This window comes from Segatella copri, assembly GCF_015074785.1.
GTDB lineage: Bacteria > Bacteroidota > Bacteroidia > Bacteroidales > Bacteroidaceae > Prevotella.
In genome coordinates, this window is record NZ_CP042464.1 from 1 (window position 1) to 115,343 (window position 115,343).

Genomic DNA, 115,343 nt, shown 5'->3' on the forward strand with positions numbered 1-115,343 from the left:
ATGTTAGCAAGTCCAAAAGCCCTCTGGGACAACAGTCTTTTGCTCATAAAGGACAGTGTAACAGAGCAGCAATATAACACATGGTTCAAGCCAATCGTCTTTGAATCGTACAAGCCGTCGACAAAGACTTTGTTGGTGCAGGTTCCGAGTCCGTTCGTATACGAGTACTTGGAACAGAACTTCGTTGACTTGTTAAGTAAGGTGCTGCATCGTAATTTTGGTGAAGGAATCCGTCTCACTTATCGTGTTGTAACCGATAAGGAGCATAAGCTTTCTCAAGATATAGAGGCAGATCCAGACGATGCTGATATGGCAAAGCAAACTCGTGAGCGTGCCCAGCAGACGGCTGCCCAGCCTGCCGCTCCCCAGCAGCAGGAAGACATTGATACACAGTTAGACCCGAAGCTTACTTTCAACAATTATATGGAGGGTGACAGCAATAAGCTGCCTCGTTCCGTAGGATTGTCTATTGCCGAGCATCCCAATACCACCCAGTTTAACCCAATGTTCATTTACGGACCTTCGGGTAGCGGTAAGACGCATCTGGTGAATGCCATCGGCCTGAAAGCGAAGCAGATGTATCCTCAGAAGCGTGTGCTCTATGTGAGTGCCCGTCTTTTCCAGACCCAGTATACTGATGCCGTGCTCCATAATGCGAGCAATGATTTCATCAACTTCTATCAGTCTATTGATATGCTGATTGTGGATGATATCCAGGAGTGGGCTGGTAAGGCAAAGACGCTGAATACCTTCTTCCATATCTTCAACCACCTTTTCCGCAACGGAAAGCGTATTATCCTGGCGTGCGACCGCCCTCCGGTAGAGTTGAAGGATATGCCAGACCGTCTGCTCACCCGTTTCTCTTGCGGTCTGGTCTGCGAGTTGGAGAAGCCGAATATCCAGTTGTGTGTGGATATCCTGAGCAATAAGATCCGTCGTGACGGTTTGAAGATTCCGGTAGATGTCATCTCTTTCATCGCCCAGACCTGTAACGGAAGTGTGCGCGATTTGCAGGGAGCCATCAATGGTCTTCTGGCTTACAGCATTGTTTATAACAGCAGCATTGATATCCGACTTGCCGAGCGCGTCATCAAGCGTGCGGTGAAGGTGGATGATAAGCCGCTCACCATCGATGACATCGTTGAAACGGTTTGCCATCATTATAATGTAACGGTTACTGCCGTGAACAGCAAGAGCCGTAAGCGTGATTATGTCGTAGCTAGACAGGTAACAATGTATCTGGCACAGAAATATACCAAAATGCCTGCTTCGAGAATCGGAAAACTCGTTGGTAATCGTGATCATAGCACAGTTATCCACAGTTGTTCAAAAGTGGAAGAAAGACTGAAGATTGATGCTGGATTCAGCGATGAACTGGTTAGTATCGAAAACGGATTAAAGGTGAAAAGGGCATAAAGGATGTGCTTTTCGCTGATAGGATAAGTTTAAGCGCGGAACCTTGGTATAGTGGTTCTTGTTTATATAAATGAAATAAAGGAAGCCTGGCAAGTTTGTTTTTGCCTTGGCTTCCTTTTTCCGTCTATAAACTATTAACTGTCAACCATCAACTCTTTTTCATCATCATCTTCTTCCATTTAAAGTATCCGGCTACGGCGATGATGACATAGAGACCGTAAAGTCCTGCCTTGAATGGGATGCCTTTGATGATATAGAGATAGAAGCAAACGGCATCTACGATAATCCAGAAAAACCACTGCTCGATATATTTGCGTGCCAGCGCCCAGAGACCCACAAAGCTCAGGGCATTGGTGAAACTGTCTTGCAGAGGAACTGTAGAGTTGGTGAAAGTTATCAGTATATAATAGGTGATGCCCCAGGCTGCCAGGAAGAACAGAAGAGTAGGGAGATAGAGCGACTTCTTCATATAGGTAATCGGAAGTTCTTCTTTCTCCTTCTGGTTGTGCTTCTTGCCATATTTCCATACGGCATAACCATATACACCGGCTATCGTATAGTAGACCGCCATACCCGCATCCCCGTAAAGACCATGACTCCAATAGAGCCATACGTCCAGGGCGGGCATGATGATGCCTACCAGCCAGAGCCAGATACTGGCACGGTACTCCAACAGGATATAAACCAGTCCGAGTACCGTGGTAAAGATGTCTAAACCATGTGATGCAATATAATCCATCATGATGATTTCTGATTAGAACTTCAATGTAAGATGCGTCATCCAGGTGGTATCTGCCATCGGGATGTAGGCTATCTGCTTGAATCGTTTGTCCAATGTATATCCGTAACCGGTAGCATTGCTCCAGGTGAATGCGCTGGCTGCATAGTGGCGGTTGAAGATATTGTTGATGTCCACACCGAAGCTTACCTCCTTGATGCCGAGTGCCTTGGTTACCTTAGCACTGTAGTTCAGGCTCAGGTCGCTCTGTGAATAGCATGGCAGCGAGAAGTCGCGGTCTTCTGTGTTGGTAATATACTGGCGACTTACAAAGTTGGTATGCCAGGTAGCAGAGAAACCGGCATAGTGGATATCGATGAATCCGTTCAGGATAGCTGATGGAGAATAAGACAGGGTTGAGTTGTCGTAATGTACTACGCCTGGCTTGGTTTCATCATCCCAGTTGCTTACATACTCATCAAAGTCCTTGATCTTGTTCTTGCTCAAAGCGGCATTTCCTTCTACAGACAACCATGACAATGGTGCCCAGCCGGCTGCCAGCTCTACGCCCATACGATAAGAATCCTTGATGTTGGTGGTCAGCGCCTCGCCGATGTCACTCAACTGTCCGGTCTGAGCCAGCTGGTTGTCATAATCCATATAGTAGAAGTTGGCGCCTGCATGCCAGTTGTCGCCCTGATACTGATAGCCGAACTCTACATCGAGCAGCTTCTCCTCTTTAGGGAATGGATAGTTGAAGTTGTCGGTAAAGTTGTTGCGCTCTGGCTCGCGGTTACTGTAGGCTACAGATGCGTATGCCTTGTGGCCATCCTTGTTGAAGCTGATACCTGCCTTAGGGTTGAAGAAGTTGTACTTCTCGTTGATGTTCAGCTCCTGGTTCTTGTAGCTGCCGTCTTTCAGGGCGATAAATTTATCGTTGATACCGTCGGTCTTGTATTCTACACGGCGATACTGCAGGTCAGCGAAGGCATTCCAGTAGTCTGCAAAGCGATAGCTTGCCTTGACGAAGGCGCTGTAGTCATACTTGTGGGCATCAGAGTCATAGTACTTATACTGACCATTGTTGCCGAAGAATTTCTTCTCGGCATCCTGGTTGGCGATATAAGTAAGGTATCCCCAGTGGTTGCCACGGAACTGCTGCAGGTTCAATCCGCCGATAACATCCCAGTGCTCATCCTTGTAGTTGGTATTGTATACCATGCCGTAGGTATGCTGGGTGAGTCCCTTCTTGCGGATGAAGTCAGATTTCTTGATGAAATTACCTTCTGCATCATTGTAAACGAGTCCGAACTTGGCAAACTTGGCGTTGTTCTTAAACTCCTTGTAGTAGCCGTAGCCATAGGTGTAATGCAGTGAGAGGCTGTGGCTCCAGTGGCTGCTTGGTGTCCAGGTAGCCGAAAGGATGTTGTGGTTCTGATAGAAGTTATCAGTAGTCTTGTCCCATTTGCTTCCGTCGCGCAGGGTATAAGGAGTGATGGTATAATCGCCCTTGTCGTTGCGAACCATATCGCCTGTCAGCACGTTAAACTTATCCAGACCAGCCTTATACATATCTTTATAAGTGCGGATGCCATCCTCAAGGAGGGTGAAGTTAGAGTTGTAATCTCCGCCCAGCACACCGTTCCAAGCCTGACCGGTCTTCTCGAAGTTGCCGATGTTCTTGTAGCTTATCTTGAAGTTATCGCCCAGCCAGGTCAGTCCGCCATAGTAAGAACCTGAGCGGCCTGCTGTGCCGTCTACATAACCGTCGGTAGCAGTCTCGTGATAAGCACCGTCAAAAATCAGATGCTTGCCGAGCAGACCTGTAGAGAAGCTGGCGCCTGTATGATAGGTATTGTAAGAACCGAAAGAACCGGTAACTTCTGCAGTAGGGGTGAGCGAAGGAGCAGCTGTAGCCATAGAGATGCTTCCACCGAAGGCACCGTCGCCATTGGTAGAAGAGCCTACGCCGCGCTGTACCTGGATGCTGCCCAGGAGCGAAGAATAACTGTTCATGTTAGCCCAGAAAACGGTCTGGTCTTCCGGTGAATTGAGAGCCACTCCGTCGAGTGTTACATTGATGCGGCTTCCGGCAGCGCCACGAATGCGCATATAGGTAGTACCGGTGCCGATACCGTTCTCACTCCAGGCGAGGATGCCCGGTGTACGAGAAAGGAGAAATGGCAATTCCTGACCTGAGCAAGAGAATTGTTTAAGTTCTGATTTCCTGATGTTAGCCACGGCGTATGGAGCTTCCTTTGCGGCACGTACGCCTTTTACAATCACTTCATTCAAATTCTGCACCTTCAAGGTGTCGATTTTTGTCTGTGCCAGTGCAGCCTGGCTTGCCAAAGAGCAAAACGCTACACTGAGTGCGATCCCGTTGAATCTTTTCATTTATTTAAATTAAAAACATCATATAAGGGGGGAATGTGCCTTATTTTCCTACGCCAGCATTACCTGGTTCAGGTCGATGGGTATATTCTCAGCATCCGCTTTTTTCTCTTTTCTGGCGGTAGCACCCCTTAGTTAGCTCTCTGCTAACCGGGTGCAAAGGTACAAATAAATTTGATAACCGCAAAATTTGCGTAGATTTTTACTATATTTGTGTCCTTTTATCATTCTTTTTTCTTATATTTGCAGTCGGATTGCTGTTATTCGCAGTCCTTACAGTTTGAAACCTAAACTTCATGTGATATGGTTATGAGACGGTATATTTCACATTTGTTCACGTGGGTCATCTCTTTCCTGACCCTGTTGGCATTCTCATCGTGCTTGAATGAGCATCCTAAGGATCAGCTCGATGGGGGTGGCAGCAATGGTTCTGCGTCTGAAATATTCGATACGACCATAGCTCCTTTATATGATTTTATGGGTGGAACGATAGATGGGGAAGGCATCCGCGATATTCAGCGTCTGGACAGTCTGCTTTCTCTTTCTCCTGATGATGAGCAGCTTTATTCTTCCTGGCAATATCTTTATCGGGCTATCGGCATGTGCAACAAGTCGCTGGATATGATAGATTTACAGTCTGTACGGCTTACCGATAACCAGAAGGCGCAGTTCAAGGCCGAGGTGCGTGCCATCAGAGCCATGATGTATTATGAAGCGATGGATTTGTATGGCAGGATTCCGGTACTCCTGTCTTCGGCAGAATCTCTCATCTATGAACCGGCATCGGGCTCTTCGGTTACCGATGAAAAGCTGTCGGCTCAGAGCGAACGGAGCGAAATCTTCCATTTCATCTTCAGCGAATTGCAGCAGGTGTTGCCTTATCTTCCTCAGACGTCAAGTTTGGAGGAAGGCTCTCATTATGGGCGCATCACGCAGCCTGTGATCAACTTCCTGCTGGCTAAGCTGGCGCTGAATGCTGAAATCTATATGTACAACGATTGGGCGCAGGGTTACAGGAAGCGTCCGAAGGGTAGGGACCTGGAATTTATGGTGCGTACTGCCGATGGCGCCTCGCTCATTACGGGCGGCAAGGCGAGTGAGAACCGCAGCAAGATATTGAATGCTTGGGAAACCTGCATCTTCTATTGCAACAGACTGGCTGATGAAGGCTGCAGTTTAGAGGAGGATGAAATCTTCAACAGTTCGGTGCGTTATCTGATGCCGAAGGATGCGCTGGTGATGGATGAGGCTGATTCTGTTCTGCATTCCCGACCAGCCAAACCTCTTTTCCGTTTCCGTTATGCTGATGTGTTGCTGATGAAGGCTGAGGCGATGGAGCGCAACGATGGGGATGGCAGGGCAGAGTATAATATGGTTCGTGCGCATGCCGGTTTGCCTGCGCGCAAGTCATCGCTTGCCAATATTCTGGAAGACCGTCAGGTTGTGTTGGCGGGCGAAACCTGTCACCGTCAGGACCTTATCCGTTTCGGCAAGTTCCTCAAGTCCTCGCATCTTCGCCGTTCTGTTCAGTCCGCTCTTACGTCCTGTTCCATCGTCTTCCCGATACCTCAGCGGAGTCTTGCCTTCAATGGCAAGTTGGTTCAGAACAAAGGATATGAGGCAATGGAATAGATAAAAACTCTTCACTCTTCACCCGATAGCTCGAATCCCCTTTATATAAAGGTGTTGCGGAGGGTGAAGAGTTTTTTGTAACTCTTCACCTATCTTCACCCACTCTTCACCTCTCGAATCCCCTTTATATAAAGGCATTTCCAGCGATTGGGTGAAGAGTGAAGAGTAAAATCAATTTTTCGTCTTCTTTTCTGATATCAGCCGGAACCGGTGTGATATTTCGGTTATTGAAAAACCTGGCAAACCGGTTTTCGTTCGCTGTTTGGCTCAGACAGCCCACTGTTCTGCCTATCGCTAGTCTGCTGTTCTAGTTTCGCCAGTCTGCTGTTCCCGATAAATAAAACCATTTTTTTTCGTCCTTTTATTTACTTTTCCCCCATTTCTCCTCTCCATTTAAAAATAAAATTTGTATTTTTGCATACGTTTTAACGTGTTAACGATAATCTTGGCAGATGCCAAATACAAAAATAAGAACGAAATGGATACATTATATTTATTGCAGTTCGCCTGTTTCCTATTTATGCTCGTCAATATCCTCATCCTGGGTATTACCCGACTGCACATGAAGTGGATGAACCGGCGATATGAAGTGTCACGATGGCTGATTATCGGAGCCATGGTAGGATTGGCCATACAATTTCTCATGCAGATGCTTCTGGGCTTCCGGGCTCAAGACGCTGCTGTGGGAGCCGTTTTCAACATGCTCGCCTATCCCCCTTGCTTCTCGCTCATCTCTATTGGCATTTACAATATCGAGGCAACTCATGCCAACCGCCGGAAGATGAACATCGTTTGCGCCAGCATTTATGCCGCCATATTGGCTGCCTTCTGCATCGGCTTTATCCAGAGGGGAAACTTCCATATCGGCAGCTGGATTTATGTGATGATAGTCCTGTTCGCCATCAACGTAGCCTATTGCATCTATATGATAATAGTGGAAATCAGAAAGCGCAGGAGGATGCTGGAGGTGATGGCTGGTTATGATATCCTGCCTTACGTGAGATATGCGCGAGCCAGTGTATTCATGGTCTTTTTCCCAGCAGTAGCCCTGCCTTTTGCAGTCCTTTCCACCAAATCTCTATATGTTATCGGACCTCTGGGACTGCTTGCTGTCTTTTTCTTCACGCTCAGTTTCATGGCTTTGGGCTATAATTACATGCCTACCGAAGAACTCTTGGATAAGGAGGAAGAAGAGGAGGCTGCTATGGAATGTGTGGGAGACGTTGTCGATTCTGAACTGCAGGATGAAGAACTGGATGATAAGAAAGAAACTTTACAATCACTGCGTTCAGAAAGACGGCAGAAGATCGTCCGTGAGAAGTTGGATGAATGGTGTGCCGCCAAGGGTTATAGGGATACGTCGCTGAATATGATTACCCTGTCACGTTCGTTGAATATCAGCAGATACGAGTTGTCGCGCTACCTCTCATCCTGTCTCAATACCACCTTCCGCCCCTGGCTTGCCGAGGTGCGTTTTGAGGCTGCCAAGAAGATGATGTTGGATAACCCCGACTTCGGTAATGACATCATTTCTGCCGAGTGCGGCTTCTCTTCCCGTACCCATCTCTACCGTATGTTCAAAGAGAAAGAAGGCTGCTCTCCTACGGCTTGGAGAGAGAAAAACTGTTAAAAAGTATGTATTAGGTGTCGCATTCCTCACGAATGAGACACCTTTTTTGTAGGAATGCGACACCTATGTGGGGGAATGCGACACCTTGTTTCAAAGAAAAACACTATCTTTGCACCATGAAAAGTATAATAGAATTATTAGCCAAAGAAGAACAGGCTATCCTGATAGTAGCTTTGTTTCTCCTCATTTATGTTGGCATCATGATTAATGTCATGGTGAGGGAATATAGAACCTATCTTGATGATTACCCGATGTATCATTTCAGCCTGGGTGATTTCATCAGGAGAGGGCGTTTCTATATCTGCCTCATTCTCGGCGTAGTGTTTATCACGTTCGTGGGTCTGGTAGTCAGTCTGATGGCAATCAGTATTCAGTAATTTCTTGATAAAATATAATGACAAATATAATATTAAATTATGAAACATTTTTCAAATCAATCCAATGGGTCGCACGTCGGCCGTATGAACAGTGGGGGGGGCAAAGTTCTGTAGATTTGCCCTGTTCCCATTGATGTTGCTCATGTTGTTGCTTCTGCCTGGACGTATGGTGGCGCAGACAGATTACGTAACGACAGTAACGCTTAAAAAGTTAGCAGGTACCCCTGTGGGCTACAAGGGTGAGACTTACGCTAATCTCTTTGATGGCAAAAAGGAAGACGGCAATTCCTCTAAGTGGTGCTGCGAGTTTAGAGGCAGCGCCTATGTCATCTTCGAAGCCAGCAAGGCAGGAATTCCTGTGGGCTACACCATCACTACGGGTAATGACAATGCAAATTTTGGATGTGGAGGTCGCAATCCGTTTTCATGGAAACTCTATGGCAACAACGAAGGCAAAAATGGCGCTTGGACGCTTATCGATGAGGTAAACAAAGACAAGGTGCTCCAGGATAAGAACAATACTTCGTACAACTTTCCCTGCGAAGGTTCTACCTCTTATAAATATTTTAAATGGGAAATCTCGGCTATTCATAGTGGAAGCATATTGCAGGTAGGCGAGTTTGAACTCAAACTCAATACCTGTACGCACCTGAAAGCCGATGGCTCGTCTGCTCTTGGCGCAGCAATCAAAACCGTAGAACCTACTTGCACAGAGCCTGGCTATACCACAAAAGAATGCTCTCTCTGTCATTTAATTGTGAAGGAATATTTGAATCTTCTTAAGCCACACACTCTCACTCATCATGCACTGAAAGCTGCTACATGTACAGAAACTGGTTTAAAAGAATACTGGCAATGCAACGTATGCAACAAACTCTTCAGCAATGAAGCCGCAACTACCGAGATTACTGATGCTGCCAACCTCGTGATTCCAGCAAATGGTCATACATTAGACAGTGAAGGCAATTGTACTGTCTGTGGCGCAAATCGCTATGCTTTGTTCAATAATTTGGATGGTATAACCGATGTTACCATTACTGACAATGGCGATTATCCTTGGCAGATATTGGACTCGAAAGCCGAAGGTATGCAGGATCTTGGCTTCACTATTCCTAATGGTAGCAATGTACTGATGTCAAGTAATTATCATTTGGATCGCAGTTCTTCTGAGACAGTAATCAGGTTCAATGTATCTAAACCTATATTACTGACATCTCAGGTTCTCGTTTCGTCAGAAGAAAACAGAGCTCAATTTTATATTTATGTAGATAACATAGAAGATTTGTGTATTAGCGGAAAAAAGCAAACAGAATACAAAGTTTTATTATCTGCAGGCGAACATTCTTTGAGGTTACTTTATGAAAAAGGCTGGCGTTCAGATGCAAATGCTGATCGTGCATTCTTATATAATCTGAAAACATCATTCACAATTGATGACTATGTCGCAGATTATGAATCGTCTAACAACACATTAACTTTCAAGAAAATCACTTCGAACAATATAGAAAGCCTTGATTTAAACCATGCAGTTATAGTGAATAAACCGACGGTGGGCGAAATGAGCTATCTTTTAGGAATAAATTCCCTAGATATCAAGAGTGTCGTTTTCGATAAGAGTTTCAAAACGTACGCTCCAACATCATTGAAGAGTTTCTTTGCGTGGTTAACAAACTTGGAAACAATTAAAGACTTGAAGTACTTGAACACAGAGCAGGTGACAGATATGAGTAACATGTTCTATGGCTGCTCAGCTCTCACCTCGCTAGATGTTACCCATTTCAATACAGCGAAGGTGACGAATATGAACTACATGTTCTATCGCTGTTCAAAACTCACCTCTCTCGACGTCACTAAGTTCAATACTGCGAATGTGACAAATATGAGTTACATGTTCTGTCGCTGCCCAGTTCTCTCTTCGCTCGACGTCACTAAGTTCAATACTGCGAATGTGACAAATATGAGTTACATGTTCGAGAGCTGCTCAGCTCTCTCTTCGCTCGACCTCTCGAATTTCAATACAGCGATTGTGACAGATATGAGTTACATGTTCTATGGCTGCTCAGCTCTCTCTTCGCTCGACCTCTCTAATTTCTATACAAAGGAGGTGGGGAATATGGTCTGTATGTTCTCTGGCTGCTCAGCTCTTAAAACCATCTACGCCAGCGATAAGTTTGTTACGAGCAAGGTACAATCGGGTGAAGGTATGTTCGCATTTTGCAGGAATCTCAAAGGCACAATATTAGAGTATAATAACAGCAAGACAGACCACACCTACGCCAACTGCGGCACGAATGGTTATTTTACTCCTATATTTGAGTATGCCGAGTTTAACGAAGGTACAGGAACGCTTACATTCAGACGCGGCCTTTCCAAGCCCGAAAGAGCTTATGCGCTTAATCTGGAAGCATCCGAACCGGGGTGGCTTACGCATAAAGATGAAATCAAGAAAGTGGTCTTCGATGCTTCGTTTGCTAACGCAAGACCAACGAGCTGTTGTAGCTGGTTCTGGTATTGCACTAATCTGGCCACAATAGAGGGCATCGAGAATCTTAACACCGAGAATGTGACGAATATGGGTGTCATGTTCTGTCGCTGTCAAAATCTCTCTTCGCTCGACCTCACTAATTTCAATACAGGGAATGTGACAAATATGTACGGCATGTTCTCTAACTGTCAAAATCTCTCTTCGCTCGACCTCACTAGCTTCAACACTGCGAATGTGACGAATATGGATTATATGTTCGATGGCTGCTCTACTCTCACAACCATCTACGCCAGCGAAAAGTTTGTAACGGACCAGGTCAATGGTGGTGATATGTTCAATGAATGCAGAAGCCTCAAAGACTATAGCTTTAGCAAGAGAGACTCCAAATATGCCAACTATAAAACCGGCTATTTCAGCAAGCTGGTAGGCAAGAATGGCGATGATAAGATAGGAGCAGCGGGAGAAACTCTTGCTACGGATAATCTCGTTCTTGACGATGGCAAGGACTTCGTGGCTTACGAGCCGTTCGCAGCCAAGGCTGCATCTTACAACCGCACAATGAATGCTGGCACCGCATGGGGAACGCTCTGCTTGCCTTTCGCCATTGTCCAGAGCCAGGAAACAGAATGTAAGTTCTATTGTCTTACAGGTATTGACAATGATAATGATTGCATCACTCTTGAGAGTTATGAAGAAGGAGCAAAGATTCCTGCCGGTACTCCGGTGCTCTTCAAGATGAATGAGGGTAAGACATCACTTAGTCTTTCTGCAAGCAATGCAGAAATTGCAACTGCCCCAACAGTAGCTGGAACAAACACAGATGTCAACCTCGTAGGTTCATTCACCAAGATTGGCGGCAAAGACAATCAGGGTCTTGCAGACACCGACTACATCATCGGCAAGGATAAGTTCTGGCGTGTCTCTGACTTGAATGATGGCAAGGGCGTGGGTATCAAACCGATGCGTGCATACATCCATCCAGCCACAGCTTCTCAGGCAAGAGCAGCCATGCTGAGCATCGGAAAGGGTGATGGCACTACTGCCATTGACAACCTCAACGCTATCAGCAACGATGCCAATGCAGAATACTATGACGCGAATGGTCGTCGTACCAATGGTCTGCAGAAGGGTCTGAACATCGTGAAGCGTGGCAGCAAGACTTATAAAATCATGGTTAAGTAAAGAATTTTAAAATCAAAAGGATATGAAAAAGAAAGAATATACAAAGCCAGAGATGCAGGTGGTAAACATCACCTCTTGCACCCTCCTTGCAGCATCTACTATGCAGCAAGGAAAAGGTGACAGTGGTAGACCAGAAATGGAAGACGACTGGTATTATGGTGATTAACAGTCATTATAACGCCTAACGGCATAATACAGGAAGCCCCCGGTGCTATACGCATCGGGGGCTTTTACCATTTTCTTCCTTCCTGAGCCTTCTTATTTTAAACTAATATCGATTCTAAAAAATCAGCAGGAGTCTGCACATTTTCTGCAAAATCCCTAAAGTCCTTTACATTTCTTGTTACTATCACATCTACTTGATGGAGCAAAGCAGATTCATATTGCACGCTATCCTCAAAATCTTTACGTTCAAATGATAGACACTTCTTTATAATCTCCTTATCCACATCCGTTATTTCACAAAGAGACGCAAGACCTAACATAGATTGATACAACTCTTCCCGAGAATAAGATTTGCGCAAGATAAAAAATGCATTGACAAATGTTATAGCAGAAACATAAAGTTGAATTTTTCTCTTATGGGCTAGGTCAAAAATAACGGCAGCGGGATAATAAAAATCACCTCGCTGATCATAGAAATCTATGACTATATTGGTATCTAAGAATACTTTCATTTGTATTTTTCTTCTAAAGATTCATATAATGAGTCATCTATCGCATCTGAAACTTGCTTACGATTCTTAAGCGTCATCTTAAGTATTTCGGGCGAAAGCTGATAGTTAGCCCACGCATTCTCTTGCTTCTTTACAGTTGTAACAGACTTAGCATTAGCTGACTCCAACAGACGTTCGGCCAACCAACGCTCATTACTTGCTGTCAAAGGAAGGGACTGCAAGAAACTCCACAATTTATAAATAGCTAATGTTGTCATATCATACATATTTATATTATTCCAAATGCAAAACTACAACTTTTATTTAAAACAGCCAAGAATTTTGCTGATTATTTTAATTGAATGCGAAATTTAATTGGCTAATTTCAATTAGAAAGGGGGTATCTTTGGAGAGCTCCGATAGGCAGAATGCAGAGTATACAGACAGTAAAGAAAACTTACAGCCAATTTCTCAGGAGCGTCAGGCAGCCATCAAGGAGAAGCTTGACAAGTGGTGCGAAGAAAAGACACCACAGTAAACATGTTCACCCTGTTACGCTCGCTGAACATCTCCAAGAACGAGTTGTCGCGATACCTCTCATCCTGTCTCAATACCACCTTCCGCCTCTGGCTTGCCGAGGTGCGTTTTGAGGCTGCCAAGAAGATGATGTTGGATAGCCCCGACTTCGGTAATGACATCATTTCTGCCGAGTGTGGCTTCTCTTCCCGTACCCATCTCTACCGTATGTTCAAAGAGAAAGAAGGCTGCTCTCCTACGGCTTGGAGAGAAAAAAAACTGTTAAAAAGTATGTATTAGGTGTCGCATTCCTCACGAATGAGACACCTTTTTTGTAGGAATGCGACACCTATGTGGGGGAATGCGACACCTAGTTTCAAAGAAAAACACTATCTTTGCACCATGAAAAGTATAATAGATTCATTTGCCAAAGAAGAACAGGCTATCCTGATAGTAGCTTTGTTTCTCCTCATTTATGTTGGCATCATGATTAATGTCATGGTGAGGGAATATAGGACCTATCTTGATGATTACCCGATGTATCATTTCAGTTTGGGTGATTTCATCAGGAGAGGGCGTTTTTATATCTGCCTCATTCTCGGCGTAGTGTTTATCACGTTCGTGGGTCTGGTAGTCAGTCTGATGGCAATCAGTATTATGGCGATGAGAAGATAGGAGCAACGGGAGAAACTCTTGCTACGGATAATCTCGTACTTGACGACGATAAGGATTTCGTGGCTTACGAGCCATTCGCAGCCAAGGCTGCATCTTACAACCGCACAATGAAGGAAGGCACAACCTGGGCAACGCTCTGCTTGCCATTCGAGGTATCTCTCGCCGACAAGAACTTCCGTGCCTTCAAGCTTCTCTCGGCTGATGAGGGTACTGAGACCGTAGAACTCGAAGAGATTGAGGGAAGCATCGCAGCTGGTACTCCTGTTATCATCAAGATGAAGGATGGAGCAACAAAGCTCGACTTCACAGAAGCCGACAAGGAGATTGCAAATGAAGTAAAGACTGCAGAAACAGCTAATGGCAACTATCAGCTCCAGGGTCTCTATACACAGAAGATGTTCAGCAAGGATACTGATAACAACTGCTACATCGTGAAGGGCGACAAGCTGATGAACCCAGCCAAGCTGTTGGGTGAAACAAAAACGGAGTCTGTGGGCAGCAAGCCTTTCCGTGCTTACATGGTAGATAACTCATCTGCTCCTGCAGCTGGTGCCAGAATGTTCAGCATCAGCGTAGGCGGCAGCACCACAGCCATTGAGCAGTTGGAGACTACAGCAGATAGCAAGGCTGAATACTACGACCTCCAGGGCCGTCGCCTACAGAATTTGCAGAAGGGTGTGAACATCGTAAAGCGTGGTGGCAAGACCATGAAGGTTATCATCAAGTAATAAAAAATAGTAATAAAAACAGATATGAAAAAGAAAAGATATATCAAGCCAGTGGTTAGCGTCATGGAAATGGAAACCACAGCCATCCTCGCCGGTTCTGTTATCCAGAAGGCGGGAGAAGCGGATTACAGCGAAGAAAATGTGAAGGATTTCTGGGATAATGAAACTAATAAGGGAATTTGGGCCGACTAGCCCCTGATTCTCTATCGTATTCCCCGACAGGCAGCACATCTGATGCCTGGGGCTTTTCCATAACCGTATAGAATAAAAATCTGCGTGACCGATTCCTTATCACGATGACTATAACAATTTAAAAATAAAAAAAAACAAAAAAGTTGCCTAAAAACTTGGAAGTTAAAGATATAAATCTTATCTTTGCAAAAATATCCAAAAAAAGAAAAGTTATGGCAACAGCAATAAGAATCATTCCAACTCTTCAAGGTGAAGAAGCTGAAAAATTTTTAGAAAATGCAGAATGGACAGAAGCCCATCCTGGAAGTATTAAAGTTGACAAGAAAAAAGTTGAACTCACAAGAAAATTCTTGCGCGAAATGAACTTGCTATGACATATGAAGAATTATTAGAGATGTGCGTTCTTACTGTCGTAACACCTCAAAAGCTTGCTTCATGTGAGCCTTTTTGTTGTGACAATCAAGACTTAGACGAATTCTTTGCCAATGATTCCGTTATTTATTCCAAGCGTTTACTTGGAAAAACATATTTATTGTGTCTTCGTGACAATCCTAATATTGTTGTGGCTGCATTTACCCTATCCAATGATAGCATTAGGATCACCAATAAACTAAATGATGAATCAAAAAAATCATTTCTTGACTTTACAGATCTTCAAGGGAAAAGACTTCGCAGGTTCCCAGCTGTTCTGATAGGCAGACTTGCTACCAACAAAAAGTTTGCAGGCAAAGGAATCGGAACTGCTGTTATGGACTTGATAAAAAACTGGTTCAGATATAATAACAAAACCGGATGCCGTTTCATTATTGTTGATGCCTATAATAGTGATTCTACCATTCACTATTATCAAAAGAACGGTTTTAAATATCTTGTTGAAGATGAACGTTTCGAAGCTAAATACATGGAAATAGGTGTTGGCAGATTGCCACTAAATACACGTCTTATGTATTTCGATCTCCTAGGTATGGAAGACATTGATGATACCGTCTATATATCATAAAGTTCTCAGACTTCAATAGGAAATTTCGCCGAATCGCCTGTTTTCTTTTCTTCCCATATTGCGTATAGTGTATTACAAATTCTATATGGGTGAAGATGGGTGAAGAGATAAAGAAAATTCTTCACCTCCCGAAACCCCGATAAACAGAGGGGTTACGGGCGAGAAGGTGAAGAGTGAAGAGATAAATCGGGATTGCTTACAACTGATAGAACTTGGTGAAAGCCTTCACGCAATATTCGTGGTCAATAACACTACCGTTTTCTATGTGTCACTGTGATAGGTGGGTTCAAGAACTACCACCATATTTTTTCGAAACTTTTCTCCTGTTTTCTTTGCATTTTCAAAATAAAAGCTTATCTTTGCAGACAAATAGAAGTAGAACTTTTAAATGGATAAATATGGCTTTAAAAATTAAAACTCGTGAAGAAGCAATTGCTGTATTACGAGACATGGTTAAACGTAAAAGAGAAATGGAGGCAAAGGCTCAAATAGACTTTGCTAAAGCACGTAAGGAGGCTGCAAACTGCTATGCAGGCCTTTAACTTAACGCGCCTCAATTTTCATTCTCCTTATAAGGTCTGGATAGATAATGGCTCATATAAGTTCTTGACAGATTATGGTGTTCAGTATCGAATAGAATTTGTTGAAAATAATAATATCTGGGAGGATGAAAAAGCGTATGAATTCGGTATTCTCAATGAAAACAAGAAGAATTCTCCTAACGATTCTAAAGTAAAAGAGACTGTACAAAGTATTATTGAAGAGTTCTTTCTCACGAATCCGGACATTCTTTTATATCAATGTGAAACGGGTGATAGCAGACAGGCTATGCGAGCTCGTCTTTTTACCAGATGGTTTAACGAATTCGATAAACGAGATCGGTTTTGTGTCAAGGTTTCTATTCTTAGAGATGAAGAAGTTGACAATTACATAGCTATTATAGTTCAAAAGAGTAATCCTAAGTTGACTGACATTCTTCGAGATTTTGATGAGTTTATCGGTTTCTTTGATACAAAGCCCGAATAAAAGCGGTAAGTGAGATATAGACAAACGGAATCTCTATCGTACCCCCACCAGGCAGCACCTTTGCTGCTTGGTGCATAAAAAAAGCTCCCGATGCGTATGGCACCGGGGGCTTTTTCCTCTTTTTTTTCTTCCCATATTGCGTATAGTGTATTTCTATATGGGTGAAGAGGGGTGAAGAGTGGGTGAAGAGATAAAGAAAACTCTTCACTTCCCGAAACCCCGATAAACAGAGGGGTTACGGGCGAGAAGGTGAAGAGTGAAGAGATAAATCGGGATTGCTTATATTACAACTCATTTGTTGAATTGTCTGCATAAATCTTCTGGCTGAATCATCCGAAAAACAGTTTTTTTCTTCTATAATTGTGTCTTTTACCATTATAAATCTACCACTTATATTTAGAACTGTGAAAAATGTAAAGTCCTGATAATCAAATGCAGTTGTAAAAACAGGTGGTCATTTTCACCACTTAATTATTTAATCAACCAACAAATATCAGACATTTTATATACTTTTGCAACCGGAAACCAATCATGGATGGGTTCCCGACTATCAGACAGCAATTTTAAACATAAATGAGAATAACTAAAGTATAAATTATGAGAAAATCAAAAAGTAATGCGATGTTGCGAGGATTAGCAGCCTCAGCACTCGTCCTAATGGTCTCGGCGACAGCTTGGGGACAGAAGGTGAAGATTACGGGTACTGTAATCGACAATACCAATGAACCCGTTATCGGAGCTTCGGTTCTGGAGAATGGTACCAAAAATGGTGTTGCTACAGACCTGGATGGTCACTTCACCATCGAAGTACAGCCAGGTGCCAGACTCAAAATTTCTTATACCTTAATTCCGCAACACTATAGTTTAACATTATTTATAAGTGCCTGAGCAACAAAAAGTTGCCCAGGATTTTGCCATGTCAGAATTTTCACTTACCTTAGTGTTGCGAAAAGAAGACAAGCAAAACTCTAATATGACATGGCAAAGATACAAATAAAATCTGAGAAACTCACTCCTTTTGGAGGAATTTTTTCTATTATGGAGCAATTTGATGCTCTTTTAGCTCAAACCATAGATTCCACCTTGGGATTGAGATGCACTATGTTTGGTTATCAATATAGCGAAATTCTACGCTCTCTGATGTGCGTATATCTTTGTGGCGGCTCATGTATTGAGGATGTTACAACTCACTTGATGAAACATTTGTCTCTTCATCCAACTCTTCGCACTTGCAGCGCAGACACCATATTGCGTGCTATCGAAGAACTGACTTGTAAGAACATCACCTATAAATCTGCTTCTGGCAACTCCTATGATTTCAATACTGCAGACAAGATGAACTGCTTATTGATCAAAGCCCTGCTTGCTACTGGTCAATTGAAATCCGGTCAAGAGTATGATTTTGACTTTGACCATCAGTTCATTGAAACAGAGAAGCATGATGCAAAACCAACCTACAAGAAGTTCCTGGGCTATAGTCCAGGTGTGGCAGTCATTAACGACATGATTGTCGGTATTGAAAATAGAGACGGCAACACAAACGTGCGCTTCAACCAAAGAGAGACTTTGGAAAGAATCTTCAAGCGACTGGAGGCATCAGAAGTATATATATCCCGTGCCCGCATGGATTGCGGCTCATGCTCGGAGGAAATCGTAGATATGGTAGAGGCTCATTGCAGGCATTTTTATATTCGTGCCAACAGATGCTCTTCCTTCTACGATTCCATGTTTGCCTTGACTGGATGGAAAACTGTTGAAATCAACGGTATTGAATTTGAGCTGAATTCCATCCTTGTTGAGAAATGGAAAGGAAAACCGTATCGTCTTGTCATACAGAGACAAAGGCGAATAGATGGAGACCTTGACATTTGGGAAGGCGAATATACCTACAGATGTATACTGACTAACGATTACAAGTCGAGTGCAAGAGACATCGTGGAATTCTACAATCTTCGTGGTGGCAAGGAACGCATCTTCGATGACATGAACAATGGCTTTGGCTGGAATCGATTGCCAAAATCGTTCATGGCACAGAATACTGTATTCCTGCTTATGACAGCTCTCATCAGAAACTTCTACAAAGCTATTATGCAGAGATTGAAAACCCATGAATTTGGATTGCGTGCCACCAGCAGAATCAAGACCTTTGTTTTCAAGTTCATCTCTGTTCCTGCGAAATGGATTAAGACATCACGTAGGCATGTATTGAATATTTACTCAGACAACAATGCTTATGCCAACCTGTTCAAGACAGACTTTGGTTAAAGACCATGCTTTTCTGGTTAAACCAGCGTATTACCTCAAGTCGCTTTATGGGGTAAGGGGATTTTGTGTCTGCGACATTTCTGTTGTGCAAGAAATATGTACAATAAAATGAATTTTGTCGCTTTGCAAGCAAAATCCCACTAAACCCTATAGGTTGCGGATTTGAGGTTATATAGGTTATAAGAATAAGGAAGTGAAAGCTTCTAACGGCGTACAGATTATGCTCGAAGAGGAGTCTAATATGCTCAACGAAGTGGTGGCTATCGGTTATGGCTCTGTCAAGCGTAAGGATGTAACTACTGCCGTATCCAGTGTGTCAGCCAAAGACCTTGATACCCGTCCTATCGTATCTGCCGCAGCAGGTATGCAGGGAAAGGCAGCCGGTTTGCAGATTTCGCAAGCCAACGGTCAGCCAGGTGCTTCACCAACCATACGTGTGCGTGGTACCACCTCTTTGAATGGTAGCAATGATCCGCTCTATGTGGTAGATGGTGTGCCAATGACCAATATCGACTTCCTGGCAGCTGATGATATTGATAATATCCAGGTGTTGAAGGATGCCTCTTCAGCTGCAATCTATGGATCACGTGCAGCCAATGGTGTCATCATTATCGGTACAAAGCAGGGTAAGGCTGGTGTTGCTAAGGTATCTCTGAATGCACATTATGCATTTAATACTGTACGCGATAACCAGGAATCTCTCAATGCAGCTCAGTATAAGGAACTGATGGATGAGATTGGACTGGTGAAACTGCCAGAAGGTTTGAAAGACCAAACCGACTGGAAAGACGAGGTGTTCCGTACGGGTAATGTACAGGATTATCAGCTCTCTATCACCAATGGTACCGATAAACTGAGATACTTTATCTCGGGTGGCTATACAGGCGAAAATGGTGTTATCAAGAAGTCAAGCTATCAGCGTTACAACTTCCGAGCATCTGTAGAGAACGATATACGTAAGTGGTTGCGACTCAATGCCAGTGTAACTTATTCTGATTATACCAACAAGGGTACAGGTATCATTTCGGGTGCCGGTTCTAACCGAGGTGGCGTAGTAACAGCTATCGTCAATACGCCAACCTATGCACCGGTATGGAATCCGGAGAATCCTAGCCAGTTCTACAACAACTTCTATGGCGTGAACATTACCTCGCCAGCAGAGAATATCGCCCGTACTCAGAATAATAAGTCGGCTTACAACCGATTGCTGGCAACAGGAAAAGCAACTGTCACCTTTATGCCAGAACTGACTTATAACACATCTCTCTCGTTCGACCGTACACAAGGAACAACCACCAACTTCCTTGACCCGATATCTACCACCATCGGCCGTCAGGAATTCGGTACAGGCTATGATGGTAGAAACATCAGCAGCGTTATCGTATGGGACAATGTATTAAACTATAAGAAGGCATTCGGAAAGCACCGTCTGGATGCAATGGCTGGTAGTTCCTGGACACAGAGCAAGTGGAGCCAGAACTATATCAACGGTAGCAACTATGCCAACGATCTGTTCCCAACCTTGAATGCAGCCAACAAGATTTCCTGGACAGGAACCGGTTCATCAGCTTCTGATTGGGCAATTCTCTCAACATTCGCCCGTTTGCAGTACAACTGGAATGATACCTATATGGTAACCGCTAATATGCGTGCTGATGGTTCTTCCAAGTTGGCACCACATCACCGTTGGGGCTACTTCCCATCATTCTCTGGTGCCTGGCGCGTAAGCAATGAGAAATTCATGAAAGATATCAAGTGGATTGACGACTTGAAGATTCGTGGAGGCTGGGGACAGACCGGTAACCAGAGCGGATTGGGCGATTACAGCTATCTGGCAAGATACAATATCAATCGTGTGCAGTGGTTTGGCGAGGGAAATGATGCCAATTCTACTCCTACTTTCTCACAGGGCAACCTGAGTAACCCTGAGCTGACTTGGGAAACAACAACCCAGACCAACATCGGTCTCGACTTGACCGTACTGGGCAACCGCCTCACCTTTTATGCCGATTACTATTATAAGAAGACCAAGGATATGTTGATGAACATCACCTTGCCGGCAGGTAGTGCTGCAGCAAGAAACCTGACCTATAATGGCGGTTCGATGATCAACAAAGGCTGGGAGTTTGCCATCTCTTCACAGAATCTGACAGGCGCCTTGAAGTGGAATACAGATTTCAACATCTCATTCAACAAGAATAAGTTGGAGAGCCTGTCTCTGACTCAGGTATATTATGAAGCCACGACTACCGATTTCGTCAACGAACAGGTGGTTCGCAATACGCCAGGTATGCCATTAGGCAGTTTCTGGGGATATGTAGCAGAAGGTGTGGATCCCGAGACAGGTGATATGAAGTATAAGGACGTGACCGGTGATGGGCTGGTATCAGCCAGTGACCGTACTTATATCGGTGATCCGAATCCAGACTTTACATTCGGTTTGACCAATACCTTCTCTTATAAGGGCTTAAATCTCAGTATTCTTATCCAGGGAAGCTATGGCAACGATATCTACAACGTTTCACGTATGGAAACCGAAGGAATGTATGATGGCAAGAACCAAAGCACCAAGGTGCTGGCTCGCTGGAGAGTTCCTGGTCAGATTACCGATGTGCCAAAGGCTAAGTGGGATATCCGCAACTCAACCTACTTCGTAGAAGATGGCAGTTATCTCCGTGTAAAGGATATTTCTCTCTCTTACGATGTGCCTCGCAAACTGATTTCACGTTTCGGCCTGACCCGTCTGCAGCCATACGTATCAGCAACCAACCTGCTTACCCTGACCGACTATTCCGGTATGGATCCGGAGGTTAACCAGTATGGCAACAGTGGTAGTGTGCAGGGCATCGACTGGGGTACCTATCCACTCAATAAGAGTGTAGTATTAGGTGTAAAAGTAGAATTCTAAACATCGACAACAATGAAAACATATCATACAATCAAGACATTGGCGCTCGGTGGCATCGCAATGTTCTCTTTGGCAAGTTGCTCTCTCGACTACGAGCCATTATCAGAGCCATCAGAAATAACACAGGGCGGTCAGACAGAGACCTCAACTGCCGTATTGAAGGACAAGGCTGCTGCAGATGCACAGCTCAAATCGCTCTATGAGTTGTTCCGCAACCGCCAGGAGCATACCCATCTCGACTATCTTCTGATAGGCGATTCACATAGCGACAATGCTTATGCCGGAACTACCGGTGCAGAGGTGGTACCTTATGAAACCAACTCTATCGATGCCAGCAACTCGGTATTGAGCCGTGACTGGAACCGCTATCTGGAGGATATCGCCCAGGCAAATGTGCTGATCAATGGTGTTGAGCAATTGAAGGAGAACGGTCAGATATCAGAAGCTGAATATCATTCCTATAAGGCACAGGGCGAAATCTTCCGTGCCCTGATGATGTTCAGAATGGCTCGTCTGTGGGGTTCTTTCCCTGTCATTACGACCATCGCAAAGACCATCACATCCGAGAATATCAATGAGGTATATCCTACCTATTATCCTCCTCGCAAGACTCCGAAGGAATGTTATGAGCAGATTATTGCCGACTTGACGGATGCTGAGCAGTATGCACCGGATAATGACAATTCCGACCGCACCAAGATGACCAAGACCGTAGCTCAGGCTATGCTTGCCAAGGTTTATGCCGAAAAGGAAGTGCAGGATTATGACAAGGTAATCGCTTATGCCGACAAGGTGATGAATACAACCGGTGTAGAGCTGGAAGACAGTTATGAAACTCTTTGGGGCTATGATGAGACTGCGAAAGACTGCATGAAACGCAATACCAAAGAAGGTATTCTGGAGGTGCATTGGACAACCGGTAGCGGAAACTGGGAAACCTGGATGTACGGCCGTCCGTTAGACGACTGGGACTACTACTTTACCTGGGCAAAGTGGATTACTCCTTCACGAGACATCATCAATGACTTTGACAAGGAGGGTGATGAGGTTCGTAAGAATCAGGCTATCGTATATTATGCCTGTACCTGGAGCAACTATTATCCAGCTTCCAACTATCCGTTCATGTATAAGTTACGCTCTTCATACAATAATATTTACTGGGTTCGTCTAGCTGATATTATCCTGATGAAGGCTGAGGCAGAAGCCTATAAGGGCAATCTTGCCGAGAGTGCGAAACTCGTGAACCAGATTCGCAAGCGTGCCAAACTGAAGGAACTGACATCCGACAAGACTGGCAGCAAGGAATCTATGATAGAGGCTGTTCTCCATGAGCGCCGTCTGGAACTTGCCTTTGAGGGAGAACGCTGGTTCGACCTTTGCCGCAACAACAAGGTCGAGAAGTATCTCAACGGAATAGATAACCGTGATAGCGGACGCATCAGACAGGTGAAACAGTTTGACAGCAACTCATACCTGTTGCCAATTCCACAGACCGCTCTTGACCAGAATACCAATCTAGAGCAGAATCCAGGTTACTAAGCTAACCTGGATAGCTTTCAACTCAAACCGTTATTAACAAATAATAGAAGAAACGAATATGAAATACTATAGCAGTAAACTGATGATGCTGGTCTGCGCAACAGCTTTCTCTGTGACAGCTTGCAGCAGCAGTAACTCATTCTCAGATCCTGTAGACTTTGATACTCCTAGTGAGGCACCAAATCCGGTACCGGCACAAGGAACAGCCAAAACTTTCATTACCACAGCCGATGGAGTCTATTCATTGGCACAGGGTGAGGTGAAGTTGTATAATGGAGTATCTATGGCACCAACCACCATCGAACTCGATTTAAATAAGAAGTATCAGACGATTGATGGATTCGGTTATGCCATCACTTATTCATCCTGCTATAATCTGATGCAGATGAACCCAGAAGCACGTCAGGCTCTCTTGAAGCGTATTTACTCTACTACGGAGGGTTATGGCGTAAGTTATGCCCGTATCTCTTTGGGATGCAACGACTTTTCAAGTACTGAGTATACCTATTGCGACAAGAAGGGCAGCGAGGCTGATCCTATCAGCAACTTCGCGCTCTATAGCGATGAGAACGATTATGTGATTCCGGTGTTGAAGGAGATTCTTGCCATCAACCCAAATCTGAAGATTATCGCAGCTCCTTGGACTTGTCCAAAATGGATGAAGGTGACAGATATAAACACCAAGAATCCTAAGGATTCATGGACAGATGGTCATCTCAATCCTGATTATCGCGAGGTTTATGCCAAGTACTTTGTGAAGTTTATTAATGTGATGAAGGAGAAAGGCATCAATATCTATGCTGTTAGTCCTCAGAATGAGCCATTGAACAAAGCAAACTGTGCTTCACTCTATATGCCTTGGCAGGAAGAGGCTCCTTTCGTAAAGGAGTTGGCAGCACAGTTTAAGAAGAATAATCTGCAGACCAAGATTTATGTCTTCGATCACAACTACAACTATGACAATATTGCCGATCAGGAAGATTATCCTGTGAAACTCTACAATGCTATCGGTGATAACTTTGAGGGCTCAGAGCTGGTTGTAGGTGCTGCTTATCATGATTATGGCGGCAACAACAGCGAGTTGACTGATATCCACAACCAGCGTCCTGACAAGGAACTGATATTCTCGGAAACCAGTATCGGAACCTGGAATAACGGACGTGACTTGAGTAAACGACTGATGGCGGATATGAAGAATGTGGCGCTCGCTACGGTAAACCAGAATTGCAAGGCTGTGCTTGTATGGAATCTGATGCTTGACAATAAGATGGGACCTAACCTGGATGGTGGATGCCAGACCTGCTATGGTGCTATTGATATCAATCAGAATGGCTACAACCAGTTGAGCTACAATTCTCATTATTACATCATCAACCACATGTCTAGTGTCGTTGCTCCTGGTGCGGTTCGCATTGGTAATACGTCCCGCACCGTTAATGACAGCAAGATTACACATGCTGAGTTTGTTAATCCTGATGGTAGTTATGCTGCTGTCATTATCAACGAGGGAGATGAGGCTAAGTCAATCAACCTCAGTGATGGAACTCATAATTTTACCTGCAATGTTCCTGCTAATGGTGTGATTTCTTGCAAGTGGAATAAGTAATCCATAAACTCTATAGTAAATGATTCATTAAAGATACGATCATTATGAAACATATCAGATATTATATCATGGCGTTGCTCACCCTGCCACTGATGGCATCTTGCGGCGATGATGATTACAGTGCGCCTACTCCTGCCGGTAATCCTGTGATGAGCTGTACAGCTCCTGCTACAGCTGTATGGATGGGCGATGAAGTGGAGGTGAAAGTAAACTGCAAGGATGAGGGAGGCGTGGCTCTCTCTACCTTGAAAGCAAACCTCCTGTTTAGTGGGCAGAGTGTAGATGAAACTACCATCCGTACCAAGGAGGCTGGTGAATATACAGTCAAACTGAAAGTGCCTTATGCACAGAATGTTCCTGATGGAAAGGTGGATATTCAACTTACTCTGCAGAATGTATCAACTAAATCGAATACAGAGACCTTGTCGTTTGACATCAAGCGCCCTCACTTCAACAATCTGCAGTTTGTGAGTGCTGATGGTGTTAAATATGACATGACAGAGAAAAGCGACTTTGTTTATCAGGCTGTTCTTCCTAGCAGCAAGAAGACCTTCAAGGGATATTTTGCAACGAAGGATGGAAAGTTTGTCTTCGGTTCCAGCACAGGTAAGGATATCAGTTTGGGAGAAACAGGCAACTTCAACTTCACTTCTGAGAATATGAGCGATGTAGTTGTCACTTTCGATGCCAAGAACTATACGGCTGGTCCTACCGATGTATTGCCGGTTACCATCCTTGATTTTGCCGATTCTGATGCAGGCAAGACTTGGGTGGGTGATATCAAGCAAGGTGCTACCTGTAACCTTACTATCAACGGCAATAATCTGCCAGATGACTGGTATTATGACAGCGACTGGTTCCAGAAAGAAGAGGATGGAAGCTATACTTTCAAGGCTATTACCGGCAGATATACTATTTTGGCAGACTTCACCCATAAGTCATTCCGCATCTGGACTATGAATGGAAGTGAGCCTATGTCACTGAATGGCGATGGTACTGGTGCACTCTGGATTATCGGTAATGAAGGTGTCAACAAGCCAACTTGGGACGCTGTAAATCATGGCTGGTGGACAGGTGTAGATTCTGATGTCTGTCTCACTCCAATCAAGGATAAGGTATATCAGGTTACACTCACCGTTGGTAAGCAGCTCAGAGCTACTGATGTAAACTTCAAGTTCTTCGGTCAGGCAGACTGGGGTATTGAGTTCAAGGGTAAGGATCACAGCCATCTCATCTCAACTGAGAGCGAGGTATTCGGCATCGGTGACGGTAACGGCCACGACAACGGCAATGTTTATCTGAAAGATGGAGTAGAACTGAAGGATGGCGAGACATACGTTCTTACAGTTGACTTGACTGCCGGTGTAGACAAGGCTGTTCTCAAAGTAGAAAAGAAATAATATGTAGGTTTATAATCATCCATAAGCATTTTAGGTTTTAGTTTGATAATTTAGGTATAAAGCTTTGTTTAAGGCTGCTCCAAACCTTTTGGGGCAGCCTTTTTTTTGAGAGGTGCAAGGATGTAAGAACAATAAAAGTAAAAAAGAATATCAAAAAAATGCTATAAAATTTGGAAATATACTCAAAAAACTATACCTTTGTCTCTTGAATGTCCTATACAGCAGTAAGGGCTAGATCTAATGATACCTATATAACAAAATATTATCAACTAATGATGGAAAGATTATTATCTATATTGTATATCTGGTGTTTCGCTACACTTACATCATGCTTTGCTCAGAAGGAAAGCATCAGTGAACTGTATACCCAACTTGATCGGGCTATAGAGCAATCCCAGCACTATACCAAACTGAAAGAAAGTAGCATCGCTCAGTTGAAGGAATTGATTCATCAGGAGAACAATCCGAAGTTGCTCATCAATACTTATCGCAAGATCTATTCAGAATATAAGTCCTATCAGAGCGATTCAGCTGTGGCTTATATTCAGAAAGCCATTGTATTGGCTCAGAAGGAAGGACTGCCGGCTGAAGTTGCTGGGTTGAAAAGTCAGTTGGCTTTGCTGTATTCTACTGCAGGAGCTTTTGCTGAGGCTTTGGAGGTGCTCAATCATATAGATAAAAAGACATTGGATGAATCGAACCGGAAAGATTATTTCATCGCCTATTACCATGTCTATGGTGAGTTGGGCTTTTCTAATATTCATGTAGATACAGATTTAAGTCAGAATTTCTTTAGTCGTCAGAATGCATATCGGGATACTTTGTTTGCTATCCTTCCACATCATAGCGAAGATTATCTCATGCGTAAAGAGGTGATGCTTACCAGTCAGAATAAATGGGATGAAGCACTGAAGGTGAATGATGAACGGTTGAAAATGTGTAAGGAGGGGAGTCATGAATATGGCATCGTAGCCTACTATCGCTATCTGATTTACCGTTCTCTGAAAAACGAAGAAATGAAGAAATATTGGTTACTTAAATCTGCCATATGTGATGTGAAGTGTGCTATCAATGATCAGGCTTCGCTCTGGATGCTCGCCGATATTCTGAGTCAGGAGGGAGATGTTGAGCGTTCCTATAAATACATCAACTTCTCTTGGAATGCCAATAAGAGTTTTAGTACGCGTATTCGCAGTTGGCAGATTTCGCCTGTGCTTGGTACCATCGATCATAATTATCAGGCACAGCTCAAGAAGGCAAACCAGCGTCTTGTCTTTGCCATCATCTGTGTCAGTCTTCTGGTTCTTTCATTAGGTGTTTTGGCTTTCTATGTCAATAAGCAGAAGAAATATGTTACCATAGCGAGAAATGAACTGAAGAAAACGAATGAACAATTGGAGGAACTGAATAAGAAACTTTCTGCTACCAACGAAATGTTGAAGACTTCGAATGATAAACTGAATGAGTCAAATGGTGTGAAGGAAGAATATATAGGCCAGTTCCTGGGAGCATGTTCTCATTATATAGACAAACTGGATAAGTTGCGTCTCCATGTCAATAAGATGGTAAAGAACCGTGAATATCAGGAACTTTATTCAATGACCAGAAGCAGTGAACTGAAGGAACACGAGTTGGGAGAACTCTATACAAATTTCGATAAGGTCTTCCTGCATCTGTTCCCGAATTTCGTGGAAGACCTCAATAGTCTTCTGAAGCCAGAGGCACAAATTCATCTTACCGATGCAACAAAGTTACCGGCAATGGTGAGGGTATTCGCCTTGATAAGACTGGGTATTGATGACAGTACGAAGATAGCAGAATTCCTTCATTATGCAGTTAATACGATATATAATTATCGGGCAAAACTGCGTAATGGAGCTATTGGTGAAAGAAATGAATTTGAGAAGAATGTGAAAGAATTAGGAACGATAAAAGGAAAAGAATAATATATAAAATCAAAGAGGGTGTGTCATAAAAACAGACATACCCTCTTTGTTTTTTATTACAACTGATAGAACTTGGTGAAAGCCTTCACGCAATATTCGTGGTCGATAACGCTACCGGTTTCGCGGCAACTGTGCATAGCGAGGATGGCATTGCCCATATCCACACCCTTCAATGGGATGGAAGAGGCGAGGATATTGCCCAAGGTGCTGCCACCTGCTACATCGCTGTGGTTTACGAAACGCTGGCATGGTACACCGGCAGCATCGCAGATGTTGGCGAAGATGGCTGCTGATACAGCATCGCTCGCATACTTTTGGGCTGCATTGAACTTGATGACAGGACCACCGCCCAACTTAGGATGATTCGTAGGGTCGAATTTTTCGCTATAGTTAGGATGCCAGGCATGCGCATTATCGGCTGAAATCATGAAGGCACGCTCTACTGCCTGATAATAAGCCTCTTCTGTATGGCTCTGTGCCAGGGCGATGCGCTGGAGCATATATGAAAGGAATGGACTTCCGGCTCCCTGTTTGGTCTGAGACCCCGTCTCTTCATTATCGAAGATGGCGAGAACCTGGGTGGTATCATTGGCATCAGATGCAATCATCGCCTCTACACCAGCCCAGCACATAGACAGGTCGTCGAGTCTGCCTGAAGAGATAAACTCATCGTGTACACCGAAGGTGCAGGCTGGAGTGGCATCAGCCAGATAGAGATCGAAATCAAGAACATTCTCTTTCTGGATATTCAGTTCTCTGGTTATCACATTCATCAGGAGGTTACCCTTCTCCAGTTCATCATTGATGATGCCGAGGATAGGGAGCACATCCTTCTGCTTGCTCAACTTCACACCATCGTTTACCTGACGGTTGAAGTGGATAGCGAGATTGCTGATCTGCAGCAATGGGCGCTTCACATGAAGAAGGAGCGTCTGGGGATTCATCGCATTCTCGCCCTTCACGATAACTCTACCTGCCAGAGTGAGCGGACGGTCGAACCAGGTTGACATGATAGGACCACCATAAACTTCGGTATTCAGTTTCACGATGCCACCCTCGCAAAGCATCTCAGCATTTGGCTTGATGCGGAAGGTAGGCGAATCGCAGTGGGCGCAGATCATGTGGAAACCAGCATCTGCCAAAGGCTTCTTTCCGATTTGGAAGGCGTAGATGGAAGAGTCGTTCTTGGTAACGAAGAACTTTTCACCCGCTTCAATCTTGCCCAAAGGCTCCTGTGGGTTCATACGGCGGAACCCGTTCTTCTCCAATTCCTCGGAGATATTCTTTACTGCCAGGAAATTCACTGGCGATGCGTCTAGAAAGGATAATAATCTTTTGATCATAGTCTATATCTTTATATTAATATCTTGCAAAGATAATAGATTTTTTTCATTTTATCTCATTATTCTATTTGTTTTTCATTTTTTTGTATTATCTTTGTCTCCAAATAAGATCAATGAATGAATTATGAAACGATATAAATCCTGCACTCTGATTATATTGCTGCTGTTGGCATCGGCTCTTCAGGCATATGCGCATATTTCCAGAAATATGTTCATGCTTTCCAATCTCAATACTGACAATGGTCTTTCCTGCCCTCGAGTTTATTCTATTGTCGAGGCAGAGGATGGTGCCATGTGGATAAGTACTAAGCGTGGAGTTGACCGATATAATGGGCAACAGGTAACCAATTATACTTTATACACAGAGATGCCGTATAGTGATGCTAGTGGTAGAAGTATTAAACTGACTAAGGATGCGCAACATCTGATTTACGCCTACGACAACAAGGGAAAGGTGTATATATATGATAAGAGGAAAGATACATTTGTCTTGAAATGTAATCTTCAGCATATTTTAGGTGGAAGTATCGTGTTGAACGAACTGTTGGTAGACGGAAAGGGCAATTTCTGGTTAGCTATGGATAGAGGCATTTATTGCTTATCAGCAGCTACTGATGGAAAGGAGATAGTTCGGGAGACAGCTAAGGGTAGGTTTGTATTGAAAAATACCTATATTAATCATATCCAATTTATAGGTCAGAAACTCTTGATAGGAACATTTAAAGATGTTTATTGCTATTCGATGTCTGCCCGGAAGTTAGAAAAGAAGATTAGTGGCAGTTCTGTAGTATCTTCTTATCATGATATTGTGGGACATCGTATCTGGCTGGGTACTTTTCACGAAGGAGTTAAAGTAGTGGATGATCGTACTTGGAAGCTGATAAAATCTGCTGATTTCCAATCTTTGCAAAACATTCCTAAAATTCCAGTACGTTCAATCATTTTATATGATAAGCAGACTCTTCTGATGGCTGTAGATGGAGCTGGAATATATGCTTATGACAGTTCGAATAAACAAACCAAGCTCTTGCTTGATACAGATGGACGTTCGGGTAACGTGCTGAATGGTAATGGATTATATACCTTGTGCTGCGATCGTTTCGGCGATTTATGGACAGGCTCTTACTCGGGAGGAGTAGATTTGGCAATACCGATGAAACATACATTGGAATATATCACACATGAATATCTCAACAATCAATCACTGATAGATAATTGTGTGAACGATGTTTTCCAAAGCCGTGATGGGAAAATATGGTATGCCACAGATAAAGGAGTAAGTGTTTATGATGCGCAGACTCGTCTTTGGCATCATGGATTATATAATAAAGTGGCGCTTACGATTTGTCAGACTGTAGACGGCAGAATTCTGGTTGGTACCTATGGTAATGGCGTATATCAGGTTCATGCTGATGGCACTAGTATGCCTGCTTATTCTGTGGAAACAGGAATGTTGAAGAGTGATTACGTATTCAGTCTTTTTACTGATAGCGATGGTAATATTTGGGTGGGATGTTTGGATGGAGATATGGCTTGTTTCCCTTCAGATAAATATAATTTGAATGGAACGGGAAAGTCGGTATTCTATCTGCCTGTCAACGAAGTGCAATGCATCACGGAATCACTGGATAAGCGTTTTATTGCTGTAGGAACTTCGCATGGAGGCTATTTGATTGATAAGCGTGAACCTTTGCATCCTCGTCGTTTCTTTTATCCTGAACAGTATCCCGAAAAAGACATTAATTTGTTTGTCAACAGTATGGCTTTTCAGGATTCCCGTCATATCTGGATCGGAACGGATGGAGGAGGACTCTATGATTATGATTTCCTGACAAAGAAGTTTAAGCGTTATACTAATCAGGACGCTTTGCCTTCTAATACTGTTTATGGACTTATAAAAGGTATTAATGGCAATTTGTGGATCAGTACGGATAAAGGATTGGCGTTCATGAAACAGGGGAAGATAGTAAACCTCAATATCTTTAAGGGAATGGAACGTGAGTATAACCGGATGTCTGTTGCGTGTACTTCAGATGGCAGGGTGCTTTTTGGCAGCAACGATGGAGTTGTCGCTTTGACTCCTATGTTTGCCAAAGGTTTGAATTATGCCGCTCCACTTCGTATTCATAGTGTTGAGGTTGAAGGTGTCGAACGTTCCGATCACTGGGATGAATGTCTCTTTGAAATGTTGAAGGAAGGCAAATTGAAACTTAGCCATAATGAGAATACGCTGGTTGTTTCTTTCGAGAGTATTAATTATCAATACCAGTATGATATCCAATATCAATATTATTTGGAAGGATACGACCGTAATTGGAGTAAACCATCTTCTAATCAGTTGGCACGATTTGTAAATTTGCCTTCGGGCAGCTATGTGCTTCATGTAAAGGCTATTTGCAGAAGTAATGGTAGAGAATTGGGAGAAACAACTTTGGAAATTCATATAGCCCAACCTTGGTGGAATACCTGGTGGGCATGGATTATCTATCTCTGTATTTTTGCTGCCATCTTATATTTTGTCTGGCAGTATTACAAAGAGCGCTTACAGCGAAAGTATTATGATGAGAAAATCAATTTCTTCGTTAATACTGCCCATAACATACGTACTCCTTTGAGTCTCGTGTTGGCTCCTCTTGATAATCTGGCTAATGATTCCAACTTGAGTGAGAAAAGCCGTGGATTCTTGGATATGGCGCATCGCAACGGCAACAAACTGTTGAAGATGGTTACAGAATTGCTTGACTTCCAAAAGGTAGAGCAGTCTGCCGAACAGGTTCGCCTGCAAGATATAGAATTGCCGATGCTTTTACGTGTGCAGTTGGAAAAGTTTGTATTGGCAGCTCAGGAGAAGCATATTCAATTGTGTATTGAAACGTGTCCGCAGCAACAGATTCATTCTGATGTCAAAATGATGGATCTGATATTGGAAAATCTTCTCTCGAATGCTATCAAATATACACCTCAAGGTGGAAAGGTTACGTTGTCGGCTTCTGTTGAAGGTAAGATGGCTATGATTCATGTATGTGATACAGGTATAGGTATTCCAAAGGCCGAAATTAAGAGTATCTTCAAGACCTTCTTCAGGGCTTCTAATGCGATAAATTCTCAGGAAATGGGAAGTGGATTAGGACTGATGCTTACACGGAAGCTTGTAGAGAAATTAGGAGGAAAGCTTAGTTTCGTAAGTGAGGAAGGAAAGGGTACTACTTTCTGTGTGAAGGTGCCATTAGGTAATGTAACAGATTCTTCTGTTCGGCTTGTAGGAGAAAAGAAAAATGTTGCAACTGAATCTTCTTTAGCTGAAGATAAGCATGATGAAACTTGCCAGACTGTGTCTTCTGCGGTTCTGCAGGATGCTGATGTTTCAACAGATACACTTCTTTTTGTCGATGACAATGAAGATCTTCGCAAATATATCAGAATGACTTTTGGTGATTCTTATCAGGTAGTTGATGTGGAGAGTGCAGAGGCTGCCTTGAAATATTTGAAAGAGGGCGGGGTATGTGATATCGTTGTATCTGATGTCATGATGCCGGGAATGCACGGAGATGAGTTCTGTCGCAGCATCAAGGAAAATAAGGAAACATCATGGCTACCTGTTATCCTGCTGACTGCTAAGGCTGGTCGTGACTTTATGATAGAGGGACTCGGACTTGGTGCTGATGACTATATAGCCAAGCCATTCGATACTGCTATTCTTGCGAGTAAGGTTGCCAGTATTTTGAAGAATCGTCGCCGGTTGAGTCAGTATTATATGGACAGAAGCCTTGCTCTTGTTAGAGGAGAGGTTGCTTCTGAGTCTGCTTCTTCCGAGCAGATTGTGGGTTCTGCTTCTTCCAATGAACACTTGGAACCTACTGGAGTTTCTGAAGAGAAAAAGGATGATACTGTCTTGAATAAGCAAGGTCAGACATTCGAAAATGTGGCAGAAGCTGTTCTGGATCCACAAGACCAGGCTTTTGTAGATAAAGCTACCCGTTTGGTGTTGACTCATCTGAGCGACACAGACTTTAATATCGACCGACTCTGTAGAGAGATGGCGATGAGCAGAACGCTTTTCTATGGTAGACTGAAGACTCTTACGGGCCAAAGTCCGCAGGATTTTATGCGTTTGATACGTCTGGAGCAGGCTGCAATCTTCCTGAAACAGGGGGATAGTGTGCTGGATGTATCTGTGAAAGCCGGTTTTGTAAATGTGAAGTACTTTAGTACTGTATTTAAAAAGCACTTTGGAGTTTCTCCAAGTAAGTATCTGTAAATTAGAGTTTTAAATTCAAAGAAAAGGTTTCTGTTTAAACGATATGTCTGAATTGAAACCTTTTTTGTTTGTTATCTAACCCTCTGAAAGTTCCTTTTCTTTATCTTTGCAACCAGATTCTGTTAAGTAAGTCAAACAGTTATTTAAAAAACGAAACAATAACAATATAAACCTTAATTCCGCAACACTATAGTTTAATATTATTTATAAGTGCCTGAGCAACAAAAAAGTTACCCAGGATTTTGCCATGTCAGAATTTTCACTTACCTTAGTGTTGCGAAAAGAAGACAAGCAAAACTCTAATATGACATGGCAAAGATACAAATAAAATCTGAGAAACTCACTCCTTTTGGGGGAATTTTTTCGATTATGGAGCAATTTGATGCTCTTTTAGCTCAAACCATAGATTCCACCTTGGGATTGAGATGCACTATGTTTGGTTATCAATATAGCGAGATTCTACGCTCTCTGATGTGCGTATATCTTTGTGGTGGCTCATGCATTGAGGATGTTACAACTCACCTGATGAAACATTTGTCTCTTCATCCAACTCTTCGCACTTGCAGCGCAGACACCATATTACGTGCTATCGAAGAACTGACTTTTAAGAGCATCACCTATAAGTCTGCTTCTGGCAAATCCTATGATTTCAATACTGCAGACAAGATGAACTGCTTACTGGTCAATGCCCTGCTTGCTACTGGTCAATTGAAATCCGGTCAAGAGTATGATTTTGACTTTGACCATCAGTTCATTGAAACAGAGAAGTATGATGCAAAACCAACCTACAAGAAGTTCTTGGGCTATAGTCCAGGCGTAGCTGTCATTAACGACATGATTGTTGGTATTGAAAATAGAGACGGCAACACAAACGTACGCTTCAACCAAAAAGAAACTTTGGAAAGAATCTTCAAGCGATTGGAGGCTTCGGAAATATATATTTCTCGTGCCCGCATGGATTGCGGCTCATGTTCGGAGGAAATCGTAGATATGGTAGAGGCTCATTGCAGGCATTTTTATATTCGTGCCAACAGATGCTCTTCTTTCTACGATTCCATGTTTGCCTTAACTGGATGGAAAACTGTTGAAATCAACGGTATTGAGTTTGAGTTGAATTCTATCCTTGTTGAGAAATGGAAAGGAAAACCGTATCGTCTTGTCATACAGAGACAAAGGCGAATAGATGGAGACCTTGACATTTGGGAAGGCGAATATACCTACAGATGTATACTGACTAACGATTACAAGTCGAGTGCAAGAGACATCGTGGAATTCTACAATCTTCGTGGTGGCAAGGAACGCATCTTCGATGACATGAACAATGGCTTTGGCTGGAATCGATTGCCAAAATCGTTCATGGCACAGAATACTGTATTCCTGCTTATGACAGCTCTCATCAGAAACTTCTACAAAGCTATTATGCAGAGATTGAAAACCCATGAATTTGGATTGCGTGCCACCAGCAGAATCAAGACCTTTGTTTTCAAGTTCATCTCTGTTCCTGCGAAATGGATTAAGACATCACGTAGGCATGTATTGAACATTTACTCAGACAACAATGCTTATGCCAACCTGTTCAAGACAGACTTTGGTTAAAGACCATGCTTTTCTGGTTAAACCAGCGTATTACCTCAAGTCGCTTTATGGGGTAAGGGGATTTTGTGTCTGCGACATTTCTGTTGTGCAAGAAATATGTACAATAAAATGAATTTTGTCGCTTTGCAAGCAAAATCCCACTAAACCCTATAGGTTGCGGATTTGAGGATAAACCCTAAAATCCGCAACTATCATCCAATACACGATTAAGGGTAGATTTATGAGTCGTTAGTAGCAGCTTTCAGTAAAAAGCAACAGCACAACATCAATATGTAGCCACCATCCCCTTACCCCACGATGCGACTTGAGGTAATACGCAGATTCAAACCGGAAAGAAAGGATTCTTATCCGAATTCTGTTTTGAAGGGTTTTGCATAAGCTCGGTTCTCTGTGTAGATATTCAGCACGTATTGCCTTGCAGTCATGATCCACTTGGCAGGTACGGAGATGAATCTGAAGACAAAAGCCTTTATGCGACTCGTTTTCTTGAGCCCAAAAGCCTTGGTGTCAAGCCTGCTCATGATGGTCTTGTAGAAATTGTGTATCAATGCAGTAAGCAGAAGAAAGACAGTATTCTCCGCCATGAATGACTTGGGGAGCCTGCTCCAACCGAATCCGTTGTTCATGTCGTCAAAGATACGTTCCTTGCCGCCACGCAGATTGTAGAATTCAACAATGTCCCTTGTCGATGACTTGTAATCGTTGGTCAGAATACAACGGTAAGTGTATTCGCCTTCCCACAGGTCAAGGTCGCCACTGTTGCGTCTTTGTCTCTGGATGACAAGACGATAGCACTTGCCTTCCCATTTCTCAACGAGAATGGAATTGAGTTCGAACTGGATGCCGTTAATCTCCTCCGTCTTCCATCCTCTCAGAGCAAAGATGTCATTGTAGAGCGAACTGCATCGGTTGGCACGGATGTAGAAATGTTTGCAATGCTTCTCTATCTCACTGACGATTTCCTTCGAGCAGGAACCGCAGTCTGCCCTGAAGCGATTTACACGGATGTTCTGGGATTCCAGAAGAGCGAAGAATCTCTTATGGGTGTCTGCCTGATGAAAACGCACATTCGTGTTACCATCGCTGTTCTCGATATAGACTATCTTGTCACCGATAACATATACGCCAGGCCTGTAGCCGAGGAACTTTTTGTAGGTCGGTTTTGCATCATACTTCTCCGTTTCAAGGAACTGATGGTCAAAGTCAACATCGTATTCCTCAATTTCCTTCAACTCGCCTGTAGAAACCAAAGCGTTTATAAGCAATGTGTTGAGTTTGTCTGCAGTATTGAAATCATAGGTCTTGCCTTGGTCGGAAGTATAGGAGATGTTTTCCTGTGTCAGTTCCTTGATGGCTCTGAGGATGGTATCAGAGCTGCATGTACGAAGGGTAGGATGATACGAGAGATGGCGCATCAGTTGTGACGTTACATCTTCCACGCATGAGCCGCCACAGAAATAAACGCTCATCAGCGAACGGACTATCTCGCTGAACTGATATCCGAAGATACTGCTGCATCTCTGACCCAGTGTTGAGTCGATAACGGGTGAAAGCATGGAGTCAAATTTCTCCATGATTGAAAAAATTCCTCCAAAAGGTGTGAGTTTCTCAGATTTAATTTGTATTTTTGCCATGTCATATTAGAGTTTTGTTTGTTTTCTTTTTGCAACACTAAGATAAGTGAAAATTCTGACATGGCAAAATCCTGGGCAACTTTTTGTTGCTCAGGAACTTATAAATAAAGTTAAATTATAGTGTTGCGGAATTAAGGATACCTATACTCATGGCAGTTATTCAGATGTGACAGAGTATTACGATATAGCGTTGAATAAAAATGGTTATATCGTCAACATGAAAACCCGCAGTACAGATCAGTCTGATAATGAAGAAAATAAAGGCGAGGCGTGGTTCTCTTACGATTCCAAGGGACACCTGACTAAGATTGCCAGTTCTGGCACAGATGTATATTACGAGGATGGCGAGAAGGTAACAGAGAAGTATTCCTTGGAGTATAATTTGTCTTGGTCTAATGGTAAACTCACCCAAATCGTATGCAATGGAAGCGAAGATGGAGAGAAATTTACCGATACAGCTACATTTGAGTATGGTGACAACACCTATCCTAATATCACCAAGCAATGGACAGACAACTATATGGCAGATATGATAGAAGATATGGAGTTCTTGTTCTATGTTGGGTATTTTGGTGTAGCTGGCGATTATCATCCTGTGTCTGCTTCCCAGCATGATAGTGATGGCGAGACTTCTACTTTCAAGTATAGCTACGAATTTAATGACGATGGTTCCGTAAAGGCTTCCAAGTGTAAATACAATAACAGTAGATATTGGACAACGGATAATTATACTTATATGAGTAAATAAAAGAACGGGAGAGTGTGTTTCTATTGAAAAATGCACTCTCTTTGTGCTTTTCTGGAAGATTTTTTGGCAAAAAACTTGTGGATGTGTAGTAAAACCTCAAATCCGCAACCTATAGGGTTTAGTGGGATTTTGCTTGCAAAGCGACAAAATTCATTTTATTGTACATATTTCTTGCACAACAGAAATGTCGCAGACACAAAATCCCCTTACCCCATAAAGCGACTTGAGGTAATACGCTGGTTTAACCAGAAAAGCATGGTCTTTAACCAAAGTCTGTCTTGAACAGGTTGGCATAAGCATTGTTGTCTGAGTAAATGTTCAATACATGCCTACGTGATGTCTTAATCCATTTCGCAGGAACAGAGATGAACTTGAAAACAAAGGTCTTGATTCTGCTGGTGGCACGCAATCCAAATTCATGGGTTTTCAATCTCTGCATAATAGCTTTGTAGAAGTTTCTGATGAGAGCTGTCATAAGCAGGAATACAGTATTCTGTGCCATGAACGATTTTGGCAATCGATTCCAGCCAAAGCCATTGTTCATGTCATCGAAGATGCGTTCCTTGCCACCACGAAGATTGTAGAATTCCACGATGTCTCTTGCACTCGACTTGTAATCGTTAGTCAGTATACATCTGTAGGTATATTCGCCTTCCCAAATGTCAAGGTCTCCATCTATTCGCCTTTGTCTCTGTATGACAAGACGATACGGTTTTCCTTTCCATTTCTCAACAAGGATAGAATTCAACTCAAACTCAATACCGTTGATTTCAACAGTTTTCCATCCAGTTAAGGCAAACATGGAATCGTAGAAAGAAGAGCATCTGTTGGCACGAATATAAAAATGCCTGCAATGAGCCTCTACCATATCTACGATTTCCTCCGAACATGAGCCGCAATCCATGCGGGCACGAGAAATATATATTTCCGAAGCCTCCAATCGCTTGAAGATTCTTTCCAAAGTTTCTTTTTGGTTGAAGCGTACGTTTGTGTTGCCGTCTCTATTTTCAATACCAACAATCATGTCGTTAATGACAGCTACGCCTGGACTATAGCCCAAGAACTTCTTGTAGGTTGGTTTTGCATCATACTTCTCTGTTTCAATGAACTGATGGTCAAAGTCAAAATCATACTCTTGACCGGATTTCAATTGACCAGTAGCAAGCAGGGCATTGACCAGTAAGCAGTTCATCTTGTCTGCAGTATTGAAATCATAGGATTTGCCAGAAGCAGACTTATAGGTGATGCTCTTAAAAGTCAGTTCTTCGATAGCACGTAATATGGTGTCTGCGCTGCAAGTGCGAAGAGTTGGATGAAGAGACAAATGTTTCATCAGGTGAGTTGTAACATCCTCAATGCATGAGCCACCACAAAGATATACGCACATCAGAGAGCGTAGAATCTCGCTATATTGATAACCAAACATAGTGCATCTCAATCCCAAGGTGGAATCTATGGTTTGAGCTAAAAGAGCATCAAATTGCTCCATAATCGAAAAAATTCCCCCAAAAGGAGTGAGTTTCTCAGATTTTATTTGTATCTTTGCCATGTCATATTAGAGTTTTGCTTGTCTTCTTTTCGCAACACTAAGGTAAGTGAAAATTCTGACATGGCAAAATCCTGGGTAACTTTTTTGTTGCTCAGGCACTTATAAATAATATTAAACTATAGTGTTGCGGAATTAAGGTAAACATAAAAATGAAAAGGAACTTTTTGAAATTTAGCCTCTTTTTAATAGGCGTCTTCACATGTCTCTCATGCGAAGCAAGTACGTTGCACTCATCCAACGGTTCTGATGGCGTAGGCGAATCCATACCTACTGCCCAGCAATGGAATAAAGACGTTGTGGGGTGGAATCTTGGCAACGAATTCGAGTGTTCAGCTCCTGGACAGGATGGTGAGTCGATGCAGATTGGCAACCCTGATGGTTCTATCCATGCAGAGACAGCCTGGGGCAATCCCGTTGTTACCAAGAAGATGATACAAGCTGTGAAGAAGGCAGGTTTCAATGCCATCCGTATTCCAATCCGTTGGCAGTGCCACATTACCAACGCTCAGGCGATGAGCATCGACAAGGCTTGGATTGCCCGTATCAAGGAGGTGGTGGGCTGGTGCCTTGACAATGGTTTGAAGGTTATCATCAATGTGCATCATGAAAAATGGCTCGAAGGTCGTCCTACTTATCAATATAAGGAAGAAAACTGCCAGAAGCTTGCGCTCCTCTGGATGAATATCGCCTCTGAGTTTGCCAATTATGACAGTCGCTTGGCTTTCGCCGGTACCAATGAGGTTCACATCAGGGACAACTGGGGCAAGCCTAGTGCCGAGAACCTCGAAGTGCAGAATGCTTACAATCAGATATTCGTGGATATGGTTCGTGCCACAGGCGGCAACAATGCCAAGCGCCACCTCATCTTACAGACTTACGTTTGTAACCCATGGTTTGGCATAGAGAATGGAGATTTCATCATTCCGAAGGATGCCGAAGGCAATGGCAACAACTATATGAGTGTGGAATTTCACTACTATCAGCCATGGAGCTACGCCGGCGATTGCACCTACGATTACTGGGGTGATGCCTACAAGGATGCTGGCAAGATACCTGCAGAAAACGAGAAGACGATGACGGATTTCTTCGACAAGGCGGTGAATACCTGGAGCAACAAAGGACTGGGTATCGTAATAGGAGAGTGGGGAGTAACCGATCACTATAAGTCAAACTCAGAGAAAGTGCATGAAAACATGACCTACTACTGTAAGTTCTTGACTACGGAGGCTCGCAAACGAGGCTTCTCTACTTTCGTTTGGGACAACAACTACTTCGGCAACGGCTCTGAGAAGTATGGCATCTTCGACCGTTTCAAGAGTATGAAGGTGAATGCTCCTTGGATTCTCGAAGGAATCTTTGGGAAAGAATAATGTTAAACTAAAAACAAAAATATCAATTATGAGAAAGAAAACTATGTTTCTCGGCCTGCTCGGTGCAGGTTTGATGTGGATGCCTGCTTCTGCCATTCTCGCTGCCCAGATGAACAATGCTGCGATGAGCGTTCAGCAGAACCAAGGCATCAAGGGTACAGTGGTGGATGCCACTGGCGAAACCTTGATTGGCGCTAGCGTGAAGGTGGCTGGTACAACCAACGGTGCCGTTACCGATATTGATGGTAACTTTACGTTGAACTGCAAGCCTGGAGCAACGCTCGAAGTGAGCTATATCGGTTACAAGACGATGACCGTGAAAGCTGCTAATGGCATGAAAATCACGATGCAAGAGGATGGTAAGGCCTTGAATGAGGTCGTTGTTACCGCCCTTGGTATCAAGCGCGACCGCAAGGCTTTGGGCTATGGCTTGGAGGAGGTTAAAGGTGAGGAACTCACCAAGGCGAAGGAAACCAACGTCATCAACTCTCTTTCAGGTAAGGTGGCTGGTCTCGTTGTGCAGAACACCGCTGGCGGTGCTTCTGGTTCTACCCGCGTGCTTCTTCGTGGTAATACAGAAATGGCAGGCAATAACCAGCCTCTTTACGTGGTGGATGGTGTGCCTTTGGATAATACCAACTTTGGCAGTGCTGGTGAAGCTGGTGGTTATGACCTCGGTGATGGTATCTCTGCCATCAATCCTGATGACATTGAGACGATGACCGTATTGAAAGGTCCTGCTGCCTCTGCCCTCTATGGTAGCCGTGCTTCCCATGGTGTTATCTTGATTACGACCAAGAAGGCGGAGAAGGATAGAATTTCCGTGGAGTACAATGGTTCTTATACTATCGATACTCAGTTGGCTAAATGGGATGACATCCAGGAGATATATGGTGCTGGCTACAATGGTGAGCTTCCTAATTCGAGCACTTCTGGTACCAATGCCAGTTGGGGACCTAAGGCCGATGACTTCATGTTCAAGTATTTCGATGGCGAGGAACGTCCATTCATGATGCATCCTAACAATGCTTCTGGTTTCTTCCGTACAGGTTTCACCACCCAGAACTCTGCCATTCTCTCAGTTAATTCCGGTAAGACGGGTATGCGTTTCTCTGTTACCGATATGCGCAACAAGGATATCTTGCCAAATACCAATATGAGTCGTGACAACTTCAACCTCCGTGTGAATACCTCAGCAGGTCCTGTTGACTTCGACTTCACCGCCAACTATACTCGTGAGAAGGTAAAGAACCGTCCTGCCCTTGGTGACTCTCAGAGCAACGTGGGTAAGAACCTCATGACCCTGGCGGGTACCTACGACCAGGCTTGGCTGAAGCACTATGAGGATGCCGACGGCAACTACTCCAACTGGAATGGTAACGATCAGTATAACAAGAACCCATACTGGGATCTCTATAAGAACAGCAATACATCCGACAAGGACGTGTTCCGTTTTACGGGTAAGGCAATCTGGAACATCAACAAGCACTTCAAGTTGCAGGGTACCATCGGTACCGACATCAACAGCATGAACTTCGAGGACTTCATCGCCAAGACAACTCCAGGAACTCCTGCCGGAAAGCTTACCGACCAAATCTTCAACAACCGCACACTTAACGCCGAGATACTCGCCCTCTACAACAACTCATGGGGCGACTTCGATGTCAACGCTACCGCTGGTGGTAACATCTTCAAGGTGAACAACAAGACCACTACTAACATCGGTCTCAACCAGCAGATGAATGGCATCAAGAACATCATGAACTATCAGGAACAGAACACTCGTGAGAGCATGTACAAGAAACAGATCAGCTCTCTCTATGCCAGCGCAAGCCTTGGCTACAAGCATACTTACTATTTGGAGGGAACCCTCCGTGGCGATAAGTCGTCTACGCTCCCTACAAATAATAATACATACGTATATCCATCTGTATCGGGTAGTTTGGTTTTCTCTGAGTTTATCAAGAACAAGAAGTTCATCAATTATGGTAAGATTCGCGCATCTTGGGCAAAGGTAGGTAGCGATACCGATCCATACCTGTTGGCACTCAACTATACCACGGGCAAGTACAGCTACTCGGGTTATACCATCGGTATGATAGCCAACTCAACACAGCCGAACAAGGATTTGAAGCCTACAATGACAGGTTCTTACGAGGTAGGTTTGGAGATGAAGTTCCTTAACGGACGTTTGGGCTTGGATGCCACCTATTACAACCAGAACTCCAAGAACCAGATTTTGAGTTTGGCTTCAACCATCACCTCTGGCTATGCTTACCGCCTCATCAATGCCGGTGAGATTCAGAACCAGGGTGTCGAGATTGCCCTCAATGCCCGTGCCTTGCAGATCAAGGACTTCGCTTGGGACCTGGGTGTCAACTTCTCGAAGAATACCAACAAGGTGAAGTCGCTCGTAGATGGCATGGACTATTTTGAACTTGCCAAGGCCACATGGTGTGGTGTATCAGTAGGTGCTCAGGTTGGCGAGAACTATGGAGCTATCCGTGGACACGACTTCCTCTACAACGACAAGGGACAGGTGGTTGTCGATGCAGCTACTGGTCTTCCAAAGATTGACCAGAAGGTCAAGACCATCGGCAATTCTACTTGGGACTGGACAGGTGGTTTCTACTCAACCTTCAGCTACAAGAACTTCCGCCTCTCTGCATCCTTCGATGTGAAGGTAGGTGCCGACATCTACTCTATGTCCATGCGTTCTGCATACCAGACAGGTAAGGCAAAGGGAACATTGGCAGGCCGTGAGGAGTGGTACACTTCCGAGGAGGCTCGCAAGGCTTCGGGGATGGATCTTGCCGCATGGCGTGAGACTGGTAACTGCAAAGGACTTGTCGTAGAGGGTGTTATCGACAATGGCGACGGTACTTATCGCAAGAACGACATCGCCGTGAACCCTGAAGATTACTGGAAGCATGTGGCAAATGGCGTGCAGAGTGCCTTCGTTTACGACAACTCTTACGTGAAGTGTCGTGAGATTACTTTCGGCTATACCTTCCCAGAGAGCATCCTGGGCAAGTATGTCAAGGGCTTGACCGTATCCTTCGTGGCTCGTAACCCATTCATTGTTTGGAAGAACATTCCTAACATCGACCCAGACTCCAGCTACAACACCTCAGGTCTAGGTCTGGAATATGGTTCCCTGCCATCTCGCAAGAGTTATGGTTTGAACGTGAACGTGAAGTTCTAGTCTCGAAAAAATGAATCAATTTCTTTAGAAGAGTTCTAATATATAATAAGGTAAGAAAATGAACAATATAATCAAGAAATATATAGGTAAGAGCAGCCTGATGATGGCTTTCGCCCTGATGGCAACCGGCACTGCGATGACTTCTTGCTCTGATGATACCTTGAGCAACATCAATACCGACAAGACCAAGGTGAACGAGCTCGACCCTAACGCACAGTTGACAACAGCTTTGTTGCAGACTTACGGTGACTTCAGTCTGATGGATACCTACCGTAACTATATATCTGGTTTTCCACAGTATTTCGCTGGTGGTTGGAATGTAACCAATTACGCTGGTTCTAATTTCAGAGAAGATGATATGTCCCGTCGAGTTTGGGACCGCTATTATGAAATCAGTATCAAGAACCTTGTGGATGCCATCCACAATTCTGCTGACAAGGCAAACTTGAATGCGGCACTTCGTATCCACCGTGTCTATCTCACGGCAGTTTTGGCAGATACCTACGGTGACGTGCCTTGTTCGGAGGCAGGTCTGGGTTATATCTCAGGTATCTCCACCCCTAAGTATGATACCGTAGAGGAACTCTACAGCTGGTTCTTCGATGAACTTGACGCTTGCGAGAAGCAGCTTGGCACAGGTACCGACCACATTTCTGGTGATGTCACCAGCATGGGAGGTGATGTAGCTCAGTGGAAGAAGTATGCCAATGCACTCCGTATGCGCTATGCCATGCGCATTTCCGATGTTAATCCACAGAAGGCAAAGGAGGAGTTTGAGAAGGCTGTGGCTGCCGGTGCTATCGCCAGTGCAGCAGATGATGCTTATATCAAGTATGCTGATGCTCCATTTACCTATTATGATGGAGCCAACGATTACGATTTCCGTGCCAATGCCTTGGGAGAGATACTCTATGGTCAGGATGCCACATCGCCTACCATGGTATGCTCTACCTTGTTCTATCAGTTGCAGAATACCAACGACCCTCGTCTCTATCGCATCTGTCGCCACTATTACAACATCAAGCGTAGTCAGGTGAAGCCAGACAAGGAGCAGAACATCGACTTGACCGATGATTTCCTGGCTTACTTCCAGAGCAAGAACCTCGGTGAGGAGCCTTGCAACCCTGGTGCAGCCTGGTACACAGACTGGATGAATCCACCTACGTTGGATGACCTTCCTACTTTGAAGAAGTATGCAGAGATAGACGAGAACACTTATGCCAACTCTGATTATATAGCCCGAGCTAGTCGTCCTTGCCTGAACATCGACTTCGAGATGCCTTCTTGTCCTGGCGACTTGATGAGCTATGCTGAGGTAGAGTTCCTCAAGGCTGAGGCTGCCACCAAGGGTTGGAATGTAGGTGGTGGTGATGCTGAGAGTCACTACGAGGCTGGTGTTCGTGCCAGCATGGAGTTGCTCAACAACTACTATCTCACGTCCAACAAGATTTCTGAGGATGAGATCAATGAGTTCATTGCCAACAACAAGTTGGGTGACAATCCTAAGGAGACCATCAACACCCAGGCTTGGATTCTCCACATGATGAACCCTTCTGAGGGTTGGGCTAACATGCGCCGCTCTGACTATCCTGCCATCTTGAATCGTGACCGCTTGACCAAGAATGGTTTCACTTATACGGATTCCGATTGGTCAATGCCTGTCCGCTTGCAGTATCCTGAGTTGGAAGCTCAGTACAACAATGCCAACTACAAGGCTGCCATCGACCGCATGGGGGGTACCGACAACTGGCACAAGCGCCTCTGGTGGGACAAGGCTGATGTAAACCTTCAGCCAGACTTCAATCCTCCATTCGGAAAGGGATACAGTGAGTAGTGTTTAATGCTTAATGTTAAATGTTGAGTTTTATAGGACAATAAATAGAATAATTAATGATGAATAAGACAATGAAACAATATAAGGGAAAAGTCTTGAAGGCTATGATGATGCTCTTAGCCGTGGGTTTCGCACTGGCTGGTACATCTACCTTGTCTTCTTGCTCTTCTGACGATGATCCATATTTCACCGTCAGCGAAGATGACAATCCACGTATCTTGAACACCGACTTGGCTGATTCCAAGATAGACCGCAAGACTAATTATAAGTTGGAAATCAAGGTGACTCCTGTTCACTACACCACTGTGACATGGTTGCTCGATGGCACTCAGATTGCCGAAGGTAATACTATCGACCAGACTTTGCCTGTAGGTATTCATGAACTGAAGATTGTGGCAACCACCACCAAGGGTAAGAGCACATCCCGCACCTTGAAAGTTACCGTAACTCCTGCTGCCGATGACCCAGCCTTGGGTACCAATGCCGTCGAGCTTTGGGTAGCTCCAGGTGCTGAGACCACTATCCATAAGTGCAAGAATCTCGGTACAGTTACTAAAGTAATGGTAGGTGGTAAGGAAGTAGCCTTCGAGGTTCTCGAAGAGGGCACAGCCTTGAAGCTCACAGCTCCTACAGGTTTGGAGAATGGTGACTATGATATCACTTTGGTAGATGGTGAGGGCAACCAGTTCCCTAGCGGTACCATCAAGGTAACTACAGAGCCACGTCCATCTATGGAGAACACCCTCTGGGAAGGTGAGTTTGCCGTGACATGGAGTACACCATTCGATGCCTTGAAGGATACCTTCCTCTCAAAGGTGAAGGCTGGCACCATCCTCCGTGTCTATGTAGATGGAAATGGTCAGGGTACTGCTGCTACCTCTTGGTGGAATAACATCCTTACAGGTAAGGGCGACCCAGAGCGTGGCGACATCATGGTGAATGGACCTGCTAAATGGGAGTTTGAACTGACCGACTTGTCTATCCAACTCTTGACAGAGCAGAATGGTCTCTTCCTCGTGGGTGACGGTTACACCGTAAAAAAAGTAACTATTGAATAATATATTGGAAAGATTTCCGTTTTTATCATAAAACGTCAAACCTTTGAATTTATGAAGAAAATATTATTATCTATTTCAATGTTGGCATTGGCTTATACAGCCAGTGCCAATGTTCCAGTTATCAAGAGCGACCCTAAGATAGAGGCTCAGGTAGAACAAACCCTGAAGAAACTCACCTTGGAGGAAAAGATAGGTCAGATGATGGAATTGGTGACCGACCTCTTTGGTGCCAACGACAAGAACGGTGTGTTCTATATCGACGAGCACAAGACCGATTCTATCCTTTCCCGCTATAAGATTGGCTCTATCCTCAACGCTCCAAATACCTGCGCTCCTACAGCCAAGCAGTGGGAGAAGTACATCGCGCAAATCCAGAAGATTTCGATGAAGCGCATCGGCATCCCTTGTGTCTTCGGTCTCGACCAGAACCATGGTTCTACTTATACACAGGGCGGAACCCTCTTCCCGCAGAACATCAATGTGGCTGCCTCCTTTAATCGTGAGATAGCTCGCCGTTCGGCTGAGGCTACCGCTTATGAGACTCGTGCGGTGAGCGTGCCTTGGACTTACAGTCCTACCGTTGATCTCGGTCGTGATGCCCGTTGGCCTCGCATCTGGGAGAACTTTGGTGAAGATTGCTACCTCAGTTCAGAGATGGGCAAGGCGATGGTCTATGGTTTCCAGGGTGAGGACCCAAACAACATCGACCAGTATCACATTGCCACTTCCATGAAGCACTTCATGGGCTATGGTGTGCCTTGGACTGGTAAAGACCGTACGCCAGCCTATATCTCTCCTGCCGATTTGCGAGAGAAGCACTTCGCTCCTTTCCTGGCGGGTCTGCAGGCTGGAGCCTTGACCGTGATGGTGAATTCCGCTTCCGTCAATGGTATGCCGATGCATGCCAACAAGGACATCCTGACAGGATGGCTGAAGGAAGAGACTGGATGGGATGGTGTGCTCATCACCGACTGGGCAGACATCAACAATCTCTATACTCGTGAGATGGTGGCAAAGGACAAGAAGGATGCGCTCCGCATTGCCATCAATGCCGGTATCGACATGATTATGGAACCTTATTCTTGCGATGCTTGTGGCTATCTTGTAGAACTGGTGAAGGAAGGTAAGATTCCGATGAGTCGTATCGATGATGCCTGCCGTCGTGTGCTTCGCATGAAATACCGTCTTGACCTCTTCAAGAACCCAACCCAGAAACTCAAGAATTATCCTAAGTTTGGTGGTGAGGAGTTTGCCAAGCTCGCCTTGGAGGGAGCTACCGAGAGTATGGTGCTCCTGAAGAATGAAGGCAATATCCTGCCTTTGCAGCATGGCAAGAAGATTCTCCTTACGGGTCCTAATGCCAATCAGATGCGCTGCCTGGATGGTGGATGGAGCTATACCTGGCAGGGACATCGTGCCGATGAGTTTGCCGGCAAGTACAATACCATCTATGAGGCATTCTGTAATGAGTATGGCAAGGAGAATGTCATCCTGAACCAGGGTGTTACCTATAATGAGAAAGGCAAGTACTGGGAGGAGAACGAACCTCAGATTCAAGGCGCAGTTGATGCAGCAAAGGATGTTGACATCATCGTGGCTTGCATTGGCGAGAACTCCTATACAGAGACTCCAGGCAACCTGACCGACCTTTGGCTCTCAGAGAACCAGCGTAATCTCGTGAAGGAACTCGCCAAGACCGGTAAGCCTGTCGTTCTGGTATTGAATGAAGGTCGTCCTCGTCTCATCGCTGACATCGAACCATTGGCACAGGGCATCATCGACATCCTTATCCCTGGCAACATGGGCGGCGATGCCTTGGTAGGCTTGGTATCGGGCAAGTCAAACTTCAGTGGCAAGATGCCTTACACCTATCCTAAGGAAATCAATTCGCTCGCCAACTATGACTTCAAGAAGAGTGAGGAGGTGGGTACGATGGAAGGTGCTTACGACTACAATGCGAAGATTACCCAGCAGTGGGGCTTCGGATATGGTTTGAGTTATACCACTTACAAATATAGCAACCTGAAGGTTTCTCAGTCTGATTTCCGCCACGGCGACATCATCAAGGTGAGCGTGGATGTGAAGAATACGGGCAAGGTGGCAGGCAAGGAGAGTGTCCTCCTGTTCAGTAGCGATCTCATCGCCAGTATGGTGCCTGATGGCCGTCGTCTCCGTGCCTTCGACAAGGTGGAACTTCAGCCTGGTGAGACCAAGACCATGACATTTGAATTAAAGGCAGACGATTTGGCCTTCGTAGGTTGGAATGGCAAATGGAGATTGGAGGAAGGCGACTTCAAATTGATGATTGCCGACCAGAGTGCTGATATCCATTGCACTGATACTTATCAGTGGTCTACTGCCAACCGATAATGTATATTTAAAAGAAGAGTTAAAGAAAAGAGCGTGCCAATAGTGGTGCTCTCTTTTTGTTTGCATAGTTAAATGCTGAAGAGTTAAATATCTACAAGAATCCCCCATGATGTTTGGTGTTATGTCTTGAAATGATTACTTTTGCAAATCATAATTTTTGCAGATTTACAGAATCATTCAAAACAAGGATAAATGGAAATAGTAATTGGAATCATCATAGGGCTTGCCATCGGATTCTTCGTGGGGAAACTGCTGGAAGCAAAAAGTGCTGGAGAGGAGAAAACCCAGCTCGTAGCGAAGGCTCAGGTGCTGGCGGCTAACATCGAACAGATAAAACTGCATCATGCTTCTGAGGTTCAATCAATGAAATCTCAAATGGAGAGCGAGCGGCTGTATGCGGCGAAGCTCAGAGCGGAAAGCGACCAGCAGTGGGCACAGAAACTCGAGAGCCTGAAGCAGGAAATGCAGCGAATGACGATAGAACAGCAGAAGGTGGCGGCTGAGCAGCTGGCTGCCAAGCAGTCGGCTCTGCAGGAAAACAACCGTCTGCAGATGGATGAACTCCTGAAACCTATCAAGGAACAGTTTGCTGATTTCAAGAAATCGGTAGAGGAGAGCAAAACCCAGAACGAGGTGAACAAGAAGGAACTGCAGAATACCTTCGAGGCAACGATGAAACTCTTCCAGCAGGAACAGCAGCAGGCTGTACTGAACCTGAAGGAGCAGACCGAGAAGATTGGCTCCGATGCTGCCAACCTGACCAAGGCATTGAAGGGCGACAGCAAGATGCAGGGCGACTGGGGCGAGATGGTGCTGGAAACTATCCTGGAGAACAGCGGACTTCGTAAAGATGAGGAATTCTTCATTCAGGAGAATACGAAAGATGAAGAGGGAAAGAACTACCGTCCGGATGTCATCGTCAGATTCCCGGAAGGCAGAAGTGTGGTCATCGATTCCAAGGTTTCGCTTACCGCTTATTCCGATGCTCTGGCAGCTGAAGATGAGGCTGAACAGGAACGCCTGATGAAGGCACATGCGCTGAGCGTACGAAAGCACATCGATGAACTGGCAGCCAAAGACTATTCCAAGCTGGTGGATGATGCCATCGGCTTCGTACTGATGTTCATCCCTAACGAGACCAGCTATATCGCAGCGATGAAGCAGCAGCCGGATCTCAGCCGCTATGCTTATCAGAAGAAGATTATCATCATCTCACCAAGCAATCTGCTCATGGCACTCCAGCTTGCCTATAATCTCTGGCAGTATGACCGGCAGAACAAGAATGTGGAGAAAATCGTGAAGACGGCTGCTGACCTGTATGATAAGGTGGCTGGCTTCGAAGATACTTTCCTGGGCATCGGCGATTTGATAACCCGCCTTTCGGGAACCTTCGATAAGGCAAAGAAGCAACTCTATGACGGCACCGGCAATGTGATGAGAAGGGTAGAGAGCCTGAAGGGACTTGGCGTTACGCCGAAGAAGCAAATCAAATCGCTGGAAGAATAGAAAAGCTGATTAAATCGCTGGAAGAATAGGAAAATGAAAGCTAAAGATAAAAAGAAGAGGATGTGGGGGCGAGAACTTACGTCCTCTTTTCTGTTTTTCTGATGTAACCCTTTTTTTATTTGATGTAACATAATCGTTAAAAACGGGTTCATCTGATCCGTGACGTTTGCCGTTTCGCTCAAATGTATTTGCAAATCGTTCATTTTATGAAATTATAGCCTTTGAAATGAGCGGGTTTCGATTTTTCTTTGTATTTTTGCCACGCCTATTCGGAAAGATAGGCGAGTACATGGAACAATCAAAAAATACCGTATAATCATGAAACTGAACGAAATTCTTTCAGACAGCTTTAATGCTGCAGAATGGGAAGCTAAGGGTTATGAGCTTCCTAAGTATGACATCGCAGCCGTAGCTAAGAAGACTCACGACGAGCCTACTTGGGTTCACTTCGGCGCAGGTAACATCTTCCGTGCTTTCCCGGCAGCCATCCTCAACGATGCGCTCAATACAGGCAAGTATGATCGTGGTGTAATCGTGGCAGAAAGCTTCGACTACGAAATCATCGATAAGGCTTATCGCCCTTATCATAACCTCTCGCTTCTCGTAAGCCTCCAGAGCAACGGAACCATCGAGAAGAAGGTCATCGCTTCTATCACAGAAAGCCTCAAGGCGGATAAGCAGTTTGCTGACGACTGGGCGCGTCTGGTTCAGATTTTCCAGGCTCCAACTTTGCAGATGGTAACTTTCACCATCACAGAGAAGGGATATTCTTATAATGATGCCGATTTGGCACGTGGTCTTGATGCAGTATTTGCTATGGGTAAGCTTACTGCTCTTCTCTATGAGCGTTATAAGGCTGGCAAGTTGCCACTTACTCTTCAGTCTACCGACAACTGTTCTCACAACGGCGACCATGTTAAGGCTGGCGTAAAGGCTTATGCTGAGCGCTGGGCACAGGATGGTATCGTAGAGGCTGGTTTCGTAGATTATATCAATGACAGCAGCAAGATTACCTATCCTTGGTCTATGATTGATAAGATTACTCCTCGTCCTCACGAGAAGGTACAGGCGATGCTTGACGAGGATGGTTTCGAGGACAACGATACCATCATCACCGAGAAGCATACATTTACGGCTCCTTTCGTGAATGCAGAGGAAGTGCAGTATCTCGTTTGCGAGGATACTTATACCAACGGTCGTCCGCCATTGGAGTTGGGCGGTGCGCTCTATACCACCCGCAAGACTGTAGATGAGGTTGAGACCATGAAGGTAACCACCTGTCTGAACCCTCTCCATACAGCGATGTCAATCTATGGTTGCATGCTCGACTACACCCTGATTTCTGCCGAGATGGCTGATGAGGACCTTCGTGCCTTCATCCAGAAGATTGGTTATATCGAGGCGATGCCAGTAGTAACAGATCCAGGTGTATTGAACCCATACGAGTTTATCGGCACCGTTATCAACAAGCGTCTGCCTAACCCATTCATGCCAGATGCTCCTCAGCGTATCGCTACCGATACCAGCCAGAAACTCTCTATCCGTTTCGGTGAGACTATCAAGAAGTACATCGACCGCGGTCTCGACAAGAGCAATCTCGTGTTGATTCCTCTGGTATTGGCAGGTTATGCCCGTTATCTCAAGGCATTGGATGATAACCTGAAGCCATTCGAGCCATCTTCTGACCCATTGTTGGCAGAACTGCAGGCCATCGTAGCTCCTCTGGAGGTAGGCAAGGCTGATCAGGACTACTCTTGTCTTAAGAACCTCTATTCTCGCAAGGATGTATTTGGTCTCGATCTCTATGAGGCTGGCTTCGGCGAGCAGATTGAGGGCATGGTGAAGGAACTCTTCGCTGGCGAGGGTGCTGTAAGAAAGACATTGCACAAGTATGTTTCTGCAAGATAATTGATTAACGACTTATACATTATATAATATATGGAAAGAACATGGCGCTGGTTTGGCAAGAAAGATAAAATCACTCTTGCACAGTTGAAGCAGATTGGTGTTGAGGGCATCGTTACCGCATTGCACGATGTTCCTCTGGGTGAGGTTTGGACACGCGAGAAGATTCATGAACTCAAGGAGTACATCGAGTCTTATGGTATGAAATGGAGCGTGGTAGAGTCCTTACCAGTGGTTGAAACCCTGAAATATGGCGGTCCTGACCGTGATCATCAGATTGAGGTCTATAAGCAGAGTCTCCGCAACCTGGGCGAGGAAGGTATCAAGTGCATCTGCTACAACTTTATGCCTGTATTAGACTGGGCACGTACCGATTTGTCGCACGAGAATCCTAACGGAGCCAACAACCTCTATATGAATTGGGGCGAGTTTGCCTACTTTGATATCTATATCCTGCAGCGTGAAGGCGCTCGTGAGGATTGGGCAGAGTTCTCCAAGGAGCACAAGTGGGGCAGAGACCTGGTGGCTGAGGCTGATGAAATCAAGAAGACTTCTACACCTGAGCAGGATCATGCCTTGGTAGAGAATATCATCATCAAGACCCAGGGCTTCGTATCGGGTAACTTCAGCGAGGGCGATTCTGCTCCTGTCCAGAAGTTCCGCGACCTGTTGAAACTTTATGATGGCATCGACAAGAAGAAGTTGCAGGAGAACATGAAGTACTGGCTGGAGGCTATCATGCCTATCTGCGATGAGTACGATATCAATATGTGTGTTCACCCGGATGATCCTCCTTATCCTGTATTCGGTTTGCCAAGAATCATCGGTCGTGCCGAGGATATCCAGTGGATGCTCGATGCTGTGCCAAACAAGCACAATGGTTTGACTTTCTGTGCAGGTTCATTCTCTGCCGGCGAGCACAACGACTGTGTGGCAATGGCTAAGCAGTTTGCCGACCGCACTCACTTTGTTCATCTGCGCTCTTGCTACATCTTCCCTAACGGCAACTTTACAGAGGCTTCTCACTTGGGTGGTCGTGGCCATCTCATTGAACTTTGCCGCATCTTCGAGAAGGCTGAGCAGGAAGGCAAGTGCAATTCCGGCCGTCGATTGCCAATGCGAGTAGATCATGGTATGACCTTCACTGATGAGCCAGGTGGCGTATTCGATGAGAGCAATCATGGTCACAATGCCGGTTACACTCTTCTCGGCCGTATGTTTGCCATGGGTCAGATTCAGGGTGTCATCGCGACAGTAGATGATGAACTGGGCATTGAGTATAAGCAGCCGGGATTCTATGATTAGTTGATAGCTTATAGTTTATAATTTATAGTTATAGGCTATTAAGCGATTTGAAATTCAGGTTAGATAAAATACGAAAAAGGCTAGCGTTTCTGATAAGCGCTAGCTTTTTTTGTGCTGATTTTATGGTTACTGGCTAAATATACTGCTCATTTTAGCCAATAATGCTTAAAAATAGGTGTTATTGGCTGAAAATTATATAAGAAATAGCCAATAATTACTTTTTTCTTGCTATTTTTGCAAATGGTTAGAAATTAAAGCAGGAGAATAAGAAATGAAGAATAATATTATCGGCAGAAAGAGTGAACAGGATACCTTGGCACGTATATACGAGTCAAGGCAGTCGGAATTTGTGGCAGTATGCGGACGCCGCAGAGTGGGGAAAACGTTTCTTGTGCGCGAATATTTTGAGCAGGAAATGGTGTTTCAGACATCAGGATTGGCGGGCGGAAACACACAGGAGCAGTTGAAAAACTTCTTTTATACGCTTCGACGTTATGATAGGAATGTAACCTCTGTTCCCCACGACTGGCTTGATGCTTTCGAGATGCTTATCTCTTATCTCGACTCTTTGAACGGGATAGAACGTAAGGTGATTTTTCTTGATGAACTGCCTTGGATGGATACTGCAGGCTCTAATTTTATCTCTGCCCTGGAGCATTTCTGGAATGGATGGGCCTCTGCACGTCGCGACATCGTTCTCATTGTCTGCGGCTCTGCCACTTCCTGGATGATGGATAAACTTATCAATAACCATGGCGGACTTTATGGTCGTCTTACTCATCGTCTTTTCCTGCAGCCTTTTTCTCTTGGGGAGTCGGAAGCATTTCTGAATACTAAGGGGATGATGTTGTCCAGATATGAACTGGCTGAACTTTATATGATATTGGGAGGAATCCCATATTACCTGAATCTTTTGGACGAGCGGTTAAGTTTGGCTCAGAATATAGACCGTCTGCTGTTCAATCCCAATGGGCAGTTGTACAATGAGTTTACGATTCTCTATCGCTCTCTGTTTAAGGATTCTGAGGCATACGTCAAAGTGGTAGAATGCCTGAACGAGCGTGGTTATGGTATGATGCGCTCGGAAATAGCCGATGCCACAGGAATGAAGTCGGGCAAATCGTTGACCACGATTCTCGACAATCTGGAATCTTGCGGCTTCATCAGAAAGTATGTCAACTATGGCTGTTCTACCCGAAAGTCTCTCTATCAGTTGGTCGATTTCTTCACCTTGTTCTATTTCCGTTTTCTGCGCGATAGCTCTTTTCGTAATCTTCTGTATTGGAGCAAATTGCAGCGCACGCCCCGTTTTTATGCCTGGGCTGGAGTCTCTTTCGAGATATTGGCGATGAATCATATCGACCAGGTGAAGCAGCGGTTGGGAATTTCTGGTGTGGCTACCCAGTTGTATTCCTGGCGAAGCAAGAGTGATGCCGGAGCGGCGGAGCGGGCAGCCCAGATAGACATGGTGATAGAGCGTGGTGACAATACCATCAATCTTTGTGAAATGAAGTTTTCGGAGAGTGAGTTTGCCATCAATAAGGATTACGAGAAGATTCTGAGAAACAAAATCGTCCGCTTTATGGAGGAAACAAAGACCCGAAAGTCGATACAACTGACGTTTATCAGCAGTTATGGTCTTCAGCGGAATATGTATTCGGGCATAGCCCAGAATGAAGTGGTGCTCAATGATTTGTTTTGAGCTCCACTTCCTCCACATATTTCACCAGTGAATCCTTGCCATTGAGGAGATAGAAGTCTACACGAACCACGTGGTTGATATCGGCATTGCCCTTTACCTTGATGTGTCGGGTCTTGCTGTACATCATCGTGTCGCGGCGTGAAGGATAGGATACGAGCTCGATGAGGTCTTTGGTAGAATTGCTGCCCACATAATAGATGCCTACACTGTCTTTTCCGTTCTTGATGGCAGCAATCTTCGCCATCTTCTTGGCATGAGCCGCAGAGGTATCTATCGGGTAAAACTCGCTGGCAGCTACCGTGTCGCCGTCATGCTGGTCGGGTGCAAACTTGCAGCTGGTACCCGTCGTAGTGATAAAGGATGCAGCAGCCAGGACTGCCACAAAGTATAATATTTTCTTCATTGTTATTTCCTTTCTTTTCTTTTAAAGAATCCTGTTTTGTTCGCAAAATGCGTTATCGGCTGCAAAAGTACAAAAAATAACTCGAAAAGCCATACCTTTTTTATCTTTTTCCTTTTAATACTTCGGATGGAGAGACGTGTGCGGAAGCTGGGCGGAAGGAGTTGTGGGGATAGTATGGAAGAAGTTATGGGGATGGCATGGAAGGAGCGGTATGGAAGGTGTTAGAAGGTATGGTAGATATGGATGGAATGGAAGGAATGGATGGAATTCCGTGCAAAGATACAACTTTTCTCTGATACTGCCAAATTTGGGGGTGTGATAAGGAAATGTTTGAAATGTGCTTTCAGATTGAAAGTAGTTAAACTTCCTTACTCATAGTTTTGCGGGTGACAACTCATAGTTTTATGGGTCGCAACTCATAGCTTTGCTCTCTTAAAGTATATAGTTAAGCAGTAAATCAGGTGTTTACGAGGGTTATGATGTTTTTACTGCAATGACTCAGTTCCTCAATAACTCAGTTCCTCAGTTTTTCTCTGACCCTTCACTTTTGTCTTTATTTAGAAGTTTATTATATATATATAATTATATATATATAATAATATATAATATATAACAATTTAAAACAACTTTGAACTATAAGGGCTATATACCCCCTAGAAAAAAAACTGAGGAACTGAGTTATTGAGGAACTGAGTCAATGATAGAGACTTAGAATCTTACTCTTGATACTGTTGAATATGTGCTTATGTTAAAAGTTAAGTATCAGATTATCAGATAAATAAAACACTTGACCCCCTGAAATAAGGGGTCAAGTGTTGATTGTGATACCCATACGTTGTGAAACACGACGTATGGGTATGAAAAGGAGTTTCGTTACATTGAACTTTCAAATCGTAACTTGATGAGATTTGGCTGATTTTACATCTCAACCACTACTTCATGCTTGCCTTCAGCGCAAGGAATGATGGTGCCTGAGATAGGAGTGCCATCCACTGTAATCTGCTTCACGCCCTTCTGGTTTCCGCTAGGATTCTTTACTGTGATATGGTATTCGCCACCACGGAACTTGCGGGTTACCTCATACTCCTTAGCGGTGCTTGGGAGACAAGGATCGATGAGCAAACCTTCATAATCTGGCTTGATGCCGAGGATGAATTCTGATACTGTATACCACATCCATGCCGCTGTACCGGTGAGCCAGGAGTTCTTTCCTTCGCCCGGTTTGGCTGCATCCTTACCGGCTACCATCTGGCAGTTTACGTAAGGTTCTACCTTGTGAAGTGTCTGATATTTTTCCTCTACATAGCTAGGCAGAATCTTGGTATAATGGCTCCAGGCATCGTTGCCTCGACCGGCTACCGTCTCTCCGATGATGACCCAAGGATTGTTGTGGCAGAAGATACCGGCGTTCTCCTTGTAGCCTTCAGGATAAGAAGAAATCTCACCCATTTCTACATGATAGGTGGTGTAAGCAGGGTTGTTCAGTACCAGTCCGTGCTCGCATTCCAGTCGTTTCTTGCTGCTATCCAGTGCTTTATCGCAGAGTCCTTCTTCCAGACCGATACCAGCCATCGTACACCAGCCCTGGCTCTCGATGAAGATTTTGCCTTCCTCGTTCTCATCACTACCAATCTTGTTGCCGAAGAAATCGTAAGCGCGGAGGAACCATTCTCCGTCCCATCCATGCTGCTTCACAGCCTCGCTCATCTCATCTACAGCCTGCTGCATGCGCTCGGCTTCTGTCAAATAATCTTCCTCTGCAAGACCGGCTATTTCGCCTTCCTTGCTTTCCAAAGCTTCCTTGGCAAGCTGCTTGCAAAGAGCCACATAATCCTTGCCGGTAACCACGAACAGACCGGCTATCATCAGACTCTCTGCCTTGCTTCCTTCGCCCTTGTTTTCGGTGGTCTGGAAACTCTCGTTAGGGTCCCAGGAGAAGCAGTTCAGGTTCAGACAGTCGTTCCAGTCGGCTCTTCCGATGAGCGGCAACTTGTGTGGACCCAGGTTGTTGATAACATGGTTCATCGAAATCTTGAGGTGCTCGAAGAGGCTTACTTCTGTGCCCGGTTGGTTATCGAAAGGCACCTGCTCAGCGAGGATAGAGAAGTCGCCCGTCTCCTTAATATAGGCTACGGTACCGAAGATGAGCCAGCATGGGTCGTCGTTGAAACCGCCGCCGATATCGTTGTTGCCGCGCTTGGTGAGTGGCTGGTACTGGTGATAGCAGCCGCCGTCAGGGAACTGGGTGCTGGCGATATCGATGATGCGCTGGCGGGCACGGGTAGGTATCTGATGAACAAAGCCTACGAGGTCCTGGTTGGAATCGCGGAAGCCCATGCCTCGACCGATGCCGCTCTCGAAGAAACTTGCCGAACGCGACATACAGAAGGTGATCATGCACTGATACTGGTTCCAGATGTTCACCATGCGGTCTAACTTGTCGTTGCCGCTCTTCACGGTGAAGATGTTCAGCAGGTTATCCCAGTACTGGTTGAGTTCTGCGAAGGCAGCATCCACCTTTTCGGTGGTATCAAACTTGGCGATAAGCTGATGCGCCTTCTCCTTGTTGATAACCTTCTTGGCGCTGAACTTCTTGTCCTGCTCGTTCTCCACATAGCCCAGCAGGAAGATGAGGTCGCGGCTCTCGCCTGGCTGCAGGGTAACCTCGATATAATGAGATGCGATAGGGCTCCAGCCGTGGGCAAAGCTGTTGCGTGGCTTGCCTTCCATCACAGCCTCAGGCTCGGCAAACTCGTTGTAGAGTCCGATGAAGCTCTCGCGGTCGGTATCATATCCCTGAATCTCTGTATTCACGGTGTAGAAAGCATAGTGGTTGCGGCGCTCACGATATTCGGTCTTGTGATAGATGGTAGAGCCTTCTACCTCTACTTCGCCCGTAGAGAAGTTGCGCTGGAAGTTCTCCATGTCGGTAGCAGCATTCCAGAGGCACCACTCTGCAAAGGAGAACACCTTGAGGGTCTTCACCTCCTCAGTCTGGTTCTTCAGCGTCATCTTCTGCACCTCAGCCCATGTATGGAGGGGTACGAAGAAGAGCACACTCGCCTCCACGCCGTTCTTGCTGCCCGTGATGCGGGTATAGTTCATGCCGTGGCGGCACTCGTAGCTGTCGAGCGGTGTCTTGCAAGGTTTCCATCCCGGGTTCCATACGGTATCGCCATCTTTGATATAGAAATAGCGACCGCCGTTATCCATCGGCACTCCGTTGTAACGGTAACGTGTGATGCGGCGGAACTTGGCATCCTTGTAGAACGAATAACCACCTGCTGTGTTGGATATGAGCGAGAAGAAATCCTCGTTACCCAAATAATTGATCCAAGGCCATGGGGTCTTTGGGTCAGTAATCACGTATTCGCGATTGGCGTCATCAAAATGACCATATTTTTTTTCTGCCATTGTTTTTTTAATGTTTATTTCTAGGTAAAATATATTATTTTGGTGCAAAGATAGTAAAAAGTTTCAGTTTCGGGGTTAGAAAACAGTTTTTTTTTGTATTTTTGCAATGAAAAGTTTGATGATTGTCATCATTCCATTAACATTTTATACTGTTGGCTTATGAAAAGAAACATTTTATCACTTCTGGTAGCCCTCTTTGCAACCTTGCAGGTAGCGGCTCAGACATACGACAACTTGTGGAAGCAAGCTGAAATCAATGCTCAGAAGGACCAGCCTAAGAGCGAAATCGCGGTGATGAAGAAAATCATCGCCAAGGCTTCGGCTGCCAAGGATTATGGCCAGTTGCTGGCGGCTGAGATGCGGCAGGCGATACTCTGGAGAGAGATTTCGCCCGACTCGCTGACGCCCCATGTGAAGCGGATGGAAGCCGAGGTGCTGAAGGTGAAGGACCCGGCGTTGAAGGCCGTGAGATATGCTGTGCTGGGCAAGGTGTATCGTGATAGTCCTTACGGGATAGAGGTGGATGAGGTTGCCTTGGACCCAAGTGATGATGTTTCTTTGGATCAAAGTGCTTCTTCTTCTCTGAGCCAGCGGGATGTGAACGAAAAGAAAAGCCAGGAGTTCTTCAAGAAAGCCCTGGAGCAGCCTGAACTCCTTGCCAAGCATACTTCCACTGAGTATGTTCCATTGACGCTGAAGGGCGTGGATGGCAGTTCCTTTAACAACGATCTGCTGCATCTCATCGGATTCGAGGCAGACAGCAAGGAGGCGTATCATCTGCTGTACACCTATTATAATAAGGTGGGAAATAGGGGTGCGGCTTGTCTCTGTGCCTATAAGCTCATCGAGAAATACCGCCAGGACGACGTGAGAGAGGTGAAGAAATCGAAGTATCTGCAGACCATCGACTCGCTCATCCAGGTTTATCAGGATATTCCGGAGGCAGGCGAACTTGCCGTGGAGCATTTTCGCTTCATGGAAGGGGCTACCGATGCCAAACCGCAGGATAAGCTCAACTATATCAACTATGCGCTGAGCCGTTGGGGGGGATGGTCGAGAATGAACGAATTGAGAAATGCGCAGAAGCGACTCACCGAACCGATGTTCCGGGTGAAGGATATGCCATTGGTGCTTCGTCCTTCAGAAAGGAAGTGGGTGCATCTGAACGTGCGCAATCTCCAGAACCTGAAGGTTAGCATTTCCCGCCTCAACATCACGGCAGATAATGAGTATGATGTTCAGAATGAGGCTACCTATAAGATGCTTCTGAAAAAGACTACGAAGCTGCATCAGAAGGATTTCAGCAGGAACTACTATGGTCGTCCGAATTACGAAGAGGTGAAGGATTCCATCGAAATCGGTGGCAATCTGCCGCTGGGTGCCTATCTGATGGAGGTGACTTCGGATAATTCAGGCATCGCTCCGCAGCGACAGCTCTTCTATGTGAGCAATCTGGCGGTGATGATCCAGCAGTTGCCGGATGATAAGCATCGCTATGTGGTGGTGAATGCTACAGACGGACAGCCTATCGCCGGGGCGAAGATAGAACTCTATAACCAGCGGTATGATTTCAAGACGAAGAAGGACAAGCGAATAGTTCATGCCCGCTTGACAACCGATGAGAACGGTGAGGCTTACTTCAAGAATGTGGATGGAGAGGTATTGGTTTCTACCAACAATGACAAGTTTACGCCAGCCAAGTACATCTATCTCAGCCGTACCCGCTATTATGAAAAGAAAGATGATGAGACGAAATATCAGTTGTTTACCGATCGTGCCATCTATCGTCCGGGGCAGAAGGTACATGCCACAGCCATTTCCTACACTGTCAAGAAGGGGTTGGATGCCAGCGTGCCAGGAAAGAGTATGGAACTGAAGTTTGTCCTGAGTGATGCCAACTGGAAACAGGTGGCAGAACAGAAGGTTACGACCGATGAATATGGTACGGCTTCGGTAGATTTCGAACTCCCGAAGGAGGGAAAGACAGGACAGTATTCCATCTCCGTGAATGGTACAGCAAGCGAATATTTCAGAGTTGAGGAATACAAGCGTCCAACCTTCGAGATTACCTTCCCGAAGGTGAACGAGAAATATACCTGGGGCGACACCGTGGTGGTGAAAGCTTCAGCCAAGACCTATGCCGGAGTGCCGGTGCAGGGTGCCAAGGTGGAGTATCAGGTGACTCGCAGAAACCAACTCTGGTGGTGGGGCGCAGGATCTGCCGGACAGTTGGTGAAGACTGACAGTTGCGTGACACGAGAGGACGGAACCTTCGATGTAGAGATTCCGCTGGAGGCTTCCTTGTCAGAAAAAGACGAGGCTGATATGAGCGATTTCATGCGCATCGCCCGTTTCTTCAACTTCGAGGTCTCAGCCATCGTTACCGACATTAGCGGTGAGAGCCACGAGGGTGTAATGAGTCTGCCTCTGGGCACCAAACCAACCATCCTCACGGTGAATCTTCCTAAGCGTATCGAGGCAGACAGTCTGAAGACGGTGACCTTTGCTTACCGCAATGCCAGTGGAATGCCGATTTCGAGCAGGTTGAAATATCGCATTGATGAAGGCGAATGGAAGGATGCCGAGGCGAATGCACCGGTTTCTATCAAGGAATATGCTTCTTCCTCTGCCTCTTCTTCCCTCGTTTGGAAATCTGGCGTTCATCAGCTGGAGGCAATCTGCGGACAGGATACCCTGCAGCAGAAGTTCACGCTCTTCAGCATGAAGGATACCCATCCGGTGGAGCCAACTACCGAATGGTATTATCAGACGGCGAAGACTTTCCCTCGTGATGGCAAGCCGGTCTATATCCAGGTGGGCTCTTCGGAGAACGGAGCGCACATCGTATATTCCATCATCGCCGGCAACAAACTGCTGGAGAAAGGTGCCTGGGAGTTGGGCGACAGTATCGTGACTCTGCCTTTCACCTACAAGGAGGAATATGCGTCGGGCATCGTACTGAACTATAGTTTCGTGAAGCAAGGCAAGTGCTATACCCGAATGATGAGCATCGCCCGTCCTTTGCCTGAGAAGAAACTGAACATCGCCTGGAAGACCTTCCGCAACCGTCTGACCCCTGGACAGAAGGAGGAGTGGACGCTGAAGATTACCACCCCTGACGGCAAGCCAGCCAAGGCGCAGCTGATGAGCGTACTCTATGACAAGTCGCTCGACCAGATAGCCCCGCATTCCTGGAATCTCTCCCTGGGCTTCTATCAGAGTTTGCCAAACTGCTACTGGAAGCACAACCTCACTTTCCGTTCATTTTGCTTGAATGGCGTTTATCCTACCAAGTATTATGACGAGAAGCAACTGGATGTAGATAAGTTTGATGGCAAATTCTTTAGCTATTATGCTTATATGCAAGCGGTGGAACTGAGCAAGTTGGAACGTTCTTCTGGCGGAACCGTTGAGTCTGTTCGTATACAGAAAGACGAGCTGGTTCAGGAAGAACCGAAAGTCATCAGGATTCGCGGCTCTAAAATGACCCGTGTCGGAGCGGCTGCTCCATCTGCCAACAAGGTTTTTGATGTAGTAGAGGAGATGCCGCAGTTTGCCGGCGGTTCTGGCTCAGATGCAGGACAATTCCTCGACAAGGTGCAGGTGCGTGAGAATATGAACGAGACCGCCTTCTTCTATCCTGCCTTGGAGAGCGACAACAATGGCAACGTAGCCATCAGGTTTACCCTGCCGGAGAGCGTGACTACCTGGAAGTTCATGGGCTTGGCTCATGACAAGGAGATGAGAAACGGTTTGCTGGTGGATGAGGCTGTGGCTCAGAAGACCGTGATGGTGCAGCCTAACATGCCTCGCTTCCTGCGTGAGGGCGATAAGGCAACTATCGTGGTGAAACTCTTCAATACTTCTGACAAGAAGGTGAGCGGCAACACCCGTATGCAGATTCTCGACCCGGAGACCAACAAGGTGGTTTGGCAGAAGACGCAGAACTACAGTATCGATGCCGAGGGCTCTGCTACCATCTCCTTTGATGTCCAGGGACTGAAAGAAGGTGTATATATTAATAAGGTGGTGGCTGCCGGTAATGGCTACAGCGATGGTGAACAGCACTATCTGCCGGTTTTGAGCAACCGTGAACTCGTGGTGAACACCCTGCCTATCACCCTGCATCAGAAGGGTGAGCAGAACTTCGACCTGAGCAAACTCTTCCTGAACAAGGAGGGCAAGCAGGCGAAGGGCGCTGAAGAGGCAAAGGTAACCATCGAGTACACCAATAACCCAAGTTGGCTGATGGTGAAGGCGCTGCCTGCCATCAGCAATCCGGATGAGGAGAACGCCATCTCGCTGATGTCTGCCATCTATGCCAATACCATCACCACCCATATCCAGAAGACTCTCTCTTTGGATAATCATTCTCAGAAGAATCTCTCTCAGGAGAGCAACCGTCTGCAGAATCAGGTGGAGAAGCTGAAGAAGTTGCAGAACCCTAACGGTTCCTTCTCCTGGTGGAAGGGCATGAAGGGCAGCCGGTATATGACAACGTCGGTAGCCGAAATGATGGTTCGATTGAATGCCCTCGCTGGTGTGCAGAAATCAACCGCCCGGATGCTGACTTCCGCCATTGATTATCTCTCCTGGCAGACAGCTCGGGAAGTAAGAGAAATGAAGAAGCAGGAGGAGAAAAAGCAGAAGGTGAGTCCTAGCGAACAGGCGCTGCATTATCTCTACATCCTTTCGATGGATGGCAGAAAGATGAAGCAGAATCTGGAAGCAGATAAGGCTTATCTGCTGGAAAAGATGTCGAAGATAACGGGTGATTTCTCCATCTATGGCAAGGCGCGTGCTGCCGTGGTTCTCGCCAGAAACAGTCAGCAGAATGCTGCCTACCGCGAGAAGGCAGGCGAATATCTGCAGAGCGTGAACGAATATGCCGTTTATCGCGAGGAGATGGGCCGCTACTACGATACCCGCAAGGCACTCTACAGCTGGAGAAACTATAAGATTCCTACCCAGGTATCCGTGATAGAGGCGCTGCAGATGCTGAAGCCGAACGACAAGCAGACCATTGAGGAACTGCAGCGCTGGCTCCTGATGTCGAAACGCACCCAGGTTTGGGATACGCCGGTGAACACCGTGGATGCTGTTTACGCCTTTATGAAGGGCAATGAGAGCAACTGGAGCAGGAGGGCTGAGAATGCCGTGCTGAAACTGGACGGAAAGCAGTTGCCGATGCCGCAGGATTCCACCACCTTGGGTTATGTGAAGACCGAAAAAACGGGCAAGGCATCTAAGCTGAGCATCGACAAAAAGAGCGATTATACCAGCTGGGGAGCCGTCTATGCAGAGTTTAAGCAGCCTGTCAGCGAAATCGGTTCCATGGAGTCGGGCATCAAGGTGCGCCGTGTCATCGTTCCAGCCGAATCTGAGGGTAAGGGCAAGGCGCAGGCGAAGGTAGGCGAGAAGGTGAAGGTAACGCTCATCATCACCGCCGACCGCGACTATGACTTTGTGCAGATTACGGATAAGCGTGCGGCATGTCTGGAACCGGTTAACCAGAAGAGCGGTTATCAGTGGGGCATAGGCTGCTATGTTTCTCCAAGAGATCATGCAACAAATTTCTATTTCGATCGTTTATCTAAAGGTAAGCACATCGTAGAAATGGAGTATTACGTGGATAGAAAGGGCGACTATCAGAGCGGAACTTGCACCGCTGAGTGTACCTACAGTCCGGAATTTGGTGGCCGCACAGAGGCTTATGAATTGAAAGTTAACAATTGATAGTTAAAAGTTTATAGATTGATAATTTAAAATAGAATAGTATGAAACGGATGAATATATGGATGCTCTCAGCGCTGTTGGCGCTGCCTGCATCAGCACAGAAGATTACAACCCAGCACGAGGTGGTAGACTGCGGACAGGTGGTGTTCCGCAAGCCTGTAACTGCCGAATTCGTGCTGAAGAATGACGGGCACAAGCCTTTGGTTATCAACAATGTGTTGAAAAGCTGCGGCTGTACGGAGGTAGATTATCCGAAGACGGGCATAGCTGCCGGCGAAAGTTTCGTCATCAAGGCGGTATACGATGCCAAGCAGATGGGTACTTTCACCAAGCAGGTTTGCCTCTATACCAATGCGGATGAAGAGCCGTTCATCCTCTCTATGAGGGGAAAGGTAGTGGGCAGCGTAGTAGATTTCGCTGGTTCTTACGATGAGATGCTGGGTGTCATCAAGAGTGATGCCCAGGAGGTGGAGTTTGATGACGTGAACCGTGGCGACCGTCCGGTTCAGCGCATCCATATCTTCAATCCTACCGACGAATTACTGGAGCCGGTAGTGATGCATCTGCCATCCTATCTTCATGCTTTCGTATCGCCTTCCAAGGTAGCTCCGCGTCATTCTGCCGAAATCAGTTTCGTGCTGGATTCCAAGAAACTGCGCGACCTGGGCTTGAACCAGACATCGGTTTATCTCGGTGAGCGTCCTGGCGATAAGATTGCGCCTGAGAAGGAAATCGTGGTTTCTGCAGTTCTTCTTCCTGGTTTCGAGAACATGACTCCAGCCAGGAAGGCACTGGCTCCGAAGCTAGAGATGTCTGCCACCGATCTCAATCTGGGTAGTTTCAATGGAAAGAAGAAACTGAAGGGTGAGATTCTGATTACCAATAAGGGTAAGTCGGAACTGGATATCCGCAGCATGCAGATGTTTACGATGGGCTTGCAGGTGAACCTGAAGAAGAGTAAGATTCAGCCAGGAGAGACCGTTAAGATGAAGGTGACGGCTGTGGCTGCCGACTTGAAGAAATCGCGTGTCAGACACCCTCGTATCCTCATGATTACGAATGATCCTGACCATGCTAAGGTGGTGGTGAAGATTAATGTACAATGAATTAAAAACGAATATCGTGCAGATAGAAATAGATAACGGCAGTGGGTTCTGCTTTGGCGTAACCACTGCCATCAAGAAAGCTGAAGAGGAGTTGGCTAAGGGCGGTAAACTTTACTGCCTGGGCGATATTGTGCATAACGGTATGGAGGTGGAGCGCCTGCATGAAGCGGGACTCATCACGATAGACCATGAGCAGATGGAGGAACTACAGGGCGTAAAGGTCTTGCTCCGTGCTCATGGTGAACCGCCTGAAACTTATGCCCTTGCCGAGCGAAACAACATCGAAATCATCGATGCTACCTGTCCTGTGGTGCTCCAGTTGCAGCGCCGCATCAAGAAGCAGTATGTCAACAATCCGGAGGCGCAGATCGTGATTTTCGGCAAGAATGGGCATGCTGAGGTGCTCGGACTGGTGGGGCAGACGGAGAGTCATGCCATCGTGGTAGAGAAGTTTGAGGATGTGAAGCAGCTGAAGGAAAGCGGTCAGTTGGATTTCTCTAAAGATATCTATCTTTACTCCCAGACTACCAAGAGTCTCGATGAGTTCCACCGCATCATCGAATACTGCCAGGAGCATATTGTTGAGGGTGCTGTCTTCAAGAGTTTCGATACCATCTGCCGTCAGGTGGCTAACCGCATGCCTAACATCGCTGCCTTTGCCAGCAAGCATGATGTCATCCTCTTTGTGAGTGGCAGAAAGAGTTCGAACGGTAAGGTGCTTTTCAAGGAATGCAAGAGCGTGAATGCCAACAGCTACCAGATAGAAAGTGCCGACGAGATAGATATGAACTGGTTCAAGGATGTGGAAACGGTAGGTATCTGTGGCGCTACCAGTACGCCGAAGTGGCTGATGGAAGAGTGCAAGGATAAGATTATCAAGGAAAGTTCGGCTCTCTTGTTGTAAGATTTAATGCGTTGATTGTTAGTTAGTTAACCACCTTGCTACCGCGTTTTGCGGTAACAAGGGTATAGGATAGTTTTATCGTTGGTAGAAAAACTTAATATGCTGGTTATTAATTAGTTAACCCATTTGACGCTGTGTTTTACAGCGTCAAGTGGGTTTATCTTTTATAAACTGTCTGAAAATAAAACAGGTGATAAATCTTCTCCCGAAGACCTATCACCTTCAAAAAACAGTAATTAACTCAAAATTTATAATCTATATCATTACTACCTTGTTAATATGATTGCAAAGATACTAAATTGAAGTTTTTTTTCCAAATCTTTTTCATCGAATAAAATAAATTTATCGGTAAAAATAGTATATTTAACGTATTTTTGCATAAATAACCCGGCAGTCTCTTTTCTGTAGCTTATTCTGCTATTGCCTTTTGATATTGTTCCATCAGCCATGCCTTCTGTTCAGGAATGGTCATGTTGCTGTTGTCGAGCGTAATGGCATCATCAGCCTTTCTGAGTGGGGAAGTCTCGCGGTGGGTATCGATATAGTCGCGCTCCTCTACATTCTTCAGAATCGCATCGAAGTCGGCTGGCATTCCTTTCTCCTTCAGTTCATCGAAACGGCGCTGTGCTCTCACCTGTGAGCTGGCTGTAACGAAAATCTTCAGTTCGGCATTAGGGAACACGGTGGTACCTATATCGCGACCATCCATCACGATGCCCTTGTCTTCGCCCATCTTCTGCTGCTGTTCTACCAGCGCCTCTCTGACGAAAGGAACGGCGGCAATCGGACTAACGTGGTTAGAAACCTCTAACGAACGGATTTCCTTTTCTACCAGTTCGCCGTTCAGATAGCAGTCTGGGCGACCGGTTGTTGCATTAAACTTGAATGAGATGCTGATGTTCTTCATCTCCTTCTGCAGTTCTTCAGTCTTTACGGCTCCATCTGCTTCGAAGAGCTGATGACGCAGCGCATAGAGGGTTACCGAGCGGTACATCGCGCCCGTATCTACATAAACATAACCTATTTCCTTGGCAAGATCCTTTGCCATCGTACTCTTACCGCAAGAAGAGTATCCGTCTATTGCTATTGTTATTTTCTTCATAATTTCGAACTAACTTTAATGTATAATTTATAATCTGTAACTTACGTTCAGCATGAGACTGCTGCTACTGACGTGATATTTGCCGTAGGCAACGTTCAGATGGAAGCGCTCCAGGTTGATACCGCCACCCACAGAGAAACCGGCTCCATGACTGCTTCCTTCATCTTCTGAGGTGCTGATTTTCATCTCGTTGGCTCTCCTGAAGTTGTAGCCGGCACCTATCCACAGGCTTTCTGAAAGCAGTATGTCGGCACCTACTACGGCATGATCACGAAGACCGCTGTCCCAATGGTTCAGGTTGACCAGTGTGGCTGATACCCTGAACGGTGCGTTGGCGAAGCGTTTCGTCACACCCAACTGCAGGTCGATCGGCATCTTCTCGTATTCATTATCGTAGGCTTTCAGCTGTCCACCCAGATTCTTTGCCGCACATGAAACCGACCATTCCGTTTCAGGGTCGTAATAGTTGATACCCAGATCTACTCCCACAGCGATAGAATTGTAATCGCCAATATACGAAGTGATGAATTTGGCGGCAATACCACCTGCAAACTTTTCACCGAGCATATAAGAGAAGTAACCCGCAACGGCAATATCCTTTGCCGAGAACTCACCCATCTGGATGTTGTTCTCATCCGTCTCTTTCATCTTGCCGTAGTCAACAAGCTGAGCCGAAACAGCCCACGAAGCCTTGTCGTTGACAGTACGGTTGAAACTAGCCGAGGCAGTGTTCACCCCCGACATATAGTTCATATAATTGAGATTGACCGTCTTGTCGCTTACTGATGACAGGAGAGCCGGATTATGGAATATGAGTGCCTCATCATCTTCTATCAAGGTGATGTTGTCGCCACCCAGAGCAGCTGCGTGAGCACTCACCGGCAAGCGAAGGAAATTATACTCCGTTTGGCTCTCTTGAGCATCAATAATTGTCGCAAAAAGCGTCAATATAGCGGAAATTACATATTTTTTCATTTAAATTTTCTAATTCTTTGGCAAAGATACTGCTTTTTTCAATAATAAGAAGTAATTTTGCAATGTTTTCGTAGGAAATAACGATTTTAAACGGTTTTTATTGTGGAAATTAAGAAATCAAATAGCGCACAACTGGAAGATAAGCGGGTTACATTTTTCCTGCTGGGGTTGCTGCTGGCTTTTACTTTCATCTTCGTAGGGCTCCAATATCAGAGAGGTCCGCAGGGAGATGATGACTTGTCGGAATCGATGGAAGATCTTTCACAGGATCTGGAAATGTCGGCTCGTCCCGACCTGAAAGATATGGTGAGTGCAGAGGCTGTTTCGGCTCCTGCTTCTAAGTCAATTACTCAGGAAGTGAAGGCTGCCGAGCAACAGACTCAGAAGGCACCGCAGAAAATCAGTTCTACAACCAGCGAATTGGTTATCGGCGACGGCTCGGGTGTAGTGGATGGAGCAGAGGTGAAGGAAGCGGTTCCTGAAACTCCCATTGAAAATCCGGGAGCTGAGGCTCCTATCAAACTGACCGTCGTGCAGAAGATACCGCAGTTTCCTGGTGGCTGGTCTGCCTTCATGCAGTGGCTTACCAAGAACCTGAAGTACCCTGTAGCTGCCCAGAAGAGTAGGATTCAGGGAACCGTAGTGGTATCCTTTATCGTAAACAAGGATGGAAGTGTTGCCAATATCAAGGTAAGCACTTCGGTAGATCCATTGCTCGACAACGAGGCTTTGAGAGTGATGAAGATGATGCCGAAGTGGAAACCGGGCATCGATAAAGGCAAGGTCTGTCGCACGATGATTGCCATCCCGGTAGTGTTCCAGCTATAAATTGTTCATTGTAAATTATACATTATAAATTATACATTATTATGAAGACAGCAGATGAAATTTTAAGCATGGTAAATGAGTTTCTGGCTAATTTGCCTTACGAAAGAAAGCCAAAGTCTCTTTATGAGCCTATCAGATACGTACTTTCTATGGGTGGCAAGCGTATTCGTCCTACGCTCATGCTTCTGGGCTACAATCTTTTCAAGGACAAACCTGAGAAGATTCTGATGAATGCCGTTGCCCTGGAAACTTATCATAACTATACTTTGCTGCATGATGACCTGATGGACAATGCTGATTTGCGTCGCGGTCATGAAACGGTTCATAAGAAATGGGATGCCAATACGGCAATCCTTTCGGGCGACAGCATGCTCGTTCTGGCTTATGAGCGTATGGCTCAATGTGATGAAAAGCATCTTGCCAAGGTGTTGAAACTCTTTACGACCACTGCCCTGGAAATTGGTGAAGGTCAGCAGTTTGATATGGAGTTTGAAAACCGTAACGATGTGAAGGAGGAGGAATATATCGAGATGATCCGCCTCAAGACCAGCGTACTCCTGGCTTGTGCCCTGAAGATGGGTGCTATCCTTGCCGATGCTTCTGATGAGGATGCAGAGAACCTGTATAAGTTTGGCGAGCAGATAGGATTGGCGTTCCAGTTGCAGGATGATTACCTCGATGTTTACGGCGATACCAAGGTGTTCGGTAAGGAGATTGGTGGCGATATCACATCTAACAAGAAGACTTACATGCTCATCAATGCCTTCAACCATGCCAACGACGCTCAGCGTGCAGAACTGCAGAAGTGGGTTGATGCCGAGGAGTTCGACCGCAAGGAGAAGGTGGCTGCCGTTACCCGTCTTTACAACGAGATAGGTATCGACAAAATGGCGCAGGATAAGATTGCTTATTATTTCGAGCAGAGCAAGAAGTATCTGGATGCTGTGAATGTGCCTGCTGAGCGCAAGGAGGAATTGGCAAAGTATGCTCAGAAAATGATGAAGCGACAGTACTAATCATAAAGTTCAAAGTTCAATGTTCAAAGTAATAGATACACATACGCATTTCGATGCGGAAGAGTTTGATGAGGATAGGGCGGAGGCTTTCGCCCGTGCCAAGGAAGCGGAGGTAGGCAAGGTGTTCTTGCCTGCCATCGATGTGAAGACCACACACGCGGTCCTGGCATTGGCTAAGGAATATCCGGGCTATGCTTATCCGATGATTGGTCTGCATCCTGAAGAGGTGAAGGCTGACTGGAAGGAACAGCTGGCTGAACTCCGGAAGATACTGGAGGAGCATCGCATGACCGGTAATGCCAGTCAGGCGGATTCTCCTCAGTTTTCTGACTTGATCGCCATCGGAGAGGTAGGACTTGATTATTACTGGAGCCGTGAGTTCGAAAACGAGCAGCTCGAGGCTTTCGAGGAACAGGTAAAATGGTCGGTAGAAACCCAGCTCCCGCTGATGATTCATTGCCGCAAGGCGCAGAACGAGATGGTACATCTGCTCAGAAAGTATGAGAAAGAACTGCCGGGTGGCGTCTTCCATTGCTTTACGGGCAATCAGAAGGAGGCAGAAGAACTCCTCTCGTTCGATAAGTTTGTATTGGGCGTCGGTGGCGTATCTACTTTCAAGAGCAGTCATCTGCGTGAAGACCTCCCTGCCGTAGTTCCTCTGGATCGCATCGTTCTGGAGACCGACAGTCCGTATATGGCGCCTGTTCCTTATCGCGGCAAGCGTAATGAGAGTGCTTTCGTGGTAGAAGTGATGAAGACGCTCGCCAAGGCTTATGGCATAAGCGAAGAGGAGTTTGCCCGACAGACCAACCTCAATGCAGAGCGGGTTTTTCCGCTATCCGTATCGCAAGTATAGGACGCAAGCGTTCAAAACTCCTTAAATAAACATAAAAAAACAATGAAAGTTATGGTATTTCGGAGGAAAAGCAATAATTTTGCACTTCGAAATTGTTGCAGCAGCATGTTGCGGCGATTAAGAAGAGTTCTTCGGAATATGGAAAGGTGCTCGAGTGGCTGAAGAGGCACGCCTGGAAAGCGTGTAACCGGCAAAACCGGTTCGGGGGTTCGAATCCCCCTCTTTCCGCTTTTATATATATAATAAGGTATATGAAGAAAAATACAGCTATTGCACGTTTTGCAATATTGGTTTTCACATGGATGTGTTCTCTGCCTATGATGGCTCAAGAAGAGAACATGGGATTTCATCAAGCTCTTAAGACAAAGTTTATAGAGGGTAATGCGGGATTTATGTCTCTCGTTGCCATCGCCCTCATCGTGGGTATGGCTTTCTGTATCGAGCGCATCATCTATCTGAGTCTTTCTGAAATCAACGCCAAGAAGTTGATGCAGGATATCGACCAGAAGGTGTCGGCGGGAGATGTGGAAGGGGCTAAGACGCTCTGCCGGAATACCCGCGGACCGGTGGCTTCTATCTGCTACCAGGGTTTGATGCATATCAGCGAGAGTCTTGATGACATCGAACGCTCGGTAAGCGGATATGGTACCGTTCAGGCGGCTAATTTGGAGAAGGGATGCTCTTGGATCAAACTCTTTATCGCTATGGCGCCATCGCTCGGATTCCTCGGAACCGTAATCGGTATGGTCATGTCGTTCGACCAGATTCAGCAGGCGGGCGATATCAGTCCTACTATCGTTGCTTCGGGTATGAAAGTGGCGCTCATCACTACTATCTTCGGTATCATCGTAGCCCTCATCCTTCAGGTTTTCTATAACTACATCCTTTCTAAGGTGGAGCACCTGACAAGCCAGATGGAGGAGTCGGCGGTTACTTTAATGGATATTATTGCCAAGAATAAATAAACGAAGAGAGAAATGGTTAAATTTCAATTTTCAAAGCAGAAGACGAAGTCGGCCGAAAAGATATCGCAGCAGGTGTTCTATATCATGATAGGATTGGCGGTGCTGGTTTTCGGTCTGTTCTTTTTGGTAGGCTACGATTTGCCTTTCGAAGAGAACCCCGACTTTAATGCGCCTCTCTTTACCGATGTGCTCATCCTGCTGATGTGGCTCTTCCTGATAGGAGGTACAGGTCTGGCAGTCTTTTCGATGATCAGAGATTATTGCAGCAGCAAGTCGGAGGCTGTAGTGAATGGCATTCCCGTGCGCCGCATCTTCCGCATCACATGGATCGGAACTTTGGCAGTTTTGCTGCTTACCTTCCTTTTGGGCGGTTCTGCTCCGATGCTCATCAATGGCGAGAATTATGCCGACTGGCTCTGGCTCAAGCTTTCAGATATGTTTGTCATCACATCGCTCCTGATGCTGGTGGCAGGAATCGGTGCCGTCTGTTTCGGTGCCACACGTTATATTCGGAAGAAAAACTAAAGAGAGCTCTTTGGGCTCTCTATTCTATAAATAAGGATTAAATATGCTGATTAGAAGGAAGCAACACGAAACCCCGGGACTGAATACCACATCTACAGCCGACATTTCGTTCATGCTGTTGATATTCTTCCTTGTCACCACATCGATGGATGTGGATAAGGGACTGTTGCGCCAACTCCCTTCACCTGAACCGCAGAAGAAGGAGCAGCAGCAGACGGCGGTAGACAAGGCTAACCTGATGGCGCTGCGCCTGACAGCTGGCGATACGCTTTTGGTTAATGACAAGCCGATGAAGGTGAGCCAGCTCAAGGAAGAAACCATCCGCTTTGTACACCGCCTGGGCAAGAAACATCTCATCTCTATCGAGAGTGACCGCGATGCCGACTATAATCTCTATTTCCAGATGCAGAATCAGCTGATGGAAGCATATAGCCAGCTACGCAACGAAACAGCCCAGAAGAAATATCACAGGAATTATGCCCTCTTGAACAATGACCAGAAAGAACAGGTGCGCAACATCTGTCCGCAGCGCATCACAGAGTCGTATGCCAACGCAATGACTCAAACCGACCAGCGTGTTGATGCCAATGCTGAAGAAAAGCAAGGGGAAGAAAAATCGGCAGAAACAGCTACAGAACAGCAGAAAGGAGGTAAACAATGATGAATTTTCATAAGAAATCGCATGAAGTGCCAGGGTTGAATACATCTTCTCTGCCAGACCTGATTTTCTCCGTACTGTTCTTCTTTATGATTGTTACCCACATGCGCCAGGTTACCTTGAAGGTAGACTGCCGTTTGCCACAAGGCAAGGAACTCACCCGCCTGACCAAGAAATCGGCTGTGAGCCATATCTATATAGGTAAACCAACCAAAGAGATGCAGGCTAAGTATGGTACCGGTACCCAGATCCAGTTGAATGACAAGTTTGCTTCGGCTCCCGAAGTGATGGATTACATTTCGGCAGAAAAGAAGCGTATGTCACCGGAAGACCAGAAGCTGATGACCGTATCAATCAAAGCGGATCAGGAAACCAAGATGGGTGTGATAACCGATGTAAAGCAGGCTTTGCGCCAGGCAAAAGCATTAAAAATCAGTTATTCTGCTACAGAAAAAGGAAAATAATATTAATTTATCATTTTTTTCTCTTAAAAAATTGCTTTTATTAATTTTTTGTATTATCTTTGCAAGCAAATTATTAGTATTATGTCAAAACAAATTTTAGATTCATTAGATAGGCAGATTCTGAAGCTGATTTCTCAGGATGCCCGTATTCCATTTTTGGAAGTGGCACGCGCTTGCAATGTGAGCGGTGCTGCCATTCATCAGCGTGTAGCTAAACTTACAAATCTTGGTATCATCAAGGGTTCACAATTCATCATTGACCCAGAAAAGATAGGTTACGAAACTTGTGCCTATATGGGACTCTATTTGAGGGAGCCTGAGAAGTTTGACCAGGTTGTAGAGGAGTTGAAGAAGATTCCTGAGGTTGTAGAGTGCCACTATACTACAGGCAGCTTTGATATGTTTATCAAGATTTACGCGCTGAACAACCACCATCTCCTGGAAATCATCCATGATAAGTTGCAGCCACTGGGATTGTCTCGCAGCGAGACCATCATCTCTTTTAATGCATCTATCAACCGTCAGCTTTCTATGCAGGACCTCAAGAGCTTCAACGATGAAGAAGAGGAAACTGATGAGGAGGCTGCAGCAGAGAAATAAGATATAAAAAAGAAAAAAAGCAGTAGCTCCCTGCGGGATTACTGCTTTCTATAAAGGGTGAGGAATGTGAACGGTAAGCCGTTTTCATTCCTCATTTCTTTTTCTGTCACTTCCCATTCTGCCGGATTGATTTCCGGAAAGAAGGTATCGGCATGTTCAGGCTCCTTTTCTACGATTGTGAGATAAAGCTTGTCTGCAAAAGGCAAAGCCTGTTCATATATGCTGGCTCCTCCGATGATGAAACATTCATCTGATGCTTCTTTGCTTCCAATCGCTTCTTTGCTTGCTGCCGCTTCTTTGCTTCCAACAGATTCTTTCCTTGCTGCCAGCGCTTCTTCCAGAGAGGTGTATACTTCGCACCCTGTTATCTGCTCTTTTGTCTTCGAGATAACAATATTGCGGCGGTTGGGCAAGGCTCCGTTCGGCAGCGACTCAAATGTCTTCCTGCCCATGATAATCGTATGTCCAGTTGTGAGCATACGAAATCGGGTCATGTCCGATGGGATGGCGTAGAGCAACCGGTTCTTGTACCCGATAGCTCTATGCACTTTTGATATACAGGCAATGATGCTGAACATTTTTTATTTTAATGTTGAATGTTGAGTGTTGAATGTTGAATTATTCATTCTTGCTGTAAACTGTTAACTATAAACTGTTAACTGTAAACTGTTCTTCCGGAACATGGCTACTCTTGATCTTCCACTCCTGCGGATAGAGGTTGTTGGCACGGTTGCCGATGTTCTTTTCCCAGCCTATCGGAACCTGTCTGTAGGTTACCAGAACATAACCCTTAGGCGTATCGGCAGGTAGATTCACAGCCTCCTTGCGAAGGTAGCGGATGGCATCTTCGTAGGATAACTCCACCTGTGGGAAGTGATTTTTGTTGAGCATCGTAGAGAGAGCGAGAGCCTGGTCGGGGATAAGTCCCTTTCCCTTGTCTGTTCCCAGTTTCACACCTGCATGCAGCACCTTCAGGTTCTTTTCAGCCTGGTCGTAGATGTCTTTCCATCTGCCCGGAATGGCGTAAACAGTCTCGTTGCTTTCTGCAGGCATCCATTCCGTATCAGTCTTCAGCCAGCCGTCCGGAATCTCCGGTCCCTTTCCTTTAGCCACCTTCTTGTCTTTCTTTTTCTTATCCTTTCTGTTCTCCTTGGCTTGTGAGCCGGCTTCCCATTCGCCCTCTTTCTTCAGAATCGCCATAAACAGACCTTCGCCTCGCGAAACGCCAGGAATGAACCGGTAAACAGGGAAGTCGGTGCCCGTGAGGTTGCGGGTGATGTTCCATGTATCTTCTACACCCTCCAGTGCCATCACTTCAGCGCCAAGTTCTTCGCATATCCAGGCAACGTTCTCCTCATCTTCGTGCGCATTGAAGGTGCAGGTAGAGTAAATCAGGATACCGCCTGGCTTCAGACAGTTCCAGATATCCGATACGATTTCGCGCTGCAGCTGCCAGCAGTTGTTCACATTCTGGGTACTCCATTCGCCGATAGCCCCTTCATCTTTGCGGAACATTCCTTCGCCGGAGCAGGGAACATCGGTAAGGATCACATCAAACTGCAACTTCGATTTCTTGTAATCGCGGGGATAGTTGTTGGTTACAATCATATCCGGATGACCGAACTTCTGTACGTTCTCGGCAAGAATCTGCGAGCGGGTGCGCATCGGTTCGTTGCTGAAGAGCAGACTCCCTTCCGGCAAGGCAGCCCTTACGGCAGTCGACTTTCCGCCAGGGGCAGCACAGAGATCCAGCATCATCACCGGTTCTTTTACGTACTGTCGGATAGCCATATCAACAAACATAGATGAGGCTTCCTGTACATAATATAAGCCGGCATGCAGCAGCGGATCGAAGGTGAATCCGGGACGGGTAGAGAGATAACGTCCGGTTTCCGGACACCAGGGAACCGGTTTGCCATCAGCATCCTTGCATTTGAAAGGATTGATGCGGATGCTGGTTGGTACCTCCTCTTCAAGGATAGCATGCTCCAGACGCTGATACAGCTTTTCGCCCATCAGCGCCTGCGTATATGTTCTGAAATCTTCAGGTAATGTCTTCATTCTGTCTCTTTTTCTTTAATTTGTTTGCAAAAATAAGAAATTTTTCGTTTCTTTGCAACTAAATCGCGAAGAGATGCGTCTAAGAAGCAGAAATTTTTCAAATAACAAGGTAAAAACAATAAAAAAATAATGATATGAAGAAAGCAATATTGGCATTAGCGCTCGTTATGAGCATCGGAGCCACCCAAGTGTCTTTGGCGTCTTCTGCTCCAAAACATCGTTATCATCCAACTACCCAACAGGTAGATTCAAAGGCTGCCCCTGCATCTGCCGCACAGCCATCTGCTTCGAAGGATAAAGACGACGAGGCATTGGAGGCTTATTCTGATACAACCAGTACAGATTCGGCTAACTATGATGATTATGATGAGAATGATAATAGGTCTGTTCATTCTAGATACAGTTTAGACAACTATGATGATCCGTTCGATTTCATCGGTTCGGTATTTGGTGGCGGAGCGCTGGCTGTTATGATCATCTTCTGTATCATCTTCGGTCTGCTGTTTGTCTTTGCTCCGCTGATCATCGTATTTCTGGTTATCAGATATCTGATTCGCCGCCATAACGACCGGATGAAACTGGCGGAAATGGCGATGGAGAAGGGCATCAATGTTCCGGAAAGCGACCGGCCGATAGACAAGCAGAGCGATGAGTATCTGGTAAAGCGTGGATTGAGAAATGCCTTCCTGGGAGCCGGCTTGTGCGCCATGTTTGCCTGGTGGGATGCTGATTTCCTGGCTGGCATCGGAGCCCTGGTCTTCTTCTATGGCATCGGTCAGACCATTATCGGCTCGCTTCCTGCCATCAAGGACTGGTGGAAGAACCGTCATGGCGATCAGGGCACGGGATATAATGGAACTCCGGTCTAGCAGCCGACATTCAATATATCATGGCTTCTCAATAGGAGGGGAAGTCACAAGGAAAAGAACAACAATTATTAGTTAATATATATAAGGTGGAAAAGTTATCCGATATCTCTCTCGTCACGAAGGTGGTGATGCTTCATGACCGCAAGTCGTTCGACCTGCTGGTCAGGAAGTATCAGTCACCCATTCGTGGGTTCTTCCTGCGGCAGACGCTGGGGGATGCGCAGCTGAGTGACGACTTGGCTCAGGATACCTTTGTCAAGGCATATACCCATCTGTCCGGTTTCAGGGGTACAGCCTCTTTCTCCACCTGGCTCTACCGCATCGCCTATAATGTATGGTATGATTATACCCGCAGTCATAAGGAGACGCAGGACATCGATACGCCTGCCGTTTCCAGTAAGAATGCACAGGGTGCCCATGCCGGATTGAAGATGGATTTGCTCAAGGCATTACAGATATTGAGTGAAAATGAACGTACATGCATCACGCTGCAGCTGATGGATGGACTCTCTATAGATAAGATTGCAGAGGTGACGGGAATGGCGCAAGGCACCATTAAGTCGCATCTCTCTCGAGGAAAACAGAAACTTGCAAGTTACTTAAAACAGAATGGTTATGACCGATAAGATAAATGATAAGGAGTTGGAGAGCATGAAAGGGGAACCGTTGAACCCTCAGGATGAAGAACTCTTGCAGATGTTCTTTTCCGATTGCCAGATGTCAGAGATTCCTGATGACGGATTCTCCGACAGGGTGATGCAGGCTTTGCCGGCTTTACCCGAAACTGATACTGCGATGTCGCTGGTTAAGCGCCAGCGTCTGGAACATTTATGGACTGCAGTCTGTGTGGCAGCAGGCATCATCATAGCAGTAGTCTGTCAGGGATGGGAGCAGATACAGGGGTGGCTTTTCTCTATGAAGATAGATTTCCTCCTCTCCGGCTCGCGTGCGCTTACGTATTTGGCAGATTCCATCGCCCACTCTCAGAATCTCCTGATGGTGCTGGCTGGCATCGTTGTCCTCATCATGGTTTGGGGATATAATGAACTGGCTGATGCGCGTCAGTAGGCTTCTTCCCTGATATCAATTGTATGAATGATCAACTCTTTCTATTAGCAGAATAGTTTTTAGTGCTAATAGAAAGAGTTTTTTATTACTATAAATATCATCTTTATGCTCTTTAATTCTCCGTTCATCGACGCTGAACGGACATTCAACGTCGCTGAACGTACATTCAACGTCGCTGAACGGACATTCAGCGTCGATGAACGAAGATTTAATATTGCTGAATATAGAAAAACAAATAGGTGCTGCTACTTTTTCAGTAGAGCACCTATGCTTATGATATCGGTTTCTAAAACAATTTATAGGTAGTGCGTAGCACTTTGAACTCGGTTCGGCGGTTCAGCTGGTTGCAGATTTCCTGATGCTCCTTGCTCTGCTTCAGGATAAATTCTTCGCTGAGCACATCGCCTTCCTTGAGCCAAGGATACTTCTCGGTGAGTTTCTTGCGCACATTCTTCGGCTTCTCCTTGCCGTAGCCCACAGGGGTGAGGCGCTCTTTCTCTATGCCGTGTTTTATCAGATAGTCTACTACCGATTGGGCGCGGCGCTGAGACAGATGCTTGTTATATTCGCTGTTTCCCTTGTAGTCGCAATGGGCGCTGAGTTCGATGGTAACGTGCGGGTTCTCTTTCAGCAGCGTTACCAGCTGGTCAAGGGCTGTTGTGCTGGCTTCGGTAAGGGTTGCCTTGTCGAAATCGTAGAAGATGTTGTCGATGAGTACAGGGGCTGTGATGGAAGCCAGCGGGAACTGGAGCACGTATTCCTTACTCTCTTTAGCCGAATCAACCCGAAGTTCTTCCTTGTGGTTGAGGTAGCCTTTGCAGGATGCCATCACCAGGTAGTCGACATGCGGATTGATAGGGAGGACAAACGAACCGTCGCCCTTGACGGATAGTTTCCTGTTCGTTCCGTCGTTGCCTACGATTCTCACCTCTGCGGCAGGCAGTTCATAACCGTCTTTCTCGTAAACCCATCCCTTCATTGTGGTAACAATCTCCGGATTCTCGAAGGAGTAGATATGATCGTAGCCTCTTCCGTCTTTTCTGTTAGAGCAGAAGAAGCCCTGGTTGTGGAGACCCTCGAAAGTCATTCCGAAGTCATCGGCTTCTGTATTCAGCGGATAGCCGGGGTGGGTGAGTTCATATTTCCGGGTGATGGAATTCACTTTGGCGATATAGATGTCGAGTCCGCCCATTCCCACATGACCGTTGCTGCTGAAGTAAAAGTCGCCGTTAGGACGGAAGGTAGGGAACATCTCATCGCCTGGGGTGTTGATTGGTTCTCCCAGGTTCTCTACACCGCCCAGTCCGGCAGGAGTGATGCGCACTCGCCAGATGTCGAGACCGCCCTTTCCGCCCGGCATGTCTGATACGAAATAGAGCCATTCGCCATCAGGGGAGATGGCTGGATGGGCAAAACAACTGAGTGTATCTTTGCTGATTTCCAGATTTGTAGGCTTGCTCCAGGCTGCATCTGAGCGGTTGGAGGTTACTATCTGGGCTAAGCGGGGCGAAGTGGGATCGGTGGTACACTGGGTGAGGTACATCTGCTTGCCGTCTGGGGTAAAGCAGCATGCGCCCTCTTCGTAGTCGGTGTTGAGACCGGTTCCGATGGCTTCCGGCTTGCTCCATTTGCCTTTGTCGTTCTTTTCAGAGAAGAAGATGTCGGCAGATTTCGTTCCCGTCACTCCGTTCAGGTCGCTGCCCTGGGCTTCGTTACGGGTTGAGGTGAAATAGAGCTGACTGCAGTCATCGCTGAGGAACATCGGCGAATAGTCGTCTCTTCGGGAGTTGAAAACATCCATCCGCTTTACCTTGTACCGGCTTCCTTCCTTCTTCCAGACTGGGGCTTTTCGTGCCGATTCGAGTCCGTTCTTTACCAGCACATTGTCGGGCATGGAATCGAGCAGGAATTCGAATTCCTTGGCTGCCTGTCTGTAACTTCCGTTCTTCAGGAGAAGCCGGGCGTAAGCCAGGCGGTCGTTGAGGTCTGCCTGCTTGTATCGGATGGCGTTGCTGTAGGCAGCCAGTGCCTTCGGCGTACTGTTGATTTTATCATAGCAGCGTGCCATCTTTAGAGCCACCTTGCCTCGGGCAGCCCGCTCTTTGGTAGGTGTCTTGGTGTACACCTTTTTATATTGGGTTGCCGCATCGAAGTATTCGCCTAAAGAAAGATGCTTGTCTGCTTTCTTCAGGTTCTGTTCAATGCCGCAACTTATCAGAAAGAGGCAGCTGATTGCTGTTATGATTTGATAAAGTCTTATTTGTTTCATATTGATTTACATCTGTGAGAATGGCTGGCGATATTGGCAGCCTGCCTTCCAGTTGCTGCAGCCATAGGCGGTCTTGCCCTTGATGATGACGCCCTTGCCGCAGAGCGGACATGGTTTGCCAACCATTGGGTCGGCAGCTGGAGCTGGCTGAGCAGGGGCATTCTGAGAATCTGTATTCTGTGCTGCAGCCTTATCGGCTTTCTTGGCTGGAGCTTTCTTGGCAGCTGGTTTCTTGGCAGCCGGTTTCTTCTTGAGGTCTTCCTCTGTCATGATGGTCACTCTCCGGTTGCTGTTGTCTGACAACACATCGATGACTATCTTGTTGATCTGTTCTTTCAGTCCGTTGATGAAGTCGGCAGGATCGTAGGTCTTGTGCTCGATGTCGCGGAGTTTCTTCTCCCAGATACCGGTCAGTTCGCAACTCTTCAGCAGTTCCTCATGGATGGTGTCAATGAGTTCGATGCCTGTCGGGGTTGCCATCAGATTCTTGCGTTGGCGACGGATGTAGTGGCGCTTGAAGAGGGTCTCGATGATGCCGGCACGGGAGGATGGTCGGCCGATTCCGTTCTCCTTGAGCGCCGCACGAAGTTCTTCGTCTTCTACGAATTTACCGGCTGTCTCCATCGCACGCAGCAGGGTTGCCTCGGTATAATACTTAGGTGGCGTGGTCCACTTCTCCGTCAGGGTAGGCTGATGGTCTCCCGATTCGCCTTTTGTGAAGGATGGGAGGGTTCTTTCTTCTACCACTTCCTTCTTGGCACCGTTTCCGGAGTCTGCATTTCCGTTGGCGTTATCTGAAGCATCATCGTCATCTGCATTCTTTACATCCTTGGCATAGACTACTCGCCAGCCTGGTTCGAGAATCTCCTTACCGCTCACCTTGAACTCTATCTTTTCCGGTTTCGGTCCGTCTTCGTTGATTACCTCGCCCAAAACTGTGGTGGTGGAGAATTTACAATCCGGATAGAACACGCTGATGAAGCGCTTGGCGATGAGATCATACACGTTTGCCTCCATATCGGTGAGTCCGGTTGGCGGAACACCGGTTGGGATGATGGCGTGGTGGTCGGTTACCTTGCTATTATCGAAAACCTTCTTGCTCTTCGGCAATTTCTTGCTGATTGTTGCGAGCTGCTGGATGAGCGGGAGGTATTTCTGCTGACTCATGATCTTTGCCTGACTTACTCCGTTCAGAATCTGCGGACATTTCGGATAGATATCGTCGGTCAGGAACTGGGTATCTACACGAGGATAAGTGGTGTACTTCTTCTCGTAGAGACTCTGGATGAGCTTCAGCGTAATATCGGCAGAGTAGGCAAACTTCTTGTTGCAATCCACCTGCAGCGAGGTGAGGTCGTAGAGATGAGGTGGCGCCTCGTTTCCCTTCTTCTTACTTACATCGGTAACGGTGAAGGGTTTGCCGGCGATGGTGCTGAAAGCCTTCTCGCCTTCCTCCTTGCTGGTAAACTTGCCGCTGGTGGCGGTAAACTGGGTGTCGCGGTAGATGGTGGCGAGTACCCAGTAAGGTTCGGAAACGAAGTTGTCGATTTCCTTCTGGCGGTTTACGATGAGGGCAAGGGTAGGGGTCTGCACCCGGCCGATGCTGAGCACCTGTCGGTTCTGACCGTATTTCAATGTGTAAAGTCGGGTGGCGTTCATGCCGAGAATCCAGTCGCCGATGGCACGGGAAAGTCCGGCTAGATAGAGTGACTGATATTCCCCCTGGTCTTTCAGTTCCTGGAAGCCCTGCTTGATGGCTTCATCGGTCATGGACGAAATCCACAGTCTCTTGACGGGGCATTTTGCCTGTGCCTTCTGCATCACCCATCTCTGGATAAGCTCTCCTTCCTGTCCGGCGTCACCGCAGTTGATGATGCTGTCGGCAGCCTGCATCAGTTTCTCGATGGTAGCAAACTGCTTCTTGATGCCTTCATCGTTGATGAGCTTGATACCGAAACGCTGTGGAATCATCGGCAACGCCGAAAGGCTCCAATGCTTCCACATCGGAGTATAATCATCCGGTTCCTTCAGCTCACAAAGGTGGCCGAAGGTCCATGTTACTTGGTAACCATTACCTTCCATATAACCGTCGCGTGCCGTGGTAGCCCCGATGATTCGGGCGATATCCTTAGCCACACTCGGTTTCTCTGCTATACAAACTATCATGTTTTATTCTAATTTCTGTTTGCAAAGGTACAATAAAATAATGAGATAGCCATCATTTCGCCTCCTTTTTCTCATGGCAGGGAATAAAAAAGCCCTGTAAGGCTTGGGCCTTACAGGGCGTATTTTATATAAATCCGCGTGCGATTACTCGTACTCCTGCCAGCTCTTAATCTGAAGCTGATCCTGGCTCAATGTGCAGAATGCCTCGATGAAGGCGGAAGCCAGACGGGCATTGGTGATCAGAGGAATGTTGTGGTCGATGGCGCCACGACGGATTCTGTAACCATTGGTCAACTCACGCTTGGTGTGATTCTTAGGGATGTTGACGATGAGGTCGAACTTGTGGTCGGCAATCATCTGCATCACGTTAGGAAGATCCTTGTGGTCCTCATCAGGCCATCCTACGGCTGTAGCCTTCACGTTGTTCTCGTTCAGGAACTTCGCTGTACCGGCTGTAGCGTAGATGGTGTAACCATTCTTTACCAGCGCCTGGGCTGCGTCGAGCAGAGAAGCCTTCTCCTTAGCACCACCGCTTGAAAGCATGATGCCCTTGTCCTTTGAAGGAATCTTGTAGCCGGTGGCAATCAAAGAGTTGAGCAATGCCTCCTCGAAAGTATCACCCATACAGCCTACCTCACCGGTAGAACTCATATCCACACCCAAAACTGGGTCGGCGTTCTGCAAGCGGGCGAATGAGAACTGGGATGCCTTCACACCCATACGGTCGATATCGAAGGCAGACTTGTCTGGCTTCTGATATGGAGCATCGAGCATGATGCGGGTAGCTGTCTCGATGAAGTTGCGCTTCAATACCTTGCTCACGAATGGGAATGAACGGGATGCACGGAGGTTACACTCGATCACCTTCACATCGCGACCCTTAGCCAAGTACTGGATATTGAAAGGACCCGAGATGTTGAGCTCCTTGGCGATGGCACGTGAAATCTTCTTGATCTGACGGGCTGTAGCGAAGGAAATCTGCTGAGCTGGGAAGGTCATGGTGGCGTCACCTGAGTGAACACCTGCATACTCTACGTGCTCTGAAATACCATACTCTACAATCTCACCATTCTGGGCAACACCGTCGAACTCAATCTCGTTGGTCTCGGTCATGAACTGAGAGATAACCACTGGGTACTCCTTAGAAACCTCAGAAGCTGCCTCCAGGAAGCGACGCAACTCATCATCATTGTGGCAAACGTTCATGGCTGCACCAGAAAGAACGTAAGATGGACGAACGAGAACAGGATAGCCTACCTCGTCGATGAACTTCTGAACATCCTCCATTGATGTGAGGGCGCTCCACTTAGGCTGGTCGATACCGAGCTTATCGAGCATGGCAGAGAACTTACCGCGGTTCTCGGCACGGTCGATGTTGACAGGAGATGTACCCAGGATTGGCACAGACTGGCGATGGAGCTTCATAGCCAGGTTGTTTGGAATCTGACCACCTACAGAAACAATCACACCACGTGGTGACTCCAGGTCGATGACATCGAGTACACGCTCGAATGAAAGCTCATCGAAGTAGAGACGGTCGCACATATCGTAGTCGGTAGATACGGTCTCCGGGTTGTAGTTGATCATGATTGACTTGTAACCCAACTTGCGGGCTGTGTTGATGGCGTTTACTGAACACCAGTCGAACTCTACAGAAGAACCGATGCGGTAAGCACCAGAACCGAGAACGATGACAGACTTCTCGTTCTTGTAGTAGTTGATGTCGTAACCCTCTACAGCGTAAGTCATGTAGAGATAGTTGGTAAGGTCAGGATGCTCGCTAGCCACAGTAGGGATGCGCTTTACGGCAGGAAGAATGTTCAGCTTCTTGCGCTGGGCACGAACTGCGAGCACCTCCTTCTCCATGTTTGTGTTCTGAGTCTTCAATACGAAGCGGCCAATCTGGAAGTCAGAGAAGCCCAATACCTTAGCCTCGCGCAATACCTCGGCTGGAATCTCCTCCAGAGTATTATATTCAGAAAGCTTGTGCTTGTAATCTACGATATTCTTCATGCGCTCGATGAACCAAGGGTCAATCTTGGTCAACTCCTCGATGCGCTCGATGGTGTAGCCTTCCTCCAGAGCCTGGGCAATGGCGAAGATACGGAGGTCGGTAGGGTTAGAAAGTTCCTCATCCAGGTTTTCGAACTTGGTATGGTCGTTGCCTACGAAACCGTGCATTCCCTGACCAATCATACGGAGACCCTTCTGGAGCATCTCCTCGAATGAGCGGCCGATAGACATGATTTCGCCTACAGACTTCATGGAAGAACCAATCTTGCGGCTTACACCGGCAAACTTGGTAAGGTCCCAACGAGGAATCTTGCAGATCATATAGTCGAGTGATGGAGCCACATAAGCTGAGTTAGGAGTACCCATCTCGCCAATCTGGTCGAGTGTATAACCGAGGGCAATCTTGGCAGCAACGAAGGCGAGCGGATAACCGGTAGCCTTAGATGCGAGGGCTGAAGAACGGCTCAAGCGAGCGTTGATCTCGATGATACGGTAGTCGTTGGTCTCTGCATTGAAAGCATACTGGATGTTGCACTCACCCACGATGTTGAGGTGACGGACGCACTTCACGGCGATGTCCTGCAACATCTTCACCTGCTCGTCGGTAAGAGAACAGGTAGGAGCCACCACGATAGACTCACCCGTGTGGATACCCAGTGGGTCGAAGTTTTCCATAGAGGCAACGGTGAAGCAACGGTCGTTAGCATCACGGATGCACTCGAACTCAATCTCCTTCCATCCCTTCAGGCTCTCCTCAACGAGTACCTGAGGTGCGAAAGTGAAGGCAGATTCAGCAATCTCCTTGAACTCCTCTTCGGTCTTGCAGACACCAGAACCGAGACCACCCAGCGCGTAGGCAGAACGGATCATGATAGGGTAGCCGATGTTGCGTGCCGCAGCCACAGCCTCCTCCATGTTCTCGCAAGCGTGGCTTACTGGAACCTTGAGGTCAACCTTGTTAAGCTCCTTTACGAAGAGGTCGCGGTCTTCTGTGTTCATGATTGCCTCTACCGAAGTACCCAACACATCCACACCGTACTCCTTGAGCACACCGTTGAGGTAAAGTTCTGTACCAACGTTCAAACCCGTCTGTCCACCCCAAGCCAGCATGATGCCGTCTGGGCGCTCCTTCTTGATAATTTCAGTTACAAAAAAAGGTGTCACCGGCAAGAAATAAACCTTGTCAGCAATACCTTCACTTGTCTGAATTGTAGCAACGTTTGGATTAATGAGGACGGAACTAATACCCTCCTCGCGCAAAGCCTTGAGAGCCTGCGAACCGGAATAGTCAAACTCACCTGCCTGGCCGATCTTCAAAGCACCGGAACCCAGAACGAGGACTTTCTTAAGCTGTTTCTTCATCATTATATATAACTATAAGTTTGTTCTTTATATGTCTTGTTATTTATGTTTTTAGCAACTAAACTGCATTTGGCTTAGTTCACAAATGGTAGACACACTATTTTGGGATGCAAAGTTACGCTATTTATTTGATTATTCCAAATTTTCTGCAAATCTTTACAGTTAAATAACATCAATTATTATTATTTCTTCTCTAGAAAGTCGTATTTTTGCAATTATTTTGTTACTTTTGCAGCGACTTTTAGTCATGTAGAAAAAGAATAAACAAATAGCAAACAAGATAAATATAACAACAATGAAAGTCGGATTATTCGTCCCTTGTTATGTGGATGCCCTTTACCCTGAAGCGGGTGTGGCTACATACAAGTTGCTTAAGCATTACGGACTAGACGTGGGTTATCCCGAAAAACAGACTTGCTGCGGCCAGCCAATGGCTAATGCCGGTTTTCAGGACAAGTCGGAGAAGGTCATAGAGACATTTGATGAGTTGTTCAAGGATTACGATTACATCGTAGCTCCTTCTGCCTCATGTGCCGCTTACGTAAAGGTGTATTATCCTAAAATCCTTGAGGGTAAGCACGAGTGTGTTTCCTCTAAGAAAATCATGGATGTTGTGGAGTTCCTTCACGATGTGCTGAAGGTGGATCATGTGCCGGGCAAATTCCCGCATGTGGTGAGTGTGCACAACAGTTGTCACGGTGTGCGCGAACTGGGCTTGTCGTCTCCATCCGAGCGACACATCAAGCCATTCAACAAGATTATCGATCTATTGAATATGGTGGAAGGCATTACCATCCACGAACCGGAGCGCAAGGATGAGTGCTGCGGATTTGGCGGTATGTTCTCTATTGAGGAACCTGCCGTTTCTACCCGTATGGGCGAGGAGAAGATCAAGCGCCACATGGCTACAGGCGCTGAGTTTGTTACCGGACCGGATTCTTCCTGTCTGATGCACATGGCTGGAATCGCCAAGAAAGAGAAGATGCCGATCAAGTTTATTCATGTTGTTCAAATATTAGCTGCAGGACTATGAGTACAGAACATTCCAAGAGAGCTGCGAAGTTTACGCAGAACGTAGAGAAGACCACCTGGCACGACGCTACCTTCTGGTCTGTTCGTCAGAAAAGAGATAAGATGGCGCAGGAACTTCCTGAGTGGGAAGATCTCCGCGAGCATGCGTCTGAAATCAAGATGCACACGATTACTCATCTCGCCGATTATCTCGATATGTTTTCCAAGAATCTGGAGAGCCGTGGGGTGAAGGTTCACTGGGCAAAGGATGCACAGGAATTTAATGAGATTGTGCTCGGTATCCTGAAAGATCATAACGTGAAGAAGATGGTGAAGTCGAAGTCGATGCTCACCGAGGAGTGCGAGATGAATCCTTATCTGGAGCAGCACGGCATTGACGTGGTGGAGACCGACCTGGGTGAGCGCATCATCCAGCTTCTGGGTCAGAAGCCTAGCCATATCGTGATGCCTGCCATCCACCTGAAGCGTGAGGAGGTAGGTAAGATGTTCGAGGAGAAGGGAATCTCCAAGGAAATCGGCAACTATGATCCTACTTATCTGACCCGCTGTGCCCGTCATCATCTCCGCGACCAGTTTATGGAAGCTGGAGCTGGTATGACTGGCTGTAACTTCGGTGTGGCTGCTACCGGCGATTGCGTGGTCTGCACCAACGAGGGTAATGCGGATATGACCACTTCCATGCCTAAGCTCCATATCGTAGCGATGGGTATTGAGAAACTGGTTCCTGATTATAAGTCACTGGCTGTATTCCAGCGCCTGCTTTGCCGCTGCGGAACCGGTCAGCCTACCACTACCTTTACCTCTCATTTCCGCCAGGCTCGTCCGGGTGCCGAGATGCATGTGGTATTGGTGGATAACGGCAGAAGCGACATTCTTGCTGATAAGGACCACTGGCAGACGTTGAAGTGTATGCGCTGCGGTGCCTGCATGAATACCTGTCCGGTTTATCGTCGTTCGGGTGGTTACAGCTACACCTATTTTATTCCGGGTCCTATTGGCGTGAACCTGGGTATGCTGAAGAATCCTCAGAAGTACAGCGACAATGTTTCGGCATGTACTTTGTGCTTGTCTTGCGATAATGTCTGTCCTTCCAAGGTAGGACCGGGTTCTCAGATTTATGTCTGGCGCCAGAGTCTGGAGAAGTTGGGTAAGGCTGATCCTGTCAAGAAGGCGATGTCGAATGGTATGAAGTATCTCTTCGACCGTCCTGCGCTCTACACCACTGCCCTGAAGTTTGCTCCGCTTGTCAATCTGGTTCCTGAATGCTGTACGCACTTCAGCAATTGGAATGCCTGGGGCATCGGTCACGCCATGCCTGAGTTTGCAAAGAAGAGTTTCCATCAGCTTTGGAAAGAAGGAAAGGTGAAGTAGTGGGTAATCATAAAGTTCAAAGTTCAAATTTCAAAGTTCAATGAAGAAAGAAGATTTCCTGAACAAGTTGCGTAAGAATACGCACGTTCAATTCGATATGCCTGCCGTAGATGTGAAGGGTATCCAGTATGAGGATACGCTGAAACAGTTTATTGAGATGACGGAATCGGTAGGCGGTCATGTGATAGAGGCGAAGGAGGGTGAGAGTCTGGATGAGCTGGTGAAGAAGGCTTATCCGGAAGCCAAGGTCTTTGCTTCTCATCTGCCAGAAATCACGATTGCCCAGAAGAATCCTGATACCGTGGCTGAGGCTAACGACCTGAATGGTACTGATGTGGGTATTGTTCGTGGTGAAGTGGGTGTTGCCGAGAATGGCTGCATCTGGATTCCTCAGACCATGAAGGAGAAAGCGGTGCTCTTTATCTCGGAATACCTTGTAATATTCCTCGAAAAAGAGAAGATTGTGAACAATATGCATGAGGCTTATGCCCGTATTGAGATGGATCCGAAGTACAATTTCGGTATTTTCATCAGTGGTCCTTCCAAGACTGCCGATATTGAGCAGGCTCTGGTAATGGGTGCGCAGGCAGCCAGAGGCGTAACCGTAGTGCTTTTGTAAAAGAAGTATTGAATCTTAATCTATACGAATAAAGCCCACCAAATCGGTGGGCTTTATTCTTATCTCTGCTCAGTTAGATTTCCCATTGGTATGTGTCGTAGATGACCCCTCTTCCTCCGAATCCTTCCTTTTGGTGGATGAGATTCTTGTTGAGATACTTGCCCGCATCTTCTGTGGATTTGCCGAAGTCGAAGTATGGGACATTCCATGGGCATTTGTGGAGGATAAAGTCGAAGAGGGCATCCAAAGCTCCCAGTTCCTTGCCCAATTCGTTGGCAGCGATATACTGGGTATGAATTACTTGGGGGGTAGTATATACGATGCTTCCACCAATAATCGTTTCATCTTTCTTTACCACAAAGCAGAGAATGTGGTCTGGAAAACGATGCATAAGTAATTGCAGTTCCTCTTTCGAGTGTACAGGATGAGTATTATGCCTCTGCCAAAGATTCTTGTCCAATAAATCCCAAAAGTCTGTGATGTCCTTTGGAAATTTTGTAAATCCAACACTTAGTCCATGGCTCACAGCTTTCTTGATGCCTCTTCTTCTCTGCTCGCTGAATCGTAAGGGGGCATTGAGAAAAATGGTAGTGGAAATCTCTCTAGCTATCAACTTTGCCTTCCCAATATAGGAGAGAGCATAGAGGTCCTCTTCCGAAGGGATGCTCTGGTATATCCATGGCATTGCCTTGTAGATACATAACTGGAAATCATTTTGCAGGAGATAGTCCTTGAGAGCCTGAAAGATGTCGATGCAAACTTCTGCTGTTACCTTGGAACAAGTCAGTAAGCCTCCATACGTCAGTCCTTGGTGAGAATAGAGAATCTTCTTGTCCTCATCCGCAGTTTCATTGGCAGGAAGAATGGCATACAAGCGTCCTTTATAATAGAACATCAAGGAATGGTCATGAAATCTGTCTTGATGATAGTCCATATAGTTTCTGTCGAAGAGGAAGGTGCCTTGTCTGGATTTCCAAACAAAGTTGTTCCATTCGGCAGCGTCTTTTGGGGTATATCTTTTGATTTCTATCATGGCTCTGATGTTGTGCTATGTGTGGTATGGATGTATTTCAGAAATTCATCGTATTCATACAGATAGTCTTCTGGCTCATAAAGTTCAGAGGCAAGCACCAGGCATACGGCTCCCTCGGAGAAATCATCCAGTGTGCGCCATATCTCTGTGCCGAGATAGAGCCCCATGCCAGGATTGCTGAGCTGGTATTTCTTGGTCTCCTTGCCGTTGTCTAGGGATACGGTAAATGATCCATGCACGGCGATGATGACTTGCTGGAGCTTTTTGTGGGCATGACCGCCTCGGTTGCCACCCTGTGGCACATTGTATATCCAGTAGGCACGTTTCAAGTCGAAGGGAAGCTCGATGTTCTCCTCTGATACAGTCAGGTTGCCTCTAGGGTCGGATATGGTATGTAATTTGATGATTCTACCTAATTCTTTCATAAAGTTGTATTCTTTTATTTGATAACGCTCTTTTTCTTTTTTTATTGCTTATTGCTTATCCTTCTTGGACAACTTGATGCTGGCATTGAACTTACGATGGCTCATTTCCTTCTTAATTTCCTTGGAGTAGAGGCTTGCACCTTCACGGTTCAGATGGTTGGCATTGTGGAATAATGCCCTGTGATGGGTGTAGGCAGTGTCGCAATAATGGTTAAGGAATGGGATGCCTTCCTGTTGGCAGATAAGCTTGAACCTGCGAAATACTGAGTCGCTTTGGTAGGATAGCTGTGGCGATGCTGTGAATATGAGGCTGGTATGGCTCCTTTTGCATTCGGCTATCAACTTGTGCAGATATTCATATTTCTTTCTGTCGTGTTTGTTTTGGGGTAAGGTCTCCTTCTCGATGGCTTGGCATCCCTCGTAGGGAGAGTAACCCTTGGTATAGCTCATGGCTGGATGACGCCAGTCGGCAAGCAGCTTGAGTAACCTCGAATTATACTGATAGAAAGGAAAGAGCATCTTGATGCGCTCGGTGGAGTCCACGTCCCAGAAAATCTCTCGTATGCCTGGTCGGTGGTAATAGGGGCGCAGGTTGGTGAGATAGGTACTGTTGTCATCTTGCAGCAGGTCATAGTCTGGTTCTACATCGTAGATGAGCATGTAGGGCATGCGTCTTTGCTTGAGTAGTTGCAGTCTGCCCATGCTGAAGATGATGCCCATGCGGTCTTCTCCCACATTATAATAGTTGCCCAAGATGTCTGGGTCGTAGTGATGCAAGGCTCTCGACGACCCCATGATGATGGAGTCGGCTATCAGCTCATTGTGGATATAGCGCATCCTGCCGCTCTCGCCTTTTACCTGAAGGTCGAGATAACGAAAGGTTTGTGCCGTGATGATATATATGATGGTCAGCAAGATAAGAAAGACCATGATTTTACTTAAGAACTTTTTCATATTTCAGCTTACGATTTGTTTCAACTTACGTTTATTTTAGCTTACGATTTAGAAACCTGCGTAGATGAATTGCCCCGAATCGAATACACCGAAGAGGAAGATGCTGGTAGTTACCACGACGTATGTACACCATCTCACCCAGAGCTTCGGATGATGGAATGGATTTTGACTTGGGGTTACTTCAACGATGAGATCTTTGGCGAATACCATCAAGATGAATAAGAGGATGAATTTTTCAAATACCCAGAAGTTCATGTCTTGCTCAGTGAATATCTTGCCGATTACATGGAAGGCATCGCCCACGCTTGGCATTCGGAAGAATATCCATAGGAAGTTGATGAGCAGGAAGTTGATGAGGATGCTTATTCCTCTCCTCATTCTCTGCCTAACTTTGTGCTCGGTATTTCTACTCTCTTTGGTGAAGCTTAGCATCTTCTCCATCACTTGGAAGAATCCGTGAAGAACTCCCCAAAGTATGAAGGTCCAGTTAGCCCCATGCCAAATGCCACTGATGAGGAAGGTGATAATGATGTTGAGATAGGTTCTCCCCTTGCTGCATCTGTTTCCGCCTATGGGGATGTAGATGTAATCGCGCAGCCATTGGGAGAGACTGATGTGCCAACGATGCCAAAAGTCGGTGACGCTATGGGCAAAGTAGGGATTGTGGAAATTCTGTTGCAAGCGGATGCCGAGCATGGAAGCCGAACCGATGGCTATGAGAGAGTAGCCGGCAAAGTCGGTGTATAGTTGGATGGAATAGAGGACGGAGGCTGCCAGCAATTCTGATCCACTGTGCTGCATATAGCCATCCAGCACGGGATTCACGTAGAGCAAGAGACGGTCGGCAATAACCGTCTTCAAGAACATACCCCACACTATCATCTTGGCACCATTTGCCAACTGCTGATAGTTAGGACGCACCAGCTGGCTCAGTTGGCATCTCAGGGCATCGTATCGGTTGATAGGACCTGCCGTGATGGATGGGAAGAAGGATATATAGAGCATGTAGGTGGGCAGATGATGCTCTGCTTGATACTTATCTCTGTAAACATCGAAGAGATAACTCAATGCCTGAAAGGTGAAGAAAGAGATACCCAGTGGTACTATGAGGGTATGGTGAGATGAGAGGCTATCCATGTAGAGCACCTCTGTGAGGATAAAGTCTGTATATTTGTAGAAGAGCAGGGGGAGGGTGGTGAGAAGGGCTCCTAAATAAACAATGAGTTTGCTTCTGTTGTTTGAGGTGCTGTTTGTTCTCTCCTTTCCCTTATTTCTTTCTATCAATAGAGCGGAAGTATATGAGATGAGTGTTACCACCAAAAGTATAGCTGCCAATGACTGGTTGTAATAGTAGTATAGGGCATAGGAAATCGCCAACAAAAAATACTTTTTGATGGCTTCCTTCTTGATGGCATGGAGCAGCAAGAAGAGGAAGGGAAATAAGGTGATGTATAGAAATGAATTGTAAATCATTGGAATAGTGTGGGCGAGTTTTCAATAAAAGAAGTACAGAAAACGAACTGTTAACTGTTAAACAGTTAACTTCTCGCTTTCTGTATTCTTTGTTGCTGGGCAGGTAACAAATCTGCCCTCTCGGTATTTTTTAATGGGGGATGATGTTATTTCTTCATGTATGGGTCGGTTCCCAATACGGTTTTTGCCAGGCGCTTTGCCTTGTCGCGAAGCTGGTTGAGGTCATCGCCCTTTTCGCCGTAGCAGAGCACTACACCCATTCTTCTGCCTACGTGAGCCTCTGGCTTGCCGAAGATACGGATGCGGGTATGGTCTTCCTTCAGCGCATCGAGCATATTGTAGTTTAATGGCTCGGTGCTTTCCTCTGGTGAGAGGATGACGGCAGAACAGCCGATGTGCTCCAGATGGATTCCGGCGATAGGCAAGCCCATCACGGCACGGAAATGGAGTTCAAACTCGCTCAGATTGGTGGTGTGACCGAGGGTTACCATACCTGTATCGTGTGGACGAGGACTCAACTCTGAGAAGATGACTTCGCCCTGCTTGCTCAGGAAGAACTCTACGCCCCAGAGACCGGCACCAGTCAATGCCTTGGTTACTTCACCGGCAATGTGCTCAGCCTTCTTCAAAGCCTCCTCTGGAATCTGGAATGGCTGCCAACTCTCGCGGTAGTCGCCGCCCTTCTGTACGTGGCCGATAGGCGGACAGAAGAGGGTAGGACCGTCTTTCTGGGTGACGGTGAGCAGGGTGAACTCAGAATCGAAGTCGATAAATTCCTCGATGATTACTTCCTTCACGTCGCCACGACCTTCTTCCATTGCTTCCTTGTAAGCCTCCTTCAGTTCATCATCGTTGTGAACATAGCTCTGTCCATGACCGCTTGAACTCATCAGAGGTTTCACTACGCATGGGAAACCGATTTCATCGGCAGCGTTCTTAAACTCCTCGAAGGTCTTGGCATAGAAGTACTTGGCGGTGCGCAGCCCCAGTTCCTTGGCGGCAAGGTCGCGGATGGCACGGCGGTTCATGGTGTAGTTCACGGCACGTGCAGAAGGCACAACCTGGATGCCCTCCTTCTCGAAGTCGAAGAGTCGCTCGGTGCGGATAGCTTCAATCTCAGGCACGATGATGTCTGGGTGATGTTTCTCTACCACTGCGGTCAATGCGTCGCCATCGAGCATCGAGAACACTTCTCGCTCGTCGGCTACCTGCATGGCTGGTGCATTGTCATACTTGTCGCAAGCGATGACGTACTGTCCTGCTCGCTTTGCGGCGATGGTAAATTCTTTGCCCAGTTCGCCTGAGCCCAAAAGCATAATCTTCTTCATTTATATGATGTTTAATGTTTTATGTCCCTAAAATTAATCACTAATAACAAATAATTAATCACTAATAATTAATCACTAAGTCCGAACTTCTTTCTGATAAATTCTGCGATAAACTTCTCTGTTTCTTCGATTCCCAGATGGCTGCTGTTGATGCAGAGGTCGTAGCTCTCGCTGTGTCCCCACTTCTTGCCTGTATAGTAATCGTAGTAAGAGGCGCGCTGCTCCTCATGGCTTTCGATGAACTTGCGAGCGGAGGCTCTGTCGATGTCCTTTCGCTTGCACACTGCCTTGATGCGGTCGTCGATATTGGCGGTGATGAAGATGTTGATCACGTTCTTGTAATCACGCAGTACATAGTCGGCGGTTCTGCCCACAAACACGCAGTTGCCCTCATCGGCAGCCTTTCTGATGGCGTCGCTCTGGAACTTGTACAGACCTTCCTGCGAGAAGTCGTTGTGATAGAAATTGTTATCGCTCAGGAAGGGCAGATGGGTATGGAAGAGAGACTTGAAGAATCCCTTCTGCTCATCGTTCTGCTCGAAGAATTTCTCAGAGAATCCACTCTCCTTGGCGGCAAGATTCAGCAGCTCACGGTCGTAACATTTGCAACCGAAATCCTCCGCCAGCTTCTCGGCGATGATATGGCCGCCGCTACCTATCTGGCGACCCACGTTTATGATAATCTTATTCATAATTTATAGTTTATAATTTATAGTTTACAGTTTATAGTTTACAGTTTATAGTTGAAAGTTTATAGGGCTTAGCAGTTAGCAAGATTGCTATAAACTATAAATTTCAAACTATTAACTGAATGAATGCCCTATTAACTATAAACTTTTAACTTTTAGCTGTTCTTGGTGTTGTCTTTTCAACTTGTTCATGTACCATACCATGACGACTCCGGCGATGACTGCGGCTGAGAAGTCGGAGATAGGCATACTGTACCATACTCCATCAATGTCCCAGATCATCGGCAGGAAAGCCAGGAGCGGCAGAAGGATGAGCAACTGTCTCGACAAGGAGAGGAAGATACTGATCTTCACCTTTCCGATGCACTGGAAGAAGTTCGTGATGACCATCTGGAACCCGATGACCGGGAAGCAGAACATCACTACTCTGATCGCCTTAATGCCCAGGTCTATCAGATGCTTATCGGTAGTAAACATTCTCGCGCAGTAGTAAGGCAGGAACATCGCTATCAGCCAGCCCGTTACCATGATGGCGGTGGCGGCAATGATGCTCAGATTCAGTACGCGCATCAGTCGGTCCAGTTTCTGTGCTCCATAGTTGTAGCCGGCTATAGGCTGCATTCCCTGGTTTACGCCTAATACGAACATGATGAACACCATCGCAATACCATTGGCTATTCCGTAGGCTCCCACGGAGAGGTCGCCTCCGAACCGCACCAGCTGGTTGTTGATGAAGATGACGATGATGCAGGCGCACACGTTCATCAGGAAAGGCGAAATGCCGATGGCGAGGATGTTATCTACGAGTTTCCTCTTCAGTTTGTAGATTCCTTTCTTGAAGTGGAGCAGTTCACTCTTGTTGCTGAAGAGCTTGATCTGCCACATCAGCGCCATCAGCTGCGAAAGGATGGTGGCGATGGCGGCACCCTGTATTCCCCATTTGAAGACGAGGATGAAGAGGGCATCGAGTATCACGTTCATCACCACCGTGAAGATGGTGGCGTACATCGCCTGCTTGGGCTTGCTCGCTGCTCGGAGCAGGGCGTTCATGCCGAAATACATGTGGCTCACCACATTGCCCAGCAGGATGATGACCATATACTCATGGGCATAGATGAGCGTCTGGTCGCTGGCTCCGAAGAATCTCAGGATTGGGTCGAGGAAGAGCAGACAGATGATGCTCAGTCCGATACCGATGATGAGATTCAGTGAAATCGTGTTACCCAGAATGTTTTGCGCTGTGGCATAGTCTTTTTGTCCCAACTTCACGCTGATGGCAGTAGACGCTCCTACGCCCACACCGGCTCCGAAGGCAGCGGTGAGGTTCATGAAGGGGAAGGTGATGGCGAGACCTGAGATGGCCATGGCTCCCACACCCTGACCGATGAATACTCGGTCTACGATGTTGTAGAGTGAGGCGGCGGTCATCGCAATCATAGCTGGCAAGGCATACTGAACGAGCAGCTTGCCCACCGGCTTCGTACCTAATTCTAATGTCGCTTGTTTATTTTCCATTTATATCTGTTTTTGCCTCATAGCCGCTTGCCCTGCTTCTTTCAGAATGCAATTGCAGCGGCTACTTGTCTGCAAAAGTACAAAAAATATCTGATACCTTATTATATATATGAGAAAAACTTGCATTTCATGATAAAAACTTCCCTTTTCCTTTGGTGTTTTCGTACAATTTCTGTACTTTTGCACTTCAGAATAAACAATTCAACTGATTAATAAATGCAATACAGAAATATTGCAGCAACAACAATAACAAACCGGACTACCGATATAATGATGAAAAAATTTTTGATGCTTTATGCATTTTTAATGACCACTCTTTCTTTGTTTGCTCGCGAAGACAGGGTTAGTAATTTTGAGCAACTGATGCGGTTGCCCCGCATCGCCGAAACCGATATGGTGTCGTATCCTGGAGGCAAGTGTATGATGTATCGTCTTTATCTCAGAGACAAAGACCTCAGTCACACTCCCTTCTCGGTAAGTCGCCCGGCAGAATTCCTCTCTTCCCGTTCCATAGAGCGCAGAAAGAGGCAGAATCTGCCCATCGATGTTACCGATTTGCCTGTGGCTCCTGCTTATGAGCAGGCTGTAAGCGAGGCAGGCATCGAGATTGTGGGCAAGAGCAAGTGGAACAATACCCTGCTGGTCCGCATTCATAAGGAGAAGGAACTACGGAAACTGGATGAACTCGATTTCATCACACGGAAAATGAAGGTCTTCTCTGCTCCCGATTCTGTCAGTCAGCGCGTCAGAAGTAGCGTTCGCAGGGGATTGAACGATTGGACTGGTGGAGTAGGCGAATATGGTGCTGCCGATGCGCAGATCCAGTCGCTCAACGGCAAGCGGCTGCATGAAACCGGACATTTGGGCAGAGGAATGATGATTGCTGTCTTCGACGGCGGATTCATGAATGTGGATAAGATTCCGGCGCTGCATAATATCAGATTGGCGGGCGTTAAGGACTTTGTGGTTCCTCAATCCAAGAATGTTTTCGCCGAGATGGAGCATGGAACGATGGTGCTTTCTACGATGGCTGCCAACGAACCCGAAAGATTCGTGGGGGTGGCGCCTGAGGCTCAATATCTGCTGGTGCGCTGTGAAGATGAGCGCACAGAGAGTCTGGCAGAAGAGGATTACTGGGCTTTTGCGGCTGAATATGCTGACAGTTGCGGCGTGGATGTCATCAACTCTTCGTTAGGCTATCATGGCTTCGATGATGCGTCAACCAACCATCATTATAATGAGCAGGATGGCAATTCTACCCTCATCTCCCGCACCGCTTCGATGTGTGCTGACAAGGGAATCATCTGTGTCAATTCTGCAGGAAACGACGGAATGGGAAGCTGGAAGAAAATCAATTTCCCTGCTGATGCACGCAATATCCTTACCGTGGGCAGCGTAAACGAAATGGGCGAGAATGCGGCTTTCAGTGCCGTGGGACCTACTGCTGACGGCAGAATCAAACCTGACGTGATGGCTTACGGAAGTCCTACCTGTGTGATTACGGGCCGTGGAAATATCATCAATGATAACGGAACGTCTTTCTCTTCTCCGCTCATCGCCGGAATGGTAGCGTGTCTCTGGCAGGCTTTGCCTCAGAAGACGGCTAAGCAGATTATGAAACTCGTGAGATTGGCTGGTAATAATCAGCATCATCCCGATAATGTATTCGGATATGGTGTGCCTGATTTCTGGAAGGCTTATCAGACGGGGAAAGCGATTAGGTAGACTTGGAACTTTGAACTTGGAGCTTTGAACTTTATGATTAGCTTTGCTGCTATATGATAAGGGAAGTTCCAGGGGGCTAAGTACCAAGTAATAGTATTCATAAAGTTCAAAGTTCAAAGTTCAAAGCTCAATGTTCAAAGTAAAAAGGTTATCTCTCTATGAATTGAACTCCATAGTCCGTGAGGTCATTTCGATGTCCTTGCCCGACAGCTATTGGGTGGAAGCGGAACTCTCCGAGGCTCGCGAGGGCTACGGCGGGCACTGCTATCTGGAACTCATCGAGAAGGATGAGCGCTCTAATACGCCCATTGCCAAGGCGCATGCCTCCTGCTGGCGAAACCGATGGATGTTCATCAAACCGAATTTCGAGCGCATCACCGGACAGCGCATTCATGCCGGTATGAAAGTGCTGCTCAAGGTGCACGCGCAGTTTCATGAGAACTATGGCTTTTCCTGGATAGTAGATGATATTGACCCTAACTATACGATGGGCGATATGGCGCGCAAGCGGTTGGAAATCATCAATACGCTGAAAGCAGAGGGCGTCTTTGAACTGCAGAAGGAGTTGGTGCTCCCGATGTTCTGCCAGCGCATCGCCGTCATTTCCAGTGCTACGGCTGCTGGATATGGTGATTTCTGCAACCAGCTTGCCGATAACGATTATGGTCTGCAGTTTCAAACCCGCCTCTTTCCGGCTACGATGCAGGGCGAGGGGGTAGAGCAGAGTGTGATAGCTGCCCTCGACAGTATCAATGCCGAATGGGAACAGTTTGACTGCGTAGTCATCATCCGAGGCGGTGGTGCTACGAGCGATCTCTCGGGTTTCGACACTCTGGCGCTTGCCGAGAATGTGGCAAACTTCCCGCTGCCTATCATCACGGGAATAGGACATGAAAGGGACGAGAGTGTGCTGGATATGATTTCTTTCCAACGTGTAAAGACACCGACAGCCGCTGCCGCCTTCCTCGTTAATCATCTTACTGAGGTTTATGCTCGTGTAATGAATGCGCAAGAGGCTATCGTGCAGAATGTGAAGCACCGTCTGCAGGTGGAGAAGATGAGGCTAGACAGACTGAGCAACACGATTCCTGTCCAGTTTTCGCTGGTGAAGACGAAGCAGGGTGCCTATCTCGACCGCTTGATGAGTCGTTTAAGCACAAATGTCCAGTCGAAACTATCGGAAGCCCAGCGCCATTTCGAGATTCTTTCTCAGAATGTTCAGCCGATATTGGAAAGGAAGATGCTCAACGAGAGTCATCGTCTGCAGCTTCTTTCCCAGCGCATCCAGGCACAAGACCCCGAATTGTTGCTGAAACGTGGCTACAGCATTACGCTGAAAGATGGCAAAAGCATCCATTCTGCCTCGCAACTGAAGTCTGGCGACATCATTGAAACGAGGTTGGCCGAGGGCAGCGTGAAGGCAAAAGTTGAATAATAGTTTATAATTTATAGTTAATAGTTTATAGCAATCTGGCTCCAGACGCCCTGAACGTTGAACTTCACACGCCCTGAAAGGGCAGAAGCTCCTAGCCCAGGGCATCGCCCTGGGTAATAAAGGACGCAATCTTGTCGCCCTGTAAGGGCAAAAGCTTTAAAATATCCACTATTAACTCTGTTACCCCAAAACAAAATAAAAATATGGAAAAAGAAGAAATGAAATACGAACAAGCCGTAAGAGAGCTTGAAGAAATCGTAGAAAGAATGGAGAATGATGAACTCGATATTGATCAGCTCTCCGAGCAGTTGAAACGTGCCAAAACCTTGGTGAAACTCTGTAAAGACAAACTCACCAAGACCGATGAGGAAATCAAGAAACTCCTCAGCGAGGATTGATTTACGATAAGCAGAAACTTGTTGGAAATTGTAGAAGAAAGTTGAATTTTCGCGCACGGATCTCACGGATCTCACGGATTTTGGCTCCTTCGGAGTTTTGGCTGTGAGGCTTAGTGAGTACCGTTGCTTGCAACGAAGAAGATCCGTGAGATCTGTGAGATCCGTGTGCGACTTAAATACCATCCGTAAATATGATACTTAGGCATCGTAACTATCTTGTTTACGGCCGGGGGGTAACTAGGGTGAGTAGGAAATCGCTTTTTCTGGGAGTCTATATATATACTATATCTTTCCTATAGTAAACGAACCTTTACATAAGGAAACTCTTAGAAAGTACTCTCCCCTTACTTACCCTACCCACCCGTAGAAGGGCAGGTCGGGGGCGGTATCCTGCTGCGAATAGTCATCCTCTGCTCTTGGCGATGAAGTCGGTGAAGGGTGAACCTCGATGCCAACCTTTAGCGTTAATAATGTGTTAAAAACACCCCATAACCCATTATAATAGAGATTCTTATATTTCTAGCATGCGCTGTATATACAAAGTTCTTTTTACTAGGGTTCACCCCAGAGCCGAAAAGGTGAATGCTTGGGGCAAGTGTTCACCCCGCTGTTCACCATTTGGTAACTATCGACAAAGATACGACAAAAGGCTTCCTGTTTTATTTCAAGCAATGTTCGTTCATTGGCATTGGGGTTGTTGCATTATCCACTTCCTGTAAGAGGGTGTGTCATAAGTCTGGATAATAGTTGGTGTATAACAGTTGACTACCGCATGCACAACAGGTGTTGTGCATGCGCATATCAGCTGTTATGCAAGCGCACAACAGCTGTTGTGCGACCGAAGATACTGACTGTCTCAACAACATATCCTATCTCTTCCAACAACTTATTCTGTCTCTTCCAACAACATATCCTATCTCTTCAAGCAACATATTCTATCTCTTTCAACAAATAGAAGAGGGTGAATCATAAACTTATGACACATCCTCTTTCAATTTGACTTGAATAGAACGCAAACCAGCGTTTTACATGGTAAAGGTCTTGAAAATCCCTCACTCTGAGGAATTTCCGAACGCATATCAAGGCTAAGCCTAACTACAACCTTTGCACCCCACTTGTATTGTTTCTGCTTCTCGCAAATGTCCTCGCCCAAACTCCAGTAGAATTTGAGCATTTCCGTATTCACTTTGACAGCAGCTTTAAGTTGTGCCATGCGGAAACGTTTCTTCAGGTCAGACAATCACTTCACATAGTTCTTGTCTGCCATGAAGGAGTCGCTATTCACGAACTGCGGTATATTATCTTTATTTTTCATATCATTACCTTTTTTGAAATCCTTAGTTTCCTTTATATCAGAAAGTGTTGCTTCAATGTCTTCTATTGTAGGCAACTGGCTCTGTATGTTTTCAGGCATGAGCTTAGACATCCTTCTTGTAATTGTGCAACAAGTTATTGCACATTTACTTCGTCTAATTTGGAAACAGCTTGTTGTCAAATTGTAAGTTGCTCATTATAAAACTGATACCATTGTCTGATATACTTCAAGTTTCTGTATGAAAGCCCTTTCATATCTGGGAACTCTGCCACAACTTGTGGAAAGTTTACTCTAACAATCCCAACTCTTTCAGATAGCCCTCAATCTCCTTGTCAAGGTCAGCACGTTTGGCCTCCAGGTCCTTGATTGCCACGTAGTTTGTTTGCAACTTCTCAAAGTTTGTCAAGAAATTTCTGTTGTAATTCTTCGCTCATATCGTTATTTCTTTTTTATATTCAATGATTCACTGACATTGATATATTTTTCGTCTTTATCTGTTATATACTGATGGCTGTACTTTCCTTTTCCCTCATTTAGGATTATTACACCATTCCAAAAGGATGTCGGACTTATGGCATAGCTTGGGTCTAAACAGAATATTTTCTTGACACCGTCTTTTTGTTCTTCATACCCAATAGCAAGTACAGCATGAGCGCCACCTTTAAAAGACAGAGCGGTAATCAAAGGCGTGTCGCTATCTATTGCAGTCCTAAGTTCTTCTACAAAAGAAGTTTGGTCTGATAAAGATGCTGTATATTGAAGAGGCGAAGATGTAACCTCTTTAGCAAAAGAATGGGATAGCTTTTCTTTTATTTCGGAAAAATAAAATCCATCACGGCACAGTCCTTCTGTCACAAAGAACTCTTTGAAGAGTCTCCCTTTTGCGGTATTTCCCTTAAATGTTGTTTTCAAGTTGACAATTTGATTACGAGTAAGAACCTTTAGTATGAGCAGGTTCATCATCATGGAATATACGGCACAAGCCCCATCCATTTCTCCTTGTTGTAAATGGACAGGTTGCCACTTGCGGTTAAATACACTAACACCCGAAGCCGTTATATCTAAATCTTTAATAATCTTAATCATTGTCGCTTTGTTATATATCTAAATCTTTTGTAATCTTAATCATTGTCACTTTGTTATTCCCAACTGAATGTCCTTATTATAGAACGCAGTTTCTTTGCCTTTTCAAAACATTGTGTCCACAAAGACACAGCAAGTTATGTTTCGAGTTACTCGAAACCTTTTGGGTTACTCCCAAAAGAACTTGCCTGTCGGTGATTTGTTCCTCCGTAGTCGGACAATTAAGATGGAAAGAACATATAAAAACAGCATAAAAAGTTTCTGATTTTTCTCATAGACAATTTAAATTTTATATTTTTGTGCAAAATTAGAAACAATGACAGAACTATTTCCATGACAGTCCTTTGCTGTCTAAATCTCTTGTGCTGAAAGGTGGTATAGCCATCAATCTCACCGTTTTCCAACTGCCAAGACTCTCGGTAGATATAGACCTTGACTTTACTGTGGATTGCGACCGAGAATCCATGCTCTCCATTCGCCAAGAAGTGAATAACGAGATTCTACGCTATATGGAGTCGGATGGTTCTCGAATCTGGTGCTGTGCTCGTCATCAATGATGCTTTTCTCTTATTCTTCTGCCAGTTCTTTCATCGCATCGTTTAATGTGTTGAAAAGAACATTGATGTTTTCTTCTTCATTCTTGCATGCCTCCTTGAAGAGGGCAACAGGATCTTCGGTGCTGCTCTTGAGCGGAGTCTCGTTGAGCAGGATGTTGACATTGTTCAGCAACATGCCGTGAAGGGTAGGCATGTGGAGCTGGTGCTGTTCGCCCTCCTTGCTGCCACACTTCAAGCCTGCGGCGTATGCCTTTACGATGATGCGGACCAGGAGATGGATGGCCATCGGCTCGTCAGCAAGACTGATGAGAATGCCGTGGGTATAATCGCGTACATGCTCTTCAAGAGTGGTAAACTTGCCTTGAAGAAGCCAGGTGAAGTTACGCTTGTATTCAGACTCCATCGCCTTGTAAAGCTGGTTCGATTTGCAGGCTATGCGCAAGTAGTCGAGCATGGTTGGCTCAAAGGTCGGGTCAGCCTGTTTCATGCTGTCGAAGTTCTTCTTCATGCGCTCGTTGGCTTCCTCGGCAGTCTTGTAGTTGAGGCGTACGAGGGTGGAGAACATGATGTCGAAGAAGTATTGGTTTACTTCGCCGTAGTGCTCCAGCATCATCTGCTTGATCTGTTTCGGGTCGTTCTTCTTGCTGAAGTCATTGCCTTCGATGGTAGCATCGATGATGCCACGTGCGTAAGCTTCAAAGAAACCTCTTACAAATGCAGCTACTGCCTGATAACTGTTGATTCTTTTGCTCATTTCTTGTCTGTGTTTATTGGGCTGTTCCTGTTTGGGAATAACAGCTTCTTATTCAAAAGTCTTAAATTCATACCCCTGTTCCATGAGCCATTCTATGGCCTGAGGGAGCGCTGTCTTCAGCTTTTCAATGCTCTTCAGCGAGTCGTGGAAGGTGATGATGCTGCCATTGCGGGCATATCGCTTCACATTGTTCACCACATCTTCTGCCGTCATCCATTTGGAATAGTCGCGCGTCACCACATCCCACATGATGACCTTGTAAGTGCGGTGCAGCCACCAATACTCACTTGGTCGCATCCAGCCGTGAGGTGGACGGAAGAGATGGGCATGGATGATATCGTTCGCCTTATTGGTGTTGAGCACGTAGGAGATGACACGGTGCTTGAAGGCACCGATATGATTGAATGTATGGTTGCCTACCTGATGACCCTCTGCCACAATCTGGTTGTAGAGGTCATGATGGCGCAATACATTCTCGCCTACCATAAAGAAAGTAGCCTTGATATTGTACTTTCTCAGGGTCTCTAAGATGAATGGAGTTGACTCTGGAATCGGACCGTCATCAAATGTAAGATAGACAGAATGGTCTTTCTTGTCCATTCTCCAGATGGCCTTTGGATATAACCATCTGAGCCATTTGGCTGGTTGCTCTATGAACATGAATAAAACAGGTTTATATGAATAATGAAAAGTTTGGTGTCGTGTTTCGCGACACCAAACTTTTTTCTATTTTTTACTGGTTGCCTTCCGGCATTCTGCCACCTCTGCCATGATAGAGACGGTAGAGGTTGTTGAGCTGTTTCTCATACTTCTGCTCCAACTGTGGACTCACCATTCCGGCAGCCTCGCAGATGCTCTGCATGATCATGATCTGACGGATGCAGTCATGCTCTGCCTGGAGGAAACGGTCGTTTGGCAGCGAGAGATAGTAGTTGAGGTATTGTGAAGCATTCTTCCATACCGCTTCTATATATTCCTTGCCCTTGGCTTTCTGACCGGTCATCAGCCAGCCGCGAGCCATATCCAAGCCACCGCTCATGTAGTCGAGCGTAACATTGTAGGCAGGAATCTCGGTATCAGCCTTCTTCAGAATGTTGATAGCCTTCTGCTTCTTGCCTTCGGCGATGAGCTGGAGGGCTGTCTGGGCGAGCAGGCGACGGTGGGTATAACACATACGCATGGTTGTCTCGTCGATGTAGAGTCCCTTCTGCTTCAGGTTGCCGAACTTGAATCGGGTCATGATGTTGTGATAAGCCTTCTCTGTATCGAAGTTCTTGGCACCTGGCTTGTTGGTGGTGAACGGAGTGATACGGTTCACAAGTCCCTCCTGTATGAAGTTGTCACCCAGGTTCATATAGTTCTCTTCGCCTACGGTGAGTGCTACGTAGAGCGGACGGGTCCAGTTACACTGTGCCAGCATTTCGAGCATCATGAGGTCGCCCTTGTAGAGTGCGCTCTTGCCGGCAAGCGAGATGACCATCTTGTCTGGAATAGAATCTGATGCCATCATCATGCCGCTCTTCTTTACAGCCTCCTTGTCGATGGTGACATAGAGGGTATCTGTAGGGATGAAGTGCATGTCAGGGTTCTTGCTGCGTACCCAGTTCTTCAAGATGTTCTTGAGCTCGAACGGTTCGGCACCAAACTGCTTCTTGGCATTCTCAGGATCTTGCTTGTAGAAGTCGAGAATCTGCTTCTTTGCCTCAGGTTCAACAGATACATATTCGTTGGTACCTGAACAGAAGTCGAGACGTGGCCAGGTGATTGGCACGGATGGTGAGTTGTATGCAGGACGCATCATCTGGTCGATATACCAGTCGGTCTGCAGGTAGCTCAGGTTACATACGCGGGCATCTGTTCCTACGCCTTCTACCTCCTGGTTGTACCAGAGTGGGAAGGTATCGTTATCACCATTGGTAAAGATGATAGGGTTGCCCTTCTCCTGGAGTGACATCAGATAGTTCTGACCGAAGTCACGGCAGGTGTAACGGTTTGAGCGGTCGTGATCATCCCAGGTCTGTGATGCCATCTGGATAGGTACGAGAAGTGTGATGACTGCTACGATGGCTGTTACGGCAGTACCGCTGAGCTTCATCTTGCGCTTCAGAATGTCGATGATGGCGAGTACGCCGAGACCGCACCAGATAGCGTATGCATAGAATGAGCCGGCATAAGCATAGTCACGCTCACGTGGCTGCATAGGTGTCTGATTCAGGTAGATGACGATGGCAAGACCTGTCATGAAGAAAAGGAAGAATACAATCCAGAACTGCTGGATACCGATAGGGAGGAGTACTTCCTCTTCCTTGCCGTTCTTCATTACCTTCTTCTTGCGGGTATACCAAGCCTGCCAGAAAAGTCCGATGAGACCGAGAATCAGTGGCATGCAGTAGAATACATTGTGGCCCTTGTTCTCCTTCAGGTCGTCTGGCAATTTGCTCTGGTCGCCATAGAGTGAATCATCGATGAATGAGAAACCGGTAATCCAGTTTCCGTGCTCTGGCTCACCATTGCCCTGGATGTCGTTCTGACGGCCGGCAAAGTTCCACATGAAGTAGCGCCAGTACATGAAGTTGCACTGGTAAGAGAGGAAGAAGCGGATGTTGTCAAACTGTGACGGCATCTTCACCATCATACTCTCTCCGCAGCGGTCGTAAGGAATCTCTGTGCCTTCTACACCGCCCATCCAGTCTTCGTAAGCCTGGGCATGAGCCGAACTGTACATACGAGGGAAGAGCATGTTCTGGGCATAGATATACTTATTCTTGTGACTTACTACGAAGTAAGAGTCCTTCTCATCAGCCGAAGCCTTCTCCTTGCGCTGGTAAACCGGTGCGCCTTCCTTCATGACAGGCTTGCACATGTTGCCGTCTACTTCGAGGGCTACCTGTGATGTATAAGCCTGGCCATAGAACAGAGGGCGGTCGCCATACTGGTCGCGGCTCAGATAACTTCCCAGGGTAAAGATGTCCTCAGGAGAGTTCTGGTCCATAGGAGGGTTGGCAGAAGAACGGATCACGATGAGTGCGTAGCTGGAATAACCAATCATCAGCATCAGCATGCAGAGCAAGGCTGTGTTCTTGACGCGTGCTGAGATGAGCGGCAGGAGCTGCATCTTCTTCTTGGCGATGCCAGTAGATTCGTCAACGCCTGTTACTACCTCCTGCTTGCGCTTGTAGCCGAGTACAAACCAGAGGATAACCAGCACGATGATGCCGGTGATGGCAGCTGTCCAGCCATATCCGTAGAATGGGATGCCGAGCATGCCGAAACCGAGAACGAAGGCGATATTCTGCTTCTTCTCGTTCTTCTCTGATGCATTACAGGTCTCGTAGATGCCCCAGATGACAGAGGCTACAAGACAGATGATGTATACGATTTCACCGGTATTGAACGGACAGCCGAGGGTGTTGACAAAGAACAGCTCGAACCAGCCGCCTACGGTGATGATGCCTGGAACCACACCATACAGTACGGCTACCACTACGAGGAATGAAAGGAACAGTGCCAGGAGCGAACCCTTGAGGTTGGCATGTGGCACCTTCTTGTAGTAATAAACCAATACGATGGCTGGGATACAGAGCAGGTTGAGCAGGTGGACACCGATACTCAAACCGGTCATATAGGCGATGAGCACAAGCCAACGGTCGCTATGAGGCTCGTCAGCATGGTCTTCCCACTTCAATATCAGCCAGAATACCACAGCGGTAAAGGCAGAAGAGAACGCATAAACCTCACCCTCGACAGCAGAGAACCAGAAGGTATCGCTGAAGGTGTAGATGAGTGCGCCCACCATACCGGATGCCTCGATGGCAATCAGCTTGCTGGTGGTCAGTTCTTTCCAGTCGCTGATAACGAGTCGGCGAGCCAGGTGGGTGATGGTCCAGAAGAGGAACATGATACAGACGGCGCTCAGCAGGGCGCTCATCGTATTTACCATCTTGGCTACCTGGGTAGTGTCGCTGGCGAAATGTGTGAAGAAATTGCCTAAAAGCATGAAGAATGGTGCCCCAGGTGGGTGACCGATCTCCTGCTTGTAAGCAGTCGTAATAAACTCAGGACAGTCCCAGAAGCTGGCTGTCGGTTCAATTGTGGAACAATAAGTGAACGCCGCAATGATGAATGCGACCCATCCGAAGATATTGTCCACTAATCTGTACTGTTTCATTATTGTTTAAACTTTAATGTATTATATTTCTTTTTGAATGCTTTCTCTGTTTCTGAATGCTTTCTCCGCGCCTTTCAAGAAAGGCACATTCCAGTTGCAAAGATAATAAAAAGATGAGATAATATGGATTTTTGCACCTGTTTTTTAGGCATTATTATATAATAAGCCTATACATTTAAGAAATGCTCTTCCAGTTTTTCTCTCGGCATATCTGCCGTATCGTGGTAGTGGAGATGATGATTTACGCAGGCGATGTGCTTTACGTTATTAAGCACTTCGGCTACATCATGGTTTACGATGATAATGGCGCACTCCCGGTTGATCTGTTCCAGCATCTCGTACATCTGCTTCTGGAAACGGCGGTCGATGTAGGTGTTGGGCTCATCCAGTATCACTACATCGGGTTTCGAAACAATGGCGCGGGCGAGGAGGACTCGCTGCAACTGTCCGCCGCTCAAGGCTGCGATATGGCGGTCTTTCAACTCTGTGAGCTGCATCTGTTCCAGACAGTCGAGTACCTGCTGGTGCTGTGCCTGGGTGTATCTCGAAAAGAGACTTTTGGTCTTGCTGAGTCCTGAGAGTACCACTTCATAAACGGAGATAGGAAACTGTTTGTCGAGATGGTTGTATTGGGGCAGATATCCCATACTGATTTCCCTAACTTCCTCTCCGTCTTTATAAAAGCGGATGCTGCCGTCTGTGGGGTTCATCAGTCCCAGGATGAGGCGCATGAGAGTTGTCTTGCCACCACCGTTGGGACCGATGATGCCAAGATAATCGTCTTTGCAGACGGTGAGGTTGATATCGTGGAGCACCTCCTTGCCTTCATAGCCAGCAGAAAGATGCTCTATCTCTATTAACTTTGAACTTTGAACTTTGAACATTGAACTTTATGATTAGTTGTTGTTTTAACAAAGCTTTTGCCCTTACAGGGCGCCTTGTTAACTGCTATTATACCCAGGGCGATGCCCTGGGCTAGGAGCTTCTGCCCTTTCAGGGCGTGTGGAGCTTACTTCCCAACAACGATTTTCTTGCCTTGTACCGCTGCTGCCGCTTCCTGCATCGCCCAGTTCCAGTCTCCCTGCAATGGGTTGATATCCATTGGTTTGGTGTGGCTCTCCTTGATGAAGGTTGTGGTGTTGCGGTTGGCAAATTCTGCCTGTATCAGGCAGAACTTGATCTTTTCTTTTCTGGCTCTCTCTATGAGGCTCTTCAGCTGGGAGGCACTAGGCTCCCTGCCTTCTTCCTCTATGGCAAGCTGCTCCAGCTGGTAGTCACGGGCAAAGTAGGTGAGGATAGGGTGGTAGATCACAAACTTGCGTACCAGGTCTGGGTCCTTTTTGAAGCTCTCCTTGATGGTGCTGTCTCTCTTGTCAATGATGCTGAGCAGCGACTGATAGTTCTTCTCGAAGAAAGCCTTGTTCTTCGGCTCCAGTTCGCAGAGCGCCTTGAGGATGTTGCTGGCTATGATGCGGGCGTTTTTGCAACTCATCCATACGTGTGGGTCGATGTTGCCACCCGGAGTCTTGGCAGGCTTGATGCCCACGGAGGTATCTATCACCTTCATGTCAGGAGCGTTGTCCTGTAGCTTCTTCATCCAGGTCTGTTCGAAACCGATGCTTCCTACTTTCAGATAGAGAGCACTCCTGGAGAGTTCCATCATCTGCTGGGCATAAGGCTCGTAAGTTTCTGGATTGTTGCCGTTGGATACCATCACGTTGACATCCACCTTATCTCCGGCAATCTTATCAACGAAAAACTTGTAGGGAGGGATGGTAACGGTTACAGTAGGCTTGGCATTACTTTCAGCCATGCCAGCCTTTTGCTGGTTGCTTTTGCAGCCAACCATTAGGGCGCATATTATAATAAGGTATAAAAATCTCTTCATAATTAAACGATAAAACTCAGTCCATAGACCAATAAAACATATCTTAGTACTTTTCCGATGGTGATACTGAGTATCGAAATCGGAATATTGGCTCTTGTCAAGCCTAAAACGATGGTGATGGCACTTCCCAATAGTGGGAGAAAGGCGAAGAATCCCATCCAGGCGCCTCTGCCTGCCATGAAACGTTCAGCCTTATCCAGACTTTTTTTCTTCACATGCAGGTATTTCTCTATCCATTCCATCTTACCCATTCTGCCCACACCGTAGTTGAACATGGAACCAAGCACATTGCCGATGCTACCGTAGATAACGAGGGGGAGAGGCTCTAGTCCAGCTGCCTGCAAGCCTGCCATTACTGCCTCGCTGCTGAATGGGAAGAAAGAACCTGCCAGAAAAGCTGCAGCAAGCATGCCCCAATAGCCCCAGTCGATTAAGAAACTGATAATCCAACTCATAATAATATGCTCTCTGGTACGAGTATGTTGTAAGCCATGATAAGTACCAGCATGATGAGCAGCAGGATGAAGGAGATGTTGGTAAACTTACCTCTGGTGAATGTGATGAAATGGGCGATAAGCGGTGCTGTATTCACAATCAGGATGCCGCCCAGTTCCTGTATATGTCGAGGTTGGAGGACGATGAAGATGATGCAGGCAACCGATATCATGATAAACGTTTCGTAGATCATGCGGGTGCGTATCTTATCGCCGTAGCTGGTGCGTATGAAGTGGATGGAACCGATGATGGTGAGCAGGATAACGAAACTCAGGTTCAGTACCTGATGGTCGGTAACCTGCGAATAATCAAAGAGTTCGCTGTAGTTGATGAATTCGCAGAAGTGGTCAGCCAGACCCTGTATGTTGTCGGTATAGAAGAAATAACCGGCTGCAAACCAATAGGGCACGATGAGACCAACCAGGGATGCAAAGAATGTCTTTACGCTAAACGAGAGGGTAAACACCATCATCATGATCCACAGTATAGGCATGAAATAGCCTATCTGCACGAAAACCATCGATGCCAGACCGATGCAGGCAAAGGCGTAGAAAGTCCAGCCTGTAGAGCGTTTATCCTGATAGCAATTCCAGATAATGAGATAAAAGGCGATGAAACACATCGTCACAATACTGCTTTTTAAAGAGAGTTGGGGGAGTCCTGTCATCGTCATTAATGCCAGAAAACTGCAGGATACCATTCGGCTGTAGGTACGCATCAGGGCATTACGGTTGTTCAGTTCCACCATCAGCAGGGTAGACATGGCTGTGAAAGCAAATTCTACCCAGATATTGGATACCAATAAACCTACTGCAACCCAAACCAGCGTGGCAAGGGTTGCAGTAATAGGTAAAGAGTAGCGGCTAGCCGCTACTTTATTTTGAAAAGTTTTCTTTCTTAACATCTAATTCAACATTAAAAAACTAAAGGTCCTGTCCGATATCAGAACGGAAGTACTTGTCGGTGAACTGGATCTTCTGTGCCTCAGCAAAGCTCTTCTTCAAGGCTTCTTCCTTGTCCTTGCCGTAGCTGCTTACGCAGATGACACGACCACCGTTGGTTACTACCTGACCATCCTTCATAGCTGTACCGGAGTGGAATACTACCGAACCTTCTACATCGTCGATGCCCTGGATAGGATAACCCTTCTTGTAAGCCTCTGGATAACCGCCGCTTACGAGCATTACGCAGACTGCTGCACGCTCGTCAAACTCGATGCTGCGCTTGTCCAAGTCGCCTGCTGCTACACCCTCGAAGAGATCCACGATGTCGCTCTTCAGACGGAGCATCACGCTCTCTGTCTCAGGATCACCCATACGGCAGTTGTACTCGATGACCATAGGTTCGCCTTCAACGTTGATCAGACCGAAGAAGATGAATCCCTTATAGTCGATGTTCTCCTCAGCAAGTCCCTCTACTGTAGGACGGATGATGCGCTCTTCAACCTTCTGCATCCACTCCTTGGTAGCGAATGGTACAGGGGTAACGCTACCCATACCACCGGTATTCAGACCGGTATCGTGCTCGCCGATGCGCTTGTAATCCTTAGCCTCAGGCAGAATCTTGTAGTTCTTGCCGTCAGTCAATACGAATACAGAGCACTCAATGCCGCTGAGGAATTCCTCGATGACTACGCGTGCCGAAGCGTTGCCGAACATACCGCCGAGCATCTCCTTGAACTCCTTCTTAGCCTCTTCCAGGGTAGGGAGGATGAGAACGCCCTTACCGGCGCACAAACCGTCAGCCTTCAATACATAAGGAGCCTTCAGTGTCTCCAGGAATTTCAAGCCTTCCTCTACGTGCTCGCCGTCGAAAGTCTCATACTGGGCAGTAGGGATGTTGTGGCGCTTCATGAACTTCTTGGCGAAGTCCTTGCTGCCTTCCAATACGGCGCCAGCCTTTGATGGACCGATGACAGGGATGTTCTGGGTGCGAGGATCGTTCTTGAAGTCATCGTAAACACCCTTTACCAATGGGTCTTCCGGACCAACTACCACCATATCAACGCCATTTTCTACTGTGAAGTTCTTGAGCGCCTCAAAGTCGTCTGCCTTGATATCTACGTTCTCGCCGACATTCTGAGTACCGGCATTACCTGGAGCGATGAAGAGTTTCTCACACTTCTCGCTCTGAGCGATTTTCCATGCTAAGGCGTGCTCGCGGCCACCGCCTCCTAACAATAAAATTTTCATTTGCTGTAAGTTATTGTTTGTTATTTGATGTAGAAGTAAACTCCCCTTTTCGGGGGGATGTTTACTCCTAGATATTTACTTGAGATAATCGAAGAAATAATTGCTGATGCGCTCATGCAGATGAGTGCTCTGATGACCTCTCATGTTGTGAGGCTCGCCAGGATAGACGAAGAAGTCTGGCTGGGTGCCTGCTGCGATGCAAGCCTTGAGGAAGGTGAGGCAGTGCTGTGGCACTACGGTCACATCGTTCAAGCCCTGGATAATCTGCAGCTTGCCCTTCAGGTTCTTTGCCTGATAGAGCAGGGAGGTCTTCTTGTAACCCTCTGGGTTGGTCTGTGGGGTGTCCATATAGCGCTCGCCATACATCACCTCGTACCAGTGCCAGTCGATTACCGGACCGCCTGCTACGCCTACCTTGAACACATCAGGGTGGTTGGTCATCAGCGAGATGGTCATGAATCCGCCGAAGCTCCAGCCGTGAACGCCAATCTTGTCAGCATCTACGTAAGGAAGCGTCTTCAGATATTCCACGCCCTTCATCTGGTCTTGCATCTCAATCTGTCCGAGCTGACGGAAGGTAGCCTGCTCGAAAGCCTTGCCACGGTTCTCGCTTCCACGGTTGTCGAGGATGAAGAGCAGATAGCCCTTTTCTGCCATGTAGGTTTCCCAACCACGGCTAGAGTAGTTCCAGCGGGCATCTACGTTGTGGGCATGAGGTCCACCATATACATATATAATGGTAGGATACTTCTTGTTTGGATCGAAGTTTACCGGCTTCACCATTCTCCAGTAGAGGTCTGTTTCGCCATCGGCAGCCTTGATGGTACCGCAGCTGTACTCAGGCACATTGTAGCCCTTCCAAGGGTTCTCGGCTGTGAAGTAAGCGGTGCGCTTGCCGTTCTCGGTATTCACGAGGGCAATCTTGCGAGGCACGGTAGGAGTAGAGTAGTTGTCGAAGACATACTGTCCGTTCTCGCTCAAAGTGGCGCTGTGCCATCCCTTGCCGCAATCATCTACCAGCGTACGTTTGCCGGTTTTTGTATCTACGGCAAAGATGTTTCTCTGGATAGGCGATTTCTCGTTGGATGCGATGATGATACTCTTGCGCTTGCTGTTGAAACCGAGCACTTCCATCACTTCCCATTTGCCGGAAGTCAACTGCTTGATTTCGAGCGATTCCGTGTTGCTTGCCATGCGGCTTCCGTGCTTGCCCAGGGTGCAGAGATAGAGGTGGTTGTAGCCATCCTTGCGGCTCTGCATGATAAAGCTGTTGCTGTCCCAAGGCAGGAACTGGATAGGATGACATGGTTCTACATATTTCTCATCGGTCTCGCGATAGAGTTCGCCTGTCTTCTCGCCGGTTTCTGCATTGTAGGCAGTCAGACGGCAGTCGTTCTGGTCGCGGTTCAGTTCGAACATATAGATGGTCTTGCTGTCCGGACTCCATGCGATGTTGGTGAAGTAGCGGTCGGTTGGATCGCCAGCTTTCAGATAGACGGTCTTGCCGGTCATGCAGTCGAACACGCCTACGGTTACCTTGTGTGATGTCTCGCCAGTCATCGGATACTTGTCTGGTGCAGGAGTAGCAATGCAACTCTGTGTTTCAGGATGGTTGAAACCGATTTCCGGGATGTCGACCTGCGGATAGTCGGTTACCATACTCTGGTCCATGCGATAGAAGGCGAGCAGTTCGCCGTTCGGACTCCAGAAGGTTCCCTTGCTGATACCGAACTCATCGCGGTGAACACTCTGTCCATAAACAATTTCGCGGCTTCCGTCCTTTGAGAGCTGGAAATCGTGAGATTTCTTCTCTTTTGTCAGGGTGTTGCTGGTTACATCGAAGGTACGCACATAGAGGTT

General features: G+C 46.3%; 89 protein-coding genes, 1 tRNA gene and 1 pseudogene (1 of these 91 running past the window's edge). 56 read left to right on the forward strand and 35 right to left on the reverse strand.

All coding sequences use genetic code 11. The features are described 5' to 3' along the window. Window positions 1-1,416 carry a chromosomal replication initiator protein DnaA gene (gene dnaA / locus FO447_RS00005; protein WP_118080725.1) on the forward strand — a complete coding sequence of 472 codons (1,416 nt, stop codon included), beginning with the start codon at window positions 1-3 and terminating at the stop codon, window positions 1,414-1,416. Between the two features lie 148 nt (window positions 1,417-1,564). Here the strand turns inward: dnaA and pnuC are convergent, their stop codons facing one another. Together pnuC and FO447_RS00015 are read right to left on the reverse strand one after the other, a co-directional pair. Then, entirely contained in the window at window positions 1,565-2,158 is a 594-nt protein-coding gene (gene pnuC / locus FO447_RS00010; RefSeq protein WP_200757124.1) for a nicotinamide riboside transporter PnuC, read from the reverse strand. A gap of 12 nt (window positions 2,159-2,170) precedes the next feature. Beyond that, window positions 2,171-4,531: a TonB-dependent receptor gene (locus tag FO447_RS00015; RefSeq protein ID WP_200757126.1), complete on the reverse strand. Its 2,361-nt coding sequence runs from the start codon at window positions 4,529-4,531 to the stop codon at window positions 2,171-2,173. A gap of 306 nt (window positions 4,532-4,837) precedes the next feature. Between FO447_RS00015 and FO447_RS00020 the strand changes: the two genes are divergently transcribed. From FO447_RS00020 to FO447_RS00040, 5 genes are all read left to right on the forward strand, one after another. Beyond that, window positions 4,838-6,160, forward strand: coding sequence for a RagB/SusD family nutrient uptake outer membrane protein (locus FO447_RS00020; protein ID WP_200757128.1), 1,323 nt, complete (start codon window positions 4,838-4,840; stop codon window positions 6,158-6,160). Between the two features lie 478 nt (window positions 6,161-6,638). Next, window positions 6,639-7,790: an AraC family transcriptional regulator gene (locus tag FO447_RS15915; RefSeq protein ID WP_234699027.1), complete on the forward strand. Its 1,152-nt coding sequence runs from the start codon at window positions 6,639-6,641 to the stop codon at window positions 7,788-7,790. Window positions 7,791-7,906: 116 nt separating this feature from the next. Then, entirely contained in the window at window positions 7,907-8,167 is a 261-nt protein-coding gene (locus FO447_RS00030) for a hypothetical protein (protein WP_200757130.1), read from the forward strand. Window positions 8,168-8,258: 91 nt separating this feature from the next. Further along, window positions 8,259-11,834, forward strand: coding sequence for a BspA family leucine-rich repeat surface protein (locus FO447_RS00035; protein ID WP_200757132.1), 3,576 nt, complete (start codon window positions 8,259-8,261; stop codon window positions 11,832-11,834). 22 nt (window positions 11,835-11,856) lie between these two features. Further along, entirely contained in the window at window positions 11,857-12,000 is a 144-nt protein-coding gene (locus FO447_RS00040; protein WP_200757134.1) for a hypothetical protein, read from the forward strand. A gap of 97 nt (window positions 12,001-12,097) precedes the next feature. Here FO447_RS00040 and FO447_RS00045 read toward each other — a convergent pair whose 3' ends face one another. After that, entirely contained in the window at window positions 12,098-12,511 is a 414-nt protein-coding gene (locus FO447_RS00045; protein ID WP_118082166.1) for a type II toxin-antitoxin system VapC family toxin, read from the reverse strand. After that, window positions 12,508-12,768: a hypothetical protein gene (locus tag FO447_RS00050; RefSeq protein ID WP_147347541.1), complete on the reverse strand. Its 261-nt coding sequence runs from the start codon at window positions 12,766-12,768 to the stop codon at window positions 12,508-12,510. Before FO447_RS00050 ends, FO447_RS00045 begins: the two co-directional genes overlap by 4 nt. A gap of 128 nt (window positions 12,769-12,896) precedes the next feature. Here FO447_RS00050 and FO447_RS16155 point away from each other — a divergent pair, with 128 nt between their 5' ends. The 16 genes and pseudogenes from FO447_RS16155 to FO447_RS00125 all read left to right on the forward strand — a co-directional run bounded on the left by FO447_RS16155 (window position 12,897) and on the right by FO447_RS00125 (window position 28,291). Further along, the gene (locus FO447_RS16155) at window positions 12,897-13,028 is read left to right on the forward strand and encodes a hypothetical protein (protein WP_254949412.1); all 132 of its coding nucleotides are present in this window, start codon (window positions 12,897-12,899) and stop codon (window positions 13,026-13,028) included. A gap of 2 nt (window positions 13,029-13,030) precedes the next feature. Next, a complete protein-coding gene (locus FO447_RS00055; protein WP_200757136.1) occupies window positions 13,031-13,306 on the forward strand; it encodes a helix-turn-helix domain-containing protein in 276 nt (91 codons plus the stop codon). A gap of 102 nt (window positions 13,307-13,408) precedes the next feature. After that, window positions 13,409-13,681 (forward strand): hypothetical protein, encoded by a 273-nt coding sequence (locus tag FO447_RS00060; protein ID WP_200757138.1) that lies wholly within the window; start codon window positions 13,409-13,411, stop codon window positions 13,679-13,681. 59 nt (window positions 13,682-13,740) lie between these two features. Beyond that, the gene (locus FO447_RS00065) at window positions 13,741-14,409 is read left to right on the forward strand and encodes a hypothetical protein (protein WP_200757140.1); all 669 of its coding nucleotides are present in this window, start codon (window positions 13,741-13,743) and stop codon (window positions 14,407-14,409) included. A gap of 24 nt (window positions 14,410-14,433) precedes the next feature. Next, complete coding sequence (locus tag FO447_RS00070; protein WP_200757142.1) at window positions 14,434-14,601, forward strand: hypothetical protein; 168 nt, start codon at window positions 14,434-14,436, stop codon at window positions 14,599-14,601. Window positions 14,602-14,813: 212 nt separating this feature from the next. Next, window positions 14,814-14,975, forward strand: a complete 162-nt coding sequence (locus FO447_RS00075) for a hypothetical protein (protein ID WP_153112973.1) — start codon at window positions 14,814-14,816, stop codon at window positions 14,973-14,975. After that, the gene (locus tag FO447_RS00080) at window positions 14,972-15,601 is read left to right on the forward strand and encodes a GNAT family N-acetyltransferase (RefSeq protein ID WP_118190073.1); all 630 of its coding nucleotides are present in this window, start codon (window positions 14,972-14,974) and stop codon (window positions 15,599-15,601) included. Before FO447_RS00075 ends, FO447_RS00080 begins: the two co-directional genes overlap by 4 nt. Window positions 15,602-15,999: 398 nt before the next feature. Next, a complete protein-coding gene (locus FO447_RS00085; RefSeq protein ID WP_022121358.1) occupies window positions 16,000-16,143 on the forward strand; it encodes a hypothetical protein in 144 nt (47 codons plus the stop codon). After that, on the forward strand, window positions 16,130-16,627 hold the full coding sequence (locus FO447_RS00090) for a DUF6169 family protein (RefSeq protein ID WP_022121359.1): 498 nt from the start codon (window positions 16,130-16,132) through the stop codon (window positions 16,625-16,627). Before FO447_RS00085 ends, FO447_RS00090 begins: the two co-directional genes overlap by 14 nt. A 597-nt stretch (window positions 16,628-17,224) precedes the next feature. Beyond that, window positions 17,225-17,515 (forward strand): carboxypeptidase-like regulatory domain-containing protein, encoded by a 291-nt coding sequence (locus tag FO447_RS00095; protein ID WP_200757144.1) that lies wholly within the window; start codon window positions 17,225-17,227, stop codon window positions 17,513-17,515. A gap of 90 nt (window positions 17,516-17,605) precedes the next feature. After that, window positions 17,606-18,892: an IS1380-like element IS942 family transposase gene (locus tag FO447_RS00100; protein ID WP_055235773.1), complete on the forward strand. Its 1,287-nt coding sequence runs from the start codon at window positions 17,606-17,608 to the stop codon at window positions 18,890-18,892. Window positions 18,893-19,061: 169 nt separating this feature from the next. After that, a pseudogene (locus FO447_RS00105) lies at window positions 19,062-21,800 on the forward strand (SusC/RagA family TonB-linked outer membrane protein); the annotation flags it as partial. A 12-nt stretch (window positions 21,801-21,812) separates the two neighbouring features. Continuing rightward, the gene (locus tag FO447_RS00110) at window positions 21,813-23,339 is read left to right on the forward strand and encodes a RagB/SusD family nutrient uptake outer membrane protein (protein WP_200757146.1); all 1,527 of its coding nucleotides are present in this window, start codon (window positions 21,813-21,815) and stop codon (window positions 23,337-23,339) included. Between the two features lie 58 nt (window positions 23,340-23,397). Further along, window positions 23,398-24,945 (forward strand): glycoside hydrolase family 30 protein, encoded by a 1,548-nt coding sequence (locus FO447_RS00115; RefSeq protein ID WP_200757147.1) that lies wholly within the window; start codon window positions 23,398-23,400, stop codon window positions 24,943-24,945. 44 nt (window positions 24,946-24,989) lie between these two features. Further along, on the forward strand, window positions 24,990-26,345 hold the full coding sequence (locus tag FO447_RS00120; RefSeq protein ID WP_234699028.1) for a DUF5121 domain-containing protein: 1,356 nt from the start codon (window positions 24,990-24,992) through the stop codon (window positions 26,343-26,345). A gap of 272 nt (window positions 26,346-26,617) precedes the next feature. Further along, window positions 26,618-28,291, forward strand: a complete 1,674-nt coding sequence (locus FO447_RS00125) for a DUF6377 domain-containing protein (RefSeq protein ID WP_200757148.1) — start codon at window positions 26,618-26,620, stop codon at window positions 28,289-28,291. Window positions 28,292-28,347: 56 nt separating this feature from the next. On the opposite strand, the gene FO447_RS00130 is transcribed toward FO447_RS00125, so the two are convergent. Further along, a complete protein-coding gene (locus FO447_RS00130) occupies window positions 28,348-29,634 on the reverse strand; it encodes a M18 family aminopeptidase (protein ID WP_200757150.1) in 1,287 nt (428 codons plus the stop codon). 124 nt (window positions 29,635-29,758) lie between these two features. Between FO447_RS00130 and FO447_RS00135 the strand changes: the two genes are divergently transcribed. Beyond that, on the forward strand, window positions 29,759-33,892 hold the full coding sequence (locus FO447_RS00135) for an ATP-binding protein (RefSeq protein ID WP_200757151.1): 4,134 nt from the start codon (window positions 29,759-29,761) through the stop codon (window positions 33,890-33,892). Between the two features lie 309 nt (window positions 33,893-34,201). Continuing rightward, a complete protein-coding gene (locus tag FO447_RS00140; RefSeq protein ID WP_200756500.1) occupies window positions 34,202-35,488 on the forward strand; it encodes an IS1380 family transposase in 1,287 nt (428 codons plus the stop codon). A gap of 344 nt (window positions 35,489-35,832) precedes the next feature. On the opposite strand, the gene FO447_RS00145 is transcribed toward FO447_RS00140, so the two are convergent. Next, window positions 35,833-37,122 carry an IS1380-like element IS612 family transposase gene (locus FO447_RS00145; protein ID WP_005814044.1) on the reverse strand — a complete coding sequence of 430 codons (1,290 nt, stop codon included), beginning with the start codon at window positions 37,120-37,122 and terminating at the stop codon, window positions 35,833-35,835. A gap of 166 nt (window positions 37,123-37,288) precedes the next feature. Between FO447_RS00145 and FO447_RS00150 the strand changes: the two genes are divergently transcribed. After that, window positions 37,289-37,870, forward strand: coding sequence for a DUF4595 domain-containing protein (locus FO447_RS00150; protein ID WP_200757152.1), 582 nt, complete (start codon window positions 37,289-37,291; stop codon window positions 37,868-37,870). Between the two features lie 262 nt (window positions 37,871-38,132). Here the strand turns inward: FO447_RS00150 and FO447_RS00155 are convergent, their stop codons facing one another. Then, window positions 38,133-39,419: an IS1380 family transposase gene (locus tag FO447_RS00155; RefSeq protein WP_200756500.1), complete on the reverse strand. Its 1,287-nt coding sequence runs from the start codon at window positions 39,417-39,419 to the stop codon at window positions 38,133-38,135. A 149-nt stretch (window positions 39,420-39,568) separates the two neighbouring features. Here FO447_RS00155 and FO447_RS00160 point away from each other — a divergent pair, with 149 nt between their 5' ends. The 9 genes from FO447_RS00160 to FO447_RS00200 all read left to right on the forward strand — a co-directional run bounded on the left by FO447_RS00160 (window position 39,569) and on the right by FO447_RS00200 (window position 55,674). Next, window positions 39,569-40,789, forward strand: coding sequence for a glycoside hydrolase family 5 protein (locus tag FO447_RS00160; protein WP_118139454.1), 1,221 nt, complete (start codon window positions 39,569-39,571; stop codon window positions 40,787-40,789). 28 nt (window positions 40,790-40,817) lie between these two features. Then, the gene (locus FO447_RS00165; RefSeq protein ID WP_200757154.1) at window positions 40,818-43,994 is read left to right on the forward strand and encodes a SusC/RagA family TonB-linked outer membrane protein; all 3,177 of its coding nucleotides are present in this window, start codon (window positions 40,818-40,820) and stop codon (window positions 43,992-43,994) included. Window positions 43,995-44,052: 58 nt separating this feature from the next. Then, window positions 44,053-45,828, forward strand: coding sequence for a SusD/RagB family nutrient-binding outer membrane lipoprotein (locus FO447_RS00170; protein WP_117694317.1), 1,776 nt, complete (start codon window positions 44,053-44,055; stop codon window positions 45,826-45,828). Between the two features lie 71 nt (window positions 45,829-45,899). Continuing rightward, window positions 45,900-46,886: a hypothetical protein gene (locus FO447_RS00175; RefSeq protein WP_234563982.1), complete on the forward strand. Its 987-nt coding sequence runs from the start codon at window positions 45,900-45,902 to the stop codon at window positions 46,884-46,886. 51 nt (window positions 46,887-46,937) lie between these two features. Then, complete coding sequence (locus FO447_RS00180; protein ID WP_118190064.1) at window positions 46,938-49,256, forward strand: glycoside hydrolase family 3 N-terminal domain-containing protein; 2,319 nt, start codon at window positions 46,938-46,940, stop codon at window positions 49,254-49,256. A gap of 192 nt (window positions 49,257-49,448) precedes the next feature. Continuing rightward, window positions 49,449-50,762: a DNA recombination protein RmuC gene (locus tag FO447_RS00185; RefSeq protein WP_200757155.1), complete on the forward strand. Its 1,314-nt coding sequence runs from the start codon at window positions 49,449-49,451 to the stop codon at window positions 50,760-50,762. Between the two features lie 318 nt (window positions 50,763-51,080). Beyond that, window positions 51,081-52,670: a mannitol dehydrogenase family protein gene (locus tag FO447_RS00190; RefSeq protein WP_200757156.1), complete on the forward strand. Its 1,590-nt coding sequence runs from the start codon at window positions 51,081-51,083 to the stop codon at window positions 52,668-52,670. A 30-nt stretch (window positions 52,671-52,700) separates the two neighbouring features. After that, window positions 52,701-53,972, forward strand: coding sequence for a mannonate dehydratase (uxuA, locus tag FO447_RS00195; RefSeq protein ID WP_117727267.1), 1,272 nt, complete (start codon window positions 52,701-52,703; stop codon window positions 53,970-53,972). 271 nt (window positions 53,973-54,243) lie between these two features. Continuing rightward, window positions 54,244-55,674 carry an AAA family ATPase gene (locus tag FO447_RS00200; protein ID WP_200757157.1) on the forward strand — a complete coding sequence of 477 codons (1,431 nt, stop codon included), beginning with the start codon at window positions 54,244-54,246 and terminating at the stop codon, window positions 55,672-55,674. Here the strand turns inward: FO447_RS00200 and FO447_RS00205 are convergent. Continuing rightward, entirely contained in the window at window positions 55,658-56,077 is a 420-nt protein-coding gene (locus FO447_RS00205; RefSeq protein WP_200757158.1) for a hypothetical protein, read from the reverse strand. The two genes, FO447_RS00200 and FO447_RS00205, sit on opposite strands and share 17 nt — an antisense overlap. Window positions 56,078-56,995: 918 nt before the next feature. After that, entirely contained in the window at window positions 56,996-59,491 is a 2,496-nt protein-coding gene (locus tag FO447_RS00210) for a GH36-type glycosyl hydrolase domain-containing protein (protein WP_200757159.1), read from the reverse strand. A 159-nt stretch (window positions 59,492-59,650) separates the two neighbouring features. Between FO447_RS00210 and FO447_RS00215 the strand changes: the two genes are divergently transcribed. Genes FO447_RS00215 through FO447_RS00225 form a run of 3 tightly spaced genes read left to right on the forward strand, consistent with a single transcriptional unit; the run spans window position 59,651 to window position 67,237 of the window. Beyond that, the gene (locus tag FO447_RS00215; protein ID WP_200757160.1) at window positions 59,651-65,227 is read left to right on the forward strand and encodes an alpha-2-macroglobulin family protein; all 5,577 of its coding nucleotides are present in this window, start codon (window positions 59,651-59,653) and stop codon (window positions 65,225-65,227) included. A 41-nt stretch (window positions 65,228-65,268) separates the two neighbouring features. Further along, a complete protein-coding gene (locus tag FO447_RS00220) occupies window positions 65,269-66,333 on the forward strand; it encodes a DUF1573 domain-containing protein (protein WP_118153581.1) in 1,065 nt (354 codons plus the stop codon). Window positions 66,334-66,346: 13 nt separating this feature from the next. After that, window positions 66,347-67,237: a 4-hydroxy-3-methylbut-2-enyl diphosphate reductase gene (locus FO447_RS00225; RefSeq protein WP_200758432.1), complete on the forward strand. Its 891-nt coding sequence runs from the start codon at window positions 66,347-66,349 to the stop codon at window positions 67,235-67,237. A gap of 409 nt (window positions 67,238-67,646) precedes the next feature. On the opposite strand, the gene cmk is transcribed toward FO447_RS00225, so the two are convergent. Together cmk and porQ are read right to left on the reverse strand one after the other, a co-directional pair. After that, window positions 67,647-68,339 carry a (d)CMP kinase gene (gene cmk, locus FO447_RS00230; protein WP_117727261.1) on the reverse strand — a complete coding sequence of 231 codons (693 nt, stop codon included), beginning with the start codon at window positions 68,337-68,339 and terminating at the stop codon, window positions 67,647-67,649. A 27-nt stretch (window positions 68,340-68,366) separates the two neighbouring features. Continuing rightward, window positions 68,367-69,314 carry a type IX secretion system protein PorQ gene (gene porQ, locus FO447_RS00235; protein WP_200757162.1) on the reverse strand — a complete coding sequence of 316 codons (948 nt, stop codon included), beginning with the start codon at window positions 69,312-69,314 and terminating at the stop codon, window positions 68,367-68,369. Window positions 69,315-69,416: 102 nt separating this feature from the next. On the opposite strand from porQ, the gene FO447_RS00240 reads away from it, so the two are divergent. The 9 genes from FO447_RS00240 (at window position 69,417) to FO447_RS00280 (ending at window position 75,226) form a co-directional block, all read left to right on the forward strand. Then, window positions 69,417-70,142: an energy transducer TonB gene (locus FO447_RS00240; RefSeq protein ID WP_022121382.1), complete on the forward strand. Its 726-nt coding sequence runs from the start codon at window positions 69,417-69,419 to the stop codon at window positions 70,140-70,142. Window positions 70,143-70,183: 41 nt separating this feature from the next. Further along, window positions 70,184-71,158: a polyprenyl synthetase family protein gene (locus FO447_RS00245; RefSeq protein ID WP_200757164.1), complete on the forward strand. Its 975-nt coding sequence runs from the start codon at window positions 70,184-70,186 to the stop codon at window positions 71,156-71,158. Window positions 71,159-71,177: 19 nt separating this feature from the next. Next, a complete protein-coding gene (locus tag FO447_RS00250) occupies window positions 71,178-72,014 on the forward strand; it encodes a TatD family hydrolase (protein WP_200757166.1) in 837 nt (278 codons plus the stop codon). 140 nt (window positions 72,015-72,154) lie between these two features. Beyond that, window positions 72,155-72,242 (forward strand) — tRNA-Ser (locus tag FO447_RS00255). 74 nt (window positions 72,243-72,316) lie between these two features. Then, entirely contained in the window at window positions 72,317-72,979 is a 663-nt protein-coding gene (locus tag FO447_RS00260) for a MotA/TolQ/ExbB proton channel family protein (RefSeq protein WP_006847787.1), read from the forward strand. 12 nt (window positions 72,980-72,991) lie between these two features. Further along, complete coding sequence (locus tag FO447_RS00265) at window positions 72,992-73,504, forward strand: hypothetical protein (RefSeq protein ID WP_118139471.1); 513 nt, start codon at window positions 72,992-72,994, stop codon at window positions 73,502-73,504. Between the two features lie 43 nt (window positions 73,505-73,547). Then, complete coding sequence (locus tag FO447_RS00270; protein WP_200757168.1) at window positions 73,548-74,165, forward strand: ExbD/TolR family protein; 618 nt, start codon at window positions 73,548-73,550, stop codon at window positions 74,163-74,165. Beyond that, window positions 74,162-74,626 (forward strand): ExbD/TolR family protein, encoded by a 465-nt coding sequence (locus tag FO447_RS00275; protein WP_006847784.1) that lies wholly within the window; start codon window positions 74,162-74,164, stop codon window positions 74,624-74,626. The genes FO447_RS00270 and FO447_RS00275 overlap by 4 nt, the downstream gene beginning before the upstream one ends. Window positions 74,627-74,707: 81 nt before the next feature. Further along, on the forward strand, window positions 74,708-75,226 hold the full coding sequence (locus tag FO447_RS00280; protein ID WP_200757170.1) for an Lrp/AsnC family transcriptional regulator: 519 nt from the start codon (window positions 74,708-74,710) through the stop codon (window positions 75,224-75,226). A gap of 38 nt (window positions 75,227-75,264) precedes the next feature. Here FO447_RS00280 and FO447_RS00285 read toward each other — a convergent pair whose 3' ends face one another. Both FO447_RS00285 and FO447_RS00290 read right to left on the reverse strand, forming a co-directional pair. After that, on the reverse strand, window positions 75,265-75,804 hold the full coding sequence (locus FO447_RS00285) for a dihydrofolate reductase (RefSeq protein ID WP_200757172.1): 540 nt from the start codon (window positions 75,802-75,804) through the stop codon (window positions 75,265-75,267). A gap of 67 nt (window positions 75,805-75,871) precedes the next feature. Continuing rightward, window positions 75,872-77,287, reverse strand: a complete 1,416-nt coding sequence (locus tag FO447_RS00290; RefSeq protein WP_200757174.1) for a methyltransferase RsmF C-terminal domain-like protein — start codon at window positions 77,285-77,287, stop codon at window positions 75,872-75,874. A 134-nt stretch (window positions 77,288-77,421) separates the two neighbouring features. On the opposite strand from FO447_RS00290, the gene FO447_RS00295 reads away from it, so the two are divergent. The 3 genes from FO447_RS00295 (at window position 77,422) to FO447_RS00305 (ending at window position 79,224) form a co-directional block, all read left to right on the forward strand. After that, window positions 77,422-78,156, forward strand: coding sequence for a DUF6249 domain-containing protein (locus FO447_RS00295; protein ID WP_118190048.1), 735 nt, complete (start codon window positions 77,422-77,424; stop codon window positions 78,154-78,156). A gap of 86 nt (window positions 78,157-78,242) precedes the next feature. After that, window positions 78,243-78,782, forward strand: coding sequence for an RNA polymerase sigma factor (locus FO447_RS00300; RefSeq protein ID WP_118153604.1), 540 nt, complete (start codon window positions 78,243-78,245; stop codon window positions 78,780-78,782). Further along, complete coding sequence (locus tag FO447_RS00305; protein WP_200757176.1) at window positions 78,772-79,224, forward strand: DUF5056 domain-containing protein; 453 nt, start codon at window positions 78,772-78,774, stop codon at window positions 79,222-79,224. Before FO447_RS00300 ends, FO447_RS00305 begins: the two co-directional genes overlap by 11 nt. A gap of 286 nt (window positions 79,225-79,510) precedes the next feature. On the opposite strand, the gene FO447_RS00310 is transcribed toward FO447_RS00305, so the two are convergent. The 3 genes from FO447_RS00310 to carB form a co-directional block, all read right to left on the reverse strand. Next, window positions 79,511-81,493 (reverse strand): OmpA family protein, encoded by a 1,983-nt coding sequence (locus tag FO447_RS00310; RefSeq protein WP_200757179.1) that lies wholly within the window; start codon window positions 81,491-81,493, stop codon window positions 79,511-79,513. Window positions 81,494-81,499: 6 nt separating this feature from the next. Beyond that, window positions 81,500-83,659, reverse strand: a complete 2,160-nt coding sequence (locus FO447_RS00315) for a DNA topoisomerase 3 (protein WP_200757181.1) — start codon at window positions 83,657-83,659, stop codon at window positions 81,500-81,502. Window positions 83,660-83,803: 144 nt separating this feature from the next. Next, window positions 83,804-87,034 (reverse strand): carbamoyl-phosphate synthase (glutamine-hydrolyzing) large subunit, encoded by a 3,231-nt coding sequence (carB, locus tag FO447_RS00320; protein WP_200758433.1) that lies wholly within the window; start codon window positions 87,032-87,034, stop codon window positions 83,804-83,806. A 295-nt stretch (window positions 87,035-87,329) separates the two neighbouring features. Between carB and FO447_RS00325 the strand changes: the two genes are divergently transcribed. The 3 genes from FO447_RS00325 to FO447_RS00335 are packed head-to-tail and all read left to right on the forward strand — an operon-like array spanning window position 87,330 to window position 90,056. Next, complete coding sequence (locus FO447_RS00325) at window positions 87,330-88,067, forward strand: (Fe-S)-binding protein (RefSeq protein WP_117586984.1); 738 nt, start codon at window positions 87,330-87,332, stop codon at window positions 88,065-88,067. Further along, window positions 88,064-89,437 (forward strand): lactate utilization protein B, encoded by a 1,374-nt coding sequence (locus FO447_RS00330; RefSeq protein WP_117694406.1) that lies wholly within the window; start codon window positions 88,064-88,066, stop codon window positions 89,435-89,437. The genes FO447_RS00325 and FO447_RS00330 overlap by 4 nt, the downstream gene beginning before the upstream one ends. 40 nt (window positions 89,438-89,477) lie before the next feature. Further along, window positions 89,478-90,056 carry a LutC/YkgG family protein gene (locus FO447_RS00335; protein ID WP_119229157.1) on the forward strand — a complete coding sequence of 193 codons (579 nt, stop codon included), beginning with the start codon at window positions 89,478-89,480 and terminating at the stop codon, window positions 90,054-90,056. 73 nt (window positions 90,057-90,129) lie between these two features. Here FO447_RS00335 and FO447_RS00340 read toward each other — a convergent pair whose 3' ends face one another. The 7 genes from FO447_RS00340 to FO447_RS00370 all read right to left on the reverse strand — a co-directional run bounded on the left by FO447_RS00340 (window position 90,130) and on the right by FO447_RS00370 (window position 97,473). Continuing rightward, a complete protein-coding gene (locus FO447_RS00340; protein WP_006847769.1) occupies window positions 90,130-91,089 on the reverse strand; it encodes a GNAT family N-acetyltransferase in 960 nt (319 codons plus the stop codon). Next, window positions 91,086-91,514: a sugar 3,4-ketoisomerase gene (locus FO447_RS00345; protein ID WP_200757184.1), complete on the reverse strand. Its 429-nt coding sequence runs from the start codon at window positions 91,512-91,514 to the stop codon at window positions 91,086-91,088. Before FO447_RS00345 ends, FO447_RS00340 begins: the two co-directional genes overlap by 4 nt. A 48-nt stretch (window positions 91,515-91,562) precedes the next feature. Then, window positions 91,563-92,468: a hypothetical protein gene (locus FO447_RS00350; protein WP_200757186.1), complete on the reverse strand. Its 906-nt coding sequence runs from the start codon at window positions 92,466-92,468 to the stop codon at window positions 91,563-91,565. 48 nt (window positions 92,469-92,516) lie between these two features. Further along, complete coding sequence (locus tag FO447_RS00355; protein WP_200757188.1) at window positions 92,517-93,941, reverse strand: MBOAT family O-acyltransferase; 1,425 nt, start codon at window positions 93,939-93,941, stop codon at window positions 92,517-92,519. A gap of 146 nt (window positions 93,942-94,087) precedes the next feature. Continuing rightward, window positions 94,088-95,269 carry a formate-dependent phosphoribosylglycinamide formyltransferase gene (gene purT, locus FO447_RS00360; RefSeq protein WP_006847765.1) on the reverse strand — a complete coding sequence of 394 codons (1,182 nt, stop codon included), beginning with the start codon at window positions 95,267-95,269 and terminating at the stop codon, window positions 94,088-94,090. A 68-nt stretch (window positions 95,270-95,337) separates the two neighbouring features. Further along, window positions 95,338-95,961 carry an AAA family ATPase gene (locus FO447_RS00365; protein ID WP_022121486.1) on the reverse strand — a complete coding sequence of 208 codons (624 nt, stop codon included), beginning with the start codon at window positions 95,959-95,961 and terminating at the stop codon, window positions 95,338-95,340. A 135-nt stretch (window positions 95,962-96,096) separates the two neighbouring features. After that, window positions 96,097-97,473 (reverse strand): MATE family efflux transporter, encoded by a 1,377-nt coding sequence (locus tag FO447_RS00370; RefSeq protein WP_200757189.1) that lies wholly within the window; start codon window positions 97,471-97,473, stop codon window positions 96,097-96,099. 363 nt (window positions 97,474-97,836) lie between these two features. Between FO447_RS00370 and FO447_RS00375 the strand changes: the two genes are divergently transcribed. The 3 genes from FO447_RS00375 (at window position 97,837) to xseB (ending at window position 101,031) form a co-directional block, all read left to right on the forward strand. Next, window positions 97,837-99,198: a S8 family peptidase gene (locus tag FO447_RS00375; RefSeq protein WP_234699099.1), complete on the forward strand. Its 1,362-nt coding sequence runs from the start codon at window positions 97,837-97,839 to the stop codon at window positions 99,196-99,198. Window positions 99,199-99,328: 130 nt separating this feature from the next. Beyond that, complete coding sequence (xseA, locus tag FO447_RS00380; RefSeq protein WP_200757191.1) at window positions 99,329-100,633, forward strand: exodeoxyribonuclease VII large subunit; 1,305 nt, start codon at window positions 99,329-99,331, stop codon at window positions 100,631-100,633. 203 nt (window positions 100,634-100,836) lie between these two features. Then, window positions 100,837-101,031, forward strand: a complete 195-nt coding sequence (gene xseB, locus FO447_RS00385) for an exodeoxyribonuclease VII small subunit (RefSeq protein ID WP_006847759.1) — start codon at window positions 100,837-100,839, stop codon at window positions 101,029-101,031. A 991-nt stretch (window positions 101,032-102,022) separates the two neighbouring features. On the opposite strand, the gene FO447_RS00390 is transcribed toward xseB, so the two are convergent. The 3 genes from FO447_RS00390 to FO447_RS00405 form a co-directional block, all read right to left on the reverse strand. After that, complete coding sequence (locus FO447_RS00390; RefSeq protein WP_117694435.1) at window positions 102,023-102,244, reverse strand: DUF1016 N-terminal domain-containing protein; 222 nt, start codon at window positions 102,242-102,244, stop codon at window positions 102,023-102,025. A 27-nt stretch (window positions 102,245-102,271) separates the two neighbouring features. Beyond that, the gene (locus FO447_RS00395; RefSeq protein ID WP_117694438.1) at window positions 102,272-102,457 is read right to left on the reverse strand and encodes a hypothetical protein; all 186 of its coding nucleotides are present in this window, start codon (window positions 102,455-102,457) and stop codon (window positions 102,272-102,274) included. Between the two features lie 327 nt (window positions 102,458-102,784). Then, window positions 102,785-103,432 carry a hypothetical protein gene (locus tag FO447_RS00405; protein WP_200757192.1) on the reverse strand — a complete coding sequence of 216 codons (648 nt, stop codon included), beginning with the start codon at window positions 103,430-103,432 and terminating at the stop codon, window positions 102,785-102,787. A 359-nt stretch (window positions 103,433-103,791) separates the two neighbouring features. On the opposite strand from FO447_RS00405, the gene FO447_RS00410 reads away from it, so the two are divergent. After that, a complete protein-coding gene (locus FO447_RS00410) occupies window positions 103,792-103,986 on the forward strand; it encodes a nucleotidyl transferase AbiEii/AbiGii toxin family protein (RefSeq protein ID WP_234564021.1) in 195 nt (64 codons plus the stop codon). Between the two features lie 10 nt (window positions 103,987-103,996). On the opposite strand, the gene FO447_RS00415 is transcribed toward FO447_RS00410, so the two are convergent. From FO447_RS00415 to FO447_RS00455, 9 genes are all read right to left on the reverse strand, one after another. Beyond that, entirely contained in the window at window positions 103,997-104,740 is a 744-nt protein-coding gene (locus FO447_RS00415; RefSeq protein ID WP_022120806.1) for a hypothetical protein, read from the reverse strand. Window positions 104,741-104,788: 48 nt separating this feature from the next. After that, the gene (locus tag FO447_RS00420; RefSeq protein ID WP_006847742.1) at window positions 104,789-105,400 is read right to left on the reverse strand and encodes a polysaccharide deacetylase family protein; all 612 of its coding nucleotides are present in this window, start codon (window positions 105,398-105,400) and stop codon (window positions 104,789-104,791) included. Window positions 105,401-105,473: 73 nt separating this feature from the next. Beyond that, entirely contained in the window at window positions 105,474-108,908 is a 3,435-nt protein-coding gene (locus FO447_RS00425) for a glycosyltransferase family 117 protein (protein WP_200757193.1), read from the reverse strand. 167 nt (window positions 108,909-109,075) lie between these two features. Then, window positions 109,076-109,792, reverse strand: coding sequence for a metal ABC transporter ATP-binding protein (locus tag FO447_RS00430; protein WP_200757194.1), 717 nt, complete (start codon window positions 109,790-109,792; stop codon window positions 109,076-109,078). A 125-nt stretch (window positions 109,793-109,917) separates the two neighbouring features. Further along, window positions 109,918-110,721 (reverse strand): metal ABC transporter solute-binding protein, Zn/Mn family, encoded by an 804-nt coding sequence (locus FO447_RS00435; RefSeq protein WP_200757197.1) that lies wholly within the window; start codon window positions 110,719-110,721, stop codon window positions 109,918-109,920. A 77-nt stretch (window positions 110,722-110,798) separates the two neighbouring features. Beyond that, window positions 110,799-111,251, reverse strand: a complete 453-nt coding sequence (locus FO447_RS00440; protein ID WP_118063560.1) for a YqaA family protein — start codon at window positions 111,249-111,251, stop codon at window positions 110,799-110,801. Then, window positions 111,248-112,195, reverse strand: coding sequence for a hypothetical protein (locus tag FO447_RS00445; protein WP_200757198.1), 948 nt, complete (start codon window positions 112,193-112,195; stop codon window positions 111,248-111,250). The genes FO447_RS00440 and FO447_RS00445 overlap by 4 nt, the downstream gene beginning before the upstream one ends. A 19-nt stretch (window positions 112,196-112,214) precedes the next feature. Continuing rightward, window positions 112,215-113,483 carry a phosphoribosylamine--glycine ligase gene (gene purD / locus FO447_RS00450; protein ID WP_118080963.1) on the reverse strand — a complete coding sequence of 423 codons (1,269 nt, stop codon included), beginning with the start codon at window positions 113,481-113,483 and terminating at the stop codon, window positions 112,215-112,217. A 75-nt stretch (window positions 113,484-113,558) separates the two neighbouring features. Continuing rightward, on the reverse strand, window positions 113,559-115,343 hold the 3' portion of the coding sequence (locus FO447_RS00455) for a DPP IV N-terminal domain-containing protein (RefSeq protein WP_437181816.1). It continues 510 nt past the right edge of the window; only the last 1,785 of its 2,295 coding nucleotides appear in the window; its start codon lies off the right edge, out of view — the gene reads right to left on this strand; its stop codon occupies window positions 113,559-113,561.

Excerpts from the sequence above, each read along its gene's own strand:
- dnaA (WP_118080725.1), top strand. The coding sequence starts at position 1 with ATGTTAGCAAGTCCAAAAGCCCTCTGGGACAACAGTCTTTTGCTCATA.
- pnuC (WP_200757124.1), bottom strand. The coding sequence starts at position 2,158 with ATGATGGATTATATTGCATCACATGGTTTAGACATCTTTACCACGGTA.
- FO447_RS00015 (WP_200757126.1), bottom strand. The coding sequence starts at position 4,531 with ATGAAAAGATTCAACGGGATCGCACTCAGTGTAGCGTTTTGCTCTTTG.
- FO447_RS00020 (WP_200757128.1), top strand. The coding sequence starts at position 4,838 with ATGAGACGGTATATTTCACATTTGTTCACGTGGGTCATCTCTTTCCTG.
- FO447_RS15915 (WP_234699027.1), top strand. The coding sequence starts at position 6,639 with ATGGATACATTATATTTATTGCAGTTCGCCTGTTTCCTATTTATGCTC.
- FO447_RS00030 (WP_200757130.1), top strand. The coding sequence starts at position 7,907 with ATGAAAAGTATAATAGAATTATTAGCCAAAGAAGAACAGGCTATCCTG.
- FO447_RS00040 (WP_200757134.1), top strand. The coding sequence starts at position 11,857 with ATGAAAAAGAAAGAATATACAAAGCCAGAGATGCAGGTGGTAAACATC.
- FO447_RS00045 (WP_118082166.1), bottom strand. The coding sequence starts at position 12,511 with ATGAAAGTATTCTTAGATACCAATATAGTCATAGATTTCTATGATCAG.
- FO447_RS00050 (WP_147347541.1), bottom strand. The coding sequence starts at position 12,768 with ATGACAACATTAGCTATTTATAAATTGTGGAGTTTCTTGCAGTCCCTT.
- FO447_RS00055 (WP_200757136.1), top strand. The coding sequence starts at position 13,031 with ATGTTCACCCTGTTACGCTCGCTGAACATCTCCAAGAACGAGTTGTCG.
- FO447_RS00060 (WP_200757138.1), top strand. The coding sequence starts at position 13,409 with ATGAAAAGTATAATAGATTCATTTGCCAAAGAAGAACAGGCTATCCTG.
- FO447_RS00070 (WP_200757142.1), top strand. The coding sequence starts at position 14,434 with ATGAAAAAGAAAAGATATATCAAGCCAGTGGTTAGCGTCATGGAAATG.
- FO447_RS00075 (WP_153112973.1), top strand. The coding sequence starts at position 14,814 with ATGGCAACAGCAATAAGAATCATTCCAACTCTTCAAGGTGAAGAAGCT.
- FO447_RS00080 (WP_118190073.1), top strand. The coding sequence starts at position 14,972 with ATGACATATGAAGAATTATTAGAGATGTGCGTTCTTACTGTCGTAACA.
- FO447_RS00085 (WP_022121358.1), top strand. The coding sequence starts at position 16,000 with ATGGCTTTAAAAATTAAAACTCGTGAAGAAGCAATTGCTGTATTACGA.
- FO447_RS00090 (WP_022121359.1), top strand. The coding sequence starts at position 16,130 with ATGCAGGCCTTTAACTTAACGCGCCTCAATTTTCATTCTCCTTATAAG.
- FO447_RS00095 (WP_200757144.1), top strand. The coding sequence starts at position 17,225 with ATGAGAAAATCAAAAAGTAATGCGATGTTGCGAGGATTAGCAGCCTCA.
- FO447_RS00100 (WP_055235773.1), top strand. The coding sequence starts at position 17,606 with ATGGCAAAGATACAAATAAAATCTGAGAAACTCACTCCTTTTGGAGGA.
- FO447_RS00110 (WP_200757146.1), top strand. The coding sequence starts at position 21,813 with ATGAAAACATATCATACAATCAAGACATTGGCGCTCGGTGGCATCGCA.
- FO447_RS00115 (WP_200757147.1), top strand. The coding sequence starts at position 23,398 with ATGAAATACTATAGCAGTAAACTGATGATGCTGGTCTGCGCAACAGCT.
- FO447_RS00120 (WP_234699028.1), top strand. The coding sequence starts at position 24,990 with ATGAAACATATCAGATATTATATCATGGCGTTGCTCACCCTGCCACTG.
- FO447_RS00125 (WP_200757148.1), top strand. The coding sequence starts at position 26,618 with ATGATGGAAAGATTATTATCTATATTGTATATCTGGTGTTTCGCTACA.
- FO447_RS00130 (WP_200757150.1), bottom strand. The coding sequence starts at position 29,634 with ATGATCAAAAGATTATTATCCTTTCTAGACGCATCGCCAGTGAATTTC.
- FO447_RS00135 (WP_200757151.1), top strand. The coding sequence starts at position 29,759 with ATGAAACGATATAAATCCTGCACTCTGATTATATTGCTGCTGTTGGCA.
- FO447_RS00140 (WP_200756500.1), top strand. The coding sequence starts at position 34,202 with ATGGCAAAGATACAAATAAAATCTGAGAAACTCACTCCTTTTGGGGGA.
- FO447_RS00145 (WP_005814044.1), bottom strand. The coding sequence starts at position 37,122 with ATGGCAAAAATACAAATTAAATCTGAGAAACTCACACCTTTTGGAGGA.
- FO447_RS00155 (WP_200756500.1), bottom strand. The coding sequence starts at position 39,419 with ATGGCAAAGATACAAATAAAATCTGAGAAACTCACTCCTTTTGGGGGA.
- FO447_RS00160 (WP_118139454.1), top strand. The coding sequence starts at position 39,569 with ATGAAAAGGAACTTTTTGAAATTTAGCCTCTTTTTAATAGGCGTCTTC.
- FO447_RS00165 (WP_200757154.1), top strand. The coding sequence starts at position 40,818 with ATGAGAAAGAAAACTATGTTTCTCGGCCTGCTCGGTGCAGGTTTGATG.
- FO447_RS00170 (WP_117694317.1), top strand. The coding sequence starts at position 44,053 with ATGAACAATATAATCAAGAAATATATAGGTAAGAGCAGCCTGATGATG.
- FO447_RS00175 (WP_234563982.1), top strand. The coding sequence starts at position 45,900 with ATGAAACAATATAAGGGAAAAGTCTTGAAGGCTATGATGATGCTCTTA.
- FO447_RS00180 (WP_118190064.1), top strand. The coding sequence starts at position 46,938 with ATGAAGAAAATATTATTATCTATTTCAATGTTGGCATTGGCTTATACA.
- FO447_RS00185 (WP_200757155.1), top strand. The coding sequence starts at position 49,449 with ATGGAAATAGTAATTGGAATCATCATAGGGCTTGCCATCGGATTCTTC.
- FO447_RS00190 (WP_200757156.1), top strand. The coding sequence starts at position 51,081 with ATGAAACTGAACGAAATTCTTTCAGACAGCTTTAATGCTGCAGAATGG.
- uxuA (WP_117727267.1), top strand. The coding sequence starts at position 52,701 with ATGGAAAGAACATGGCGCTGGTTTGGCAAGAAAGATAAAATCACTCTT.
- FO447_RS00200 (WP_200757157.1), top strand. The coding sequence starts at position 54,244 with ATGAAGAATAATATTATCGGCAGAAAGAGTGAACAGGATACCTTGGCA.
- FO447_RS00205 (WP_200757158.1), bottom strand. The coding sequence starts at position 56,077 with ATGAAGAAAATATTATACTTTGTGGCAGTCCTGGCTGCTGCATCCTTT.
- FO447_RS00210 (WP_200757159.1), bottom strand. The coding sequence starts at position 59,491 with ATGGCAGAAAAAAAATATGGTCATTTTGATGACGCCAATCGCGAATAC.
- FO447_RS00215 (WP_200757160.1), top strand. The coding sequence starts at position 59,651 with ATGAAAAGAAACATTTTATCACTTCTGGTAGCCCTCTTTGCAACCTTG.
- FO447_RS00220 (WP_118153581.1), top strand. The coding sequence starts at position 65,269 with ATGAAACGGATGAATATATGGATGCTCTCAGCGCTGTTGGCGCTGCCT.
- cmk (WP_117727261.1), bottom strand. The coding sequence starts at position 68,339 with ATGAAGAAAATAACAATAGCAATAGACGGATACTCTTCTTGCGGTAAG.
- porQ (WP_200757162.1), bottom strand. The coding sequence starts at position 69,314 with ATGAAAAAATATGTAATTTCCGCTATATTGACGCTTTTTGCGACAATT.
- FO447_RS00245 (WP_200757164.1), top strand. The coding sequence starts at position 70,184 with ATGAAGACAGCAGATGAAATTTTAAGCATGGTAAATGAGTTTCTGGCT.
- FO447_RS00250 (WP_200757166.1), top strand. The coding sequence starts at position 71,178 with ATGTTCAAAGTAATAGATACACATACGCATTTCGATGCGGAAGAGTTT.
- FO447_RS00260 (WP_006847787.1), top strand. The coding sequence starts at position 72,317 with ATGTGTTCTCTGCCTATGATGGCTCAAGAAGAGAACATGGGATTTCAT.
- FO447_RS00265 (WP_118139471.1), top strand. The coding sequence starts at position 72,992 with ATGGTTAAATTTCAATTTTCAAAGCAGAAGACGAAGTCGGCCGAAAAG.
- FO447_RS00270 (WP_200757168.1), top strand. The coding sequence starts at position 73,548 with ATGCTGATTAGAAGGAAGCAACACGAAACCCCGGGACTGAATACCACA.
- FO447_RS00275 (WP_006847784.1), top strand. The coding sequence starts at position 74,162 with ATGATGAATTTTCATAAGAAATCGCATGAAGTGCCAGGGTTGAATACA.
- FO447_RS00280 (WP_200757170.1), top strand. The coding sequence starts at position 74,708 with ATGTCAAAACAAATTTTAGATTCATTAGATAGGCAGATTCTGAAGCTG.
- FO447_RS00285 (WP_200757172.1), bottom strand. The coding sequence starts at position 75,804 with ATGTTCAGCATCATTGCCTGTATATCAAAAGTGCATAGAGCTATCGGG.
- FO447_RS00290 (WP_200757174.1), bottom strand. The coding sequence starts at position 77,287 with ATGAAGACATTACCTGAAGATTTCAGAACATATACGCAGGCGCTGATG.
- FO447_RS00295 (WP_118190048.1), top strand. The coding sequence starts at position 77,422 with ATGAAGAAAGCAATATTGGCATTAGCGCTCGTTATGAGCATCGGAGCC.
- FO447_RS00305 (WP_200757176.1), top strand. The coding sequence starts at position 78,772 with ATGACCGATAAGATAAATGATAAGGAGTTGGAGAGCATGAAAGGGGAA.
- FO447_RS00310 (WP_200757179.1), bottom strand. The coding sequence starts at position 81,493 with ATGAAACAAATAAGACTTTATCAAATCATAACAGCAATCAGCTGCCTC.
- FO447_RS00315 (WP_200757181.1), bottom strand. The coding sequence starts at position 83,659 with ATGATAGTTTGTATAGCAGAGAAACCGAGTGTGGCTAAGGATATCGCC.
- carB (WP_200758433.1), bottom strand. The coding sequence starts at position 87,034 with ATGAAGAAACAGCTTAAGAAAGTCCTCGTTCTGGGTTCCGGTGCTTTG.
- FO447_RS00325 (WP_117586984.1), top strand. The coding sequence starts at position 87,330 with ATGAAAGTCGGATTATTCGTCCCTTGTTATGTGGATGCCCTTTACCCT.
- FO447_RS00330 (WP_117694406.1), top strand. The coding sequence starts at position 88,064 with ATGAGTACAGAACATTCCAAGAGAGCTGCGAAGTTTACGCAGAACGTA.
- FO447_RS00335 (WP_119229157.1), top strand. The coding sequence starts at position 89,478 with ATGAAGAAAGAAGATTTCCTGAACAAGTTGCGTAAGAATACGCACGTT.
- FO447_RS00340 (WP_006847769.1), bottom strand. The coding sequence starts at position 91,089 with ATGATAGAAATCAAAAGATATACCCCAAAAGACGCTGCCGAATGGAAC.
- FO447_RS00345 (WP_200757184.1), bottom strand. The coding sequence starts at position 91,514 with ATGAAAGAATTAGGTAGAATCATCAAATTACATACCATATCCGACCCT.
- FO447_RS00350 (WP_200757186.1), bottom strand. The coding sequence starts at position 92,468 with ATGAAAAAGTTCTTAAGTAAAATCATGGTCTTTCTTATCTTGCTGACC.
- FO447_RS00355 (WP_200757188.1), bottom strand. The coding sequence starts at position 93,941 with ATGATTTACAATTCATTTCTATACATCACCTTATTTCCCTTCCTCTTC.
- purT (WP_006847765.1), bottom strand. The coding sequence starts at position 95,269 with ATGAAGAAGATTATGCTTTTGGGCTCAGGCGAACTGGGCAAAGAATTT.
- FO447_RS00365 (WP_022121486.1), bottom strand. The coding sequence starts at position 95,961 with ATGAATAAGATTATCATAAACGTGGGTCGCCAGATAGGTAGCGGCGGC.
- FO447_RS00370 (WP_200757189.1), bottom strand. The coding sequence starts at position 97,473 with ATGGAAAATAAACAAGCGACATTAGAATTAGGTACGAAGCCGGTGGGC.
- FO447_RS00375 (WP_234699099.1), top strand. The coding sequence starts at position 97,837 with ATGCGGTTGCCCCGCATCGCCGAAACCGATATGGTGTCGTATCCTGGA.
- xseA (WP_200757191.1), top strand. The coding sequence starts at position 99,329 with ATGTTCAAAGTAAAAAGGTTATCTCTCTATGAATTGAACTCCATAGTC.
- xseB (WP_006847759.1), top strand. The coding sequence starts at position 100,837 with ATGGAAAAAGAAGAAATGAAATACGAACAAGCCGTAAGAGAGCTTGAA.
- FO447_RS00390 (WP_117694435.1), bottom strand. The coding sequence starts at position 102,244 with ATGGCACAACTTAAAGCTGCTGTCAAAGTGAATACGGAAATGCTCAAA.
- FO447_RS00395 (WP_117694438.1), bottom strand. The coding sequence starts at position 102,457 with ATGTCTAAGCTCATGCCTGAAAACATACAGAGCCAGTTGCCTACAATA.
- FO447_RS00405 (WP_200757192.1), bottom strand. The coding sequence starts at position 103,432 with ATGATTAAGATTATTAAAGATTTAGATATAACGGCTTCGGGTGTTAGT.
- FO447_RS00415 (WP_022120806.1), bottom strand. The coding sequence starts at position 104,740 with ATGAGCAAAAGAATCAACAGTTATCAGGCAGTAGCTGCATTTGTAAGA.
- FO447_RS00420 (WP_006847742.1), bottom strand. The coding sequence starts at position 105,400 with ATGTTCATAGAGCAACCAGCCAAATGGCTCAGATGGTTATATCCAAAG.
- FO447_RS00425 (WP_200757193.1), bottom strand. The coding sequence starts at position 108,908 with ATGAAACAGTACAGATTAGTGGACAATATCTTCGGATGGGTCGCATTC.
- FO447_RS00430 (WP_200757194.1), bottom strand. The coding sequence starts at position 109,792 with ATGTTCAAAGTTCAAAGTTCAAAGTTAATAGAGATAGAGCATCTTTCT.
- FO447_RS00435 (WP_200757197.1), bottom strand. The coding sequence starts at position 110,721 with ATGGCTGAAAGTAATGCCAAGCCTACTGTAACCGTTACCATCCCTCCC.
- FO447_RS00440 (WP_118063560.1), bottom strand. The coding sequence starts at position 111,251 with ATGAGTTGGATTATCAGTTTCTTAATCGACTGGGGCTATTGGGGCATG.
- FO447_RS00445 (WP_200757198.1), bottom strand. The coding sequence starts at position 112,195 with ATGTTAAGAAAGAAAACTTTTCAAAATAAAGTAGCGGCTAGCCGCTAC.
- purD (WP_118080963.1), bottom strand. The coding sequence starts at position 113,483 with ATGAAAATTTTATTGTTAGGAGGCGGTGGCCGCGAGCACGCCTTAGCA.